This window comes from Amycolatopsis sp. CFH S0740, from assembly GCF_004522315.1.
GTDB classification, from domain to species: Bacteria; Actinomycetota; Actinomycetes; order Mycobacteriales; family Pseudonocardiaceae; genus Amycolatopsis; species Amycolatopsis nivea.
This window is the reverse complement of the sequence record NZ_SDLS01000032.1, coordinates 1-106,115: the sequence shown is the minus strand read 5'-3', so window position 1 is coordinate 106,115 and position 106,115 is coordinate 1. Positions and strand designations below refer to the sequence as shown.

Annotated in this window: 98 protein-coding genes and 1 pseudogene; 54 read left to right on the top strand and 45 right to left on the bottom strand. The window is 69.7% G+C overall.

The features are described from left to right. Positions 1–36: 36 nt before the first annotated feature. The 5 genes from EIZ45_RS37650 to EIZ45_RS37630 are packed head-to-tail and all read right to left on the bottom strand — an operon-like array spanning position 37 to position 5,694. On the bottom strand, positions 37–321 hold the full coding sequence (locus EIZ45_RS37650; RefSeq protein ID WP_134667729.1) for a hypothetical protein: 285 nt from the start codon (positions 319–321) through the stop codon (positions 37–39). A gap of 15 nt (positions 322–336) precedes the next feature. Continuing rightward, the gene (gene acnA, locus EIZ45_RS37645; RefSeq protein ID WP_134667730.1) at positions 337–2,880 is read right to left on the bottom strand and encodes an aconitate hydratase AcnA; all 2,544 of its coding nucleotides are present in this window, start codon (positions 2,878–2,880) and stop codon (positions 337–339) included. After that, complete coding sequence (locus tag EIZ45_RS37640; protein ID WP_134667731.1) at positions 2,877–3,719, bottom strand: citryl-CoA lyase; 843 nt, start codon at positions 3,717–3,719, stop codon at positions 2,877–2,879. The genes acnA and EIZ45_RS37640 overlap by 4 nt, the downstream gene beginning before the upstream one ends. Further along, a complete protein-coding gene (locus EIZ45_RS37635; RefSeq protein WP_134667732.1) occupies positions 3,716–4,921 on the bottom strand; it encodes a CaiB/BaiF CoA-transferase family protein in 1,206 nt (401 codons plus the stop codon). The genes EIZ45_RS37640 and EIZ45_RS37635 overlap by 4 nt, the downstream gene beginning before the upstream one ends. Continuing rightward, positions 4,918–5,694, bottom strand: a complete 777-nt coding sequence (locus EIZ45_RS37630; protein WP_037812737.1) for an IclR family transcriptional regulator — start codon at positions 5,692–5,694, stop codon at positions 4,918–4,920. Before EIZ45_RS37630 ends, EIZ45_RS37635 begins: the two co-directional genes overlap by 4 nt. Positions 5,695–5,849: 155 nt before the next feature. Here EIZ45_RS37630 and EIZ45_RS37625 point away from each other — a divergent pair, with 155 nt between their 5' ends. Genes EIZ45_RS37625 through EIZ45_RS37615 form a run of 3 tightly spaced genes read left to right on the top strand, consistent with a single transcriptional unit; the run spans position 5,850 to position 10,072 of the window. Continuing rightward, positions 5,850–7,235 carry an FAD-binding protein gene (locus tag EIZ45_RS37625; protein WP_134667733.1) on the top strand — a complete coding sequence of 462 codons (1,386 nt, stop codon included), beginning with the start codon at positions 5,850–5,852 and terminating at the stop codon, positions 7,233–7,235. Positions 7,236–7,252: 17 nt separating this feature from the next. Beyond that, complete coding sequence (locus EIZ45_RS37620; RefSeq protein WP_134667734.1) at positions 7,253–8,563, top strand: MFS transporter; 1,311 nt, start codon at positions 7,253–7,255, stop codon at positions 8,561–8,563. A gap of 24 nt (positions 8,564–8,587) precedes the next feature. Continuing rightward, a complete protein-coding gene (locus tag EIZ45_RS37615; RefSeq protein WP_134667735.1) occupies positions 8,588–10,072 on the top strand; it encodes an aldehyde dehydrogenase in 1,485 nt (494 codons plus the stop codon). Between the two features lie 45 nt (positions 10,073–10,117). On the opposite strand, the gene EIZ45_RS37610 is transcribed toward EIZ45_RS37615, so the two are convergent. Beyond that, a complete protein-coding gene (locus EIZ45_RS37610) occupies positions 10,118–10,648 on the bottom strand; it encodes a flavin reductase family protein (RefSeq protein ID WP_134667736.1) in 531 nt (176 codons plus the stop codon). 129 nt (positions 10,649–10,777) lie between these two features. On the opposite strand from EIZ45_RS37610, the gene EIZ45_RS37605 reads away from it, so the two are divergent. The 5 genes from EIZ45_RS37605 (at position 10,778) to EIZ45_RS37585 (ending at position 16,849) form a co-directional block, all read left to right on the top strand. Further along, a complete protein-coding gene (locus tag EIZ45_RS37605; protein ID WP_134667737.1) occupies positions 10,778–11,638 on the top strand; it encodes an alpha/beta fold hydrolase in 861 nt (286 codons plus the stop codon). Then, entirely contained in the window at positions 11,638–13,284 is a 1,647-nt protein-coding gene (locus EIZ45_RS37600; protein ID WP_134667738.1) for an FAD-binding protein, read from the top strand. The genes EIZ45_RS37605 and EIZ45_RS37600 overlap by 1 nt, the downstream gene beginning before the upstream one ends. Further along, a complete protein-coding gene (locus tag EIZ45_RS37595) occupies positions 13,281–14,285 on the top strand; it encodes a ferredoxin--NADP reductase (RefSeq protein ID WP_134667739.1) in 1,005 nt (334 codons plus the stop codon). Before EIZ45_RS37600 ends, EIZ45_RS37595 begins: the two co-directional genes overlap by 4 nt. A 220-nt stretch (positions 14,286–14,505) precedes the next feature. Next, entirely contained in the window at positions 14,506–15,990 is a 1,485-nt protein-coding gene (locus EIZ45_RS37590; protein ID WP_037812285.1) for an MFS transporter, read from the top strand. Between the two features lie 19 nt (positions 15,991–16,009). Then, positions 16,010–16,849 (top strand): alpha/beta fold hydrolase, encoded by an 840-nt coding sequence (locus EIZ45_RS37585; RefSeq protein WP_134667740.1) that lies wholly within the window; start codon positions 16,010–16,012, stop codon positions 16,847–16,849. 23 nt (positions 16,850–16,872) lie between these two features. Here EIZ45_RS37585 and EIZ45_RS37580 read toward each other — a convergent pair whose 3' ends face one another. The 4 genes from EIZ45_RS37580 to EIZ45_RS37565 all read right to left on the bottom strand — a co-directional run bounded on the left by EIZ45_RS37580 (position 16,873) and on the right by EIZ45_RS37565 (position 19,990). Next, on the bottom strand, positions 16,873–17,664 hold the full coding sequence (locus EIZ45_RS37580) for an SDR family oxidoreductase (protein WP_134667741.1): 792 nt from the start codon (positions 17,662–17,664) through the stop codon (positions 16,873–16,875). After that, entirely contained in the window at positions 17,661–17,912 is a 252-nt protein-coding gene (locus EIZ45_RS37575) for a hypothetical protein (RefSeq protein WP_134667742.1), read from the bottom strand. The genes EIZ45_RS37580 and EIZ45_RS37575 overlap by 4 nt, the downstream gene beginning before the upstream one ends. Continuing rightward, positions 17,912–19,060: a Rieske 2Fe-2S domain-containing protein gene (locus tag EIZ45_RS37570; RefSeq protein ID WP_134667743.1), complete on the bottom strand. Its 1,149-nt coding sequence runs from the start codon at positions 19,058–19,060 to the stop codon at positions 17,912–17,914. The genes EIZ45_RS37575 and EIZ45_RS37570 overlap by 1 nt, the downstream gene beginning before the upstream one ends. Before the next feature lie 105 nt (positions 19,061–19,165). Beyond that, positions 19,166–19,990, bottom strand: coding sequence for an IclR family transcriptional regulator (locus EIZ45_RS37565; protein ID WP_037812275.1), 825 nt, complete (start codon positions 19,988–19,990; stop codon positions 19,166–19,168). A 159-nt stretch (positions 19,991–20,149) separates the two neighbouring features. Between EIZ45_RS37565 and EIZ45_RS37560 the strand changes: the two genes are divergently transcribed. From EIZ45_RS37560 to EIZ45_RS37540, 5 genes are all read left to right on the top strand, one after another. After that, positions 20,150–20,998, top strand: coding sequence for an LLM class F420-dependent oxidoreductase (locus EIZ45_RS37560; protein ID WP_134667744.1), 849 nt, complete (start codon positions 20,150–20,152; stop codon positions 20,996–20,998). Position 20,999: 1 nt separating this feature from the next. Beyond that, on the top strand, positions 21,000–21,485 hold the full coding sequence (locus tag EIZ45_RS37555; protein WP_134667745.1) for a nuclear transport factor 2 family protein: 486 nt from the start codon (positions 21,000–21,002) through the stop codon (positions 21,483–21,485). Between the two features lie 89 nt (positions 21,486–21,574). Further along, positions 21,575–23,182, top strand: a complete 1,608-nt coding sequence (locus EIZ45_RS37550; RefSeq protein ID WP_134667746.1) for a class I adenylate-forming enzyme family protein — start codon at positions 21,575–21,577, stop codon at positions 23,180–23,182. A 100-nt stretch (positions 23,183–23,282) separates the two neighbouring features. Then, on the top strand, positions 23,283–24,467 hold the full coding sequence (locus EIZ45_RS37545; protein ID WP_134667747.1) for an acyl-CoA dehydrogenase family protein: 1,185 nt from the start codon (positions 23,283–23,285) through the stop codon (positions 24,465–24,467). 28 nt (positions 24,468–24,495) lie between these two features. Then, a complete protein-coding gene (locus EIZ45_RS37540) occupies positions 24,496–25,416 on the top strand; it encodes a VOC family protein (protein WP_134667748.1) in 921 nt (306 codons plus the stop codon). A gap of 53 nt (positions 25,417–25,469) precedes the next feature. Here EIZ45_RS37540 and EIZ45_RS37535 read toward each other — a convergent pair whose 3' ends face one another. The 4 genes from EIZ45_RS37535 to EIZ45_RS37520 all read right to left on the bottom strand — a co-directional run bounded on the left by EIZ45_RS37535 (position 25,470) and on the right by EIZ45_RS37520 (position 28,909). Further along, positions 25,470–26,483, bottom strand: coding sequence for an alpha/beta fold hydrolase (locus EIZ45_RS37535; RefSeq protein WP_134667749.1), 1,014 nt, complete (start codon positions 26,481–26,483; stop codon positions 25,470–25,472). Continuing rightward, the gene (locus tag EIZ45_RS37530) at positions 26,483–26,833 is read right to left on the bottom strand and encodes a hypothetical protein (protein WP_043835659.1); all 351 of its coding nucleotides are present in this window, start codon (positions 26,831–26,833) and stop codon (positions 26,483–26,485) included. Before EIZ45_RS37530 ends, EIZ45_RS37535 begins: the two co-directional genes overlap by 1 nt. A 12-nt stretch (positions 26,834–26,845) precedes the next feature. Continuing rightward, entirely contained in the window at positions 26,846–27,346 is a 501-nt protein-coding gene (locus EIZ45_RS37525) for a TetR/AcrR family transcriptional regulator (RefSeq protein WP_167756674.1), read from the bottom strand. Between the two features lie 75 nt (positions 27,347–27,421). Continuing rightward, entirely contained in the window at positions 27,422–28,909 is a 1,488-nt protein-coding gene (locus tag EIZ45_RS37520) for an FAD-dependent oxidoreductase (protein WP_134667751.1), read from the bottom strand. A 142-nt stretch (positions 28,910–29,051) separates the two neighbouring features. Here EIZ45_RS37520 and EIZ45_RS37515 point away from each other — a divergent pair, with 142 nt between their 5' ends. The 5 genes from EIZ45_RS37515 to EIZ45_RS37495 are packed head-to-tail and all read left to right on the top strand — an operon-like array spanning position 29,052 to position 33,340. Continuing rightward, positions 29,052–29,696 carry a TetR/AcrR family transcriptional regulator gene (locus tag EIZ45_RS37515; protein WP_134667752.1) on the top strand — a complete coding sequence of 215 codons (645 nt, stop codon included), beginning with the start codon at positions 29,052–29,054 and terminating at the stop codon, positions 29,694–29,696. A 50-nt stretch (positions 29,697–29,746) separates the two neighbouring features. After that, positions 29,747–30,520 carry an SDR family oxidoreductase gene (locus EIZ45_RS37510; protein WP_134667753.1) on the top strand — a complete coding sequence of 258 codons (774 nt, stop codon included), beginning with the start codon at positions 29,747–29,749 and terminating at the stop codon, positions 30,518–30,520. Further along, positions 30,520–31,164: a PaaI family thioesterase gene (locus tag EIZ45_RS37505; protein WP_134667754.1), complete on the top strand. Its 645-nt coding sequence runs from the start codon at positions 30,520–30,522 to the stop codon at positions 31,162–31,164. Before EIZ45_RS37510 ends, EIZ45_RS37505 begins: the two co-directional genes overlap by 1 nt. Beyond that, the gene (locus EIZ45_RS37500) at positions 31,161–31,922 is read left to right on the top strand and encodes an SDR family NAD(P)-dependent oxidoreductase (protein WP_134667755.1); all 762 of its coding nucleotides are present in this window, start codon (positions 31,161–31,163) and stop codon (positions 31,920–31,922) included. Before EIZ45_RS37505 ends, EIZ45_RS37500 begins: the two co-directional genes overlap by 4 nt. A 23-nt stretch (positions 31,923–31,945) precedes the next feature. Next, on the top strand, positions 31,946–33,340 hold the full coding sequence (locus tag EIZ45_RS37495) for an amidase (RefSeq protein ID WP_134667756.1): 1,395 nt from the start codon (positions 31,946–31,948) through the stop codon (positions 33,338–33,340). Here EIZ45_RS37495 and EIZ45_RS37490 read toward each other — a convergent pair. Further along, on the bottom strand, positions 33,334–33,609 hold the full coding sequence (locus tag EIZ45_RS37490) for a hypothetical protein (protein ID WP_134667757.1): 276 nt from the start codon (positions 33,607–33,609) through the stop codon (positions 33,334–33,336). The two genes, EIZ45_RS37495 and EIZ45_RS37490, sit on opposite strands and share 7 nt — an antisense overlap. A 139-nt stretch (positions 33,610–33,748) precedes the next feature. On the opposite strand from EIZ45_RS37490, the gene EIZ45_RS37485 reads away from it, so the two are divergent. Then, positions 33,749–34,981: an NADH:flavin oxidoreductase gene (locus tag EIZ45_RS37485; protein ID WP_134667758.1), complete on the top strand. Its 1,233-nt coding sequence runs from the start codon at positions 33,749–33,751 to the stop codon at positions 34,979–34,981. Between the two features lie 471 nt (positions 34,982–35,452). Here EIZ45_RS37485 and EIZ45_RS37480 read toward each other — a convergent pair whose 3' ends face one another. Then, entirely contained in the window at positions 35,453–36,277 is an 825-nt protein-coding gene (locus EIZ45_RS37480) for an SDR family NAD(P)-dependent oxidoreductase (RefSeq protein ID WP_134667759.1), read from the bottom strand. A gap of 69 nt (positions 36,278–36,346) precedes the next feature. Here EIZ45_RS37480 and EIZ45_RS37475 point away from each other — a divergent pair, with 69 nt between their 5' ends. From EIZ45_RS37475 to EIZ45_RS37465, 3 genes are read left to right on the top strand one after another with little or no spacing between them, the layout of a single operon-like run. Continuing rightward, positions 36,347–37,117 carry an SDR family oxidoreductase gene (locus tag EIZ45_RS37475; protein ID WP_043835638.1) on the top strand — a complete coding sequence of 257 codons (771 nt, stop codon included), beginning with the start codon at positions 36,347–36,349 and terminating at the stop codon, positions 37,115–37,117. Between the two features lie 13 nt (positions 37,118–37,130). Beyond that, on the top strand, positions 37,131–38,336 hold the full coding sequence (locus EIZ45_RS37470) for an acetyl-CoA C-acetyltransferase (protein WP_134667760.1): 1,206 nt from the start codon (positions 37,131–37,133) through the stop codon (positions 38,334–38,336). A gap of 53 nt (positions 38,337–38,389) precedes the next feature. Then, positions 38,390–39,013, top strand: a complete 624-nt coding sequence (locus EIZ45_RS37465; protein ID WP_051728900.1) for a flavin reductase family protein — start codon at positions 38,390–38,392, stop codon at positions 39,011–39,013. A gap of 10 nt (positions 39,014–39,023) precedes the next feature. Here EIZ45_RS37465 and EIZ45_RS37460 read toward each other — a convergent pair whose 3' ends face one another. After that, the gene (locus tag EIZ45_RS37460; RefSeq protein ID WP_337821022.1) at positions 39,024–40,586 is read right to left on the bottom strand and encodes an AMP-binding protein; all 1,563 of its coding nucleotides are present in this window, start codon (positions 40,584–40,586) and stop codon (positions 39,024–39,026) included. Between the two features lie 73 nt (positions 40,587–40,659). Between EIZ45_RS37460 and EIZ45_RS37455 the strand changes: the two genes are divergently transcribed. After that, positions 40,660–41,271 carry a TetR/AcrR family transcriptional regulator gene (locus tag EIZ45_RS37455; protein WP_081685000.1) on the top strand — a complete coding sequence of 204 codons (612 nt, stop codon included), beginning with the start codon at positions 40,660–40,662 and terminating at the stop codon, positions 41,269–41,271. A 5-nt stretch (positions 41,272–41,276) separates the two neighbouring features. Here EIZ45_RS37455 and EIZ45_RS37450 read toward each other — a convergent pair whose 3' ends face one another. Genes EIZ45_RS37450 through EIZ45_RS37420 form a run of 7 tightly spaced genes read right to left on the bottom strand, consistent with a single transcriptional unit; the run spans position 41,277 to position 47,408 of the window. After that, the gene (locus EIZ45_RS37450) at positions 41,277–42,047 is read right to left on the bottom strand and encodes a CoA-transferase subunit beta (protein WP_134667761.1); all 771 of its coding nucleotides are present in this window, start codon (positions 42,045–42,047) and stop codon (positions 41,277–41,279) included. After that, positions 42,044–42,916 carry a CoA transferase subunit A gene (locus tag EIZ45_RS37445; RefSeq protein WP_134667762.1) on the bottom strand — a complete coding sequence of 291 codons (873 nt, stop codon included), beginning with the start codon at positions 42,914–42,916 and terminating at the stop codon, positions 42,044–42,046. Before EIZ45_RS37445 ends, EIZ45_RS37450 begins: the two co-directional genes overlap by 4 nt. A gap of 26 nt (positions 42,917–42,942) precedes the next feature. After that, positions 42,943–43,374 carry a VOC family protein gene (locus EIZ45_RS37440; RefSeq protein ID WP_134667763.1) on the bottom strand — a complete coding sequence of 144 codons (432 nt, stop codon included), beginning with the start codon at positions 43,372–43,374 and terminating at the stop codon, positions 42,943–42,945. Beyond that, complete coding sequence (locus tag EIZ45_RS37435) at positions 43,371–44,429, bottom strand: acyl-CoA dehydrogenase family protein (RefSeq protein WP_134667764.1); 1,059 nt, start codon at positions 44,427–44,429, stop codon at positions 43,371–43,373. The genes EIZ45_RS37440 and EIZ45_RS37435 overlap by 4 nt, the downstream gene beginning before the upstream one ends. Beyond that, the gene (locus EIZ45_RS37430) at positions 44,429–45,382 is read right to left on the bottom strand and encodes an acyl-CoA dehydrogenase family protein (RefSeq protein WP_134667765.1); all 954 of its coding nucleotides are present in this window, start codon (positions 45,380–45,382) and stop codon (positions 44,429–44,431) included. Before EIZ45_RS37430 ends, EIZ45_RS37435 begins: the two co-directional genes overlap by 1 nt. Then, positions 45,379–46,533 (bottom strand): acyl-CoA dehydrogenase family protein, encoded by a 1,155-nt coding sequence (locus EIZ45_RS37425; protein ID WP_134667766.1) that lies wholly within the window; start codon positions 46,531–46,533, stop codon positions 45,379–45,381. The genes EIZ45_RS37430 and EIZ45_RS37425 overlap by 4 nt, the downstream gene beginning before the upstream one ends. Continuing rightward, positions 46,530–47,408 (bottom strand): enoyl-CoA hydratase, encoded by an 879-nt coding sequence (locus EIZ45_RS37420; protein WP_134667767.1) that lies wholly within the window; start codon positions 47,406–47,408, stop codon positions 46,530–46,532. Before EIZ45_RS37420 ends, EIZ45_RS37425 begins: the two co-directional genes overlap by 4 nt. Positions 47,409–47,504: 96 nt before the next feature. Here EIZ45_RS37420 and EIZ45_RS37415 point away from each other — a divergent pair, with 96 nt between their 5' ends. From EIZ45_RS37415 to EIZ45_RS37405, 3 genes are read left to right on the top strand one after another with little or no spacing between them, the layout of a single operon-like run. Further along, positions 47,505–48,683, top strand: a complete 1,179-nt coding sequence (locus EIZ45_RS37415; RefSeq protein WP_134667768.1) for an acyl-CoA dehydrogenase family protein — start codon at positions 47,505–47,507, stop codon at positions 48,681–48,683. Next, positions 48,680–49,480, top strand: coding sequence for an SDR family oxidoreductase (locus tag EIZ45_RS37410; protein WP_043835617.1), 801 nt, complete (start codon positions 48,680–48,682; stop codon positions 49,478–49,480). Before EIZ45_RS37415 ends, EIZ45_RS37410 begins: the two co-directional genes overlap by 4 nt. A 13-nt stretch (positions 49,481–49,493) precedes the next feature. Further along, complete coding sequence (locus EIZ45_RS37405) at positions 49,494–50,645, top strand: acetyl-CoA C-acetyltransferase (RefSeq protein WP_134667769.1); 1,152 nt, start codon at positions 49,494–49,496, stop codon at positions 50,643–50,645. Positions 50,646–50,674: 29 nt separating this feature from the next. On the opposite strand, the gene EIZ45_RS37400 is transcribed toward EIZ45_RS37405, so the two are convergent. The 3 genes and pseudogenes from EIZ45_RS37400 to EIZ45_RS37390 form a co-directional block, all read right to left on the bottom strand. Continuing rightward, the gene (locus tag EIZ45_RS37400) at positions 50,675–51,109 is read right to left on the bottom strand and encodes a heme-binding protein (RefSeq protein ID WP_240690865.1); all 435 of its coding nucleotides are present in this window, start codon (positions 51,107–51,109) and stop codon (positions 50,675–50,677) included. A gap of 53 nt (positions 51,110–51,162) precedes the next feature. Continuing rightward, positions 51,163–52,242 (bottom strand): annotated as a pseudogene (locus tag EIZ45_RS37395) (NAD(P)H-dependent flavin oxidoreductase); the annotation flags it as partial. Continuing rightward, positions 52,238–52,996 carry an enoyl-CoA hydratase family protein gene (locus EIZ45_RS37390; protein ID WP_134667771.1) on the bottom strand — a complete coding sequence of 253 codons (759 nt, stop codon included), beginning with the start codon at positions 52,994–52,996 and terminating at the stop codon, positions 52,238–52,240. The gene EIZ45_RS37390 and the pseudogene EIZ45_RS37395, both read right to left, overlap by 5 nt. Before the next feature lie 93 nt (positions 52,997–53,089). On the opposite strand from EIZ45_RS37390, the gene EIZ45_RS37385 reads away from it, so the two are divergent. Genes EIZ45_RS37385 through EIZ45_RS37375 form a run of 3 tightly spaced genes read left to right on the top strand, consistent with a single transcriptional unit; the run spans position 53,090 to position 55,693 of the window. Further along, the gene (locus EIZ45_RS37385) at positions 53,090–53,998 is read left to right on the top strand and encodes an SDR family oxidoreductase (protein ID WP_134667772.1); all 909 of its coding nucleotides are present in this window, start codon (positions 53,090–53,092) and stop codon (positions 53,996–53,998) included. Then, on the top strand, positions 53,995–54,780 hold the full coding sequence (locus EIZ45_RS37380; RefSeq protein WP_134667773.1) for a MaoC/PaaZ C-terminal domain-containing protein: 786 nt from the start codon (positions 53,995–53,997) through the stop codon (positions 54,778–54,780). The genes EIZ45_RS37385 and EIZ45_RS37380 overlap by 4 nt, the downstream gene beginning before the upstream one ends. Positions 54,781–54,790: 10 nt before the next feature. Further along, positions 54,791–55,693 carry an NAD(P)-dependent oxidoreductase gene (locus EIZ45_RS37375; RefSeq protein WP_134667774.1) on the top strand — a complete coding sequence of 301 codons (903 nt, stop codon included), beginning with the start codon at positions 54,791–54,793 and terminating at the stop codon, positions 55,691–55,693. Positions 55,694–55,733: 40 nt separating this feature from the next. Here EIZ45_RS37375 and EIZ45_RS37370 read toward each other — a convergent pair whose 3' ends face one another. Continuing rightward, positions 55,734–56,660, bottom strand: a complete 927-nt coding sequence (locus tag EIZ45_RS37370) for a 3-oxoacyl-ACP reductase (RefSeq protein ID WP_240690866.1) — start codon at positions 56,658–56,660, stop codon at positions 55,734–55,736. A 686-nt stretch (positions 56,661–57,346) separates the two neighbouring features. Here EIZ45_RS37370 and EIZ45_RS37365 point away from each other — a divergent pair. From EIZ45_RS37365 to EIZ45_RS37305, 13 genes are all read left to right on the top strand, one after another. Then, positions 57,347–58,483: a steroid 3-ketoacyl-CoA thiolase gene (locus EIZ45_RS37365; protein ID WP_134667776.1), complete on the top strand. Its 1,137-nt coding sequence runs from the start codon at positions 57,347–57,349 to the stop codon at positions 58,481–58,483. Between the two features lie 3 nt (positions 58,484–58,486). Then, complete coding sequence (locus tag EIZ45_RS37360) at positions 58,487–60,571, top strand: acyl-CoA dehydrogenase family protein (RefSeq protein ID WP_134667777.1); 2,085 nt, start codon at positions 58,487–58,489, stop codon at positions 60,569–60,571. A 22-nt stretch (positions 60,572–60,593) separates the two neighbouring features. Continuing rightward, positions 60,594–61,793: an acyl-CoA dehydrogenase family protein gene (locus EIZ45_RS37355; protein ID WP_134667778.1), complete on the top strand. Its 1,200-nt coding sequence runs from the start codon at positions 60,594–60,596 to the stop codon at positions 61,791–61,793. Position 61,794: 1 nt separating this feature from the next. Beyond that, positions 61,795–62,898: an acyl-CoA dehydrogenase family protein gene (locus EIZ45_RS37350; protein ID WP_134667779.1), complete on the top strand. Its 1,104-nt coding sequence runs from the start codon at positions 61,795–61,797 to the stop codon at positions 62,896–62,898. A gap of 9 nt (positions 62,899–62,907) precedes the next feature. Then, complete coding sequence (locus tag EIZ45_RS37345) at positions 62,908–63,762, top strand: MaoC family dehydratase (protein WP_134667780.1); 855 nt, start codon at positions 62,908–62,910, stop codon at positions 63,760–63,762. Next, entirely contained in the window at positions 63,762–64,883 is a 1,122-nt protein-coding gene (locus tag EIZ45_RS37340; RefSeq protein WP_134667781.1) for a steroid 3-ketoacyl-CoA thiolase, read from the top strand. The genes EIZ45_RS37345 and EIZ45_RS37340 overlap by 1 nt, the downstream gene beginning before the upstream one ends. A gap of 1 nt (position 64,884) precedes the next feature. After that, complete coding sequence (locus EIZ45_RS37335; RefSeq protein ID WP_134667782.1) at positions 64,885–65,706, top strand: SDR family NAD(P)-dependent oxidoreductase; 822 nt, start codon at positions 64,885–64,887, stop codon at positions 65,704–65,706. Between the two features lie 19 nt (positions 65,707–65,725). Further along, entirely contained in the window at positions 65,726–67,342 is a 1,617-nt protein-coding gene (locus EIZ45_RS37330) for a class I adenylate-forming enzyme family protein (RefSeq protein ID WP_134667783.1), read from the top strand. 752 nt (positions 67,343–68,094) lie between these two features. Further along, a complete protein-coding gene (locus tag EIZ45_RS37325) occupies positions 68,095–68,643 on the top strand; it encodes a MaoC family dehydratase N-terminal domain-containing protein (protein ID WP_134667784.1) in 549 nt (182 codons plus the stop codon). After that, positions 68,643–69,068: a Zn-ribbon domain-containing OB-fold protein gene (locus EIZ45_RS37320; RefSeq protein WP_134667785.1), complete on the top strand. Its 426-nt coding sequence runs from the start codon at positions 68,643–68,645 to the stop codon at positions 69,066–69,068. The genes EIZ45_RS37325 and EIZ45_RS37320 overlap by 1 nt, the downstream gene beginning before the upstream one ends. Beyond that, positions 69,065–69,448, top strand: a complete 384-nt coding sequence (locus EIZ45_RS37315; protein WP_134667786.1) for a MaoC/PaaZ C-terminal domain-containing protein — start codon at positions 69,065–69,067, stop codon at positions 69,446–69,448. The genes EIZ45_RS37320 and EIZ45_RS37315 overlap by 4 nt, the downstream gene beginning before the upstream one ends. After that, positions 69,445–70,623, top strand: a complete 1,179-nt coding sequence (locus EIZ45_RS37310; RefSeq protein WP_134667787.1) for a lipid-transfer protein — start codon at positions 69,445–69,447, stop codon at positions 70,621–70,623. Before EIZ45_RS37315 ends, EIZ45_RS37310 begins: the two co-directional genes overlap by 4 nt. Continuing rightward, the gene (locus EIZ45_RS37305) at positions 70,623–72,293 is read left to right on the top strand and encodes an AMP-binding protein (protein ID WP_134667788.1); all 1,671 of its coding nucleotides are present in this window, start codon (positions 70,623–70,625) and stop codon (positions 72,291–72,293) included. Before EIZ45_RS37310 ends, EIZ45_RS37305 begins: the two co-directional genes overlap by 1 nt. Here the strand turns inward: EIZ45_RS37305 and EIZ45_RS37300 are convergent, their stop codons facing one another. Beyond that, complete coding sequence (locus EIZ45_RS37300; protein WP_167756673.1) at positions 72,294–72,899, bottom strand: TetR/AcrR family transcriptional regulator; 606 nt, start codon at positions 72,897–72,899, stop codon at positions 72,294–72,296. 137 nt (positions 72,900–73,036) lie between these two features. Further along, entirely contained in the window at positions 73,037–73,651 is a 615-nt protein-coding gene (locus tag EIZ45_RS37295; RefSeq protein WP_037812193.1) for a TetR/AcrR family transcriptional regulator, read from the bottom strand. 61 nt (positions 73,652–73,712) lie between these two features. Here EIZ45_RS37295 and EIZ45_RS37290 point away from each other — a divergent pair, with 61 nt between their 5' ends. Then, a complete protein-coding gene (locus EIZ45_RS37290) occupies positions 73,713–74,588 on the top strand; it encodes an oxidoreductase (protein ID WP_134667790.1) in 876 nt (291 codons plus the stop codon). A gap of 4 nt (positions 74,589–74,592) precedes the next feature. Here EIZ45_RS37290 and EIZ45_RS37285 read toward each other — a convergent pair whose 3' ends face one another. Both EIZ45_RS37285 and EIZ45_RS37280 read right to left on the bottom strand, forming a co-directional pair. After that, entirely contained in the window at positions 74,593–75,447 is an 855-nt protein-coding gene (locus EIZ45_RS37285; RefSeq protein WP_134667791.1) for an alpha/beta fold hydrolase, read from the bottom strand. Positions 75,448–75,529: 82 nt separating this feature from the next. Beyond that, entirely contained in the window at positions 75,530–75,862 is a 333-nt protein-coding gene (locus EIZ45_RS37280; RefSeq protein ID WP_043828699.1) for a VOC family protein, read from the bottom strand. 157 nt (positions 75,863–76,019) lie between these two features. Here EIZ45_RS37280 and EIZ45_RS37275 point away from each other — a divergent pair, with 157 nt between their 5' ends. From EIZ45_RS37275 to EIZ45_RS37245, 6 genes are all read left to right on the top strand, one after another. Beyond that, positions 76,020–77,330 carry a hypothetical protein gene (locus EIZ45_RS37275; protein WP_134667792.1) on the top strand — a complete coding sequence of 437 codons (1,311 nt, stop codon included), beginning with the start codon at positions 76,020–76,022 and terminating at the stop codon, positions 77,328–77,330. 290 nt (positions 77,331–77,620) lie between these two features. Further along, positions 77,621–77,782 (top strand): hypothetical protein, encoded by a 162-nt coding sequence (locus EIZ45_RS46315; RefSeq protein WP_167756672.1) that lies wholly within the window; start codon positions 77,621–77,623, stop codon positions 77,780–77,782. A gap of 180 nt (positions 77,783–77,962) precedes the next feature. Continuing rightward, a complete protein-coding gene (locus EIZ45_RS37270; RefSeq protein ID WP_134667793.1) occupies positions 77,963–79,486 on the top strand; it encodes a Re/Si-specific NAD(P)(+) transhydrogenase subunit alpha in 1,524 nt (507 codons plus the stop codon). A gap of 21 nt (positions 79,487–79,507) precedes the next feature. Beyond that, a complete protein-coding gene (gene pntB, locus EIZ45_RS37265; RefSeq protein WP_200864214.1) occupies positions 79,508–80,926 on the top strand; it encodes a Re/Si-specific NAD(P)(+) transhydrogenase subunit beta in 1,419 nt (472 codons plus the stop codon). A 14-nt stretch (positions 80,927–80,940) separates the two neighbouring features. After that, positions 80,941–81,915, top strand: a complete 975-nt coding sequence (locus tag EIZ45_RS37260) for an NADPH:quinone oxidoreductase family protein (protein WP_043828706.1) — start codon at positions 80,941–80,943, stop codon at positions 81,913–81,915. A 339-nt stretch (positions 81,916–82,254) separates the two neighbouring features. After that, positions 82,255–82,455: a putative sulfate exporter family transporter gene (locus EIZ45_RS37245; protein WP_205670209.1), complete on the top strand. Its 201-nt coding sequence runs from the start codon at positions 82,255–82,257 to the stop codon at positions 82,453–82,455. Positions 82,456–82,503: 48 nt separating this feature from the next. On the opposite strand, the gene EIZ45_RS37240 is transcribed toward EIZ45_RS37245, so the two are convergent. Next, the gene (locus tag EIZ45_RS37240; protein WP_134667794.1) at positions 82,504–83,859 is read right to left on the bottom strand and encodes an aspartate aminotransferase family protein; all 1,356 of its coding nucleotides are present in this window, start codon (positions 83,857–83,859) and stop codon (positions 82,504–82,506) included. Positions 83,860–85,254: 1,395 nt separating this feature from the next. Here EIZ45_RS37240 and EIZ45_RS37235 point away from each other — a divergent pair. After that, on the top strand, positions 85,255–85,932 hold the full coding sequence (locus EIZ45_RS37235; RefSeq protein ID WP_043828710.1) for a transglycosylase family protein: 678 nt from the start codon (positions 85,255–85,257) through the stop codon (positions 85,930–85,932). Between the two features lie 620 nt (positions 85,933–86,552). Here the strand turns inward: EIZ45_RS37235 and EIZ45_RS37230 are convergent. Next, positions 86,553–87,380 carry a helix-turn-helix transcriptional regulator gene (locus EIZ45_RS37230; RefSeq protein ID WP_134667795.1) on the bottom strand — a complete coding sequence of 276 codons (828 nt, stop codon included), beginning with the start codon at positions 87,378–87,380 and terminating at the stop codon, positions 86,553–86,555. Between the two features lie 78 nt (positions 87,381–87,458). On the opposite strand from EIZ45_RS37230, the gene EIZ45_RS37225 reads away from it, so the two are divergent. The 4 genes from EIZ45_RS37225 to EIZ45_RS37210 all read left to right on the top strand — a co-directional run bounded on the left by EIZ45_RS37225 (position 87,459) and on the right by EIZ45_RS37210 (position 90,633). Continuing rightward, a complete protein-coding gene (locus EIZ45_RS37225; protein WP_134667796.1) occupies positions 87,459–88,199 on the top strand; it encodes an SDR family NAD(P)-dependent oxidoreductase in 741 nt (246 codons plus the stop codon). 27 nt (positions 88,200–88,226) lie between these two features. Continuing rightward, the gene (locus EIZ45_RS37220) at positions 88,227–88,967 is read left to right on the top strand and encodes an SDR family NAD(P)-dependent oxidoreductase (protein WP_134667797.1); all 741 of its coding nucleotides are present in this window, start codon (positions 88,227–88,229) and stop codon (positions 88,965–88,967) included. 31 nt (positions 88,968–88,998) lie between these two features. Beyond that, a complete protein-coding gene (locus EIZ45_RS37215; protein ID WP_167754101.1) occupies positions 88,999–89,346 on the top strand; it encodes a BlaI/MecI/CopY family transcriptional regulator in 348 nt (115 codons plus the stop codon). A gap of 96 nt (positions 89,347–89,442) precedes the next feature. Then, positions 89,443–90,633 (top strand): Ig-like domain-containing protein, encoded by a 1,191-nt coding sequence (locus EIZ45_RS37210; RefSeq protein ID WP_134667799.1) that lies wholly within the window; start codon positions 89,443–89,445, stop codon positions 90,631–90,633. Between the two features lie 51 nt (positions 90,634–90,684). Here the strand turns inward: EIZ45_RS37210 and sbnA are convergent, their stop codons facing one another. From sbnA to EIZ45_RS37150, 11 genes are all read right to left on the bottom strand, one after another. After that, positions 90,685–91,659: a 2,3-diaminopropionate biosynthesis protein SbnA gene (gene sbnA, locus EIZ45_RS37205; RefSeq protein ID WP_134667800.1), complete on the bottom strand. Its 975-nt coding sequence runs from the start codon at positions 91,657–91,659 to the stop codon at positions 90,685–90,687. A gap of 41 nt (positions 91,660–91,700) precedes the next feature. Continuing rightward, complete coding sequence (gene sbnB, locus EIZ45_RS37200) at positions 91,701–92,768, bottom strand: 2,3-diaminopropionate biosynthesis protein SbnB (protein WP_134667801.1); 1,068 nt, start codon at positions 92,766–92,768, stop codon at positions 91,701–91,703. Then, the gene (locus EIZ45_RS37195) at positions 92,765–93,778 is read right to left on the bottom strand and encodes a TauD/TfdA family dioxygenase (RefSeq protein ID WP_134667802.1); all 1,014 of its coding nucleotides are present in this window, start codon (positions 93,776–93,778) and stop codon (positions 92,765–92,767) included. The genes sbnB and EIZ45_RS37195 overlap by 4 nt, the downstream gene beginning before the upstream one ends. A 35-nt stretch (positions 93,779–93,813) precedes the next feature. Then, on the bottom strand, positions 93,814–96,297 hold the full coding sequence (locus tag EIZ45_RS37190) for an amino acid adenylation domain-containing protein (RefSeq protein WP_134667803.1): 2,484 nt from the start codon (positions 96,295–96,297) through the stop codon (positions 93,814–93,816). 32 nt (positions 96,298–96,329) lie between these two features. Next, positions 96,330–98,831 (bottom strand): Pls/PosA family non-ribosomal peptide synthetase, encoded by a 2,502-nt coding sequence (locus EIZ45_RS37185; protein ID WP_205670210.1) that lies wholly within the window; start codon positions 98,829–98,831, stop codon positions 96,330–96,332. Between the two features lie 1,076 nt (positions 98,832–99,907). Next, on the bottom strand, positions 99,908–100,495 hold the full coding sequence (locus EIZ45_RS37180) for a nitroreductase family protein (RefSeq protein WP_037810670.1): 588 nt from the start codon (positions 100,493–100,495) through the stop codon (positions 99,908–99,910). Positions 100,496–101,602: 1,107 nt separating this feature from the next. Further along, positions 101,603–101,986: an Lsr2 family protein gene (locus EIZ45_RS37170; RefSeq protein WP_134667806.1), complete on the bottom strand. Its 384-nt coding sequence runs from the start codon at positions 101,984–101,986 to the stop codon at positions 101,603–101,605. A gap of 129 nt (positions 101,987–102,115) precedes the next feature. Beyond that, on the bottom strand, positions 102,116–103,366 hold the full coding sequence (locus tag EIZ45_RS37165; RefSeq protein ID WP_043839814.1) for a bifunctional 3,4-dihydroxy-2-butanone-4-phosphate synthase/GTP cyclohydrolase II: 1,251 nt from the start codon (positions 103,364–103,366) through the stop codon (positions 102,116–102,118). Between the two features lie 119 nt (positions 103,367–103,485). Continuing rightward, positions 103,486–103,923, bottom strand: coding sequence for a MarR family winged helix-turn-helix transcriptional regulator (locus EIZ45_RS37160; RefSeq protein ID WP_043839816.1), 438 nt, complete (start codon positions 103,921–103,923; stop codon positions 103,486–103,488). After that, complete coding sequence (locus EIZ45_RS37155) at positions 103,916–105,076, bottom strand: MFS transporter (RefSeq protein ID WP_043839959.1); 1,161 nt, start codon at positions 105,074–105,076, stop codon at positions 103,916–103,918. The genes EIZ45_RS37160 and EIZ45_RS37155 overlap by 8 nt, the downstream gene beginning before the upstream one ends. 59 nt (positions 105,077–105,135) lie before the next feature. After that, positions 105,136–105,819, bottom strand: a complete 684-nt coding sequence (locus EIZ45_RS37150) for a FadR/GntR family transcriptional regulator (protein WP_043839818.1) — start codon at positions 105,817–105,819, stop codon at positions 105,136–105,138. Between the last annotated feature and the right edge of the window lie 296 nt (positions 105,820–106,115).

The window sequence follows — 106,115 nt, the reverse complement described above, 5'->3', positions numbered from 1 at the left end:
ACCCCTCCAGCAAGATCACGAACTACAGCTGGAGTATTACCGTGGTCCGAACCCTCGGTAGGGCTGAAGCGGGATCACTGTGAACTCCGACAGCCCGGACTTGGCCATCGGCAAAGCGTCCACTGTGGACCTGGCCGTGGATTCGTCCGGCGCTTCGACGACGAAGCAGGCGCCGGGGAGGTCGTCGCGCAGCCAGATCTGGCGGACGACCCCGTCGAGGTAGAGGCGGCGCACCCGGTCCGTCTCGGCGGGGATGACCTCGGCGAAGTCGGCCTCCTCGAACGTCTCGGTGCGGCGGCGGCTGAGAACCATGAACTGCATGACAAACCTTTCGAATCAACGGTGGGAGAGTTGCGCGGTCTTGAGCAGCCGGGCGAGCAGACCGCCCGCGCGCATCCATTCGTCCTCGGCACCGGTGTCGACGCGGGCGACGGCGGGGTGTTCGGACACCGCCCGCCCGCCGCGGCGGACGACGACGGTGAGCGGGGCGTTGACGAGCGGTCCGTGTTCCAGGCCGAGGACGTCGAACTCCTCGCTGCCGTCGAACGCGCCCAGCTCAGGGCATTCGACGGGCAGCACGCCCAACGCGACGAGATTCGTGCGATGGATGCGCTCGAAACTCCGGGCGAGGACCGCCTGCACGCCGAGCAGCCGGGTGACCTTCGCGGCCCAGTCGCGGGCCGACCCGGCGCCGTAGGAATGGCCGGCGACGACGACCGCGGGAGTGCCGCGCTCGGCGTAGGCGGCGGCCGCGACGTGCACCGGTACGAGGTCGCCGTCGGGGAGGAGGCGGGTCCAGCCTCCGGGCCGCTCCCCGGCGAGTTCGTTGCGCAGCCGCGGGTTGGCGAAACCGCCGCGCAGCATCACCTCGTGGTTGAGCCGCCGGGAGCTGTAGGTGCCGAGGTCCTCGCGCGCCACCCCGCGTTCGGCGAGCCACTGGCCCGCCGCCGAATCGGGCAGGATGCGCGAGACCGGGGAGATGTGGTCGGTCGTGATGCCGTCGCCGAGCACGAGCAACGGCCGCGCGCCTCGGATGTCCCCCTCCCGGACCGGCCTGGCGATCTCGGCGTCGGCGAACGGCGGCCGCCGGATCGTCCCCGTTTCGTCTTCCCACTGGTAGTTTTCCTCGTCCGGATGAGGCAGGCGCTGCCAGCGATCCGTCGTCATGGGCGAGAACGCGCCGGGAGACGCCAGCGCGGCGGCCGCGTCGATGTCCGCTTCGGCGGGCCAGAGGTCCGCCAGCAGCACGGGATTCCCGTCGCGGGCGGTGCCGAGCGGTTCGCGGTCCAGGTCGATCGTGGTGCGCCCGGCGAGCGCGAACGCGACGACCAGGGGAGGCGAGGCGAGATAGGCGTTGCGCACGTCGGGGTGGATCCGGCCGGGGAAGTTCCGGTTGCCCGACAGCACGGCGGAAACGGCGAGATCGCGGGCCTCGATCTGCCGCGCGACGTCCGGACGGAGCGGGCCGGAGTTGCCCATGCAGGTGCCGCAGCCGAATCCGGCGACTTGGAAGCCCAGTTCGTCCAGTGCCGGTTGCAGGCCGGCAGTGGCGAGCAGGTCCGCGGTGGCCTGCGAACCGGGGGTCAGCGAGGTCTTCGTCCACGGGGCGACTGCGAGGCCGCGGGCGACGGCGTTGCGAGCCAGCAACCCAGCGGCAGCCATCGCCCGCGGGTTGGACGTGATGGTGCAGCTGGTGATCGCGGCGATCACCACGGCTCCGTCGGGCAGATCGCCAGAGCCGGGCCGGGCCGCCGCGGGGTCGTACAGGTCGGCGGGCCGGAGCGGCTGGTGCGGGCGGGACGGCCCGGCCAGCGTCCGGTCCACCGTGGCGAGGTCCAGCTCGATCACGTCGTCGTAGTCCGGCTCGGCTCCGTAGAGCATCCCTTGCGCGGCAAGGTAGTCGCGCACCGGTCCGGCGGGGCGGCCAGTCGCGGAAAGGTAGTCGAGCGTGCGGGTGTCGGCGGGAAAATAAGCCATCGTCGCGCCGTACTCGGGTGCCATGTTCGCGATGGTCGCGCGGTCGGGCACGGCCAGACCGGCGAGGCCGGGTCCGTGGAACTCCACGATCCGCTGCACGACCCCGTGCGTCCGCAGCAGCGCGGCGAGCGTCAGCGCCACGTCGGTCGCCAGCACGCCCGGCCGGACCGTTCCGGTCAACCGGACCCCGACGACCTCGGGCACCCGCAGGTAAAGAGGCTCGCCGAGAGCGGCGGCAGTCGCCTCGATGCCGCCGGCTCCCCAGCCCGCCACGGACAGCCCGTTGATCATCGTGGTGTGGCTGTCGGTGCCGACGACGGAATCGAACCCGGCGAGCGGGCCGGGCGTGACGACGTCGGCGAGCACCTCGAGGTTCAGCTGGTGGCAGATCCCGATGCCGGGCGGGACCACCCGCAGGCCGGGAAACCGGGTCTGGGCCCAGCGGAGGAACCGGTACCGGCCGGCGTGGCGGGCGTACTCGCGGTCGAGGTTCGTCGCGGCGGCCAGGGGAGAGCCCGCGGTGTCGAGCTCCAGCGCGTGGTCGACGACGAGGTCCATCCGTTTGCGCGGGGCGACCGACGCCGGGTCGAGCCCGAGTCCGGCGGCCCGCTCGGCGAGCGCGACCAGGTCGGCGAGGACAGGAATGCCGGAAGCGTCCTGCAGCAGCACCCGTTCCGGGTGGAACGGGATCGCCGCGGCGGTGTCCCGGCGGGCCAGCGCGCGCACGTGCTCGGCCGTCACCGTGCGGCCGTTCTCGTGCCGCAGCACGTTTTCCGCCAGGACGCGGGTGGAGTAGGGCAAGCGTGCGAGCGGGCCTGCGCCGTTCGCTTCGGCGGCGGGCAGGCTGAAGAACCGGGTGCCGCCGGGCAGCGGCCGCAGCGCGCGGAACGAATCGAGGGTCACGGCTGCGGCACCGGACGTTCGGAGGCCCCGGTGTAGGCGGGCAGCAGCGGCGGCGGGATCGGCCCCTTGATCCGGCGTCCGGACTGGCGTTCCTCCCAGGCGTGGGACAGGATCCCCACCGAGCGGGACAGGATGAACAGCCCGCGGCCCAGTTCCGGCGGGAACCCGAGTTCCGCGTAGACGACGGCGGTCGCCCCGTCGATGTTCATCGGGACCGGTTTGGCCCGCCCGGCCGCCAGCTGCCGTTCGAGTTCCCTGGCGACGGCGAGGAATCGCCCTTCGACCACTCCGGCCTCGGCTTGGTCGGCCACTGCCTCCAGCAGGGGGTCGCGGCGCGGGTCGCGCGGGTGGAACCGGTGCCCGAAGCCGGGTATGTGCTGCCGGCGGGAGCGGAAGTCCGTCAGCGTCTTGGCGACCGCGGTCTCGAGACCGTCCTTTTCGGACTCCGCGCGGAGCTGGCCGAGGAGTTCCATGCACTGCTGTCCTGCGCCGCCGTGCACGTCGCCGAGCAGGCCGACGCCGGTGGACATCGCGCCGTGCAGGCCGACGCCGCACGTGGCCGCCATCCGCGCCGCGGCGATCGACGGGGCCTGCGGGCCGTGGTCCACCGCGGCGACGAGGGCCTTCTCCAGCAGCGCGGCCTGTGCCTTGCCGGGCAGCTCCCCGCGCACCATCAGCCAGACCGTCTCCGCGAAGCCCGCGCCGGAGATCAAGTCCTGCACCGGATAGCCGCGCAGCCGGATGCTCCCGGGCTCGATGTCTGAGACCGCGGTGGACCACCATTCGGTCACGTCCCGGGTCGACGTCGCCCGGACCGCTTCTTCGCGAGCGGAGGTCATACCGCCTTCTCCTCCCGCAGCCGGGCGATCTCGGGTTCCGCGAACCCCAGTTCCCGCAGGACCGCGTCGGTGTGTTCGCCCAGCCGCGGCGGTCGCGAGCCGGCGGCGACCCGTGCGCCGTCGACCCGGGTGGGGGCGCCGAGCACCCGCATCGCTCCGCCGGCCGCGGCGGGCGATTCGACTGTCGTGACGAGTTCGCGGTGCGCGATCTGTTCCGACGCCAGTGCTTCGGGCACGGAAACCACCGGCGCGGCCGGTACTCCGGCCTCCAGCAGGATCTCGTCCCACTCCGCCGCGCTCTTTTCCTTGAGGGAGGTCTCCAGCTCCGCTCGCAGGGCCTCCCGGTTGCGCTTGCGGTCCTCGCGGACGGCGAACCTCGGATCGCTGATCAGCTCCTCGCGGCCGAGCACCCGGCAGAGGACCTCGTACTGCTCCTGCTTGTTCGCCGCGATGTTGAGCGCGCCGTCGCCGGTCTCGAAGGTGCCGGACGGCGCGGAGGTGATGTTCTCGTTGGCCATCGGAGCCGGTTCGCGGCCGCCGATCAGATGATCCGACACCACCCAGCCCATGGCGGTGAGCGCGGCGTCCAGCATCGAGGTGTCGAGGAAAGCTCCTTGGCCGGTGCGGCGCTGGCGGAGCAGCGCCGAGGAGATCGCGAACGCCGCGGCGAGCCCGCCGAAGCTGTCGCACACCGGGAACCCGACTCGCAGCGGCGCGACCTCCGGCGTGCCGGTCACGCTCATGATGCCCGAAAGCCCTTGGACGACCTGGTCGTAAGCCGGCCTGCGCCGCATCGGCCCGGTCGCGCCGAATCCCGAGACGGCGCAGTAGACCAGTCTCGGGTTGATTTCCCGCAGCCGGTCCCAGCCGAACCCGAGACGCTCCAGCACTCCGGGACGGAAGTTCTCCAGCAGCACATCGGCGCGCGCCACCAGCTTCGCGAAGACGTCCTTGCCTCCCTCGCTCTTCAGGTCGACCGTCACGGACCGCTTTCCGGAGTTCTGGGCGAGAAACGAGACGCCGAGCCCTTCGCCGGACAGCCCCGGATCGGCGCCGAGCTGGCGGGCGAGGTCGCCGGTGCCGGGCGGTTCGACCTTGATCACCTCGGCGCCCATCAGCGCGAGCTGGTACCCGGCGAACGGACCGGCCAGCACGTTGGTGAGGTCGAGGACGCGTACGCCCTCGAGCAGGTCGGCGGTCACAGGAACACCTCCACCGGGCCGAGCCCGGCTTCGCTGATCTCGCGGGCGGCCGCGGTCACCGCGTCGACGTAGCGGCCGACGCGATCGGCGGTGAAGCGCGAGGTCGGCCCGCTCGCGGACAGTGCCGCGATCACCCGGCCGTCCTTGGCGAAAATCGGGGCGGCCACCGCCGACGCGCCCAGTTCGCGTTCGCCGTGCGTCACCGCGTATCCCGCCTCGCGGATGCTGGCGACCTCCCGCCGCAGCGGCTCCAGTTCGAGGCCGGACCGGCGGCCGGCCAGCTCGTGCAGCACCTCGTCCGGCGCGCCGCCGAGCAGGATCTTGGCGCTGGCTCCGCTCGCCAGCGGGTACGGCACCCCCACGGCGACCACGCTGCGGACCGTCGCGGTGCCCTCGGCCTGGGCGATCGCGGTCCGGTCGAGGCCGCGGCGGACGTAGACGTTCACGGTCTCGCCGCAGGATTCGGCGAGCCGCGCCATGATCTGGCGCGCCTCCGGACCGACCTCCCACAGCGCTTCCGCGAGCTTTACCCACCGGAGGAGACCCGCGCCGGGTCCGTAGGAGGAGTCGCCACGGTCCACGATCAGCCCGAGGGATTCGAGCGTCGCGAGCAGCCGCACGACGGTGGTCTTCGGCAGGCCGGTGAGTGCGACCAGCTCGCGGAGCTGCCGGATCGGATGCGCCGCGTCGAACAGTTCCAACACCTCGACGGCTCTCGCGATGCTGCGCACGCCGCCGTCGACCCGCGTGGAAGCGGTACCAGTCTCAGCCATGTCCACCACCATAGACCGTCAGATGGTTCGCGTAAACCGCATTGTGGGTTGACTGAGCCTTGAGCGCGTGTTCTCCTACTTTCCGCGATGCTCGGACTGGACAGCGGAATTCTTGAACCGCTCAATGGCGCGCTCGGGACGAGAAAGGGAGTTTCGTGAGTCGACAACAGGCAGATCTGGTCGTGGTGGGGTGCGGCGCGGGCGGGCTCGCGACCGCGGTGCGGTTTCTCGAATGCCGTCCGGAAGGCCGGGTCGTCGTGCTCGAACGGACGTCGAAGGCTCAGCGCGGCGGCAACACCGCGTGGACCGGCGCGTTCTTCCGGCTCGAACCGGACGGCGAACCGGCTGCCGACTTCTCCGCGCGGATGCGCGACCTGAGCGGCGGACGCACCGATCCGGCGATCATCGGCAGGCTGGCCGCACTGGCCCGGCCCACGATGGAATGGCTCAACGAGAACGGCGTCGCCACCAAACCGGACCTGACCTACTTCCTGACCTCGAAGGGCCCGCGGCTGATGCCCGTCGGCGGCGGCGCGGCGATCGTCGAAACCCTTGCCGCGCAGGTGGAAACCCTCGGCGGGACCATCCGCTACAACACCGCCGCCCACGACCTCGTCCAGGACGAGACCGGCGCGGTGACCGGCGTCGTCACGGCGGACGGCACGCAGTGGGAAGCGCCGACGGTGGTGCTCGCCTGCGGCGGTTTCGAAGGAAGCACGGCACTGCTCGACCGCCACCTCGGCGAGCGCGGGCACGAACTCTCGCCGATCGCCCCCGGCGGGCGCGCCAACCAGGGCGAGGGCATCGAAATGGGCGTGCGGGCGGGCGCGGCGACGGACGGGCAGTTCGAGCGCTTCCACGGCGAGCCGGTCGATCCGCGCACCCGTTCGCCGGAAGCCCTGGTCATGGTCTACCCGTACGGCATTCTGGTCGACCACCGCGCGCAGCGGTTCCTCGACGAGGGTTCCGACACCCCGGACAACACCTTCGAGTCGGTGGCCTACCGGATCTGGCGCGACGCCGATCAGTTCGCCTACGTCGTCGCGGACCAGAAACTGGTGCGCCAGGACATCGCCCGCGCCGTGCTGACCGACCGCGAGCCCGAAACCGCGGACACCCTCGAAGCGCTGGCGCAGCGGCTCGATCTCGACCCTGCCGCGCTCGTGGCGACCGTCGAGGCCTACAACGCCGCGGCCCGGCCGGGCCCGCTCGACGTCACCGCGCTCGACGGGATCGCGACCAGCGGTCTCGAACCGCCGAAATCCAACTGGGCCCGCCCGATCGACGAGCCGCCGTACGTCGCGTGGCCGGTCACCTGCGCCATCACCTTCACCTTCGGCGGCCTCAAAACCGACGAACACGCCCGCGTCGTGGACCGCCTCGGCGCACCGATTCCCGGCCTGTACGCCGTCGGCGAGACCGCCGGGATCTACCACGGCAAATACCCCGGCGCGACCTCCGTCCTGCGGGCCCTCTGCTTCGGCCGGGTCGCCGGGGAAGCGGCGGCGTCCCGTTCCACCACCCCGAGCACCGCGGCTTGAGGCCACAGGAGACAGCCATGAACCCGTCCACCCGCAGCATGTCCCGGCGCGCCGCCGTCGCGAGCCTCGTCGGCACCACCATCGAATGGTTCGACTTCTTCATCTACGGGCTCGCCGCGGCCCTGGTCTTCGGCGAGCTGTTCTTCCCCGAGGCCGACCCGCACAGCGGACGGCTGGCGTCGTTCGCCACGCTCGGCGTCGCGTTCGTCGCCCGGCCGATCGGAGCCGCGATCTTCGGCCACCTCGGCGACAAATTCGGCCGCCGGACCACGCTGATCGCGACCCTGGGCGTCATGGGCGCGTCGACCGGGCTGATCGGGGTGCTGCCGACCTACCGCTCGATCGGCATCGCGGCCCCGATCCTGCTGATCGCGTTGCGGCTGCTGCAGGGCCTCGCGGTCGGCGGCGAATGGGGCGGCGCGGTGCTGATGTCGGTCGAGCACGCACCGCCGTCGCGCCGGCGGCTGTTCGGGTCCGCCCCGCAGATGGGCAGCCCGCTCGGCCTGGTGCTCGCCACGGCGGTCATGTCCGCGGTGTCGGCCCTGCCGGACGACCAGTTGCTCGCCTGGGGCTGGCGGATCCCGTTCCTCGCCGGTTTCGTGCTCGTCGGCGTCGGGCTGGTGATCCGGCTCGGAGTCGCCGAACCGGAGCAGTTCAGCGAGCTCAAGTCGGCCGGACGGACAGCGCGGCTGCCGCTGCGCGAAGTCTTCACCGGTGCGCTGCGCGGGCTCGCCGCCGGCACCGGCGTGCAGGCGGCGGTCAACGTCGTCTTCTACCTGATCTCGGTGTACTTCCTGACCTACGCGACGGCGTCGCTGGGCATGCCCCGCAACACCGCACTGCTCATCGTGATGATCGCGGCCGCCGTCGACCTGCTCGCACTGCCGCTCGTGGCGTCGGTGAGCGACCGGATCGGCGCGCGCCCGGTGCTGCTCGGCGGAATCGCGTTCACCGCCGTCGCCGTGTTCCCGTTCTTCTGGTTGCTGGACGGCGATCACCCGGTCGTCACCGGTGTCGTGATCACCGTCATGATGCTGGGCGCGCACGCCACCGTGTACTCCGTGATTTCCAGCGTGATCGCCGACCAGTTCGACACCCGCGTCCGCTACAGCGGCACCGCGCTGAGCAACGCGCTCGGGGCGCTGATCTTCAGCGCTCCCACGCCTTTCATCGCCGAAGCCGTGGTCGGCAACGGCACCAGGTGGTGGCCGCTCGCGTTGCTGACCGTCGTCGCCGCTGCCATCTCGCTTGTCGCTGTCGCCGGTACTTCGCGCCGTCGGCGGCCCGCCGCCCCGGCGACCGAACCGGCTGTCTCCGCCTCCGCCTGAACACCTGTTGGGAGAACTGCTTTCATGTCCACCGAGAACTACGAGATGCTGATCGACGGAAAATGGCGCGTCGCGTCCGACGGCGCCACCTTCCCGTCGGTCAACCCGTTCGACGGTCAGGAGTGGGCGCACGTGCCCGCCGCCACGGCCCAGGACGTCGACGACGCGGTCACCGCGGCCCGGCGCGCGTTCGACGAGGGACCGTGGGCGCAGTCGACCCCGTTGCGACGCGCCGCTCTGCTGCGGCAATTCGGCGACCTCATCAAGGAAAACGCCGATGAACTCGCCCGCATCCAGGTGCTCGAAAACGGCAAGCTCATCCGCGAGGTCGCCGGTCAGACCGCCGCGCTGGCCAACCACTGCTACTTCTTCGCGGGTGTGGCCGAAGCTCCGGTGGGGGAGACGCTCGCCAGCAGTGTGCCCAACATGCAGGTCTTCACGGTGCGCGAGCCGATCGGCGTGGTCGCTGCCATCACGCCGTGGAACAGTCCGCTGGCGCTCCTGCTGTGGAAGCTCTGTCCCGCTCTCGCCGCCGGGAACACGGTGGTGGTCAAGCCGTCCGAGATCACGCCGGTGTCCACGCTGGTGCTGGCCAGGCTGATCCAGGAGGCAGGGTTCCCGGACGGGGTCGTCAATGTCGTCACCGGCGCGGGCGAGGCGGGCGCCGCGCTCGCCGGGCACCGCGGCGTCGACAAGATCGCTTTCACCGGATCGACCGCGGTGGGCAAGAAGATCGCGGTGACCGCGGCGGAACGGCTCGCCCGCGTTTCGCTGGAGCTGGGCGGGAAGTCCCCGAACATCGTGTTCCCGGACGCCGATCTGGACAACGCGGTCAACGGCGTCGTCGCGGGGATCTTCGCCGCCACCGGGCAGACGTGCATGGCCGGGTCCCGGGTCCTCGTCCACGAGGACGTCCACGACGAGTTCGCCGCCGCGCTGATCGAGCGCACCGAGCGGATCAAACTCGGCGACCCGCTCGACCCGGACACCGAAATGGGCACGGTCGCCTGCCAGGCCCAGTACGACAAGGTGCTGCACTACATCGAGGTCGCCAAGGCTGACGGCGCACATCTGGCGGCAGGCGGCGGCCGGCCCGAGGATCCCGCGCTGAGCAAGGGATTGTTCGTCCGCCCGACCGTGTTCACCGGGGTCGCCAACGACATGCGGATCGCCCGCGAGGAGGTGTTCGGGCCGGTCGCCGTCGTCATCAAGTTCCGGGACGAGGACGACGCCGTCCGCATCGCCAACGACACCGCGTTCGGGCTGGCGGCCGGCGTCTGGACCCGCGACGTCGCCCGCGCGCACCGGATGATCCGCCGCCTGCGTGCGGGCAGCGTCTGGGTGAACAACTACCGCAAGACGAACTACGTGGCCCCGTTCGGCGGGTTCAAGGAAAGCGGCATCGGCCGGGAGAACGGGTTCCACGCGATCGAGGAGTACACCGAGGTCAAAACCGCGTGGATCGACACCGGCAACCGCATCGCCGATCCGTTCAACCCGCGCGCGTGAGCGGCGACCGAGGCCGCGCTGACGAGGCTTCGCCGTCGGCGCGGCTCAGCGGTCGCTCCACCCCCAGAGATAACCCGGAACCTCGTCCGGACTTCCTTCGACGCCGAAATCGCCGCGGTAGAAAATCATCGGCCGTTCGTCGGTTCCGGGGTCGAGTGCGAGCACCCGGCCGAGGACGACGTCGTGGTCTCCCGCGCGGTGCACGGTCTCGATCTCGGCGTGCACGCGCAGCAGGACACCGGGCAATTCCGGCGTGCCCCAGCGGGAAAGCTCCCAATCCAGTCCTTCGAAGCGAAGCCCGCGGCGGGATCCGAAGCGGGTGCAGAGATCGGTTTGCGGTTCGGCGAGCACGTTGACGCAGAACCGTCCGGCGGAGCGGATGCGCGGCCACGCTCGGCCGCCGCGGTCGGCGCAGAACAGCACCAGCGGCGGTTCCAGCGACACCGATGTGAAGGACTGGCAGGTGAATCCCACCGCCTCGTCGTGGTCGACGCCGGTCACCACGGTGACCCCGCTGGCGAACCGGCTCAGTGCGCGGCGCATCTCCAGCGGGCTCGGTGCTTCGGTGGCTTGCATGACTTGACGGTAAAAGCCGCGGGCGACCCCTGATCGCGGCTCTCTCGGTGACCGGGACTTCCGCCGCGCGCGGGTTCGGCGGCTGGCTAGCTTCGGCGGCATCCCGCACCCACGAGCAAGAGGTCAGCCATGCCGGAACTGAGCCACGACGCGACGCTGCGCGAACTTCGCACCGACCGGGGCGTGCTGCGCTACCACGAAGCAGGCGACGGCCCGCCGGTCGTGCTGCTGCACGGATCCGGTCCCGGCGTGACCGGATGGCAGAACTTCCGCGAGAACCTGCCGTCGTTCGCCGCGCATTTCCGGTGCCTGATCCTGGAATTCCCCGGCTTCGGCGTGAGCGATCCGGTCGACGCGCCGCCGATGCCCGCCGCCGAACGCGCGGTGCTCGACCTGCTCGACGGGCTCGGCATCGCCGCCGCTGACCTGGTCGGCAACTCGATGGGCGGATTCGTGGCCACTCGCATCGCGATCGAGCATCCGGACCGGGTTCGCCGGCTGGTGACTGTCGGCGGGATGGGCACGAACATCTTCAGCCCGGCCCCGGGCGAGGGCATCAATCTGCTGACCGAGTTCGTCGAGGATCCGACGCGCGAACGGCTCGTGCAGTGGCTGAACTCGATGGTGTTCGACCGCGGCCTGATCACCGAAGAGCTAATCGAGGAGCGGTGGAGGCTGGCTACCGCGCCGGATTCCTTGGCCAGCGCCAAGAAAATGTACGCCAAAGGGGTGCTGCAGGCGCAGGCGGCCGCGGCTTTCGACGTCACCCCGCTGTGGGCGACGCTGCGCAAGATCCGCGCCCGCACGCTCATCACGTGGGGCCGCGACGATCGGGTCAGCCCGCTCGACATGGCGCTGATTCCGATGCGCACCATTCCCCACGCGGAACTGCACATTCTCCCGAACTGCGGCCACTGGACGATGATCGAGCAGAAGGACGCGTGGGAAAGCGCCGTCCTCGCGTTCCTGCTCCGGAAGGACGGCGAGTGATGGCCTGGGACGCCGAATACGACTTCGTCGTCGTCGGCTCAGGCGGCGGCGGGATGACCGCGGCGCTGACCGCCGCGGCGGCCGGGCTGGACGTGCTGGTCGTCGAGAAGGGCGCGATGTACGGCGGTTCCACCGGGATTTCCGGCGGCGGCATCTGGATCCCGAACAACCCGACGCTGCGCGCGGCCGGGCACGACGACAGCCGTGCGTCGATCCGTCGCTACCTCGATCTGCTCACCGAGGGGCGGGTGCCCGCTGAGCGGCTCGACGCGTATGTGGACCACGGTCCGGCGGCGATGGAGCTACTGGAGCGAAGCAAGTGGCTGCGGTTCTTCTGGGTGAAGGGTTACGCCGATTACCACCCGGAGCTGGAGGGCGGTCGTCCGCTCGGCCGGTCGGTCGAGGCGAAGCCGTTCGACACCCGGCAGCTCGGCGAGGACGAGCGGCACCAGCGGCCGAACACGATGAAGGGCCCGCTCGGCCTGTGGGTCACCGCGAAGGATTACCACGATCTGGCGATGGTCAAGCGGACTTGGCGCGGTCGGTGGGCGTCGGTGATCGCTGCTTGGCGAGTGTCGTCCAACGTGGTGCGGCGCCGGCATATGGCGACCGGCGGTCGTGCGCTGGTCGCGCGGTTGCGGATGGCGTTGAAGGACGCCGGGGTACCGCTGTGGCTGCGGTCGCCAATGACCGAGCTGGTCGTCGAGGACGGCAGGGTGACCGGCATCGTCGCCGAGCACGACGGCGTGCCGCGGCGGATCCGTGCCCGCCGCGGCGTGCTGCTGGCGACCGGCGGCTTCGAGCACAGCGCTGATCTGCGGAAACGCTATCTTCCGGAAGCCGCGTGGGACGATTACAGCGGCGGTGCGCGCGAGAACGTCGGCGACGGCATCGAGGCCGGGCTGGGCGTCGGCGCGGCCACGGACCTGATGGACGACGCGTGGTGGATGCCGTCCGTGCGGCATCCGTCGGGTGCGGTCGTGCCGCTGGTGTCCGAGCGGTCGATCCCGCGTTCGGTCATCGTGTCGGCCGAGGGCACGCGGTTCACCAACGAGTCCGCGCCGTACGTCACCTTCGTGCACGCCCAGCTCGAGGGCGGACACGTGCCCGCCTGGTTCGTGATGGACGCCAAGGCCCGGGCACGATACCCGTTCGCGCAGATCTTGCCGGGCGCGCCGATTCCGGAGCCGTATTACGCGGCGGGCATCGCGCACCGCGCGGACACTCTCGCCGGGCTGGCCGAGAAGATCGGCGTTCCGGCCGACGCGTTGGCCGAAACGGTGAAGCGGTTCAACGGCTTTGCCCGCACCGGAGTGGACACGGACTTCGGTCGCGGGAATTCCGCCTACGACCGGTATTACGGCGATCCGACGCTGCCGAACCCGTGTCTCGACGTGATCGAGCGAGGCCCGTATTACGCGTTCCGCATCGAGGTCGGCGACCTCGGCACCAAGGGCGGCCTGGTGTGCGACGAGAACAGCCGGGTCCTGCGGGAGGACGGCTCGGCGATCGACGGCCTGTACGCCACCGGCAACACGACCGCCGCGGTGATGGGCAACGAATACGCCGGTCCGGGCGCGACGATCGGCCCGTCGATCGTCTTCGGCTATCTCGCGGCCCAGCACGCGGCCGCGAGCTCGGAATGAACGCGATGCGCGTGCGGGTGACCGAGGTGGTCCGCGAGACCGCTGACGCGCATTCGCTGGTCCTGGAACCGATCGACGGCAGTTTCTCCTACCTGCCCGGGCAATTTCTCACGGTGCGGATTCCGTCCACTGAGGACAGCGTCGCGCGGTGCTATTCGCTGTGCAGTTCCCCGCATTGCGAGGAGCCAGCGAGAATCACGGTGAAGCGCACTGCGGGCGGGTACGGGTCGAATTGGTTGGTGGACAACGCGGTCGAGGGGACCGTGCTGGAGGTGCTGCGGCCATCGGGCACGTTCACGCCGCATTCGCTCGACGCCGACGTGTTGCTGCTCGCTGCCGGAAGCGGGATCACACCGGTGCTGTCGATCCTGAAATCCTGCCTGCGAGCCGGTTCCGGGGATGTGACCCTGGTGTATGCGAATCGGGACGAGCAGTCGGTGATCTTCCGGGACGAATTGCTGCGGCTGGCGAAGGAGCATCCGGATCGGTTGACTGTGCTGCACTGGCTGGAGTCAGTGCAGGGGTTGCCGACCGAGGCCGGGCTTCGGGCGTTGACGGTGCCATATCGAGATCGGGAAGCGTTCCTTTGTGGACCGGGACCGTTCATGGATTTGGCTTCGATGGTCCTTAATGGACTTGGCGTGGAAAGCATTACGGTAGAACGGTTCACGTCGCTCACCGGCGATCCGTTCGCGGCGGTGGAGGTGGACGAGTCCGGTCCGGCGAGCTCGGTGGAAGTCGAGCTTGACGGGGAAACGCGGACCTTGCGCTGGCCGCGGGAGAACGCGTTGCTCGACGTCCTCCTGGCGGCCGGTTTGGACGCGCCGTTCTCGTGCCGGGAGGGCTCGTGCAGTGCCTGCGCTTGCGTGCTTGTGAGCGGTGAAGTGGATCTGGCGCACAACGAAGTCCTGGATGACCGGGATCTTGCGGACGGGTTGATCCTGGCTTGTCAGGCCCGGCCTAGGACGGACGAGGTCAAGGTTACGTACGAGGTTCAGTGAGGTGGGCATGGACCGGTCCGCGATCTCGGCCTCGGCGGCTGAACTCGGCGGCATCGACGTGGTCCTCAATGTCGCCCGTCTGACGCGGACTCCCGGTGAGCGGGATAGCGCGAGGGCGGTGCGGCGGCCGTGATTACGCTCACGTCGATTCCGGCCTCATCAGCGCGGGACCTCGTATTCCGGCGGGGATTCCCCTGATCACTTCTGGAAAGGGACCGGCATGGCACTCGACCTGAATCCGGCGAACGGACCTGTTTCCCGCGGGCGGATCATCGCGGTCTGCGCGCTGATCATTCTGCTCTCCGAAATCGCCACGTTCGAAATCCTCATGGTGTACCCGGCGCTGCCCGGGATGGCCGCGCATTTCCGGACCCTCGACGTGGCGCAGGCGGCCTCGGTGGTGACCCTCGCCGGCGCGGTCGTGCTGCCGCTCGCGGGCAAGGCCGCCGACCGCTACGGCAAGAAGCGGATCATCCTGGTGATGGGCGCGATCTTCCTGCTCGGCAGCATCCTCTGCGCGACCACCGATGTGTTCGCCGTGCTGCTGATCGGCCGTCTGCTGCAGGGCAGTCTGGTCGGCATCGTGAACATTTCCTACGCACTCGTCCGCGACGTCATCCCGCGCTCGTACGTGCCCATCGCGCTCGGTTCGGTGGTCACCGGAATCGGCATGGGTGCGGTAGCCGGGCCGTTTCTCGCCGGTGCGCTGATCGACAATTTCGGTTTCCGCAGCGTGTTCTGGTTCATGGTCATCTACGTCGGCGTGCTGCTTCCGCTCCACGCGTGGCTGGTGCCGGAAAGCACGGTGCGGGTGAAATCGTCGTTCGACATTCTCGGTGCCATTCTGCTCGGTGCGAGCCTCGGCATTCTGCTCGTGGCGGTCGGCAAGGGCGGCACCTGGGGCTGGGGCTCGACGACCACTGCCGGCGCGTTCGGTCTCGGGGTGCTGCTGCTGGCCGCGTTCGTGCTGCGCGAACTGAAGGCCAAGGAACCGCTGATCGACCTGCGGGTGCTCGTCGGCCGCAAATTCCTGCCGACGGTGGTCGCGGTCGGGCTGGTGTCGTACATGATGAACGCGCACAGCATCCTCAGCCCGACCATGTTCGAGACCCCGCACATCCCCGGAAACACTTACGGCGTCGGCCTTTCCGCGCTGCAACTGGCACTGTGGACGTTCCCGCTCGGCGTCGTCGGCATGGTCGTCGGCCCGCTCGGCGGCTACCTGTCGAAGCGGATCGGCGCGCGGCAGGTGCTGCTCGCGTCCAGCCTGTGCTTCCTCGTGGTGATGTTCCTCGGCTCGCGGATGTTCACCGTGCAGTGGCAGGTCGCGATCACCAGCTTCGTCGCCGGGTTCGCGGTCGGGTTCCTGCATTCCTCCAACGCGAACCTGTTGCAGGACGCCCTGCCCGCGCGGCTCGGCGGCGCGGGCAACTGCATCGCCGGCGTGATCGCGATGCTGGCGGCGTCGGCCGCGGTGACGGTGACCGGGGCGATCATGTCCGGGCACGTCCGGATGACGCTGCCCCAGTCGCACGCGGTGATCTACGGCGACGCCGCGTTCACCCAGTCGTACCTGTGGGCGGGTGTCGTCGGCGTCGTCGGGGTGGCGATCATCCTGGTGATGAAGCACGGGCGCAAACCCGCGCAGGGCGGGCTGGTCGAGGAAAGCGACACGGCTGCCCGGGTGGCGGTCGCGCGGGCCTGACAGCGGCATACTGCGTCGCGTGGAGCACGCGGTGCGGACGGAAGACGGTATCCGGCTTTGGGCGGCGAAGACGGGCGACGGCGAACCGGTCGTCTTCTGTCACGGCGGCCCGGGGTTGTGGGACATGATGGCGGACGTCGCGGCTGACCTTTCGGCAGCCGCGACCGTCTGTCGCTGGGACCAGCGCGGATGCGGCCAGTCGGAGCGGCGGGGACCGTACTCGGTGGAGACGACAGTGGCCGATCTCGACGCGGTCCGAGCCCATTTCGGCTGGGACCGCGTCGCGCTGCTCGGCCACTCGTGGGGCGCGCAGCTGGCGTTGCGCTACACGCTGGCGCACCCGGATCGCGTGGCGAAGCTGGTTTACGTCTCCGGCACCGGAATCGACGACGACTCGACCTGGCACGCGGACTACGAACGCAACCTCCGCAACTCTCTGGGAAACCGCCTGATGCGGTGGGAATCGTTGGCAGCCAAGGACCGCACCGCGGAGGAAGACCGGGAGTACTGCGTCCTGCAATGGTCAGCGGAATTCGCCGGCCGGGAACGCGCCCTGGAGCACGCCGAAGCCATGGCTGACCCGTGGTTCGGCGTCAATTTCGAGTGCAACGCGGCGCTGAACCGCGAGCGTTGGCCGGACCTGCGTGGTCAGTGCGAAGGGTTGAAGGTGCCGACCCTGATCGTGGACGGAACAGCGGACATCCGGCCGCGCTCGGCGGTGGACTCGCTGGAACGCGCCTTGCCTATGGTGTCGCGCGTCCAGTTGCCAGCCGGTCATCTGCCGTGGATGGAAGACCCGGCTGGCTTCCACTCCGCGGTCAGCGGGTTCCTGACGAAAGAAGGGGCGGACTCGGCCTGAGTCCGCCCCTTCCTCCGCGTGAATTACCGCGCCGGGAGCAGCTTTCGCGTTGCCTCGTGCGCGGCGAGCGCCAGTTCGGCACGCGGGAATCCGCTGCGCTTCTCCGCGGTGGCGAGGTTCCCGCCCGCGACCCACACCGGCCCGTCCGCGAGGTGTGCCAGACCCTCCCGCGCGACGTCCTCCGGTTCGGCCACGTTGAGCCCGGGCAGGTCGAACGCCAGCCCGGCCCGCTCCATCGCCGGAGTCCGCGTGACCCCCAGCACCAGTTCGAGCACGTCGACGCCGCGGTCCCGCATCTCCAGCCACAGCCCCTCGGCGAACACCCGGCCGAACGCCTTCACCGCGGAATACACGCTGATCTCCGCCTGCCCGAGATACCCCGCCAGCGAGCCGACCAGCAAGATCCCACCTCGCCCGCGTGCTGCCATCAGCGCGCCGAAGTGATGTGTCAACGCGAGCTGCGCGGTGATGTTCAGATCGATTACTCCGCGCACCTTCGACAAATCCCCGGTCACGAACTCGTGCCCGTAACTGTTCGCGCCAGCGTTGAAGATCAGCAAACCGACCTCAAGCCCGTCTGTCACTTCCCGGATCGCCGAAAGCGCCTCCGGATCGAGCAGATCCGCTTGCACAGTGCGGACTTCCACACCCCGCGCTTCGACCGCCGCCGCAGTTTCCGCCAACGGCTCAGGCTTGCGCGCGATGAGCACCAGATTGATCCCGGCCTCGGCGAGCTGGTGCGCGAACGCCGCGCCAACACCCTCCGAACCGCCCGCGACGACCGCCCACGGCCCGTACTTCTCGTGCGTGCTCATTCGCCGGCCACCGGAATTCCCCCGTCCGCAACCGCCCGGTCAATCGAATCCTGGAGCGCGCGACAGCCGCGGAACAGGTCCTCCGCACAGGCGGATCGTTCGACACAGCGCTCGGAAGCCGTGGTATCCCACTGGATGCTCGTCTGATACCAGCTGCTCTTGCGCACCTTCAGCCAAGCCTCGCACGTTCCGCATCGGACCGGCCGCATCGGCTCGTCCAGCAGCCGGTTGTCGGGGCGGACGGCCATCAGACGCGCTCGCCGGTCCGGCGGCCGAGGTTCTCCTCGACCTCCTTGCGCCACGCGGCATTCGGCTTCGCGGTGTCCAGTTCGAACTCGAACCGTTCGGTCATCTCCGGCGTGACGTCCGCGACGTCCACATAGAACTGTTCGTACCAGCGCCGCAGCTGGTAGACCGGACCGTCCTCCTCGCACAGCAACGGGTTCTCGATCCGGGTCTTGTTCTTCCAGATCTGCACGTCCTGCTCGAACCCGATGCGGATGAAATCGCCCATCTTGCGCGCGGTTTCCTCCGCCTCGGCGCCGGAGAGCTTGTCGGTGCGCTTCACGATGATCCCGTACTGCAGCTTGAACGAATTCGCCGTGACGGGGTAGTGGCAGTTGATGAGGACGGCGTCGATGTCCATGCCCTCGTAGTGATATGTCAGCTCGTCGATCATGAAAGACGGCCCGTAGTACGAGGCGACGGAGGTGTTGCCAAGCGCCTTCGGCTGGCCGTCCTTCGCGGGCGGACGCACGTCCTCCCGCGAAGTCCCGCGCTGCAGCTGGGTGGCGACGTGTCCTTCGAAGATGTTCTTGAAGTAGGTCGGGAAAGCGAAGTGGACGTAGAAGAAGTGCGCCATGTCCACGACGTTGTCGACGACCTCGCGGCAGTTCGTGTCGACGTGCGTTTCGTACCAGGTCCAGTCGGTCCAGTCGGCGCGCGTGGCGCCCTCGATGCGCGGGATGACGACGTCGGCGGGCGGCGGATTGCCCTCGGGGTCGTTCCAGACGAACAACATTTTGTCCTGCACCATCGTCGTCCACGCGGCGGTGCGCGCCCGCAGCGGAACCCGGCGGCTGTAGGGGATCTGCTTGCACCGGCCGTCGCCGCCCCAGCGCCAGTCGTGGAACGGGCAGGCGATCTCGTTGCCCTTCACCGTGCCCTGCGAGAGGTCGCCGCCCATGTGCCTGCAGTACGCGTCGAGCACGTTGAGCTTGCCGTCCTCGCCGGCGAACACCACGAGCTTCTGCCCGAACGCGGTGATCGGATGCGGCTTGCCGTCGGCGAAGCTCTCGGCCAGCCCGAGACAGTGCCACCCGCGGGCGAACCGCGTGGGCGCCGCGCCGGCCTCGATCACGCGGACCTCGTCCGGTGCCGGCTCCACTGTGGTCATCGTCGGATCTCCTTCCAGTGCCCCGCTTCTGCGAGGCTGAACTTAGAACGGCGGGCAGTCCCGAGGCAGGTGGCGTCTCGGTGACTGAGAGTCCTCTGTGGACGGTCAGTTCCAGGCAGGTTCGGCGGTGCGCAGCCGGACCATCGGGTACAACTCCTGGGTGACCTGCCGCGCGGCGACCACGACGAGCGGTGCGACGCGCTCCAGTGCGGTCTGGGCGTCGCCGACGAGAGAGATCGCTGCCTCGGGTCCTTCCGGTCCTCGGATGGCAGCGGCGACGCAAGAGATGTCAGAGAAGCATTCGCCGCGTTCGAAGGCGAGGCCGTTGCGGTCGCGGATCCGGCCGAGTTCGCGGTGCAGCGTCACCATGTCGCAGATCGTGCGGCTGGTCTGGCGGCCGAGCGTCGGCATGACCCGGTCCTCGACCTGTTCGGCGGGCAGCCACGCGAGCATCGCCTTGCCGAGCGCGGTGCACTGCGCGGGCGCCCGGCCGCCGACGCGCGACGGGACGACCGCGGCGAACCGGCCGCCGACCTTGTCGAGATACCGGACGTCGGCGCCGTCGAGGATCGCCAGGTGCGCGACCATTCCGGTGCGCAACTGCAGTTCGTGCAGCACGGCCGCGGTCGCCTCGCGCAGTTCGAGGTGGTTGCCGCCGGTGCCGCCGAGGTTCAGCGCCCGTGCGCCGAGCGCGTAGCCGAACGACGAATGCGACAGCCACTGCAGCCGCACGAGCTGGTCGAGGATGCGATGCGCGGTCGAACGGGGGAGATGGGTCGTGCGCGCGACCTGCTCGAGGGTGAGCCGGGTGCTCGGCGCGTCGAAGGCGTCGAGGATCAGCGTCATCCGCTCGACCATCGACGGCGGCAGGGCGCGGTCCCGCGCGACATCCGTGCCGAGGGAGTCCGTTTCGATCGCGACCACCGTCATGCTGTGCTCCTCGCGGACGAATTGAAATCATTTCTAGTTTTGACGGTAACACGGCGGCCTCCCGGAGCGTCAACACGCGGCGGGTCACGAGTGCGGCACGGCTCCCGATCAGCGGGAGGACCCGCTCGCGCCGGCGCGGCGGCCGGTAGGCATGGCGGCATGGACATCGGCCTCGTGAGCCCCGTGGTGACCCGGCTGCCGGGGGATCCGAACGCCTGGGAGGACAGCGCGGGCATCGAAGACCTGGCGCGGATCGCGGAGACCGCGGACCGCCTCGGCTTCCATCACCTGACGTGCAGCGAGCACGTCGCGGTGCCGGTCGAGGTGGCGGAGCAGCGCGGCTCGACGTACTGGGATCCGCTCGCGACGTTCGGCTACCTGGCTGCTCGTACCAGCCGCATCCGGTTGGCCACGCAGGTGCTCGTGCTGGGATATCACCACCCGCTGGAGATCGCGAAGCGCTACGGAACGCTCGACACGGTCAGCGGCGGACGGCTCGTGCTCGGCCTCGGTGTCGGATCGCTGCGGGAGGAGTTCGACCTGCTGGGCGCGCCGTTCGAACAGCGCGGCGAGCGGGCCGACGACGCGCTGCGGGCGCTGCGGGCCGCGTTGTCGCAGCGGCTGCCGGAGTATCACGGGCCACACTATGACTTCGCCAGGATGATCGTCGAACCGCATGCCGTCCAGGCGAAAGTCCCGCTGTGGATCGGCGGCCGAACCAAGCGCTCGCTCCGGCGGGCGGTGGAGCTGGCAGACGGCTGGGTCCCGTTCGGATTGTCGCTGGAAGATCTGCGCCGGATGCTCGGCACGGTCGCCCTGCCGGAGGGCTTCCAGGTCGTGCTGTCGCCCGGACGGCCGCTGGACCCCGGCGCGGGCTCCTGCCGGGAGCGGCTGGCCCGCGTCGTCGAGGCAGGGGCGACGACGGTCAGCGCGCGGATCGCCGCGCACTCGGCCGACCACTACCGCGAGCAGCTCGAAGCGCTCGCCGAGCTAGGAAGCGAGGTCTGAAGTGGACCGGATCGCCCAGTTGGAGGCGCGGCTCGCGCGGCTGGAGGACGAACGCGAGATCAGCAGGCTGATCGCCGCGTACGGTCCGCTGGTCGACGCCGGCGCGGCCGAGGACGTCGCCGCGCTGTGGACCGAGGACGGCGCGTACGACGTCGACGAGATCTACCTCGAAGGCCGGGAGCAGCTGGCCCGGATGGTGCGGTCGAGCGCCCACCAGGGCTGGATCTCCGGCGGATGCGCGCACTTCGTCGGCCCGCCGCACGTGACCGTCGACGGCGACACGGCGATCGCGGTCTGCCACTCGCTGATGGTGGTATATCAGGACGACCGCTTTGTCATCCGGCGTGCCACCGCGAACCATTGGGCGCTCGCCCGCACCGGCGAGGGCTGGAAGGTCACCCGGCGCACCAACCGGGTTCTCGACGGCCGGGCCGAGTCGCCCGGGTTGCTGCGGCAGGGCGCGTACGGCGAGCCAGCGTTCCGCTGAGCCGGTCCCGGTCACTGGAATCGGCCCGGCGCTCCCCGCTGCGAGCAGGCACAATCACGCCCGCACCGGTGCGAGGAGGGAGACCTTGGATGAGCCTCTCCGCTGATCCTCGGCAGGCACTGACCGCGCCCGGCGGACCGTGCGAACTGCGCACCGAAGAGGTGCTGGGCGTGCCGATGACGGTGTTCGCCCATCGCGCGCGGTCGCTGGGGGAGGTGCTCGCGGCCTCGGCGCGGCACGGTGAACGCGAGTATCTGGTGACGGCTGACCGGCGGATCACCTTCGCCGAACACGCCCGGCAGGTGGCGTCGGTGGCCTGTGCGTTTCGCGACGAGTACGGGATCGGCAAGGGCGACCGGGTCGCGATCGCGGCCGCGAACAGTCCGGAGTGGGTGGTCGCGTTCTGGGCGACCGTCTCGCTGGGCGCGATCGCGGTCGGCTACAACGCGTGGTGGTCCAGGCCGGAGTTGGCGTACGCGCTCGGTCATACCCGACCGTCTCTGGTGGTCGCCGACTCGAAGCGGGCGGCGTTGCTGGACGGCGTTCCGGTGCTGACCGTCGAGGAGGACATTCCCCGGCTGGCGCGCCGGGAGGTACCGCTGCCTTCGTGCGTTGTGGCCGAGGACGATCCGGCGGTCATCCTTTACACCAGCGGCACGACCGGACGGCCGAAAGGCGCGGTGCACACGCACCGGAACCTGACGTCGGTGATCGAGTTCCACGGTCTGAACAGCGAAATCGCCCGTGCGCTCGGCGATCCGGCGGAGCCGTCCGCGCGGCGGTACCTGCTCGGGGTGCCGCTGTTCCACATCGCCGGACTGCACAACCTGGTGGTGCCCCGGCTCGCCGACGGCAGCGCGGTTGTGGTGCACCAGGGCGGTTTCGACGCGGAGCGGGTGCTGCGATTGGTCGAGGCTGAGCGGGTGACGAACTGGGGCGTCGTGCCGACCATGGCGCACCGGCTGCTGGAACACGGCGACCTCGAGCGGTATGACCTTTCTTCGCTGACTGCGTTCACGCTCGGTGCTGCGCCTTCTTCACCAGCCTTTCAACAACGGCTGCGCGCGGAACTTCCGATAGCGGAACAGGGATTAGTCGACAGCTACGGGCTGACGGAATCTTCCACGGCGATTTCCGTTGCCAATGCGGATGATCTGACTGCTTTCCCCGGTACTGTCGGGCGTCCCATCGCGACCGTGGAATTGGAGATCCGGGACGCGTTCGGCGAGGTGATGCCGGACGGCAGTGCGGGGGAGATCTGCGTCCGCAGTCCGTTCACGATGCTCGGCTATTGGGAAGACCCCGAGGCCACCGCGGCCGCTGTCGACGCCGATCGGTGGCTGCACACCGGGGACATCGGGGTTCTCTCCGAGGGACAGCTCCGGCTCACCGCACGGCGGTCGGATTTGATCCTGCACGGCGGGGAGAACGTTTATCCGGCCGAGGTGGAGAACGTGCTCGCGGAGCACCCGGCGGTGCGGGAATGCATTGTGCTGGGCGTGCCGCATGTCGACCTGGGGCAGGAAGTGGCTGCGGTCGTGGTGGTCTCGGCGCCGGTCGACGCGGCGGAGCTGCGGGCGTTTGCGGCCGAGCGGCTGGCGTATTACAAGGTCCCGTCGCGGTGGCGGATCGGGACAGATCCGTTGCCGCGCAACGTGACCGGCAAGGTAGTGCGGAACCAAGTGCCGCGGCCCTGATCCCGTTGACCGGGAGCGCACCCGCGCGCTCGCGGGTTCCGCTGGGAGGCTCAGGACAGCCGGGACCGCACCGTATCCGGACCGGAGAAAGGGAAGCGCCATGACCCATCCCGCTCTTGCCGCCGTCGAGGAACGGTCCGAAGAGATCGCCGCGCTCGGGCCGGAAAACGAGCGGCTCGGCCGGCTCGCCGACGAAGCGGCGAAGGTGCTCCGGGAAACCGGCGCGATCAAAATGCTCCAGCCCGCCGACTACGGCGGCGCGGAAGCGCATCCGCGCGAATTCGCGGAAACGGTGATGCGGCTGGCTTCGCTCGACGGTTCGACGGGCTGGGTCGCCGGGATCGTCGGCGTACACCCGTGGGAAATGGCGCTCTGCGATCGTCGTGTGCAGGAAGAAATCTGGGGTGCGGACAACGACACCTGGATCGCTTCGCCGTACGCGCCGATGGGCGTGCTGAAGCCGGTCGACGGCGGGTATGTCTTCAATGGACGGTGGCAGTTCTCGTCCGGAACCGACCATTGCGACTGGATTTTCCTCGGCGGTTTCCTCGGCGACGCGGACGGGAATGTGGTGCAGCCGCCCCGGAACTACCACGTGATCCTGCCGCGCGCGGACTACGAAATCGTTGAGGACACCTGGGACGTCGTCGGCCTGCGCGGCACTGGCAGCAAGGACATCGTCGTCAAGGACGCGTTCGTCCCGGAGTACCGCGCGGTCCCGTTCAGCCGGATGACCGACGGCAGCGCGCTGCGGGAATCCGGTCGCACCAACCCGACGTACGGCGTCCCGTTCACGACGATTTTCCCGCTCGGCATCACGTCCGCGGTGATCGGCATCGCGGAAGGTGCGCTGGCGGCGCATCTGGCATATCAACGCACGCGCGTGCAAATCACCGGGACCCGGGTGAAAGACGATCCGTACGTGCTGTACGCGATCAGCGCCGCCGCTGAGGAGATCAAAGCGTCGCGAATTGCCATGCTGGACAACGTTTCCCGGTTCTACGACAAGGCCGCCGCCGGCGAGCCGACGACGCTCGCCGACCGTGCCGCGTCGCGCCGCACCCAGGTCGCCGCGGCGTGGCGGGCGGTGCGCGCGATGGACGAGGTGGTCGCCCGCAGCGGCGGCAACGGCCTGCGGATGGACAACCCGATCCAGCGGTTCTGGCGCGACGGCCACATGGGCCTGGCGCACGCGATCCACGTGCCCGGTTCGGTGTTCCACGCGTCCGCGCTGACCGACCTCGACGTCGAGCCGCCGCCCGGCCCGATGCTGTCCATGATCTGATTTTTCCCACCCCGCAAGGAGTTTCGCCATGACCGAGATCCGAGGGCTCGGATACCTCCGGGTCCAGAGCCGGGACGTGCCGCGCTGGCGCGAGCTGACCGTGGAGGCGCTGGGCTTCGCCGAGACGGCCGGCCCGGTCGCCGACGGCCTGTACCTCCGGATGGACGAGCGCGAGGCACGGCTGATCGTGCTGCCCGGCGAGGACGACCGCGTGCTCGCGGTCGGCTGGGAGGTGCGCGACCAGTTCGCGCTGGCCGCGGTCGGGCGCGCGGTGGAGGCGTCCGGCACCGCGGTGAAAGTGTTGTCGGAACAGCAATGCCGCGAACGCCGCGTCGATTCGGCGCTCACGTTCGACGACCCGTCCGGCACCCCGGTCGAGGTGTTCTTCGGCCCGGTCCTCGACCACGACCCGGTGCGGACGAAGTGGACGCAGCAGTTCGTGACCGGCGCGCAGGGCATGGGCCACGTCGTGCTGCCGACGACGAACTTCGCCGAGATCGAGACGTTCTACACCGAGGTGCTCGGCTTCCTCCCGCGCGGCGCGGTCGCGATGGGCGGCGCGGCCCCGGACCAGAAACCCCGCCGGGTGCGGTTCATGGGCGTCAACCAGCGCCACCACAGCCTGGCGATCTGCCCGGCCCCGCACGGCGAACCGCCCGGCCTGGTGCACCTGATGGTCGAAGTCGACTCCCTCGACGCGGTCGGCCGAGCCCTGGACGAGGTCGGCAAACGCGGATTCTCGGTGTCCTCGACGCTGGGGCGGCACACGAACGACAAGATGGTGTCGTTCTACGTCCGGGCGCCCGGCGGGTGGGATTTGGAGTACGGGACCGAGGGAATGCTGGTGGACGAACGGTTTTATACGGCGGAGGAGATCACGCGGGACAGTTATTGGGGGCACGACTGGTCCGGGTCGGAGCAGTTGGCGGCGTTCACTCCGCTGAAGTGAGGGTGGGTGTAGTGGCGATCCCGGTTAGCACTGCGATCGCCACTCACGACCCCTCAGCGCCCCGCAAACCGATGCAGGGCGTCGAGCACAGCAGGCGCGGGCGTATCCGGATGGCCGGCGTCGTGCAGCAGGTGGTCCACTCCGGGCAGCCGCACCCGGCCCGGTCCGCCGACGTGCGCGCGGCGCAGGGCGACGGTCAGCGCATCCGTTGTAGCGCAAGGAACTTGCGCGTCATTCGTGCCACAGGTAAGCAGTACCCTGGTCCCCGGCCGCAGCGCCGCGGCGGTGGCAGGCGGGTAGACGGCGTCGTCGCTGTCCACGAAGCGGCCGTTCTGCCCTTGGAAGCCCTGGAACAGCTGCGCGACGGCGGGCGGCAGGCCGGTGGCGTCGACCGGCCGGTGTTCGCGCAGGGCGGTGACGGCGGCGTCGATCGCCGCGTCGACAGTCCGCTGCTGCTCGGGGTCGAGCTGGCCGTGGCGGGCCGCCTCGGCGATCTGGGCGTGCAGCTGGAGCGCGACCAGGTCCAGCAAGCGGATGGCTTGGGGTTGCAGCAGCACCAGGCCGGCCGGACGGGGACGGACTGAGCCGCCGAGCAGCAGCGCGGTCATCGCGCCTTCGCTGTGCCCGACGACAGTCAGCGCGTGCGGTGCTGTCTCCGGCTGTTCGCGCAACGTCTCGTAGGCGGCTTTCGCCTGACGGACGAACGCCGGATAGTCGAGTGTTTCGGGATGGTCGCGGTAGGCGCCGAGCCCGGTGGCGCCGGTTCCGTACTTGTCGAACCGCAGCGTGACGACCCGGTCGCGGTCGAGCGCGTTAGCTACCTGCGTCAGGGTGTTCGGGGACATGCGCGGCTGGTTGCCGTCGCGATCGGTGGGGCCGCTGCCGGGCAGCAGGAGCGCGGCGCGCAAACGTTGGCCGGCCCGGTGCGCGGGAACGTGCAGGGTGCCGTACGTCGGCGTCCCCTCGACGGTGAAGACGATTTCGCGGTCGGCAGCGGGCACGAGATCGGGCGCCGCCGCGACGGGGGCGGCCATGGTCAGTGCGACTGCTGCGAGGTGGGAGAGCATCAGCGCAGCGCCTTCTCGACCAGTGCGACGGTCGCGCGCGGGTCGTCGACTTGGAGGACGAGGCGGGCGTAGCGCTCGTCGGCGAGTTCGAGCACGACGGCCTTCGCCGGATCCTTGACGTCCCAGAAAACCTTTTCGCCGTCGAGGTGGAACGTGCCCGCCGTGATCACGCCGGGCACGTGGGCTCCGGGCGCGCGGATCCCTTTGGGGTCGGCGGCGATGCCGGGGTCCGCGGTCGCGCCGCGGACGTTGGCCAGCGGGATGGTCAGGCTGCTCTTGAAGGCCCACAGCTTGTCGAGACCTTCGATCACGACGACGAGGTTGCCGCCGTCGATGGTGACCAATGCCATGTCTTTTCCTTGTCAGTTAAGGGGATCGAGCAGTTGGGCCAGCGCGGTGCCCGGGTCGCCGGGGTCGCCGCGCAAGCGGAGGCCCAGTGCGGCGGACGTGAGGGCGGCGGCCAGTGCGGTGGAAATGCCGAGCGCGTCGGCGATCGCCTGGTCGAGCGTGGCCAGCGCCTCGGCGACCTCGGCAGCCGCCTCCTCGTCGGCCGGCGCCCGTTCGACCGCCGCGAGCAGCAGCAGGCCGAGGTCAGCCGACGCGACGAGCCGGAGCGCCGTCGCGGCGTCCGGCGCCGCGGCGAGCGCTTCGGCCAGGGGACGGACGTCGTCGGCGAGATGGCGGCGCAGCGCGGCCAGATAGAGGCCGCGCTTGCTGCCGAACGTCTTGTACAAGCTGTTGCGGTGCACGCCGAGGTGCGTGACGAGGTCGTCGACGGACACGCCGTCGTACGCGCGGCCGCCGAACAACCCCACGGCGGCGCGCACCACCTCGTCCTCGTCGAATGCCCTTCGCCTGCCCATGTCCTGACGGTAGCCTTTTGAGGAACGATCAGTCAAGAACGATCGTTCCTCAAAAATTCCGGCTCCGGCTCAGCTTCAGGCCCGTGCCACCAGATCGTCGACCGCCCGGGCAGCGAAAGCCATCGCGGTGCCCAACGGAATACCCGGCCCCGGGTAGTAACCGCCGGTCATGGAAGCCGCTGAATTCCCGACCGCGTAAAGGCCTTCCACCGCCGAACCGTCCTCGCGCAGCACCCGGGCGTCCGGATCGGTCACCAGGCCGCCCTTCGTGCCCAAGTCCGACAGCACCAGCCGGGCGGCGCGGAACGGCGGGCGATCCACCGGGACCAGCACCGGATTCGCGAAGTGCCGTGCGTATTCGTCCTCGCCACGGCCGAAATCCGCGTCGTGCCCGGCTTCGGCGAAAGAATTGAACCGGGCAACGGTCTCGGGCAACTCGGGCGCGTCGATCAGCTTCGCCAGCTCCGCGAGCGTGTCCGCTTCCACCCAGGTGCCGGCCGCCAGGTGGTCGTCCGGCCGTCCGCCGGGCAACGCGATCGCGGGCAGCCGACCGCCCTCGCGGCTGTCGAACACGATGTGCGACGGGACCCGTCGCGCCGGGTCCGCTGCCATCTCACGACCCATCTGGTCGTATGGCAGCGATTCGTTCGCGTAGCGCCGCCCGTCGCGGTCGACGACGAGTCCGCCGCGGAATCCGAGCGTGAACGACGCGCCGCCGTCCGGCATCGCGATTCCCGGGCACCACCAGCCCTCGTCCATCAGGTCGACGGCCGCGCCCAGTGCGATCGCCGCCGCCAGGACCTGGCCGCGGTTCGTTTCCGCGGGTGCCATCGACCACGCCGCCGAGCCGGGCACGCCGGACTGTTCCCGCAGGTCCGCGTTTCGCTCGAACCCGCCGGCGCCGATGAGCACGCCGTAGGTCGCCCCGATCCGCCGCGGGCCGACGCCGACGACCCGCCCGTTCTCGACCACCAGCTCGTCGACCGGCGTACCGGTGAAGACAGTGCCGTTGCCGGTCGCGTCGAAGGCCAGCAGCAGCCGGCCGATCAGCGCGCGGCCGCCGTCCAACGGGGCGTCGCGGTGCCCGCGGCCGGCGCGGTCGCGGTCGACCGGCGGACGCACCAGCTCGGCCCGTTCGCCCAGCTCGGACAGCGGCAGGTCGACCGGGACGAACGAGCGTCCGCCGGGGACCCGGCCGGGCCGGTCGAAGTAGTCCGGGAACGCCCGCCATTCGAACTCGAGCGCCGGATCCGCCTCCAGCGTCGCGACCAGCTCCGGCGCCTTCGCCAGGAACGCCTCCTGCCGCCCGGTCCGGTCCTCGCCGAGCAGCGCGCGCAGGTACTCGCGCGCGGCGGCGGTGGAATCCGCGACCCCGAACCGCTCCTGGACCTGCGTGCCGGGCAGCCAGCAGGCCGCGCCGGAGTACGCCGAGGTCCCGCCGAGCCGGTCCGCGGCCTCGACCACCGCAGTGCGCAACCCGGCCCGGGCAGCGAGGTACGCGCCGGTCAGCGCGCCCGCGCCGGACCCGACCACCACCACGTCGAACTGGTCGTCGAAAGCCATGAGTCCTCCAAGTCGTCGCGACCCGGCGAGCCAACCGCATCCGCGGCGCGCCGGGGCGCGGTCATCCCACTCACCGGTAGCGGCGGCACCCGGTGGGAGGATCGTGCGCGAGAATGGCCTGATCACGAGCGGAGGAGTCGCGGTGCCGAGAGTCGCCGAAAACCGGGCGCCGGCCACGCCGAGTTCGCCCGCGCAGCAGGAGCGCTACCGCCGCATCCTGCGAGCGGCCGCGGACCACGGCGCCGAGCACGGCCTCGACCGGATCCAGATGCTCGACGTCGCCCGCGACGCCGGCGTCGCCATCGCCACGCTCTACCGGTACTTCCCGTCCAAGACGGTCCTGTTCACCGCGCTGCTGCACAGCCAGGTCGAGCAGCTGGACCGCAACAGCGTCCCGGTCGAGCCCGGCCAGGAACCGGCCGAGGCGGTCGCGCGCGTGCTGGTCGACGCCGCCCGCCGTCTGCTGGAACGGCCGCGGCTCGCACAGGCGATGCTGCAGTCGAACAACGCGACCGTCGCGGGGGAGTCGCCGAACATGGCCGCGACGGTCGAGTTCGCCGACCTGATCCTGCGCGTCGCCGGGGTGGCCGAGGCGAGCGAGCACGACCGCCGTCTGGTCCGGCTGATCGAGCAGACCTGGTACGGCGTGCTGACGTCCCAGCTGAACGGGCACATCACCGCCGAGGAAGCGGAAGCGGACACGGTGCTGGCTTGCCGGTTGCTGCTGGCGGGGCTGGGCGGGCCGGGTTCTCCCGGTGACCGGGATGGGATCGCCGCGCCGGGCTGAGTCCTCGTAGCGTCGGGGCTGTTCCCGGAACCCCACCTCAGGAGGCCCTCATGCCGCGCACCGTCGTCGTCACCGGAGCGAGTTCGGGGATCGGGGCGGCGCTCAGCGGTCTCCTCGCCGAACGCGGCGACCAGGTCCTCGGCGTCGACCTCGCGGGCAGCGACGTGGACGCGGACCTCTCGACCCCGCACGGCCGCGCCGCTGCCGCCGAGGAGGTCGGCAAGCGCACCGGGCAGGTCGACGCCGTGGTCACCTGCGCCGGCACGTCGAACCCCGGCGAAGCCATGGTCACGGTGAACTACTTCGGCAGCACCGAGTTCATCGAAGCCCTGCAGCCGCTGCTCGCGAAATCCGAGGCGCCGCGGGTCGTCCTGGTCGGCTCGATCTCCGGGACCCAGCCGTACGACCCCGCTGTGGTCGACGCCTGCCTGCGCGGCGACGAGCAAGCCGCGTTGACCGCCGCCCGCGCGGCGATCGCGGAGAATCGCGCGCTCCAGCTTTACCCGTCCTCGAAGTCCGCGATCGCGCAATGGGCGCGCCGGACGTCGGTTTCGGCAGGCTGGGCCGACGCGGGAATCGCAGTCAACGTGGTCGCGCCCGGCGTGGTCCGGACGCCGATGACCGATGGGCTTTTCGCCGACCCGCAGATGAAAGCCGTGATGGACAAAGCAGTCCCGATGCCGTTGCATGGTTACGCAGCTGCGGAAGACGTCGCGCGCGTCCTCGCGTACTTCGCCGACGCCGCGACCACGCACATCACCGGCCAGGTCGTCTACGTCGACGGCGGCGCCGAGGCGACCCTCCGCCCGGCGGCGCACTACTGATGACGACTTACGCCGAGAACGTCCCGTTGTCGCCCGTCCCGAACGACGACGGAATCGACGCTGCCGTCGCGGCGGCCCGCCGGGTGGTCAGCGCGCTCCTGCACGCGGGTGCGGACAGCGCCGCGCCGATGACCGAGATCGCCCGCGAACTCGACCGGATCGCCGACCAGCTCGAAGAACACGCGCCGGAGCGGCAGGACCGGTTCGTCGGAATGTGGGCCGGGCGACCGCGTCACGATCCCGTCACCGGCCCGGAAAACGCGCTCGCGCCGCCGCTGCACCTGCACGGTTTGCCGGACGGCTCGGTCACCGGAACCGTGACGCTCGGCCTGCCTTATCAGGGTCCGCCGGGCTGCGTGCACGGCGGGATTTCCGCGCTGCTGCTGGATCACGCGCTCGGCGTCGCCAACAGCTGGGGGCCCGGGCCGGACGGGATGACCGGCACGCTCAGCGTCCGCTACCACCGGACGACCCCGTTGTTCGAGGAACTGACGATTCGCGCGCGGCAGCAATCCAGCGAGGGCCGCCGGATCCACACCACCGGCGAAATTCTCGCCGACGGCCAGGTTTGCGTTTCCGCCGACGGCATTTTCGTGGCGAAACACGTCGCGCGACCGGTTGCCCCAGACGAAGGAGGCCGATGAACACGCTCGCGGGCCGGGTGGCCCTGGTGACGGGTGCCGGACAAGGCGTCGGGCAAGGAATCGCGCTGGCGCTGGCAGGGGAGGGGGCGTCGGTCGCGGTTCTCGGGCGTACGCGCGGCAAACTCGACGAGACCTGTCGCCTCGTGCGTGAGCGGGGAGCTTCCGCGGAGCCGTTCGAGTGCGATGTCGCGGATACTGCGGCTATTCCCGGCGTTGTCGACGAGGTTGTTGCGCGGTTCGGCCGGCTGGACATTCTGGTCAACAATGCGTACTCCGGTGCCTTCGGTCCATTGCTGAAAATGAGCGACGAGGATTTCGCGCGCGGTTTCGAGACCGGCCCGTTCGCCGCTTTCGCGTTCATGAAAGCTGCGCACCCGCATTTGAAGGCGACCGGTGACGGTTCGATCGTCAACCTGGTCACATCAGCGATGGTGCGTTGGGATCCCACCACCTACGGTGCTTACGCCGCAGCGAAACAAGCCTTGCGCTCGCTGTCGCGCACTGCCGCGGTGGAGTGGGCGCGCGACGGGATCCGGGTCAACGCGATCGCGCCGCACGCGTTGTCGCCCGGGTTGAAATGGTGGACCGAGCACAATCCCGAAGAGGCCGCCGAATTCGTCGCGACCATTCCGATGGGCCGGATCGGGGAATGCGAGGAGGACATCGGCCGCGCCGTCGTCGCGCTGGTCAGTTCCGATCTGCGCTACCTGACCGGAGCCACCGTGCCGCTCGACGGCGGCCAAGCCTTCTTCGGCTGAGCCCTTACTGAGGAGACCTCGCTGTGTCCACCCTTTCAGCCCTCGACACCGCCGCCGCCATCCGCCGCGGCGACCTGTCCGCCCGGGAAGCCGCCGAGCAGGCGATCGCCCGCATCGAGGAGGCGAATCCGCAGTTCAACGCCGTCGTCGGCCGCCGCTTCGAAGCCGCGCTCGCGGAAATCGACGCCGGTCTCCCGGACGGCCCGCTCACCGGAGTCCCGTTCCTGGTCAAGGACCTCGGCACCGAAATCGCCGGTCTCCCCGCGACCCAGGGCAGTGCGCTCTTCGCCTCCGCTGTGTCCACAGTGGACAGCGAACTGATCCGCCGCTACAAACGCGCCGGTCTGGTCATCCTCGGCACCGCCAACACCCCGGAGTTCGGCCTCAACGCCAGCACCGAACCGCAACTGCACGGCCCCACCCGCAACCCGCACGACCCGTCCCGCTCACCCGGCGGCTCCAGCGGCGGTTCCGCAGCCGCCGTCGCCGCGGGCCTGGTCCCCGCCGCCCACGCAACCGACGGCGGCGGCTCGATCCGGATCCCGTCAGCCATGTGCGGTTTGGTCGGCCTGAAACCGAGCCGCGGCCGCACCACCGGCGCCCCCGACTCCGGCACCCTCGCCGCCCCGGTCTCCGTCGCCCACGCGGTGACCACGACTGTCCGTGACAGCGCCGCCCTGCTGGACGCGATCGCCGGACCACTTCCAGGTGAAGCCTTCGCCGCCCCGACGTGTCCCGGCACCTTCCTCGACGCGACCCGCCGCGCTCCCGGCCGCCTCCGCATCGGCCTCGCCACCCAAGCCCGAACCGGCGTCGACCCGCATCCGGCGTGCCTGGCCGCCGTGCAGCAGACGGCGAAACTGTGCGAGGAACTAGGCCATCACGTCGAGGAAACCGTGGCCCCGTTCGATTTCCCGGACGTCCGTACGACCGGCGGAGTGCTGATGGGCGCGGACCTGGTAGTGATCGTCGAAGACCGGCTGGCCACCCTGGGCCGCGAACTCCGGCCGGGCGATGTCGAGCCGTTCACTGAGCTGCTGCTGGACCACTACCGGGGCCTGACCGCCAACCAACTCCACCGCGCCCTGCGGCGGGCCCAGGAGATCGGGTGGGAGGTCGGGCAGGTCTTCACCTCCTATGACGTGCTGCTCACGCCGACCCTGCCGCTTCCGACTCCGCCGCTGGGCTTGCTGGACACGACGGATCCCGCGTCGATCTATGAGCACGCGGCCGGGTTTTCGGCGTGGACTAGCGTTTTCAACGTGACCGGGATGCCTGCTATCTCACTCCCGCTCGGGAGGGATGATGACGGACTGCCGTTGGGGGTGCAGTTCGCGGCGGACCTGGGGCAGGAGGGGGTGTTGTTGTCGTTGGCGGCGCAGCTGGAGGAAGCGGCTCCCTGGCCGGTCCCTCAGTAGCGGTGTGCGGGCGACGCACTACTCAGCAGCTGCGCCGTGATGACGATGATCCCGATCGAGGTCAGGATCGCCCACAGCACGACAATGGTGGCGATGACCAGCGCGTGCCGTCGGATCGCCGCGAGCTGGCCCAGGATCTCCAGGTTGATCCGGTTCGCGTAGTCCGTCGGCCCGTCCGTTTCGGACGCTTCCTTGAGCCGCTCGGCGATCGCGACGGGGCCGGTGAACGCGTCGGGGTGATAGCGGGGACGCGGCTTGAAATCGGTCATGGGCGGTTTCTCCTCTGGTGAGGCATGAAGAGAAGTCGCCGGGCCCGGCCGCGGCGTTACCGCACTCAAGAGCCCGCCGCTCTCCCGGTCACCGAGATCGTGGGAGCGGGCCGCACCCTCCGTTTCCTACCGTGGCAGGGTGACTTCCACGACCCCCACCCCGCCCGATCCGCTGGCTCCTGCCCGGCTCGGGCCGGTGCAGTTGCGCAATCGCGTTGTCAAGGCGGCGACCTACGAGGGGCTCAGCCATCACGGCCGGGTCACCCGGGATCTGGTCGATTTCCACGTCGGCTACGCGAAGGGCGGCGTCGGGATGACGACGGTCGCCTACTGCGCGGTCGCCAAGGAAGGCCGCACCGACCGGCATCAGATTTACTGGACCGACGAATCCCTCCCTGGACTGCGCGTGCTCACCGACGCGGTGCACGCCGAGGGCGCGGCGGTCTCGGCGCAGATCGGGCACGGCGGGCCGGTCGCGAATCCGAAGGGGAACGGGCTGCCCGCGCTCGCGCCGAGCCGGTACTTCCACAAGACGACGCTCAGTTTCGCCCAGGAAATCGACCACGCGGGCATCGAACGCGTCAAACGCGCCCACGCCGACGCGGCCCTGCGCGCCATCGAGTGCGGCTTCGACGCCATCGAGGTCCACTTAGGACATAACTACCTGATCAGTTCCTTCCTGAGCCCGAAACTCAACCACCGCACCGACGAATACGGCGGTTCGCTGGAAAACCGCGCCCGGCTCGCGCGCGACACGATGCGTGCGGTGCGCGACGCCGTCGGCGACCGGATCGCGGTGATCGTGAAAATGAACATGGACGACGGTGCCCCCGGCGGCTTCTGGCTCGACGAGGCGATCCCGGTGACGCAGTGGCTCGAAGCCGACGGCACCTGCGACGCGCTCGAAATGACCGCCGGATCGTCGCTGCTCAACCCGATGTATCTGTTCAAAGGGGACGCGCCGGTTCGCGAGTTCGCGGCGGTGATGCCGCAGCCGCTGAAACTGGGCGTGCAGGCGGTCGGGAAGCATTTCATTCGCGAATATCCTTACCGGGACGCGTTTCTGCTCGAGGACGCTCGGCAGATCCGAGCCGCGGTGAAGCTGCCGATGGTGCTGCTCGGCGGGATCACCGACCGCGCGGCGATGGATTTGGCGATGCGGGAAGGGTTCCAGTACGTCGCGATGGGGCGGGCGTTGCTGCGCGAGCCGGATCTGGTGAACCGCATCGCGGCGGAGCCGGAGACGCCGTCGTTGTGCATCCACTGCAACAAGTGCATGCCGACGAACTTCACCGGGACGCGATGCGTGCTGGTGGACCGGACTACGACGCGGGGCGCGGACTGGGGACAGCCTGCGGGGTACGTGGGCTGAGCGGTTCGTGAGTGTTCATACCGGTTCTAACCGGTATGAACACTCACGAGGCACCGTTCGGGTTGCCGCCCGGCTGGTCGGCTGCGCGTGGGCCGGGCGGGGGTTGGCGGCTCGTGGGAGGGGCCGTGGTGGTGCGCGGGCTCGGCGAGTGTTGGTGGGCGGGCGGAGTCGCGATGCGGCCAAGACGGGGCCTGGCGGCGCGACGGCAGGGCCGACGCGGGGCGAGGGACGAATCCGTGGTGCGGTCAGGGCAGGGCTGTGGCGGGGTGAGGACGGCCTGTGACGGGGCGAAGGCGGGGCTGTGGCGGGGTGAGGACGGGCTGTGGGGGAGTGAAGACGGGGCTGTAGTGGGGGAGGACGGGCCGTGGTGAGGTGAAGGCGGGGCTGTGACGGGCCGAGGACGGGCAGCAGTGAGGCGAGGACGGGGCCGTGGGTGGCGTGAGCCGAAGGGAGCCGGACCGCCTCACCGCCTCACGTTTCCCGTGGAAAGTTCGTGAACCCCTTCCGGTTCGTCCGCAAATACCATCCCGACGCCGCGAGCGTCCCGCCGTCCACCGGGATCGTGTGGCCGGTTACGTAGGAAGCCGCGTCCGTCGTCAGGAACTCGATCACCTTCGCGTACTCGTCCACGTGCCCGAACCGGCCCAGCGGCACCCAGGTTTCGATCGCCGCCGGGTCGTTGTCGCGCAGCATTGCGGCGGCGGGAGTCTGCTGGCTGTCCGCGAGATCCGGCGCGATCGCGTTCACCCGCACGCCATGCCGCCCGACCTCGACGGCCAGGCTCTTCGTGAACGCTGAAACCCCGGCGTTGTAAGCGGAATACACCGCGTGCCCGGGGATGCCGCGAAACGCTTCCACCGTCGAATTGTTCACGATCACGCCGGAGCCCTGCGAGATCATGTGCGGCAGCACCTGGTGCGTGAGCTTGAAGACGTGCAGCAGGTTCAGTTCATGCAAGCGCGCCCACTGCTCCGGCGTGCTGTGCAGGAAATCCCGGGAAGCGGGGCGGAAATCGCCGACATTGTTGACCAGGACGTCGATCCGTCCGTCGCCCAGGCGCAGGGCCGCGGCGGTGACGGCCTCGACCACCTGGTCCGCCACGATGTCGCCGATGACCGTTTCGCACGCGCCGCCGGCTTCCTCGATCTCGGCGCGCGCGGCGGCAGCGGCGGGGGCGTCGATGTCGTTCAGCACGACCAGGTCCCCGCGCGCGGCGAGGCGGCGGCTGGTCGCCCCGCCGATCCCCAGCGCGCCCCCGGTGACGATGCTGACTCGCCGGATTGCTTCCTGTGGCATGGAAAACCTCCTCGTCCTCAACCTAGCATTTGTTTGGTAAGCTGAGCGCTCCCGGCGAGAAGGAGCAGCATGCCAGTCAGCTTCGACCTGACCGATCGCGTCGTCCTCGTCACCGGCGGAGCGCGCGGAGTCGGCGACGGCATCGTGGCGACGTTCCTCGAAGCGGGCGCCAAGGTCGAGATCTGCGGACGCACGGAGCCCGGGCAGCTGCGCGAGGCGGACGGCCGCAAGCCGCGGTTCACGCAGGTCGACGTTCGGGAGCCGGAGCAGGTCCGGCAGTGGCTGGAGGAGATCGGCGAGCGGCACGGACGGCTCGACGTCGTGGTCAACAACGCGGGCGGCGCGCCGTTCGCGCAGTTCGCCGAGGCGTCGCCGCGGTTTCACCGCAAGATCAACGAGCTCAACTTCCTGTCCGCGGCGTACGTCCTCCAGGCGGCGCATCCGATCCTGCGCGAGACGCCCGGGGCGTCGGCGGTGAACATCACGTCGATTTCGGCGCGGCGGCCCAGCCCGGGCACCGCGGTGTACGGCGCGGCGAAGGCGGCGCTGGAAAGTCTCACGACCAGCTTGGCGGTCGAGTGGGCTCCGCAGGTGCGGGTCAACGCGGTCAGCTGCGGATTGGTCGAGACGCCGGGTTCCGAGGACCACTACGGCGATCCGGCGCAGCGCGACGCGGTCGCCCGGACGATCCCGCGCGGACAGTTCGCGTCGCCGGCCGAGGTCGGCCAAGCCTGTTTGCTGCTCGCGTCGCCGCTCGCGAGCCATGTCAGCGGAGCGGTGCTCAATGTGGACGGAGGCGGCGAATGGCCCGCCTTCCTCCAGCACACCCCGAACGCCTGAGGAGGACCTCGCTGTGCCCGAAGCTGTGATCGTCTCCGCCGCCCGCTCGCCGATCGGGCGGGTGTACAAGGGCTCGCTCAAGGACCTGCGGCCGGACGACCTCGCCGCGCAGATGGTCGAAGCCGCGCTGGCCGCGGTCCCGGAGGCCGGCCGGATCGACGACCTGATGCTCGGCTGCGCGCAACCGGCCGGAGAACAGGCGTACAACCTCGGCCGGATGGTCGCGTTGCGACTCGGCCTCGACGCGGTGCCCGGCACGACTGTGCATCGCTATTGCGCGTCCTCGCTGCAGACCACGCGGATGGCGATGCACGCGATCCGCGCCGGCGAGGGCGACGTGTTCGTGTCGGCGGGCGTCGAGTGCGTTTCGCGGTTCTCCCAAGGGAAAGCCGACGGCATGCCGGACACGAAGAACCCGCTTTACGCCGACGCGATGGCTGTGACGGAGAAGCGGGCCGCCGGTGGTCTGCAATGGACAGACCCGCGGAAAGACGGTGCGCTGCCGGACGTCTACATCGCGATGGGCGAGACCGCGGAGAACGTCGCTGACCATTGTGGAGTGTCGCGGGAGGACCAAGACGCCTTCGCGGTGCGCAGCCAGAATCTCGCCGAGGCGGCGGGGGAGTTCTGGCAGAAGGACATCACGCCGGTGACCTTGCCGGACGGCACTGTGGTGTCCACAGACGACGGTCCGCGCGCGGGCGTGACGCTGGAGAAGGTATCTCAACTGAAGCCGGTGTTCCGTCCAGACGGGACGGTTACCGCGGCGAACTGCTGCCCGCTCAACGACGGAGCGGCCGCGCTCGTGGTGATGAGCGACGTCCGGGCGCGCGAGCTGGGGATCCAGCCGCTGGCGCGGATCGTCGCCACCGGGGTGTCGGCGTTGAGCCCGGAGATCATGGGGCTGGGTCCGGTCGAGGCGAGCCAGCAGGCGTTGGGCCGGGCCGGACTGTCCGTTGAGGACGTTGACCTGGTCGAGATGAACGAAGCCTTCGCCGCGCAGGTGCTGCCGTGCGTGGACCAGCTGGGCCTGGACCTCGACCGCGTCAACGTGCACGGCGGGGCGATCGCCCTGGGGCACCCGTTCGGCTCAACGGGCGCGCGGATGGCGACGACGCTGCTGCACGGCCTCCAGGCGAGGGACGCGACCTTCGGCCTGGAGACGATGTGCGCGGCGGGCGGCCAGGGCATGGCGATGGTGCTGGAGCGGCTCGCCTGATCGCGCGGGACGGTTCGGTGCCCGCCGAACCGTCCCGCCGCCAGGATGCGGTCATGGATTCCGTCGTGATCGACCCGCCGGTGCTCTACCCCGGCACGCCCGTCGTGCTGCTGTCCAGTGCGAATGCCGACGGGACGACCAACCTGGCCCCGATGTCGTCGGCCTGGGTGCTCGGCCGCACCGCCGTGCTCGGCTTCGGCAGCACCGGCCACACCTTCGCCAACCTGCGCGAGCGGCCGGACTGCGTGCTGAACTACCCGAGCGCCGAACTGTGGCCCGCCGTCGAACGCTTGGCCGGGCTGACCGGCGCTCCCGTGGTGCCGGAACACAAGGCAGGCCAGTTCCGGACCGAACGCGACAAATTCGGCGCCGCCCGCCTCACCCCGGTCCCCGCCGACCTCGTCGCGGTCGACCGGGCCGCGGAATGCCCGCTCCAGGTCGAATGCCGGGTGACGGCCGTGCGGCATCCCGGCGACCCTGGCCTCGGCATCGTCGAGGCCGAGGTGCTGCGGGTGCACGTCCATCCGGCGCTCGCGGAACCGGATCTCCGGCACATTCGCGTGGCGGCTTGGGAGCCGTTGTTTTACGTGTTTCGCCACTACGTCGGCCGGGGGCCGGAACTGGGGCGGACTTTCCGGGCCACTACGTCGGAGCCCGCTCCGCTGAGTTCCCGGTGAGCCGCGACCGTCAGGCCAGTTCCCGCTTCACGATCTTCCCGCTCGCGTTCCGCGGCAGCTCCGCGATCGCCACGAACTCGCGTGGCACCTTGAAGTTCGCCAGCCGTTCCCGGCAGTACTCGCGCAGCCCCTCCGCATCCAGCTCGACTCCCGCCCACAGCGTCACGTAAGCGCGCCCCACCGAGCCCATCCGGGCGTCGTCCACGCCGATCACCGCGGCTTCCACGACGTCCGGGTGGGTGCTCAGCACGTTTTCCACCTCGGCCGGGTACACGTTGAACCCGCCCACAGTGAACATGTCCTTGAGCCGTCCGGTGATCTTGACGCAGCCGTGTTCGTCCAGCTGTCCGACGTCGCCGGTGTGCAGCCAGCCGTCGGCGTCGATCGCCGCGGCGGTCGCGTCCGGGTCGTCGAAGTAGCCGAGCATCACGAACTCGCCGCGGATGAGGATTTCGCCGTCCGCGCCGACCGGCACGTCCCTGCCCTCGCTGTCGACCGCGCGGATCTCCAGGCCGGGTACCGCCGGGCCGGTCGTGTGGGCGACGTGGCGAGGGTCCTCGTTCGGCCTCGACTGGGTCGCCACCACGCATTCGGTGAGTCCGTACGCCTGCGCGACCTGCTCGAAACCGAGGATTTCCAGCATGTCCGAGAACAGGTTCTCCGGCACCGAAGCCGCGCCGGCGATCGCGAAGCGCAGGGACGACAGGTCGAATTCGGTGCGGCGCGGGTGGTTGATCAGCGTGGTGAAGATGGTCGGCGCACCGGGCAGCACTGAGATGCCAACTCGCTGGACTAGCTCCATCAACGCGACCGGGTCGAAGGTCAGCACCGGGTAGATGGTCGTGCCAGCGGTGATCGCCGCGACCACGCCGGCCTTGTAGCCGAAGGAGTGAAAGAACGGGTTCACGATCGCGTAGTTGTCGGCGGGAGTGAGCGACGCGCCCTTCGCCCAGACATCCGCGACGCCGATCGTCTGGGCGTGCGTGCTCATCACGCCCTTCGGGACGCCGGTGGTGCCCGAGGTATAGAGAATGTCCGCCACCGTCGAAGGCGTCACCACGGATTCGTCGACGGCAGGCACCGCCTCCGCCCTGGCGAGGAATTCCTTCCACGGCAACGCGACGCCGTCCGATCCGAGGTCGATCACGGTGTGCAGCTGCGGAAGTCCAGGCACCGCACCGGAGCCGCCCGAACGGGAAGCGGCTTCAGTGAGCATCCCGAGATAGTCGTTGCCGAGGAATCCGTTGCACAGCACCAGCACTGACGCACCGGACCGTTCCAGCACCACCCGGGCTTCCTCGCCGCGGTACCGGGTGTTGATCGGCACCAGCGCCGCGCCGAGGCACTGCGCGCCCAGGAACGTCAGGATGAACTCCACCCGGTTCGGCGACCACACCGCGACCCGGTCGCCGGACCGGACGCCGACCGCGGCCAGTGCGCGGGAAACCACCCGCACTCGCTCCCGCAATGCGGTCCAGGACAGCTGTGTCGTACCGTCGACCACAGCCGGGGCGCCGCCGTGGCGGCGGGCGGCTTCGTCGAGCAGGGCGGGCATCGTGCGAGGTGTCGACACGCGGGTCTCCTCACTGAACAAGTGCTTGTTCGGTAGCATAGGGGAAAGCAGCGGGCAGGAAGGGATCCATGCGATGACTCCGCGAACCGGCCGGGCCCCGGTCAAGAACGGCGGCACCCGGCGCGGCGAGCTGCTGGGCATCGCCGCTCAGCTCTTCGCGACCCGGGGCTATTCCCAGACCACCGTCCGCGACATCGCCGACGAGGCGGGCATTCTTTCCGGGAGCCTGTACCACCATTTCGCGTCCAAGGAGGACATGCTCCGCGAGATCCTCAAGGAGTTCATGGACGACCTGCTGGCCGCGTTCACCGAGATCGCCGGGAAGGACGGCACGCCGCGCGAGCAGTTCGACGCGCTGGTGTACACCGCCTTCGCGACGATTCACGAGCGGCCGTTCGCGGTGGCGCTCTACCAGAACGAATCGGCCGTCGTCGGCAGCCTCGCCGATTTCGAATTCGTCGGGAAGACGTCGCTGAAGATCGAAAAACTGTGGCTCGGCGTGCTCCAGGCGGGCCGCGAGACCGGCGAATTCCGCGCCGACCTCGAGGTGAGCCTCGTGTACCGGTTCATCCGGGACACCGTCTGGTCGTCGGTCCGCTGGTACAACCCGCGCGGAAAGCTCCGCCACGACGTCGTGGCGGAGCAGTACCTCGCGATGCTGTACGGCGGTCTGCTCGCCGGCTGAGCGGTTCAGGACCGGGACTCCTTGACCTCCCGGTCCCGGGCGTTCTTCGGGTCGAGCACGGTGCGGATCAGGTCCAGCTCGTGCTCGTCCGGCACCCGCGACACGCCCGCGCCGCTGAAGTCCAGCTCGAAACCGGTGTTCGCGCGCACCTCGTCTTCGGTGACGCCCGGGTGCAGCGAGCGCACCTTCAGCCGGCCGTCCTCGTCGTAGTCGAGCACCGCCAGGTCGGTCACCACGACGCCGAGGTCGTGGAACCGCAACGCCGTCGACGCGTGCGCGCGGGCCCGGTCGTTGCCGACCCCGGACACCACGTCCACCCGGTCCACGAACACCCGGCTCGAATGCCGGCTCACCCAGTAGTCGGTGCGGTGGTTGACCGTGTTCCCCGGCGCGCCGCGCATGCCGATGAGCTGGCGTTTCGGCTTCCGCCAGTCGCCGATCAGCGAGATGTTCTGGTTGCCGAACCGGTCGATCTGGCTCGCGCCCATCATCGAATGCCGCCGCCCGGTGTTGAGGATGTCGAAGATCCGCCCGAACGGGGCCCAGCCTTCGACGGTCCCGCCCGCCGCGGCGGTCTTGCCCAGCGGCGGCGGGTCGGCCATGAAGTGGCATTCGCCGTCGGACAACACCAGTTCGGGGGAATGGGTCAGCCGGGCCAGCCGCGCGCTGACCGCCGGGACCGTGCCGACCGCGTGGGCCAGCACCTCGCCGGAGCCGCGCCACGCGTCGGAGCACGCGGCGATGCAGACCTCGGCGCGGGTTGCGGGGGCACTCATGCGGACTCCTTCTCGGTCGCGCGGTGGAAGGCGCGCACTGCTTCGTGGTAGCTGGCCTCGTCGCCGGTCAGGAAGGTTTCGCGGAACTGCTTCCACGAGACCTCGTCCTGCGCCGACTGGGCGTAATGCCGCTGGAACGCCTCGTCGCGGCCGTAATCCGGGTCGCACGAGGTGAAGTGCGCGCCGTTGGGGGCTTCGATCACGCCGTTCACGAACATCCGGCTGATCAGCAGCGAAGTCGACCGCTCGGTGGCGGTGAGGTCCTCGGTGTCCACGATCTTCTCGACGCTCAGCAGCGTTTTGTCCGACGCCATCGCGAACAGGTCGTCGAAGTACGGGTCCGGGCCGAGGAACTGGCCGTTGCCGAGGGTGTCGCTGCGGTTGAGGTGCAGCAGCGACACGTCCGGGCGCACCGCGGGCACCGCGATGTAGACGTCGTCGTCATAGGGCGATGCGACCGTCTTCAGCTCCGGGTTCATCAGCAGCACGTCGCTCTCCAGCCCAGCCCGCGTCGGCAGGAATGACAGCCGGTTCGCGCCCGCCCGGAGCGCCGCGACGAACATGCCCTCGTCGTACTCGGTCGTCTCGACCCGGCCGCCCTCGCGCGCGGCGCGGAAATGCGGGTCGAGCGGGATCGTGTCGAGCGAGACGAACCCGTAGATCACCCGGCGCACCTTGCCCGCCGCGCACAGCAGCCCGACCTCGGGCCCGCCGAAGGTGACCAGCGTGAGGTCTTCGACGTCGCTGCGCAGCAGTTCGCGCACCATCGCCATCGGCTTGCGCCGCGACCCCCAGCCGCCGATCCCGACGGTCATCCCGGACCGGACGTACTCGGTGACGCCGTCCAGGGTCATGGACTTGCCGCCCATTCGTTCCTCCAGTGTGTTCGTCTAGCTCAGGCGGGCAGTTGGACCAGTTCGACGCGGACCCGGTCCGGATCGAGCACGTACACCGCGCGGCAGCCCGCCATCGGGTGGCTCGTGACGATCGGCTCCGAGATCGCGGCGACCCCGCGTCCGCGCAGCCGTTCCAGCGTCGCGTCCAGGTCGGCGACGGTGATCGCGACGTGCGCGGCGCCTGCTTGCCCGTGGTCCGGGTCGATCCGCTTCGGCGACCCGTTTTCGTACTGCAGCAGCTCGACCACCGTGTCGCCGTCGCCGGTCGACACGAAGCTCTGGCGCACGATCACTCCCGGGTATCCGGTGACCTCGTCGATCCGCGGACCGCTGCGCTCGAACGGTCCTTCGACGCTGCCGCGCAGCAGGTCGCGGTAGAACTCGGTCGACGCGGCGAGGTCGTGCACGGTGATTCCGACGTGGTGGATCATGCGTCGCTCCGGAGCCGGGCGCGGTGCTCGCGGGCGTCGCCGAAGAGCTGCGCCAGCGCGTGCGCCCGTTTGAAATACAGCTGGGCATCGTGTTCCCAGGTGATCGCGATCCCGCCGTGCAGCTGGACGGTTTCCGAGGCGACCGCGGTGAAAGCTTCGCTGCACCACGATTTCGCGTATGCCGCCTGCTGGACGACGTCGTCGCCGTTGCTGGCCGCGAATCCGGCCGCCCACGAGATCGAGCGCGCGGTTTCGACCTGCACCAGCATGTCCGCGACCCGGTGCTTCAACGCCTGGAACGAACCGAGCGGTCGGCCGAACTGTTCGCGTTCCTTGAGATGCGCGACGGTTCGGTCCAAACAGGACTGTGCACCGCCGACCTGCAGTGCGGTGCAAGCGATCGCGGCGATGGCGTGCAGCCGGGGGAGCGCTTCGGCGAAGTCGGCGGCGAGCAGGGTCGCCGGGGTGTCGCGGAACTCCACCTTGGCGAACCTGAGCGTCTGGTCCACCGCCGGGGTCGATTCAGGCGTCGCGGAGGCTTGGAACAGCGCGGGGCGTCCGTCTGCCATGGCAACCACGAGTAGGTGAGATGCCTGTGTGCCGTCCAGCACCAACGTCGCGGTGCCGTTCAGCACGCCCGAGGACGCGACCACGTCCGAGCCATCGGTCCGATGCCGTCCGGCGCGGTCCGCCCAGGCCAGCGCGACGACCTCGCCCGCCGCGATCCCGGGAAGCAGTTCCGGCGCGTCCGCGGCCAGCAATGCTTGTGCGGCAAGCACTCCCGAGCCCAGCAGCGGCGACGGGGTCAGGCTCGCGCCCAGTTCCTCCAGCACGACATGTGTCTCGAAGAGGCTGAACCCGGCCCCGCCGTACTCCTCGGGAATGGCCAGAGCCGCGACGCCGATCTGCTCGCACAACGCGGTCCACAATTCGGCGTCGTACCCGGACGGCGAGTCGATCGCCGCCCGCAGATCGGTCTTCGCGGCCCGCCGGGTGACCAGCCCGCGGACGGCGGCGGCGAGTTCCCGCTGCTCGTCGGTCAGCGCGAAGTGCATCAGCGGCCCCTCATCAGGCTCTCCAGCACCCGCGCGCGGTGCACGGCAGGCGTGCCCCAGCAGCCCACGAGCGCCCGGACCCGCAACAGCCACAGGCTCAGGTCGCACTCGAGCGTGTAGCCGATCGCGCCGTGCAACTGCAGTCCGGTGCGCGCGGCGAGCTGCGCCGCGTCCGACGTGGCGACCTTCGCGGCCGAGATCGCCCGGGCGCTGGGTTCGCGGGCCGCGCCGAGCACCAGCGGACGGGCGAAGTCGAGCGCCACGCGGACGTCGGCGGCGGCGTGCTTGAGTGCTTGGTACTCGCCGATCACGCGGCCGAACTGACGGCGCTGACCGAGGTAGGCGACGGTGTCGGCCAGCATCCGTTCGCCGCAGCCCAGCAGCTCCGCGGCGCAGGCGAGGCTGGCGAGATCGAGCGCCTGTGCGCGGGTTTCCGGGGAAAGCGGCTGAACGTCGGCACCGGCGGTCACCTCGAACAGATGCCGGGAGGGATCGACCGACTGCAGCGAGCGGCCGATTTCCGCCCGAGCCAGCGAATCGCCGACCACGAAGACGTCCGTCGCGACGTTGGCATCCAGCGCGTACGGAGTGTCCGGCGCGCTCGCGAAGGTCACCACCGCGTCGCCGGAAGCCAGCGCGGACAGCAGCGAAGCGTCGGTGAGCAGCGCGGGCGCGGCGGCGATCGACTCGATCACCGGACCCGGCACGCCGTGGTATCCGAGTCGTTCGAAAGCGACGACGAGATCGACCGGAGTCCCGCCGACGCCGCCGTGTTCCTCGGGCACGCCGAGCGCGGTCACGCCCAGTTCGGCGAGCTGTTTCCACAGCAGCAGCCCGGATTCCGGCCGGTCGGCCGCCCAGGACCGGTTGACGCCGGGGACGTCGGCCGCGCCCAGCAGGGCGTCCAGCGCTTCGGCGAACGCGCGCTGTTCGGCGGACAGCCGGAACTTCATGCTTGTGCCTTCCTGCGGTCGCCGCGGGGGAGGCCGAGCAGCCGTTCCGCGACGATGTTGCGCTGGATTTCGTTGGTGCCGGCGTAGATCGGGCCGCCGAGGGCGAACAGGTAGTCCTCCGTCCACCGTCCGCGCACCTCCTGGCCCGCGCCGAGCAGGTCCAGCGCGGTTTCCTGGATGCCGAGGTCGAGCCCGGTCCAGAAGAGCTTGTTGACGCTGCCCGCCGCGCCGACGTCGCCGCCGTGCTGCACGTGGTCGACGGTGTCCCAGGTGTAGAGCCGGTAGGCCTCGGCCTTGATCCACGCGTCGGCCACGCGGTCGCGCAGGTGCGGCGCTTCGGCTCCGCGCTCGGCCCAGAGGTCCAGCAGCCGGTCCGCCGCCGCGAGGAACCGGCCCGGCGACCGCAGCGACAGGCCGCGTTCGTTGCCGGCCGTGCTCATCGCGACGCGCCAGCCGTCGCCGACCCCGCCGAGGACGTCCTGATCAGGCACGAAGACGTCGTCGAAGAAGATCTCGGCGAACCCGCAGTCGCCGTCGAGCTGGGCGATCGGCCGGACGGTGACGCCGTCCGAATCGAGCGGGAACAGGAAGTAGGTGAGCCCGCGGTGCCGTTCGGCTTCCGGATCGGAGCGGAACAGGCCGAAACCCCAGTCCGCGAACGGGGCGCGGGAGCTCCAGATCTTCTGACCGCCCAGGACCCAGCCGCCGCGGTCGTCATCGCGGACGGCGGTGCTGCGGATCCCGGCGAGGTCACTGCCCGCCTCCGGCTCGGACCAGGCCTGCGCCCAGATCCGGGTGCCGTTCGCGGTGCGCGGAAGGTGCCGCCGGCGCTGGTCGTCGGTGCCGTGCTCGAAGATGATCGGGGCCAGCAGCGAGATGCCGTTCTGCGCGATCCGGGTCGGCGCGCCGCTGAGGTAGTACTCTTCCTCGAACAGCACCCATTCGGTCAACGTCGCATCGCGGCCGCCGTACTCGGCCGGCCAGGTGACCACGGACCACCGGCCCTCGGCGAGTTTCGCTTCCCACTCGCGGTGCGCGCGGGCGCCGTCCTCGGTGTCCATCGACGGCAGCGGGCCCGGGCTGTTCTCCGCCAGCCAGGAACGGGCTTCCGCGCGGAATTCCTCTTCCGCGGCGGTGAATTCCGGGCTCATGACTCTCCCGCGGCCTTCTTGTTGGCCTTCGCCATGGAACGCGCGTCGAGCCCGGCGAGCGAATCGGTGTCCAGCTCGGCGTTGTGCGCGTGCGCGGCGTGGTGCAGGCCGAACACCGAGTCTATTCCGGACCGCATGCCCATCAGGTCTTCGGCCTGGTTGACGGCCTTCTTCGTCAGTGCGAGCCCCAGTTGCGGCATCTGCGCGATGCGCTCGGCGATGGCGAACGTCGCCTCTTCCAGCTCGGCGCGCGGCACGACGTGGTTGACCATGCCGAGCGCCTGCGCACGGTCGGCCCCGAACCGGTCGCCGGTGTAGAGGAACTCCTTCGCCGCGCGCGGGTTCATCACCCACGGGTGCGCGAAGTACTCGACGCCCGGGATGCCCATCCGCACCACCGGATCGGAGAAGAACGCGTCGTCGGAGGCCACGATGAAGTCGCACGACCACGCGAGCATCAGGCCGCCCGCGATGCACGCGCCCTGCACCATCGCGATCACCGGCTTCGGGATCTCCCGCCACCGCCGGCACATGCCGAGGTAGACCTCCGACTCGCGGGCGAACCGGGAATCGACGCCCGCCCGGTCGGTGTGATCCCACCAGATGACCGCTTTGCGCTCGAAGCTCTGGTCGATGTCGCGGCCAGGGGTGCCGATGTCGTGCCCGGCGCAGAAGTGCTTGCCGTTGCCCGCCAGCACGATCGCCTTGACGTCCGGATCGTCCACCGCCTTGGTGAAGGCGGCGTCGAGCGCGTAGGTCATCTTCGAGTTCTGGGCGTTGCGGTACTGCGGCCGGTTCAGCGTGACGACCGCGACCGGACCGCGCACCTCGTACGTCACGACCTGCTCGTCGGTGCTTTCTTCGGTTCCGCTCAACGCGCATCACTCCTTCTCGGTTCGGCGGCGATGCTACCAAACAAGTGCTTGGTTTGGTAGCGTGGCGGGACCGGCACCGGCGGACCAGGAGGACGGGTGGATCTTCGCTACACCCCCGAGGACGAGCAGTTCCGCGCCGAGGTGCGCGAGTGGCTCGGCGACCACCTCGCGGGCGAGTTCGCCGCGCTGAAGGGCCTCGGCGGGTCCGGGCGCGAGCACGAAGCGCCGGAGGAACGGCAGGCGTGGAACCAGCATCTGGCGGCGCACGGCTGGACCTGCCTCGGCTGGCCGGTCCAGTACGGCGGGCGCGGGCTGAGCCTGCTGCAGCAGGTGATCTTCCACGAGGAGTACGCGCGGTCGAACGCGCCGGCGCGGGTCAACCACCTCGGCGAGGAACTGCTCGGGCCGACGTTGATCGCGCACGGCACGGACGAGCAGCGGCAGCGGTTCTTGCCGGGGATCGCCGGGGTCACCGAGCTGTGGTGCCAGGGCTATTCCGAGCCGGACGCCGGGTCTGATCTGGCCGGGGTGCGGACGCGGGCCCGGCTGAAGGGCGGCGAGTGGGTGATCGACGGGCAGAAGATCTGGACGTCGCTCGCTCAGCACGCGCAGTGGTGTTTCGCGGTGGTGCGGACCGAGCCGGGGTCTCGGCGGCACGCCGGGCTGTCGTACTTGCTGGTGCCGATGGACCAGCCCGGGGTCGAGGTCCGGCCGATCCGGCAGCTGACCGGGACCAGCGAGTTCAACGAGGTGTTCTTCGACGGGGCCCGGACCGAAGAGTCGCTGGTCGTCGGCGCGCCCGGGGACGGGTGGCGGGTCGCGATGGCGACGCTCGGGTTCGAGCGCGGGGTGTCGACGATCGGGCAGCAGGTCGGGTTCGCCCGGGAATTGGCTGGCGTTGTCGCTGCCGCGCGGGCGAACGGGCGTTATGACGATCCGGTGGTGCGGGATCGGCTGGCGCGGGCCGAGGTCGGCCTCGAGGTGCTGCGGGTGCACGCGTTGCGGACGTTGAGTGCGTACGAGGCTGGATCCCAGGGGCCGGAGGCTTCGGTGTCGAAGCTGTTGTGGGCTCGGTGGCATCGGGAGCTGGGCGAACTGGCGATGGAGGTCCGCGGGGGTTCCGCGTTGACTGCCGCCGGTGCTTACGAGCTTGATGCTCAGCAGACGCTTTTCTTGTTCAGCCGGGCCGACACCATTTACGGCGGTTCGGACGAAATCCAGCGCAATATCATTGCCGAGCGGGTGCTCGGCCTGCCTAGGGAGTCGCGACCGTGAGCGTTAAACCGGAACAGCCCGCGCCTGATTACGTGCCGGGGCACGGGTTGCTTGCCGAGCGCGTGGTCGTCGTGACTGCCGCGGCGGGCGCGGGCATCGGGGCGGCGGTTGCCCGGCGGTGCCTGGAGGAAGGCGCCCGGGCGGTCGTGATCGGCGATACCCATGAGCGGCGGCTCGCGGAGGCGGCTGCCAAGCTGGGTGCGGAGTTCGGCGCCGAGCAGGTCGCGTCGGTGGTGTGCGACGTGACCAAGGAGGAGCAGGTCGCCGCTTTGCTGGACGCGGCCGAGCCGTTCGGCGGGGTCGAGGTCATGGTGAACAACGCCGGTCTCGGCGGTACGGCTTCGATCACCGAGATGACGGACGAGCAGTGGTCGTTGGTGCTCGACGTGACGCTGACCGGGACTTTCCGGTGTATTCGGGCGGCTTCCCGGCGGATGATCGCTCGCGGTTGCCGCGGGGTGATCGTGAACAACGCGTCGGTGATCGGCTGGCGGGCGCAGGAGGGGCAGGCGCATTACGCGGCGGCCAAGGCCGGGGTGATGGCGTTGACACGGTCGGCGGCGATGGATCTGGCTTCGTCGGGGATCCGGGTCAACGCGGTGTCGCCCAGTCTCGCGATGCATCCGTTCCTGGAGAAGGTCACCACTGCTGAATTGCTGACCGAACTGAAGGGGCGCGAGGCGTTCGGGCGGGCTGCGGAACCTTGGGAAGTCGCCAATGTGATGGTGTTCCTCGCTAGTGCTTATTCGTCTTACCTCACCGGTGAAGTCGTCTCGGTGAGCAGTCAGCATCCCTGATTCTGGAGGATTCGTGCCTGAGGCATATGTGGTGGACGCGGTTCGCACTCCGGTCGGGCGGCGCGGCGGTTCGCTCGCGGAGATGCATTCCGCGGATTTGGGGGCGCAGGCGATCCGTGCGCTGGTGGAGCGGACCGGGATCGACCCTGGTGCGGTGGACGATGTCGTGTTCGGCTGTTGCGACACGATCGGGTCGCAGGCCGGAGATGTGGCTCGGACCGCGTGGCTGGTGGCGGGGCTGCCGGAGCATGTGCCTGGGGTGACTATCGATCGGCAGTGCGGATCCAGTCAGCAGGCGGTGCATTTCGCGGCGCAGGGGGTGATGTCGGGGACTGCGGATCTGATCGTTGCCGGGGGAGTGCAGAATATGTCTGCGATTCCGATTTCTTCGGCGATGGTGGTGGGGCAGCAGTTCGGGTTCAGCACGCCCTTTGCGGAGTCGCCTGGGTGGCAGGCCCGGTACGGGGACCAGGAAGTGTCGCAGTTCCGTTCGGCTCGGATGATCGCGGAGAAGTGGGGGCTTTCCCGGCGGTCGCTGGAGGAGTTCGCTCTGGAGAGCCATCGCCGGGCCTCGGCCGCTATCGATTCCGGTCGGTTCTCGCGGGAGATCGCGCCGGTCGGCGAGTTTTCGGTGGATGAAGGTCCTCGGCGGGATACGACGCTGGAGAAGATGGCCGGTCTCAAGCCGTTGGAGGAAGGCAGTCCGATTACGGCTGCGGTGGCGTCGCAGATCAGTGACGGGGCGGGGGCGTTGCTGATCGCTTCCGAGCGGGCGGTAGCGGAGCACGGGTTGACGCCGCGGGCTCGGGTGCATCACATCAGCGTGTACGGGGCGGATCCGGTGTGGATGTTGACCGCGCCGATTCCGGCTACTCAGCGGGCGTTGGAGAAGACCGGGATGTCGGTGGGGGACATCGATCTGTTCGAGTGCAATGAAGCTTTCGCGCCGGTGGTTTTGGCTTGGATGCAGGAGATCGGCGTGCCGCACGAGAAGGTCAACGTGAATGGCGGCGGGATCGCGCTGGGACACCCGATCGGGGCGACCGGGGCGCGGTTGATGACTACTTTGCTGCACGAGCTGGAGCGGAGTGGCGGGCGGTACGGCCTGCAGGTGATGTGCGAGGGCGGCGGGCAGGCGAACGTGACCGTGCTTGAGCGGTTGTGAGCCGGGTGTCGTGAGCGGCAAGGCCGGCGCTAACCGGGATTGCCGCTCACGAGCCACCGGTCCGCAGCGGTTTGGACGGCCTCTTCGTCCTCTTTCGCGTGCCCGCCGGAAGCTCCGGCCGCGCCGAGAACCACCCCGTCAGCGGTGATCAGGATGCCTCCGGCGAACGGAACGTAGTCGCCGCCGTGAAGATGCTGGATGCTGTCGACGATCGCGCCCGGCAGCTCGAGCTTGCCCGAGGGCCGCAGCGTCAGCAACGCGGTGCGCGCCTTCGCCACCGCGATCCGGCTGGTCATCGGCATCGCGCCGTCGGCCCGGCGCAGCGAGATCACCGACCCGCCCACGTCGAGGACCGCCACCGCCAGCGGCGGGAAGCCGCGTTCAGCCGCGACCTCGAGCGCGGACGCCACCAGCCGGTCGGCGTCCGCCAAGGTCAAGCCGGGCAGCCTGGGAGTCTCCGTCATGGCTCCGAACCTAAACCTGGAGCAGATCCGGGGACAAGACAGCCGGTTCCGATCTAGTCCGCCAGCGCAGCGGTGGCTTTCAACCGTTCCTGTGCGGTGTCGACGATTCGAGTCACCAGTTCCGCGCAGCTCGGCAGATCCTCGATCACTCCGACTACCTGCCCGGCCGCCAGCATCCCGGCCTTGGTATCGCCTTCGACCAAGCCTGCTTTGAGCAGCATGGGGGTGTTCGCGGCCAGCATCGTTTGCGTCCACGAGCGGTCGCTGCCGCGTTTCATGCGGAGGCCGTCGCTGATCAGGGAAGGCCAGGACTGTCCGCTCAGGCGTTTGAAATCCTTGGTACGGCGCAGAGTTCGCGCCATGCGTTGCACGAAGCCTTCCCTCGTGAGGCCCTCGATGAACGGGGTGCGCAACAGACGGTGCGGCATGCCGTCGGCCTTGGTGGTGACGACGGTGCCGTCCAGGCCGAAGCCCAGGTAGGTGCGTTTGATCTCGTCCGGCACTGCACTGTCGCTGGTTAGCAGAAATCGCGTGCCCATGCCGATTCCTGCTGCGCCGTAGGACAAAGCAGCGGCGAGTCCGCGGCCGTCGAAGAAGCCTCCGGCGGCGACTACTGGGATATCAACTGCGTCCAGTACGGATGGCAGCAGCAGGGTGGTGGCCGTAGGACCGGTGTGGCCGCCGCCTTCGCCGCCTTGCATCATCACCAGGTCGGCACCCCACGAGGCGACCTTTTCGGCATGCCGGGCGGCGCCGACGGTGGGCATGACGACCAGGCCGTGGTCCTTCAGCCGGGCGATCAGGTCTTTTTTGGGCGCCAGGGCGAAAGATGCCACCTTGACGCCGTGCTGTATCAGCAACTCGGCGCGTTCGGCGGCGTCGCCCGCGTCGGCGCGGAGGTTCACTCCGAAGGGCTTGTCCGTGCGTTGCTTGACTTCCTTGATGGCGTGGTCGAGCTCGTCGTAGGTCATCGTCGCGGAGGCGAGGATGCCCAGTGCGCCGGCGTTGGCTGTCGCGGAGACCAGGCGCGGGCCGGCTACCCAGCCCATGCCAGTTTGCACGATCGGGTGGGTCACGCCGGTGAGCTCGGTGAGCGGGGTGCGGAGAGGCACGGGTCTCCTCGAGAGGTCAGTCGTTCGTCGGGCGGCCGGTGGCGACGAAAGCGTCGCGGTGTTCGTCGGCGGCTCCGATGAGGTTGAGTTCGAAGGTGTAGCCCTGTTCGTAACGGTAGCTGCGGTTGACGTCGATCGGGTCGATGCCGTTCAGCGCGGCTTTCGCGGCCCGGATGACGCGCGGGTCCTTCGCGGCTACCTCGCCGGCCAGCGCGAGCGCGGCGTCGTGCAGGTCGGCGGCGGGCACGGTTTCCAATACCGAGCCGTGCTGGACCAGGTCTTTCGCCGCGATGGTGCGGCTCGTGAAGTACAGCGTGCGCATCAGGTGCTGGGGGACCAGGCGGGCGAGGTGCGTCGCCGCGCCCAGTGCGCCTCGGTCGACCTCGGGGACGCCGAAGTACGCGTCGTCGGCGGCGATGATCGTGTCGCAGTTGCCGACCAGTCCGACCCCGCCGCCGAGGCAGAAGCCGTTCACCGCGGCGACCACCGGGACGGCGCATTCGTAGATCGCCTTGAATGCCAGGTAACAGCCGCGGTTCGCGCCGACGAGGGCGTCGAATCCGGTGGTGCGCTGCATTTCCTTGATGTCGACGCCCGCGTTGAAGCCGCGTCCCTCGGCCCTGAGCAGGACGACGTGCACCGCCGGGTCCTCGCCCGCCTCCCGGACCGTTTCGGCGAGGCGGAACCATCCGGCGACCGGCAGGGCGTTCACCGGCGGGTAGTCCATGGTGACCACGAAGGTGCCGTTGTCGTGGAGCTGCGTGGAAATCGTCACGTGCGTTCCTAACCTAGCGATTGCTTGGTAGCCTAACACTTGCTTGGTTTACGGGGAACCGCCTCGCCTGCCGGCCGACGAAACGGAGATGATGTGAGCGGGATGTTGCAAGGCCGGGTCGCGATCGTGACCGGGGCGGGCCGCGGGCTCGGGCGCGAGCACGCGCTGGAGCTTGCCCGCCAGGGCGCGAGCGTCGTGGTGAACGACCTCGGCACGTCGGGCGCGGGCGAAGGCGCGTCCGACGGTCCGGCCGGCGAAGTGGTCGAGGCGATCCGCGCGCTGGGCGGCGAGGCAGTGGCCAACGGTGCCGACGTCGCGAACTTCACGGCGACGGAAGCGTTGGTGCAGCAGGCGGTCGACGCGTTCGGCGGGCTGGACATCGTGGTGAACAACGCGGGCTTCGTGCGCGACCGGATGATCGTGACCACCAGCGAGCAGGAGTGGGACGCGGTCGTCGCGGTGCACCTGAAGGGACACTTCGCGTTGATGCACCACGCCGCGGGTTACTGGCGCGCGGAGGCGAAAGCCGGGCGTACGCGGGCGGCGCGGATCATCAACACCACCTCCGGCGCGGGTCTGCAGGGCAGCGTCGGCCAGGGCAGCTACAGTGCCGCCAAGGCCGGGATCGCCGCGTTGACGCTGGTCGGGGCCGCGGAACTCGGCCGGTACGGCATTACGGTGAACGCGCTGGCCCCGGCCGCGCGCACCCGGATGACCGAGGGCCCGTTCGCGGCGCAGATGGCCGCGCCGGACGACGGGTTCGACGCGATGCACCCGGGCAACGTGTCGCCGATCGTCGCGTGGCTCGCCAGCGAGGAGGCCGCGGACGTCACCGGCCGCGTGATCGAGGTCGAGGGCGGGCGGATCTGCGTGGAGAACGGCTGGAGCCACGGTCCGTCCCGCGAGTTGGACCGTCGCTGGACCGCGGACGAGGTCGGCCCGGCCGTGCGCGAGCTGCTGAAGGAAGCGCCCGCGCCCGAACCGGTTTACGGGGCGCAGTGAACAGCCCCGCGGAGTGGAAGGGCCGGGTCCTCGGCGAACGCACCATCGCCTACACCGACCGCGACCCGATCCTCTACGCGCTCGCCATCGGCGCCCGGCCGGACGAACTCGACTTGGTGTTCGAGGACCGGTTGCGGGTGCTGTCGCCGTTCGCGCTGACGCTGGCCCAATGGGCCCCGGACGTCCTCGGCTCGGCCGGTGCGTTCGAGGTCGGCAACGCGGTGCACGGTTCGCAACGGCTCCAGGTCTTGAAGCCATTGCCGCCTGCGGGCGAGGTTTCCCTGCGGGCCCGGGTCCCGGAGGTGTGGGACAAAGGCAGTGCGGCGGTCTATGAAGTGGCCGTCGAATCGGACTACTTCGTCGCGACGTGGTCGTTGTTCTGCCCCGGCATCGGCGGGTTCGGCGGCGAACGCGGACCCGGTCGTCCGCCCGCCTTGGACAGTCCGGATTGGACCGCGCCACTGTCCACTGCGGACAATCAAGCCCTGCTCTACCGCTTGCTCGGGGACCGGCACCACATCCACGTCGACCCCGCGGCAGCGGCCGGAATCGGCCAGCCCCGGCCGATTCTGCACGGCTTGGCCACCCTCGGCGCGGGCGCGCTGGTCGCCGCCCGGCAGGTCGGCGCGCATCCGGCGGACCTGACGTTACTGGAAGGCCGGTTCGCCGCGCCGGTGTTCCCCGGCGAGGAATTGCAGGTCGAAGGCTGGTCCGACGGCGGGCTTCGGATCACGTCGGAACGCGGCCCGGTGGTCGACGGCGGACGGGTCCACTTCGGATAGAGGAATGCGCATGAAGGTCTTGGTCATCGGCGGCACCGGCATGATCGGCGCGAACACCGCCGTGCACTTGAGCGGTGCCGGGCATGCCGTCACGGTCGCCGGACGCCACGAACCCGACGCCGATTCGCTGGTGGCGGGCCTGCCGGTGCTGCTCGGCGACTACGCCCACGACGGTTTCGACGAGGCCGCGCTGGCTCCGTTCGACGCCGTCGTTTTCGCCGCCGGACAGGACATCCGGCACGTCACCGGCTGGGGCGACGAGGAGTTTTGGCGGACGTACCAAATCGACGGCGTCACCGCGATCGCGGCGCGCGCGAAACGGGCCGGTGTCGGACGTTTCGTCCAGATCGGTAGCTACTACCACCAGGTGCGGCCGGATCTCGCGGAAACGAACCCGTACGTCGACGCGCGCCGCCTCGCCGACGAAGGAGCGCGCGCCCTTGCCGGGGACGGGTTCGCGGTGTGCACGCTGAACCCGCCGTCGATCGTCGGCATGGCACCCGGCCGGTCGACGCGGCAGTTCGCGAAAATGCTGGCCTGGGCCGACGGCGAGCTGGCCGGGAAGGTGCCGGACTTCGCGCCGGTCGGCGGGACGAACTACCTGTCCGTGCGGAGCCTGGCCGAAGCGGTCGAGGGCGCGCTGCTGCGCGGGGAATCCGGTGCGGCGTACCTGGTGGGCGACGAAAACCTCAGCTTCCGGGACTACTTCCAGCTGATCTTCGACGTCTCCGGTTCGGGGCGGACCCTGGAGGAACGCGACGAGGAGCACCCGTTCCTGCCCGACCGGGTCCTGGTGCCCGGCCGCGGCGCGACGATCGCGTACGAACCGGACGCCCGCGAGACGGAACTGCTCGGCTACCGCCGCCTGGACGTCCGGCCGATGCTGGAGGAGATGACCGCCGCCGTGCGGTGACGTCGTGAGCGGCGTTGCCGGTTCTAACCGGCGTTGCCGCTCACGAGGGGCTGGTCGTCTCCGTGTCGTCGAGCCCCGCGATGTCGCTGGCCGCAAACGTTTTCCCCGGGTCGCGCTCCGCGAAGTACGGCGTGATCGTCCGCTCCAGCTCCGCCGGGTCGAACGCCCCCTGCCCGGACACGAACCGCTGCTCGACGGTCGGCGGGGCGAGCAGCGCGACCATGTCCCCGTACACGACGAACACCTGCCCGTTCACCGCATCCGCCGCCGGGGCTGCGAGGTACGCGACGAACGCCGCGACCCGCTCCGGCGCGAGGATGTCCAGCCCGCCCGCACTGCGCCCGGCGGCGAAGATCCCGTCGGTCATCGCCGTCCGGGCGCGCGGGCAGATCGCATTCGCGCGGACGCCGTAGCGGCTCAACCCGCGCGCGCAGGACAAGGTCAGCGCCGCGATCCCAGCCTTGGCCGCCGCGTAGTTCGGCTGCCCCGCGCCGCCGAGGAGGAAGGCCTCCGACGCCGTGTTGATCAGCCGTGCGTAGGTGGGCTCGCCAGTGGTCTTGCTGACCTGCCGCCAATGACGCGCCGCCGCGCGCGAGAGAGCCGCGTGCCCCTTGAGGTGGACGCGGATGACGTCGTCCCAGTCCTTTTCATTGAGGTTGAAGAGCATCGCGTCGCGGGTGATGCCTGCGTTGTTGACGACGATGTCGAGCGACCCGAAGTGCTCGGTCGCCGCGGTGACGAGGTCCTCGGCGTACTGCCAGCCACCGATGTCGCCCCGGACGGCCAACGCCCGCCCGCCACGCGCCTCGATCTCGGCGACGACCTCGTCCCCGGCCGCGCTCACATCGTTGACGACGACGTTCGCCCCCTGCGCGGCGAGCGCGAGCGCTTCGGCCCGGCCGAGCCCCGCTCCAGCCCCGGTGACGATGGCGGTGCGGCCGGACAAGCTGGTGCTGGGGTGGGACACAGGGCCTCCAATGCGGGGAAGGGATGACGTCATGGTGCCGAGGGGCGGGGAATCGGCGGGTGGCTGCTCCCGGTGAGTGGCATCGGAGGCGGGTAGTGGCGGGGTGGGGATGCCGACGTGGTGCCGAGGCGGGCGTCGGCGGGTGATCGCTCCCGGTGAGTGGCATCGGCGGCGGGCAGTGGCGGGGTGGGGATGCCGACGTGGTGCCGAGGCGGGCGTCGGCGGGTGATCGCTCCCGGTGAGTGGCATCGGCGGCGGGCAGTGGCGGGGTGGGGATGCCGACGTGGTGCCGAGGCGGGCGTCGGCGGGTGATCGCTCCCGGTGAGTGGCATCGGCGGCGGGCAGTGGCGGGGTGGGGATGCCGACGTGGTGCCGTGGGCGCGGGCTCGGCAGGTGATCGTTCCCGGTGAGTGGCATCGGCGGAGCGAGACGGGGGAGCCGCAGCGCAGGCTGGGCAGATCGTGTCCGCTGGCGAGTGGAGTGGCGCGGGCTCGAGCGGGCTGACGCGAGCCGGTCGGGCTTGGCTCGTTCAGGAGCGGGTGCTGACGGGTGGCGCACCCGGCCAGGCCACTCCCGCTCACCAGTACCTGTGCTTGTCCCGCTCACCGCTCCAGAGCTAACCTCCAACCAAACGCTTGCTCGATTCCCGGGGCCGGTCCCGCCTTCCGCGACAAGGAGATCCGGGCTTGAAAGACACCACGCCAGTCCTCGTCGACGCGGTGCGCACGCCGTTCGGCAAGCGCGACGGCTGGGTTTCCGCGCTGCACGCCGTCCAGTTGCTCAGTCGGGTCCAGTGCGGCGTTCTAGACCGCGCGGGGCTCGAGCCGGGTGCGGTGGACCAGGTGATCGGCGGTTGTGTCACGCCGCTGGGCGAGCAGTACGGCCACGTCGTCCGCACCGCCTGGCTGTACGCCGGGCTCCCGGCCGCGACCGGGGCCACCACGATCGACGCCCAGTGCAGCACCTCGATGCAGGCGTCCTTCCTGCTCACCGGCCAGATCGCGAACGGAACGGCCGACGCGGGCGTCGCGTGCGGCGTCGAGTTGATGTCCCGCGTGCCGCTCACCCCGAAGCAGGGGACCGGCGCGGGCACGCCGCGGCCCGCCGACTGGTCCCTGGAAACTCCCGACCAGTACACCGCCGCGGACCGCATCGCCCGGAAGCGCGGGCTGACCCGGGCGGACCTCGACGCGTTCGGCCTCCGCTCCCAGCACAACGCGCGAAAGGCTTGGGACGCTGGGCTTTTCGACCGCCAGGTACTCCCGCTGGAAGTGCCGGACGGTCAGCCGATCACGCGCGACCAGGGCCTCCGCGAAACCTCGGCGGAAGCGCTCGCCGGGCTCCGCGCCACCGTCCCCGACGGGCTGCACACCGCGGGCACCTCGTCCCAGGTCTCCGACGGCGCGAGTGCCGCGCTGTTCCTGTCCCGCAGCCGCGCCGAGGAACTTGGGCTTCGCCCGCGGGCGCGGCTTCTCGCGCAGTGCGTCATCGGCGGCGACCTCGAATACCTCCTGGACGGGCCGGTCGCCGCCGCGCAGAAGCTTCTCGACCGCACCGGTCTCACGATCGGCGACATCGATCTTTTCGAGGTCAACGAAGCATTCGCGGCCGTACCGCTGTCGTTCGCGCAGGTGCACGGCGTCCCCGAGGACAAGCTCAACGTGCTCGGCGGCGCGATCGCGCTCGGCCATCCGGCGGGAGCGACCGGCATCCGCCTGCTCGCGACGGCCGTCGAGGAACTCGAACGCCGCGACGCCAGCCTCGCGATGATCGCGATCTGCGCCGCGGCCGCCACCAGCTGCGTGCTCGTCGAACGGATCTGACCTATGCCCATCGCCCTGTCCGAGGAACACCGCGACCTGGCCGCGTCTGCCGCCGGATGGGCCGCCCGGCACGCGCCGATCGCCGAGACGCGCGCCGAACCCGGGCGGCCGGACCTCTGGAAAGCCCTGACCGGACAAGGCTGGCACTCGCTGCACCTGCCGGAATCCGTCGGCGGCCAAGGCGGCGGGCTGCTCGAACTCGCCGTGGTCGCCGAGCAGTTCGGCCGGCACCTGGTGCCCGGGCCGTTCCTGCCGACTGTCATGGCCAGCGCCGTCCTCGCTGCTGCCGAACGGACGGAAGCGCTGGCCGCGTTCGCCGCTGGTGCGACCGGGGCTGTCGTACTAGAAGGCCTCACTGCGACCAGCACCGCCGACGGTTGGCAGGTCAACGGCACGAGTTGTCCGGCGCTCGGGCTCGCGGACGCGGAGCTCGCGGTCGTCCGCGCACAAGAGATCTGGTTCGTGCTGCGACCAGAGCCTGGCCAGCTGATCCCAGCCGAGGCCGTTGATCTGACCAGATCCGCGGCTCGGCTCAAACTGGAGAACTTCCTGGTATCTCAGGACAACGTCGTTGAGATCGACCCGGAACGGGCGGAGCTGGCCCTCGCGGTCCCCGCGGCGGCGGAGGCAGCCGGACTGTGCGGCTGGACCTTGGACTGCGCCGTCGACCACGTCCGAACCCGCGTCCAGTTCGGTCGTCCGATCGGCTCGTTCCAAGCCGTCCAGCATCAAGCGGCGGGCATCCTCCTGCACCGCGAGATCGCGACGGCCGCCGCTTGGGACGCGGCTCGCGCCGAGCAGCATTCCGTTACGCAGCAAGCACTTGCGGCTGCGCAGGCTAGGCACGCCGCGCTCCCGGCTGCAGTGGACGCGTCCGTCAGCTGCGTACGCCTGCTCGGCGCGATCGGCTTCACCTGGGAACACGACGCGCACCTGTACTGGCGACGCGCCGTCGCGCTGTCCGGCTCCCTCGGCCGATCAGCCGCCCGCACTCTCGGCGAACGCGCCCGGACCACGACCCGCGACCTGACCCACGCCAGCCCCGAAGACTGCCTCGAACTGCGCCGCCAGATCGCGTCCGTTCTCGACCAGACCGAGCCGTCCGTCCAGGTGCTCGCCGACGCCGGTCTCGCCGCCCCGCACTACCCGAAACCGTACGGCCTGGACGCCGGACCGCTCGAACAAGCCGTCATCGCCGAGGAGTTCGAGCGCCGCGGCATTCCACAGCCCACCACGGTGATCGGCGAATGGGTGCTGCCGACTCTGCTCGTCCACGGCTCCCCGGAGCAGCGCGAGCGGTTCGTCATGCCGACGCTGCGCGGGGAAATCCGCTGGTGCCAGCTGTTCAGCGAACCCGGCGCGGGTTCCGACCTCGCCTCGCTCACCACCCGGGCGGCCAAAGTGGACGGTGGCTGGCGGATCTCCGGCCAGAAGGTCTGGACGTCGCTGGCCCACGAAGCGCATTGGGGCGTCTGCCTCGCCCGTACCGACCCGGACGCGCCGCGGCACCGGGGGATTTCGTACTTCCTCGTCGATCTGGCCGCGGAAGGCGTCACCGTCCGCCCGATCAGGCAGGCCACCGGACGCGCGGAGTTCAACGAGGTCTTCCTGGACGACGTGTTCGTCCCGGACCGCGACCTGGTCGGCGAACCGGACCGCGGCTGGCGGCTCGCGACGACCACGCTCGCCAACGAGCGGCACAACATGGGCGCGACCCTCGCGCACGGTTCATCCGACCGGATCCGCCAGCTGCTCCGCGACCGTCCGGACGATCCCGACGCGCTGGCCGCGCTCGGCCGGTGCGCGTCGCGGGAACTCACGCTCGCGACGCTCGGCCTCCGCGGTGTGCTGGCCCGGCTCGCCGGAACGGTCCTGGGCGCCGAGGTCAGCGTGCAGAAGGTGTTCAGCGCGCTCGCCCAGCAGGAGGGCTCGCGCGAGGTGATCGCCCTGCTCGGCCCCGGCTCGGCGAGCGCGGAGGGCGGGCACGTCCTCGACCACCTCGGCCTGCCCGCCGTGCTGTTCGGCGGCGGAACCGTGGAAATCCAGCTCAACGTCATCGCCCAACGAGTCCTCGGCTTGCCCCGCTGACCCGATCCTGAGGAGAAACCGCATGCATCCGGAGCTGTCGGAGCGCTCGCGAAGGCTCCGCGCCGAACTGCGCGAGTACTTCGCCCGCATCATCGACGAGGACGACCGCCGCGCGCTGGTCGAGCAGACCGAGGGCGGCCCGGTGTTCGACCGGATCCTGAGCCGGATGGGCGCGGACGGCTGGCTCGGCCTCGGCTGGCCGGAGGAATACGGCGGCCGCGGCGAGGACCCGGAAGCGCTCTTCGTGTTCTACGACGAAGTGTTGCGCGCCGGCGCCCCGCTGTCACTGGTTACGCTCAACACGGTCGCGCCGGCGCTGATGCACCACGGCACCGAGGAACAGAAGAAGTTCTTCCTGCCGCCCATTCTGCGCGGCGAGCTGATGTTCGCCATCGGCTACACCGAACCCGGCGCGGGCACCGACCTCGCGTCGCTGCAGACGCGGGCGAGGATCGACGGCGACCAGCTCGTCATCAACGGCAGCAAAATCTTCACCAGTGCCGGGATCTTCGCCGACTGGATCTGGCTTGCCGTGCGGACCGATCCGGACGCCCCGCCGCACCGGGGCATTTCCGTCGTGCTCGTGCCGACCGACACGCCGGGATTCTCTGCCACCGAGATCCATACGGTAGGCGGGATCAGCACGTCGGCGACGTACTATGAGGACGTCCGAATTCCACTGTCCAATGTGGTCGGCGAGCTGAACAACGGCTGGCGGCTCATCACCAGCCAGCTCAACCACGAACGCGTCGCCCTCGCCGCGCGCGGCGGCATCGCGAACCAGATGTACGACGCGGTCCTCAAGTGGGCGCGGGAGGAACCGTTCGGCCCGGGCACGGTGTACGACCTGCCGTGGGTCCGGCACACCCTCGCCGAGGTGTATGCGCTGCTCAGCGCCACGGATCTGATCAACCTGCGCTTGGTCGCGGACGTCGCCGCGGGCACCCTCGGCGGCGGGGATTCCGCTGCCGCCAAGGTGTTCGGCACCGAAGCGGTGGTGACCGCGTACAGCAGGCTTCAGGAAGTGCTCGGCGCTCGCGGCCTGCTGCGGCCCGATTCGCCCGGCGCGGCGGTGAACGGACGCGTCGAGACGCTCGCCCGCCGTGCGCAGAACAACACCTTCGGCGGCGGCACGAACGAGGTGCTGCGCGAGATCGTCGCCGCGAAAACCCTCGGCATGACGCTGTCCGCGCGCCGCCGTCCGGAAAAGGCCAGGAGCTGACATGGATTTCGACCTCAACGACGACCTGGGCGCGGTCCGCGAGCTGGCCGCGAAGATCTTCGCCGACCGCGCGACCGTCGAGCGGGTGGCGGCCGTCGAAAAGCAGGGCGGGTTCGACGCTGACCTCTGGCGGGTGCTCGCGGGGGCGGACCTCCTCGGGATCTGCCTGTCCGAAAGGGACGGCGGGGCCGGGCTGGGGATGTCCGGATTGGCGGTGCTGCTCGAGGAAGTGGGGCGGCACGTCGCGCCGGTTCCATTGTGGAATGTCATCGCGGGCGGACTGCTGCCGGTCGCGCAGTTCGGCTCCGACGACCAGCGGAACCGGATCCTGCCGCGCGTGCTGGACGGTTCGACGCTGCTGGTCGGCGCGTTCGACGACACGGTTTCGGTGACCGCAACCCAGCGCGGCGATGCCCTTGAACTCACCGGCGAAGTCATCTCGGTGCCCGCAGGAGCGCAGGCTGATTTGGTGCTGGTGCCAGTCAAGGAAGCCGACCAAGCCCACTTAGTACTCGTACCCACAGCCGACCTCAGCGTGACACCTGTCGAAGTCACCAGCCGCGAAAGCCACGCATCAATCGACTTCAACGGAGCAGTGGTCACCCCGCAAGACATCCTGGCTACCGGCCACAACGCTCTGCAATGGACACTCCGGAGGCTCCGCGTCGCACTGGCCGCAGTCAGCGTCGGCGTGTGTGCCGAAGCATTGGCGACCACCGCGAAATACACCTCGGAACGAGTCCAATTCGGACGTCCACTGTCGACAAATCAAGCTGTCGCCGTACGGGCCGCGGACGCCTACCTAGACACCGAGGCGATCCGCGTTTGCACGCAACGCGCCGCCTGGCTGCTTGACGAGGGCGGCGAGGAGGAAGCGGAGATCACCGCGGTGGTAGCCAAATGGTGGGCCTCGCGCGGCGGACTGCGGGTCGTGCACGCGACCCAGCACCTGCACGGCGGCATCGGCGCGGACGTCGACTATCCGATCCACCGCTACTTCCTCTGGGGCCGTCAAGTCGCCTTCACCCTCGGCACCGCAGACGCACTCGCCGCCGAACTCGGGGACCGGTTGCCGGCCGCGCCCCCGATCGGCGCCCCGGCCTAGGAGGATCCCGTGCCCATCGACGTCGACAAAGCGCTCAACGCCCCGCCGCGCATCCAGCAGATCGCCTGGACCGCCCGCGACGTGCTGCTGTACCACCTTTCCCTCGGCTCCGGCACCGACCTCCGGTACAGCTACGAACGGGACCTGGAGGTCCTCCCGACCTTCGCACTCGTTGCCGGACAAGGAATTTCCGCCGGAGACCGTCCCGCAGAAGGGCTGACGCTGCCCGGCGTGGACGTCGAGCTGACCCGGCTGCTGCACGCCGGACAGGTCGTCACGCTCCACCGGGACCAGCTGCCCGCGTCCGGCTCGGCGGAACGAACCACGCGGATCGCGGAGGTCCAGGACAAGGGCAAGGCCGCGGTCATCGTGCTCGCCCACGAGGTCGCGGACGCCGACGGTCCACTGTGGACCTCGAAGATGTCCGTCTGGGCACGCGGCGAGGGTGGTTTCGGCGGCGACCCAGGCACCGCAGCCGGACCGAAGGCGCCGGAAGGCGACCCGACGCACGTGCTCGACGTCGCCACCACGCCGGACCAGGCGCTGCTGTACCGGTTGAACGGGGACCGCAATCCGCTCCACGCAGACCCGGAGGTCGCGGCGAAAGCAGGCTTCGCCGCGCCGATCCTGCACGGGCTCGCGTCCTACGGCCTGGTCGCCAAAGCCGTCGTGGACCATTTCCTCGACGGCCAACCCGCACGCCTCCGTGAGCTGGGCGCCCGCTTCGCCGGGCCGGTAATCCCCGGCGAGAAGTTAAGGATTTCCATGTGGCAGCAGGAAAATGAGCTGAGCTTGAAAGTGACCTGCGGCGACGCGGCGGTCTTCACCGACGCCTGGGCCCGCACGACTCCAGGAGGTGCCTGATGGGTACGCCGGTCATTGTGGACGCGATCCGCACCCCGTTCGGCAAGCGGCGCGGTGCGCTGTCCGGCATCCACGCGGTCGAACTGCTCGGCCACGTGCAGCGCGGGATCCTCGACCGCGCCGGCCTCGACCCGGCGCTGGTCACCGATGTCGTCGCGGGATGCGTCACGCAGGCGGGGGAGCAGTCGAACAACGTCGGCCGGTTCGCCTGGCTGCACACCGAGCTCCCGGAGGAGACCGCGACGACCACCATCGACGCGCAATGCGGGTCCGCGCAGCAGGCCGTGCACCTGATCGCCGCGCAGATCGCGGCCGGGCTGGTGGACGCCGGGATGGCGTGCGGGGTCGAGTCGATGAGCCGGGTGCCGCTGCTGAGCAACCTCGGCGACGCGGGCCGTCCGCGCCCGGAGTCCTGGAAGGTCGACCTGCCCGCGCAGTACGAGGCGGCCGACCGGATCGCCGCGCGGCGCGGGCTCACTCGCGCGGACCTGGACGCGTTCGGCCTCCGCTCGCAGCAACGCGCCCGCCGTGCCTGGGACGAGGGCCGGTTCGGCCGTTCGATCCTGCCGGTCCCGCTCGACGGCGGCCTGTTCGACCGCGACCAAGGCCTGCGCGACACCAGCACCGAAGCCCTCGCCGGACTCGCTCCGATCAAGGAAGAAGGCCTGCACACCGCGGGTACCGCGTCGCAGATTTCCGACGGCGCGTCGGCCGCGCTGCTGGTCAACGCCGATCAGACCTTCGGCCTGCGCCCGCGCGCGAGGCTGGTCACGCAGGCCATCGTCGGCGCGGAACCGAAGTACCTGCTGGACGGGCCGATCCGCGCGGCCGAGCGCGTCCTCGGCCGGGCCGGGATGACCGTCGCCGACATCGATTTGTTCGAGGTCAACGAGGCGTTCGCGTCGGTGCCGCTGTCGTTCGCCCGCACGCTCGGCGTCGACGAGGACCGGCTCAACGTCAACGGCGGCGCCATCGCGATCGGCCATCCGGTCGGCGCGACCGGGATCCGGCTGCTCGCGGAGATCGTCGACGAACTGGAGCGCCGCGACCAGACGCTCGGCCTGGTGGCGATCTGCGCCGGCGGCGCACAGGCGACCGCGGCGATCGTGGAACGGCTCTGAGATGTATCCGCTGAGCGGGTTCGAGGGCAAAGTCGCGGTGGTGACCGGGGCGGGCCGGATGCGGTCGATCGGCCGGGCGATCGCGGTCGAGCTGGCGAAGGCCGGGTGCGCGGTCGCGGTGACCGGCAGCGGTCGCCCGCGCGAGCAGTTCCCGCCGGAAGAACAGGCCGCGGGCTGGCGAGACATCGAGTCCGTGGCCGACGAGATCCGCGAGTCCGGCGGCCGGGCCTTGCCGGTGGTGAGCGACGTCGCCGACCCGGCGCAGATCGACCGGCTGCTGGCGACCGTTCTCGACGCGTTCGGCCGCGTGGACATCGTCGTCAACAACGCCGCGGCCGCGCGCGGACCGGATCGGCTGCCGGTGCTGGACCTCGACGTCGAGACCTGGGACCGGGTCATCGCGGTCAACCTGCGCGGACCGTTCCTGATGACGCGCGCGTTCGGGCGGCGGATGGTCGACCAGGGCGACGGCGGGGTGTTCGTGAACATCTCCTCGATCGGCGGGAAGCTGTCCGGAGCGGGATCGGCGGCCTATTCCGCGTCGAAAGCCGCGCTGCAGTCGCTGACTTCCTCGACGGCGAAAGAGCTGGGCCAGCACGGGATCCGGGTGAACGCGCTGTGCCCCGGCGTGGTCGGCACGAGCCGCTTGGACGACGTGGATCCGGCTTCGTGGGCCGAGTACGTTCGCGCGCAGGTGCCGTTGCGGCGGGTGGGCGAGCCGCTCGACATCGCGGCGGCCGCGGTGTTCCTGGCCAGCGCGGAGGCGGGCTGGGTGACCGGGCAGTGCTGGAACGTCGACGGCGGGCAGCTGACGATCCGATGATCACTACGGGAGGCGACCGATGACCGATCGGGACGACATCATCGCGCGGCTGACCGCGCCGGGCGCGGAGTTCGAGATCCGGCCGGAGCCGGTCGCGGGCCGTCCGGCGAGGGTGTTCGCGCGGCGGCACCGGTGCCTGACCGAACTGCTGGAGGCCTCGCGCGAGTTCGGAGATCGCGAGTATCTGGTCACTGTGGACAGTCGGCTCACCTTCGCTCAGCACTACGACCAGGTCGCGGCGCTCGCCTCGGTGCTGCGGACCGAATACGGGGTCGGTCGCGGCGACCGGGTCGCGTTGTGCGCGGCGAACTGTCCGGAATGGATAGTCGGATTCTGGGCGGCGGTGTCGCTCGGCGCGATCGCGGTCGGAATGAACTCGATGTGGGCCGCGCCGGAGGTCGCGCACGGCCTCGACCTGACCACGCCGAAGGCCGTGCTGACCGACGCGTCCCGGAAGCCGCTGATCGCGGATCGGTACCCGGTGCTGGAATTCGGCAGCCCGGAATACCGGGAACTCCTCGGACAGCACGAAAGCGCGCAGCTGAAACTGGAGCTGGTCGACGAGGACGACCCCGCCGTCATCCTTTTCACGAGCGGCACTTCCGGCCGTCCGAAGGGCGCGACGCACTCGCACCGCAACATGCTCGCCGCGGTCTGGTTCCATCTGTTCAACGACGCGTTGGCGGCGGAATTCGGCCGTCCGGCGCGGGATCGCCGATTCCTGCTGGCCACGCCGTTGTTCCACATCGCCGCCCTGCACAACCTCGCCGTCGTGCGGCTCGCGGTGGGCGACACCGCCGTGCTGTACCAGGGGAAATTCGACATCCACCGGGTGCTGGAGCTCGTGCAGGCCGAACGGATCACCAACTGGGGCGCGGTCCCGACGATGCTGTCCCGGCTGGTCGAAACCGATCTCTCCGGGTACGACCTCAGCACGCTCAAGACGGTCTCGGTCAGCAGCGCGCCGTCGACCGCCGAGCTGAAAGACCAGCTCCGGGGCGCCTTGCCGGGCGCGGCCGCCTCGCTGAGCACGAACTACGGCCTGACCGAATCGTCCACCGCGGCCACCCTCGCGACCCCCGCCGAACTCCTCGCCGACCCGGACACCGCGGGCAGGCCGGTGCCGAACATGGAAGTGCAGATCCGCGACCCCGAAGGCCGCCCGGTCCCGGACGGTGTCGACGGCGAGATCCACCTCCGCGGCCCGCAGGTGATGCTCGGCTACTTCAACGACCCGGCCGCGACCGCCGCCGCGTTCACCGCCGACGGCTGGTTCCGGACCGGCGACCTCGGCCAGTTGCGCGACGGTGCGCTGTTCGTGCTGAGCAGGCGCAGCGACCTGATCCTGCGCGGGGCGGAGAACATCTACCCGGCGGAAGTGGAGGAACAGCTCGCCGGGCATCCGGGGGTCGCGGAGTGCATCGTGGCCGGGCTGCCGGATCCGGATTACGGGCAGATCGTCGCGGCGAAGGTGGTGCTGCGCGCGGAGCCCGAAGTGGACGCCGACGAGCTGCGCGGCTATCTCGCCGACCGGCTGGCCCGGTACAAAGTCCCGACGGCCTGGTTCCTGACCCGGGACCCGCTGCCGCGCAACGCGACGGGAAAGGTGGTGCGGCGGCTGGTGCGGTGGGAGTGATCCTCGCGGCCGAGCTGCCTCGCGAGTTGTTGCGGGGATTGCTCGCCGCGCTGCTGCCGGGGGATCGCTCGCCGAGTCGCCACGGGAGTTGCCTGGCGAACCTGCCGCGGGGGATTGCTCGCCGGGCTGTCGTGGGGATCGCTCGCCGAGTCGCCACGGGAGTTGCCTGGCGAACCTGCCGCGGGGGATTGCTCGCCGGGCTGTCGTGGGGATCGCTCGCCGAGTCGCCACGGGAGTTGCCTGGCGANGGGGATCGCTCGCCGAGTCGCCACGGGAGTTGCCTGGCGAACCTGCCGCGGGGGATTGCTCGCCGGGCTGTCGTGGGGATCGCTCGCCGAGTCGCCACGGGAGTTGCCTGCCGAGCAGCCGCGGGGGACTGCTCGCCGCGCTGCTGCCGGAAGACTGCTCGCCGAGCCGCCACGGGAGCTGCCTGCCGAGCCGCCCGGCCAGACGGCTTCGTTGAGTCTTTCCCCGCAGCGGAGGGCATTGCCTGCGGGTGCGGGGATTCCTCGCGGGTCGGCCGGGTGCTCCGCCTGCCGCGCAGGTGTCGCCACATCGCGCCCGCCAAGGCCGCCCGCCAAGGCCGCCCGCCCGGGGAGAATCACCAGAAGACCGCACCGGACCGCAGTCAGGCCTAGCGAGTGCCCGGCAAGAACCGCGATCACCGGAGCCGTCCGCCCACCGGGACTTTCCCTTGCCCGCCCGTCCGCGCGCTCTTACCGTCCTGCCAAACGCTTGCTCAAGGAGGGGTGATGACCGGTCTCCGGACGGACTTCGCCGAGTTCACCGGCCAGCAGGCCGAGCCGCCGCGGGTGGCGCGGTACGCGGTGAACGAGGCGATGATCCGCAACTGGGTCGAGGCGCTCGACGACCGCAATCCGGTGTACGTCGACGACGCCGCGGCGAAGGCGGCCGGCCGGTCCGGCGTCGTCGCGCCGCCCGCGATGTGCTCGACCTGGATCATGGCCGGGTACCGGCGCTACCGCGAGCTCCAGGAGCTGCGCCGCGAGGGCGCGGTGGAGGACTTCGCGTACTCGCGGCTGATGAACGTGCTCGACGCGGCCGGCTACACCTCGGTGGTGGCCACCGACGTCGAGCAGGAGTACGTCCGCGAGATCACCCCGGGCACGCACGTGACCTGCCATTTCACCATCGAGGCCGTCTCGGAGTGCAAACGCACCGCGCTCGGCTACGGGCATTTCGTCACGCTGCGCAAGCACTACGTGGACGAAGCGGGCGAGCTGCTGGTCGACGAACGCTTCCGGATCCTGCGGTTCCGCCCGGCCGAACGGAGCGAGTGATGGGGGAGCACACCGCGGTCCCGCGGCTCACGATCACCCAGGACAACCAGTTCTTCTTCGCCGCCGCCCGCGAAGGACGCCTGGAAATCCAGCGCTGCACCGACTGCCGGACCCTCCGGCATCCGCCCGGCCCGGCGTGTCCGGTGTGCCGGAGTTTCGCGTGGGACACGGTCGTCGCCAGCGGCCGCGCGATATTGCACAGCTGGACAGTGCTATATCACCCGAAGGATCCCGCGTTCGACTACCCGCTCGCGGTCGGGCTCGCCGATCTGGAGGAGGGCGTCCGGCTGGTCGCGGACATCGCCGGGGTCGACCACGACCGGCTCGAGGTCGGTCTGCCGCTCCAGGTCGGTTTCAGCGAGCACGCGCACGGCGAAATCCTCCCGCAGCTGCGGCCGCGCGACCCGAAGGAGCACACCCGATGACCCTGGCTCTCGGGGACCGCCTGCCGGAGCTGGCGATTCCCTTCGACCGCACCACGATCGTCGCCACCGCGATCGCGTCCCAGGATTTCGAGGACGTGCACCACGACCCGGGCAAAGCGCGGGAACGCGGAATGCCGGACATCTTCATCAGCATCAACGCCACCAACGGGTTCATCGACCGCTATGTCACCGACGTCTGCGGCCCGGCGACCCGGATTCGCAAGGTGTCGTTGCGGCTCGGGCTGCCGTTGTTTCCCGGGGACACGCTCACTTTCACCGGCGAGGTCATCGAAGCGACTCAGGACGCAGTGACGATCAAAGTCACCGGAAGTCACGAACGCGGCGTGCATGTGTCGGCCCGAGTGACGGTGGCGGCATGAGCGGGTTCGCGCGGCAGGCCGCGATCGCCGGGATCGGCGCGACTGAATTCAGCAAGAATTCCGGACGCAGCGAATGGCAGCTCGCTTGCGAATGCGTTCTCGCCGCCCTTGCTGACGCGCAAATTCCCGTCGAAGAAGTCGACGGATTCGCGTTGTTCACCATGGAAACCAACCCGGAGATCGCGGTCGCGCGGGCACTAGGTATTCCGCAGCTCAAGTTCTTCAGCCGCATTCCGCACGGTGGCGGCGGGGCATGCGCGCCGGTGCAGCAGGCCGCCCTTGCGGTCAGCTCTGGGGTCGCGGATGTCGTTGTGGTGTACCGGGCATTCAACGAACGTTCGGGCCACCGGTTCGGTGCCGGGCCGCCGCCGTTCGCCTACACCGCGAACACTGATCAGGAATATCGGAACTGGATCAATCCGTACGGCCTGCTCACGCCCGCGCAGCAGGAAGCATTTCTGGCGCGGCGGTACATGCACAAATACGGGGCTACGAGCGAGGACTTCGGCCGAGTTTCGGTTCTTTCCCGCAAACACGCGGCGGTGAATCCGAAGGCTTGGTTCCACGAACGGCCGATCACGCTCGAAGACCACCAGTCGTCGCGGATGATCGCCGATCCGTTGCGGCTGCTCGATTGCTGCCAGGAAAGCGACGGCGGGCAGGCGCTGGTGATCGTGAGCGCGGAACGGGCGCGCGACCTTCCGCATCCGCCCGCGGTGATCGCCGGGGCGGCGCAAGGCGTTGGTCCGCAACAGATTTCGATGAGCAGCTACTACCGCGAGGACATCGACGAAATGCCCGAGGTGCAGCTGGTCGCCGAGCAATTGTGGGCTCAAGCGGGCTTGGGGCCGGACGGCATCGACGCCGCGATCCTCTACGACGCCTTCACCCCGATGGTCTTGCTGCAACTGGAAGAATACGGATTCTGCGGTCGCGGCGAAGCGAAGGACTTCATCGCCAGCGGTGCGCTCGAACTCGACGGACGGCTGCCGGTCAACACGCACGGCGGCCAGCTGGGGGAGGGCTACATCCACGGGGTCAACGGAATCGCCGAGGGTGTCCGGCTGATTCGCGGCAGTTCGGTGAACCAGCCGGCGAAGTCGCTGGAGCACGTACTCGTCACCGGCGGTTCTCCGGTGCCGCACTCCGCGATCGTGCTCGCGGCGGACCGCTGATGGAGACCTTCGCGGAAGTCGTCCGGTCCCGGCACGGGGACTCGCACGAGGGGCTGCGGTTCGAGGGCCGGAGCTGGACGTGGGCTGAAGTGGTCGGCGAGGCCGCGGTCCGGGCGTCGCTGCTGCGCACCTTCGAGCCGGGTCCCGGCCGGACGCAGCGGCACGTCGGGGTGCTGCTGCAGAACCTGCCGGACTTCGTGTTCTGGATCCTCGCCGCCGCGGTGACCGGGGACGTCCTGGTCGGCGTCAACTCCACCCGGCGCGGCGCGGAGCTGGCGGCGGACATCAGCCACACGGACGTCGACGTCCTGCTCACCGAACCGCTCTGCCGCGACGAGGTGGCGAGCCTTAAGCTGCCGACCGTCCGCCGGATCCTCGACGTGGAATCGCCGGAGTACCAGGATCTGCTCGCCGCGCACGCGGGCGCGGACCTGCCCGCGTGGCTCCCGGACCCGGCGGCGATCTTCCTCCTGCTGTTCAGCTCCGGCTCGACCGGCACGCCCAAAGCGGTGATCTGCAGCAACGGCCGCCTCGGCCGGTTGACCGACGCGCTGGCCGAACGCGTCTCGCTGCACCGCGATTCGGTCACCTACCTGTGCCTGCCGATGTTCCACGGCCACGCGATCATGATGAACCTCGCTGCCGCGGCGAAGGTCGGCGCGACGATCGTGCTGGTGCGGAAGTTCTCCGCGTCGCAGTTCATTCCGGACCTGCGCGCGCACGGCGTGACCTACTTCAACTACGTCGGCCGGGTGCTGAGCTACGTCGTCGCCCAGCCGGAGCAGCCGACCGACGCCGACAACCGGTTGGAGGTCGCCTTCGGTTCCGAAGCCGCGCCGGGCGAATCCGCCGAATTCCGCCGTCGGTTCGGCTGTGAAGTGCGGGAAGGATACGGGTCCAGCGAGGGCGGAATCCGCATCGTGCCGGACCCGGACGCGCCGCCGAACGCGCTGGGCCGTCCCGCGCCCGGAATGCGCGCGGAAATCCGCGACGAGGACAACCGGGAATGCCCGCTCGCGGAATTCGACGAGAACGGGCTGCTGCTGAACGGCGAGGAAGCGACCGGCGAGATCGTCGCGGTGGGCCGGGGGAAAACGTTCGAGGGCTACTACCGCAACCCGGCCGCGATGGCCGAACGGCTGAAATTCGGCGGCGAGGACTTCTGGACCGGCGACCTCGGCTACCGCGACCGCGACGGCTACCTGTACTTCGCGGGCCGGGCGGCGGACTGGCTCCGCGTAGACGGCGAGAACTTCGGCACGGTCCCGGTTGAGCGCATTTTGGGCCGCTACCCGGCGTTCGCGGCGGCGCACTGCTACGGCGTGCCCGATCCGCGGACCGGGGACCTGCTCATGGCGTCGGTGATCCTCGCTGCGGATGCCGCATTCGATCCGGTCGATTTCGATGGATTCCTTGCCGCGCAACCGGATCTGGGGACGAAATGGCGGCCTACGTTCGTCCGGATCATCGACGATGCTCCGGTGACGGGCAGCGGCAAGGTGGACAAGGCGCCGTTGCGTGCGCTGGGTTGGGAGGGCGGCGAGGTGTGGTTCGCGCCGACCCGGACTAGCCCGTATCGGCTGCTCAGCGAGGAGGATCGACGGGCGTTGCGGGCGGAGTTTGTGGCGCATGGCCGGGAGAACTCGCTGCCCGTGGCGTCGCGGGGCTGATCACTGCGGCGGGAGCCCCCGCGAAATCCGCGCGAACACGTCGCGCAGCGTCGCCGGGACCGTCTTTTCCAGGCTTTCGTCCAGGAACCGGTTCAGGACCGTGGTCATCGCCGCGATCGCGACGTCGGACACAAGCTGCGGGTACAGGTCGCCGACCCGGGTGCCGGTGCGTTCGGCGATTGCCTTGACCAGGTCGCCGGTGTGCACGCGGGCCAGCGCGGTGCGCATCTCCGGCGTCGCGCTCCACGCTTGCACCGCGCTGAGCTGCTCGGATGCCGGCTGCCCGTACGGCACCCCGTCGGCGCGCAGCGGTTCGATGAGCGATTCGGCGAGCGCGGTCCACAGCGGCTCGTCCGCCGGGCGGCGGCGCAGCAGTTCCGCGCTGAGCCGGATCCGGTGTTCCTGCCGGTAGGCGACCGCGTCGTATTTCGTGGCGAAGTAGTTGCTGAACGTCCGGAGCGACACCCCGGCCCGCTCGGCGATGTCCTCGCGGACGACGTTGTCTGGACCTCTCTCGTACATCAGCGCCACGGCGGCGTCGCTCAGCGCTTTGCGCGTGTCGAGCTTCTTGCGTTCTCGCAAGCCGAGCGGTCGTTGGTCAGCCATGCCGCCCACGGTATCCAATTGTCCGCGCCATTCGCTCGGCCCGCCGGTTTCGTTACTGATCCGACCAAAAGTAGGCCGACCCCCGAAGCGGCACGCAACCGTTGCGGCGAAGTCATTCGGCCGTGGCTGTGGTCGGGTCAGTAACCATCGGCACAGTATGGACGAGCGCCGCGCAGGAACTGTTCGACGGCGGTGTCCACGAGCCCGTCGAGCAATTCCGGCGGAACGAGGTCGCCGTTGCCGAGCGTCGCGATTCCTTGCAGCGTCGCGAACAGCACGACGCCGATCCGCTGCGGCGGCCCTTCCTGCAACGCGCCCTGCTGCTGGCCTTCGACGATCAGGTCGTTCATCAGCGCGAACGGCGCTTCGGCGGCCTGCACGATCCGCGACGCGCCGGGGCGGTGTTTGCTGGTGTACATCAGTTCCAGCAGCGCCGAGTTCTCGGTGGCGAAGCGGGTGTACGCGGTTGCCGCGGCGCGTACGCGGCCCGGGAAGTCTTCGGCGGTCTTCAATGCCGTGCGCAACGCGCTGTCCAGGCGCGCGAAACCGGCTTCGGCGAGCGCGTCGAGCAATGCCTGCCGATCCGGGAAGTGCCGGCGCGGCGCGGCGTGACTGACGCCGATCTCCCTGGCCAGGTCGCGCAGCGACAGCTGATCGGCCCCGTGCGCGCGCAACCCGCGTTCGGCCGCGTCGAGCAAGGCGGTGCGGAGGCTGCCGTGGTGGTAGGGGCGGTCTTCGGACTGGTCGGGCACCCGGTCAGTCTAGCAGTATGTTTCCGTTGACAACATTGTTGCCGGTGCCTACTTTGGGGGCATGGACCTTCTTCCGGAAAACCAGACCGGCCGCACCGCCGTGATCACCGGTGCGAACAGCGGATTGGGGCGGGCGACCGCGGCGGCGCTGGCCGCCAAGGGCATGCGGATCGTGCTCGCGGTGCGGAATCCGCGCAGCGGCCGCGAGGCCGCCGACCAGCTGCCCGGCGACGCCGAAGTCCGTCAACTCGACCTCGCCGATCTGGCTTCGGTCCGCGCGTTCGCGGCGGAGTTCACCGAGCCGATCGACCTGCTGATCAACAACGCCGGCATCATGATCCCGCCGCTGTCGCGCACCGCGGACGGTTTCGAATCCCAGTTCGGGACCAATCATCTCGGCCATTTCGCGCTCACGAACCTGTTGCTGCGGCAGATCCGCGGCCGGGTGGTGACGGTTTCGTCGAACGGCCACCGCGTGGGCTCGATCGATTTCACCGACCTCAACTGGGAGCGCAAGCCGTACCGGGCGACGGCGGCCTACGGGCAGTCGAAACTCGCGAACCTGCTGTTCACCGCCGAACTCCAGCGCCGGTTGACCGAAGCCGGTTCGCCGGTGCTCGCGACCGCCGCGCATCCGGGAGTGGCGGCGACGAATCTGCTGAAAGTCGAGACGCCGGTGCTCTCCTCCATCGCGAAATTCGGCACCCGCGTGGCCGCGCAAACCCCCGAACAAGGCGCCCGGCCGACGCTTTACGCCGCGCTCGCCGACATTCCCGGGAACAGCTACGCGGGCCCGCGCGGTTTCCTGCAGAACCGCGGCGCGCCGAAACTCGTTGGCCGGTCGGCGAAAGCACGCGATCTCGAGACCGCCCGTCGCTTGTGGACTGTCTCCGAGGAGCTGACCGGAGTGCGTTTTCCGCTGACCGTGTCGGCCTGACGCGTTATTCCGCGCCCGTTTCGGCGAGGAACGCGATCAGTTCCTTGGCCAGCCGTTCCGGTTGGTCTTCCGGGACTAGCGTGCCGCTGTCCGGGATTTCGACGAGGCGGCCGTCCGGGAACAATTCGGCGAGCCGCTGTCCGTGCTCGGCCGGCATCATCCGGTCCTTGCCCGCCCACACGACCAGGACCGGCCGGTCGAACGACCGCAGCCGCTCGGTCCATTCGAGCAGCACTCGCCGCGGCGGGCTCCCGGTGGCGAATTTGACCATGTCCCGGCGAATTTCCTTGTCCCGCAACGCCGGCGCGAACCAGCCCTCGAGAACGTCGTCGGGGATCCGGCTTTCGCACATCCCGCCGTACGCGGCTTTGGCGTGGCGGTAGAACGACGTCCGGGTGGCCTGGGCGTGCAGCCACGGTCCGCCGGGAAGCCGGAGCAGCTTCACGGCCGGTCGCGCGGGCTTGGGCGGGAAGTTGTCGAACGCCTCGCACGCGACGAGCGCGAGCCGTCCGACCCGGGCGACGTGCGCGGCCGGAGCCAGCCCGTCGGCGACGAGGAATTGGCCGCCGCCCCAGTCGTTGAGCACGATTGTCGCGTCGTGGAGGTCGAGTGCGGCGAGGAATTCGCCGAGCAGCCGCGCGATCCCGAACTGGGTCAGGTCCGCGTCGGGCCGCATCGGGGCGAGGTGCGCGCCGAGCGGCAGCGTGGGCAGGACGCAGCGGCAGCCCTCCAGCAGCGGGACGACCTTGCGCCATTGCGTGCCGGACATCGGGAAGCCGTGCCCGAACACCAGAACCGGCCCGGTGCCGCCGGTGTCGGTGTAGTCGATCGGCCCGGCGGACAGCTCCACGCGCGGCATCGGACCTCCCTCGGGTCTCCCGACTAGAGCGATCTCTCTAGTCGCGACCCTAGGCCGGTCCGGGCCGGACGGTCAAGCCGGATCACTTGCCGCTGAACACGACACGGTTCCCGTCCGGGTCGGCGAGCGGCAGAATGCGCGCACCGCCACCGGGTTGCGGCCCCTCGTGTGCGATACCGGCCTTTGTGGCCTGGGCGGCGACCGCGTCGAGGTCCGTGTCCTCGAAGACGACCGTCGACCGCCCGGCGCGGTCGGGTTCGGACCACACCTGCAGCCCGAAGGCGTCGTCGAGGTGCCATTCCAGCAGGCCAGGCATCGGCCGCGCGTCGGGACCGCGGTCGAACAACGCGGTGTACCACTTCTCGGCGCGCGCGAGCTCGGAGACGGTGCACTGGGCGAGTACTCGGCGGATCATGGCTTCCCTTTCGGAGTGACTGTGTTTTGCAAGCGCTTCGAGGAGACCACGAGTGCTGGCGAAGTGCAAGCACTTGCCTCGGGTGCGCGGCCTGGCGGCTCCGAAATATCTGCCGCACGCAGGGAACCCGCGTTCGCGCCCGGCCGTCGCAGTTCGCATGCCGAGGCTAAGGAATTCCGTTGTCATCGCCGGCGCCCTCGTCACCGGGGCGGTGCTTTCCGCCTGTTCGGACCCCGCGCCGACTCCCGCGCCGGTGCCTCCCGCGCCTCAACCGGACCCGGCCGCGGCGCAGCAGAAGATTCCCGACGCGTTCGACGCGGCCAAGGGCTGGTCGGCGGTCGGCGCCGACGGCGGCAAACTCACCGATCCAATCCTTGCCGCGCGAGCTGGGGCGGTGTTGTTCGCGGAAGCGTCGAACGACGGCAAGACCGTGCGGGTCGTCGCGAAGGACGAGAAGACCGGCGCGGACCGCTGGACGAGCGCGCCGGTCGAGCTGCCCGAGGAGGAGACCAACTACCACGACGTCTCCACGCGATTGTTCGAAACGGCCAAGGACGGCAAGGACTACGCGGTTCTGGCCAGCACCGGCCTGGAGGGCGGTGACGCGGTCAACAAGGCGAAGAAGGTCACGCATCTCGACGTGTTCGACATCGGCGCGACCCCGGACGGCGGGAAAGCGGCGCGGCGGATCGTCGTCCCGGCCTCGGCGAGCCGGTTCGCTGTGCAGGACGGGGGAACGGCGCTGGTCGAGGTGGACCGGGCGACCGCGGTCGCGGACGTGTCCACCGGCCAGGTCGCCACCTACGAGCAGCAAAGCCCGGCGCTGAAGGCGCCGAAACCCTGCGAGCACGACATCGGCGACTGCAACCTGAACCTCACCGTCCCCGGCGCGACCGCGAAAGGGCCGCTGGTGCAGGGATTCCGGGCGTTCTGGACATCGGGCGGCTGGTTCAGCGGCGACGTGGTCCCGCCCGGGGCGAAGGCGAACGTCGGCAGCGCGGATGTGCGCACCTACGGCACTCCGGACGGGCAGCACGTCCTCGCGGCATGGCCGGTCGAGGACGACGCGACCGTGCGGATGTGGGCGGTCCACGACGCGGCGACCGGACAGGTGCTGGCCTCGGTCCGCTGTGCACAGTCCACAGTGGACGACCGGGGCAGCAGGCAGCCGCAGCCGTTCCTGGACCCGGGCGGCCGGTATCTCGTCGCCGGGCTGGTCGTCTTCGATCTGCAGGCGAAGAAGGGTTCCTGCTTCGCCGAAACCGAAACGCGGAAGGCTGTCAAGGTGGAATCCGTCGGGCCGGACGGAATCGCCTACGGCACCAGCGAAGCCCCGGTGCGGATCGACCTGTCCACCGGAGAAGCGAAACCGCTGGCCGAGGAGACCTCGCTGCCCGCGGCGATCGACCGGAACGTCGCGGTGGTCGACAAGGAATCCGAAGGCGTGTACGTGTATCCGCGGCGGTAAACGCACCCGTCGACCCTCAAGCCGGGCATTTGTCCTGCTCAGTGGTCTGTGATGAGTAAAGGCTCACCGCTGCCGAGGAGTTGCCGGAGCAGGCCGTGTCCAATGTGGACCTGGCTGAACGCGGTGGAACTGCTCGTGCGCAAGATGATCGCCAGGCCGGAGCCGCTCGGCCTTCCCATATTCGAGGACGAGTTGACGGCCATGCTGACCTGCTGCGCGACCGGCGGGCTCCGAGCGGAGCAGCGGACTGCGCCGCCCGGTCGGCTGAGCCCGAGCAGGCCGGTTGTCAAGTGGCGGACATCACTGCGGGCCTCGTGATCGATCCGGCGACCGCGCCCCGCGGCCGGACCCGGACCGGAGCCGCGAGGCGGTTCAACCGGGTAGTCGGCGGTTTCCGGCTCGCCGCCGCGACCTCGGGAACGGCCCGGTCGGCCCGGCTGCCCGCGCTATGACCGTGATCTCGTCGGACTTGCCGTGGAAAAAGGGGCTTCGGTTGGCTGCCGGAGGCCGGGCGGCATGGGAGTATCCAGCGCATCTGTACCTGAAGCGGGCGAAGTCGGACCAGGTGGCGACCCAAAACGCCGTCAGGCCCGGCCGGCGGATCTTCCGCGAACGAGCGGGAAGGAGACGGCATGCTGATCGGGGTGCTCAAGGAGGCCCAACCGGGGGAGACGCGCGTCGCGGCTACTCCGGAAACGGTGGGCAAGCTGCGCGGGCTGGGTTACGAGGTGGCGGTGGAGCCGGGCGCGGGGTTGGCGTCGGGGTTCTTCGACCAGGCGTATGCGGACGCTGGTGCGACGGTGGGGTCGGTCGCGGAGGCGGACGTCGTGTTCGGAGTGAACGCGCCGTCGTCCGGGCAGTTGGACGCGGTGAAGCAGGGCTCGACGGTGGTCAGCTTGCTGGCTCCGGCTCTGAAGCCGGAGCTGGTGGAGGATCTCGCGAAGCGGCCGATCACGGCGTTGGCGATGGATGCGGTGCCGCGGATCAGCCGGGCGCAGTCGCTGGATGTGCTGTCGTCGATGGCGAATATCGCGGGGTATCGGGCGGTGGTGGAGGCGGCGCACACGTTCGGGCGGTTCTTCACCGGCCAGGTGACCGCCGCGGGCAAGGTCAACCCGGCGAAGGTCCTCGTCGTCGGGGCGGGTGTGGCGGGTTTGGCGGCGATCGGCGCTGCGGGGTCGCTGGGTGCGATCGTGCGGGCGACGGACCCGCGCCCGGAGGTCGCGGATCAGGTGAAGAGCCTGGGCGGGGAGTATCTGTCCATCGAGGACCCGAACGCGGAGGTGTCCGCGACCGGGTACGCGAAGGAGATGGGCGACGACTACAAGGCGCGCGAGAAGGAGCTGTACGCGGCGCAGTGCAAGGACGTCGACATCATCGTGACGACGGCGTTGATCCCGGGCCGTCCGGCGCCGCGGATCATCACCGGTGAGATGGTGGCGTCGATGAAGCCGGGTTCGGTGATCGTGGACATGGCGGCGGCGAACGGCGGCAACGTCGAAGGCTCCGTCGCCGGGGAAAGCGTCGTGACCGACAACGGCGTGACGATCCTGGGCTACACGGATCTCGCGGGCCGTCTTCCGGCGCAGGCGTCGCAGCTTTACGGCACCAACCTGGTGAACCTGATGAAGCTGATGACCCCGGAGAAAGACGGCCAACTGGTCGTGGACTTCGACGATGTGGTGGTCCGGTCGATCACCGTCGTGAAAAACGGCGAGCTGACCTGGCCGCCGCCTCCGGTGCAGGTCTCGGCAGCGCCGCAGAAACCCGCAGCGCCGGTGAAGAAGGAGGAGCCGGAGAAGGCCCCGATGTCCTCGGGGCGTCGCTTGGGCGTGGTGTTGGGGATCGCGGCGGTGGTGCTGGTGCTGGCGGCGTTGGCTCCGGCGGCTCTGTTGCCGCATTTGACGGTGTTCGCGCTGGCGATCGTGATCGGGTACTACGTGATCGGGCATGTGCACCACGCGTTGCACACGCCGTTGATGTCGGTGACGAACGCGATTTCCGGGATCATCGTCGTGGGCGCTCTGCTGAATCTGGTCAGCGGAAACACGGTGGTCGTCGTGCTGGCGGCGGTGGCGACATTGCTGGCGACGATCAACATTTTCGGCGGGTTCGCGGTGACCCGCCGGATGCTCGCGATGTTCTCCCGCAGCTGACCCGGAAGGCGTTCTGTTCTGATGACTGTGCACACTGCGAGCCAGGCCGCCTACATCGTGGCCGGGCTGTTGTTCATTCTCGCCCTCGCCGGGCTGTCCCGGCACGAAACCGCCCGGGTGGGGAACTATTTCGGGATCGCCGGGATGGTCGTCGCGCTGATCGCGACCATCGCCCAGGCCGTCACCGGCGACATCACCGGGACGTCGGTCGCGTTGATGATCGTCGCGATGGTCATCGGGGCGGGGATCGGGCTGCGGCGGGCGGCGGTGGTCGAGATGACCGGGATGCCCGAGCTGATCGCCCTGCTGCATTCCTTCGTCGGTCTCGCCGCGGTCCTGGTCGGCTGGAACGGCTATCTGCAGGTCGAGTGCGACCCGACCGGCGGCGAGTCCCGCCACCTGGAAGCCCTGGGGACGTTGGGGATCCATCATGCCGAGGTGTTCATCGGGGTGTTCATCGGCGCGGTGACGTTCACCGGGTCGATCGTGGCGAACCTGAAACTGTCGGCGAAGATGAAGTCCGCGCCGTTGATGCTGCCCGGGAAGAATTTCCTGAACCTCGGCGCACTTGTCCTTTTCGTGGCGTTCACCGCCTGGTTCGTCGCGAGCCCCCACCTGTGGCTGCTGATCGTCGTCACCGTCCTCGCACTGGCATTGGGCTGGCATCTGGTGGCGTCGATCGGCGGCGGGGACATGCCCGTGGTCGTCTCGATGCTGAACAGCTACAGCGGCTGGGCGGCTGCGGCGTCGGGGTTCCTGCTGGAGAACGACCTGCTGATCATCACCGGCGCCCTCGTCGGTTCGTCGGGTGCGTACCTGTCCTACATCATGTGCAAGGCGATGAACCGATCGTTCATCTCGGTCATCGCGGGCGGTTTCGGGATCGAGGCGGGGCCGAGCGGGGACAAGGATTACGGCGAGCACCGGGAAATCACCGCCGAAGGCGCGGCCGAACTGCTCACCGGGGCGTCGCGGGTGATCATCACCCCCGGCTACGGGATGGCGGTCGCCCAAGCCCAGTACGGAGTGGCGGAACTGACCCGGAAACTGCGCGACAAGGGCATCGAGGTCCGCTTCGGCATCCACCCCGTCGCCGGACGCCTGCCCGGCCACATGAACGTGCTCCTCGCCGAGGCGAAGGTGCCGTATGACATCGTGCTGGAGCTGGACGAGATCAACGACGACTTCGCCGACACCGACGTCGTCCTCGTCATCGGCGCCAACGACACCGTCAACCCCGCGGCGGCCGAGGACCCCGGCAGTCCGATCGCGGGCATGCCCGTCCTCACCGTGTGGGAAGCGGAGAACGTGATCGTGTTCAAACGCTCCATGGCCTCCGGGTACGCGGGCGTGCAGAACCCGCTGTTCTTCCGCGACAACTCCGCGATGCTCTTCGGCGACGCCAAAGACCGCGTCAACGACATCCTCTCCGCGCTGTGAACCAGGAGAAACGCATGAAAGCCGTACACATCAAGGATCTCGAAGGCCCGTCGACCGTTTCGGTTGTCGAAGCCGACGTACCGTCGCGTGCTGACGATCAGGTGCTGATCGACGTGCACGCGGCCGGGGTGTCGTTCCCGGATCTGCTGCAGACGCGCGGGCTGTACCAGGTGAAGCCGGAGTTGCCGTTCATCCCGGGCGCGGAGGTCGCCGGGGTCGTGGCGGAGGCTCCGGAAGGCGCGGCGGTCAAGGCCGGGGACCGGGTCGCGGCGCTGCCGTTCCTGGGCGGGTTCGCCGAGCGGGTTGCGTGCGGGGCGGACGCGGTGTTCCCGATCCCGGACGATCTGGGCTTCGACCAGGCGGCGGCGATCCCGTTCAACTATCTGACCGCGCATTTCGCGCTGTGCCGGCGGGGCCGGATGGCGGCCGGGGAGACCGTGTTGGTGCACGGCGCTGCGGGCGGGGTCGGGACGGCGGTCATCCAGGTCGCGAAGGCGTTCGGTGCGGGCAAGGTGCTCGGCGTGGTGTCGACGCCGGAGAAGGGCGAGACGGCGGTCGCGGCCGGGGCGGACGAGTACGTGCTGGCGGACGGTTTCAAGGACGCGGTGAAAGCGGCGACCGGCGGGCGCGGGGTCGATGTGATCGCGGACGTCGTCGGCGGCGACCGGTTCACCGATTCGCTGCGCTGCCTCGCCGCGGACGGGCGGATGCTGGTCATCGGGTTCACCGGCGGGTCCATCCCCGAAGTGAAGGTGAACCGGTTGCTGCTCAACAACTTGGACGTCGTGGGCGTCGGCTGGGGCGCGTACGCGCTGCCGCGGCCGGGGTACCTGCAGGGGCAGTGGGCGGAGCTGCTGCCGAAGCTGGCCGAGGGCGCGATCGTGCCGCCGCTGGGCGGGAGCTACCCGCTGGCGGACGTCCAGCAGGCGTTGGAGGCCATCGAAAACCGGAAGGCGCTGGGGAAGCTCATCCTGGCCGTCCGTCCATAGCGGACTGACGCGGGGCGAGGTCTTGGGTGCCGACGGCAGCCAGCAGTTCCAGGTCGTCGCGGCCGGGTGGCGCGGTGAACCAGAGGAGGCGCTGGCTGCCGTCCTCGGCCGAAGGTGTCGCCTGGCCTGGGACGCGGGGTGTGCGTGCCGTGAGGGGAACCCTGAGGGAATCTGATTCCCTCAGGGTGGCCCTCACGGACCTCAAGACGCGGGCAGGCATTGACGCTGAGTCGGTCATGACTCCGGAGGCGATTTTGAGGTCGAGCGGGTTCGCCGCCGCTGCCACGACATCGACGACGACCTGGCCCGGTCCGGGAATCGGCGCGGGAAGCTCGGCGAGTGTGGCTTCGGTGCCGAACGCGGAACCTCTCGAAGTGGGCGTTCCTGCTGTGCTTCGCCGGGGTCGGCCTGAATTTCGACCTCCGCCAGATGGCCCGAAGCGGGCTGCGACCGCTGGTGGTGGCCGCGCTCGGGCTGGTGGTGGTCGCGGTGTGCTCGCTGGGGCTGGTGCTGGTGTCGTCGCAGTGGTTCGCCTTCTGACGGTGAACCGCGCCACCGCCAGACCCCGGGCGGTGGCGCGGCCGTCGGTCAGCGCGCCTCGCGGGTAGCCGAATCGAGCGCGGCCAGCAGGATTCCGGCGGCCGTGCGCACGACGTCCGCGGTGACGTTGAGCGGCGGCAGCAGCCGGACCACACTGTCGCCGCGTCCGCCCAATTCGACGATGAGCCCGCGGCGCAACGCGTGGTTCTGCACGGCCAGCGCGAGTTCCGACGCGGGCGCTCCGGTGCGCGGATCGGCCAGTTCGATGCCCCACATCAGCCCGGCGCCGCGCACGTCCGTCACCCACTGGTGGCTGGCCAGCGGGGAGAGCAGTTCCTCGAACTGGCAGCCGCGCTCGACGACGTTGTCCAGCACGCTGTCGCGGTTGACGACCTCGATCGCCCGCGCGCCCGCGGCGAAGGCGAGCTGATTGCCGCGGAACGCGTGCGCACGGGGAGCCCAGTGGTCGAGGCGCTCGTCGTAGATGATCAGCGAGACCGGCGAGCCGATTCCGCTGAGCGCCTTGGACGCGACGATCACGTCGGGTTCGATGCCGTAGCGCTCGAAGGCGAACCAGGTCCCGGTGCGGCCGCAGCCGGTCTGCAGTTCGTCGACGATCAGCGGGATGCCCAGTTCCCGGGTCAGCTCGCGTACCCGGTGGACGAAATCCGCCCGCGCCGGGACCACGCCGCCCTCGCCCTGCACCAGTTCCAGCACCACCGCCGCGGGCAGCGGGAGGCCGCCGTCGGGGTCGTGCAGCGAGCGTTCGAGCAGGTCCGGGCAGGTCGCGGCGCACGTGTCCGGATCGTGGCCGGCCGGGCAGCGGGGGCAGGAGGAGTACGGCGGGTACTGGGTGCCGGACAGGGGGTGCGCGCCCGGCCGCTGCCCGATCAGGCCCAGCGCGGCGTGCGCGCTGCCGTGGAACCGGCCCTGGTACGACACGACGCCGCCGCGTCCGGTCGCGGTTTTGCACAGCTTCAGCGCGGCTTCGACCGCGTTGGTCCCGGCGGGCCCGCAGAAGTGCAGTTTCATTCTCGGGCGCAGCGCTTCGGGCAGCATCGCGAGCTGGGCCTCGGAGAACTCGTCCTTGACCGGAGTCGCGAAGTCGAGCGCGTGGGTCAGCTTGCTCAGCTGCGCGGTCATGGCCGCGACCAGTTCGGGATGGTTGTGCCCGAGGGAGAGCACGCCCGCCCCGGCGAGGAAGTCGATGAAGACGTTGCCGTCGGCGTCGCGCACGAAGCTTCCCGAGCCCTCGGTGATCGCGATCGGCAGCCGCCGGGGGCCGCCGCGGGCGTTCGGTTCCCGGCGGTCCTGCCGCTCGAGGTACTCGGCCGAACGCGGGCCGGGCAGATCGCAGTGGACGGCGGGACCGGTGAGCGGCGCGGGATGGTCGAGAATGGTCATCTGGGCTGTTCTCCCCTGGCAATGGTGGTGGCGCGGCCGGAGGCGGCCGCCGGGAGCCCGCCCGGTGCGCGGCGGTCTTCCCTGCGAAAAGGGCGTTCGGGGCGAACTGTTCCCGCTCGATGCTCGGGGAGAGCCGCCGGACCCGCTTCGCCGGTAAACGGAGCGGTCGTTCTCGCGGTATTGCGTCGCGCCGCCCTGGGCGGAATGCTTCGGTTCCGGCCCGGGGATGTGTTCCGCCGACGCCGCGCCGCGCGTCCGTCATGCACTCCTCCTCCTTTTCGCGCGGATTCGCGGACCGCGGGAAAACGGCCGGCGGCGGGGGAAAACGGTTTGTCGCGAGCAGACGCGGGGGAGGGCCGCGCTGGGTGCAGCCCTCCCCGGTCGACCTCACTGGAATACCGCGGGGCACAGCGTAGCGCAGCCGGTTCCGCCGCACCGGCGCACCGGACGGCGGCGAGCCGCGTCCGGCTCCGGAAAGAAAAGAAACGGCCGGAGTGAGGCGAGGCAATGCGCCGGGAGAGTGAACGCGGCGATTTCGCGGAGTTCGCCGTACTGGGCTGAACGACTGAATGCGCGATGGTGTTCGCGACGGCGCGAAACGGAACGTGAATATTCACGCCCCGTTTCCGGCCTGTGAATCAGGGTTGGCCGACCGCATGGTGAGAACGCTTTCCGGACGGTTGCGGGCGGGATTCCGGGATATGCCGGATGCGGGAAATGTCGCGGTTTCCGGGGCGTTTCCGGTCTTTTCGCCGTCCGGGTCCGGTTACGGGTGCTGTTTCCGCCGGGGAAGGGCGCCGGACCGCGGTTTCGGCAGCGGGGCTCGGCGGGGCGGCGCGCGGGGTGGTCCAGACCATGGCAGTGGTCTGGACCGGTGGTCCAGCGGCGCGGGTGATCGGCGGCGGGTGCCGGTCGCGGGTGCGTCCGGGGGAGCGGGCCTGGTCCGGCGGGGCGTGCGCGGCCGGGCCGGGTGCCGTAGTGCGGGGTGAACGAGATCCGCGGACCCGTGTTTATCTCGACCGTAACGATGACGGTGCAGGCATATCGCTGACTATCTTGATAGTTAGAAAATCACTCGCGATGAGAAACTTACTTGTTGTGGGTGAGGGATTCTCTAGAAAACCTTGCTGTTGAGCTGTGATTGATTAACTAAGTAGGTTGCCGTGAGTATGACGCACTGTCGCCTGACTGCTACGCGCCGAGGCGATCTGTGGCCGATCCCACTGACTCTGTACACCTGCCGTTTCCGTTTCGTAATCTTCTCGCGCTTTTGCGGTGACCTGCGATCTACCCCGAGGATCAGCGACCCGAAGCCGCCGTGAACCGTCGCGGCTCGCGCCACCTCCCAGGTGCGAGGACGGTCCCGCGGTGTGACAGCGAAGGAGCCCACCCACCGTGGGACGGCACAGCAAACCCAGCAAGACGAAAACGACCCTCCAGCGCACCGGCGCGACCGCGGCCCTCGCGGGCGCCACCCTCGGCGGCATCGGCCTCGCCGGGGCGGGCACGGCCAACGCCTTCCCGGGGCAGGCCGGCATCGTCAAGTGCGAGAGCAGCGGCAACCCGACCGCGGTCAACAACACCGCCGCGGGCCAGCGCGCGGGCCGCCCCGCCGGCCTGTTCCAGATCGTCACGAAGACCTGGCTCGCGAACGGCGGCGGCCAGTTCGCCCCGACCGCCGACAAGGCGACGCCCGCGCAGCAGCAGATCGTCGCGGACCGGATCTACGCGAAGCAGGGTTCAGCCCCGTGGCAGTGCCGCGGCGGCTCCGGCCCGGCGAGCTACGCCGACTTCGGCGGCGACACCTCCGGCGGCTCCGCCGAGGTCGAGGCCGTGGCCGCGAAGCCGAAGGTCCAGGTGAAGGCCGAGGCGAAGGTCAAGTCCGCGCCGAAGCACGCCGCCCCGTCCTCGAACCCGGACGGCAGCTACACCGTGGCCGCCGGCGACACCCTGTCCGGCATCGCGAAGAACCTGAACGTCGACGGCGGCTGGCAGCACCTGCAGCAGCTGAACGCGAAGTACATCCCGGACGCCAACCTGATCCTGGTCGGCCAGAAGATCGTCACGAAGTAACCCGCCGAGGCCCTGGCCGGGCTCGCGCCGCTTTCCCCCGGGCGGCACGACCCCGGCCGGAGGCCGCCGGTGCACGCGCGCGAAAGTGCGCTCGGGCACCGACGCGCGCCCCGGCGGCGGCGTGCGGCGCGAACGGGCCTGCTTCGTGGGAACACGGGCCGGTTCGCGACGCACGCCTTGCCTCGAGGGCGAGGTTTTCGAGCGCGCCGAGAGTGTGCTCGGGTACCGCGCGTGTTCTGCGGGAGCACGGGCCGCTTGGCGCTGCATGCTTTGGCTGGACGGCCGTGGTTTCGAGCGCGTGGCAACGCGCTCAGGCATCGCGCGTGTCCTGTGCGAGGACGGGCTGGTCGATGCCGCACGTCTTGCCTCGAGGGCATGGTTTTCGAGCGCGCTCGGTATCGTAGGTGTTCTGCGGGAGCACGTGTCGGCCGGTGCTGCATGCCTTCGCCCGCGAGGAAGAAGTAGCGAACGCCTCGTGGCGGGCCCCGCCGACGCCGTCGACCGCGGGCCGCTCCACCAATCCCAGGCGAACCAGCCGAGGCACCCACGCGAACGTCCCCGTGCCTCCGAGCCGTCCGCCGGTTCGCCGCCAAACTTCACGCGCGGCTACCAGATCTCGTTCACGGCATGCCCGCGCCCGGACGCACCCGCAATGGAACGCTCCGCAGCAACGACAGCGCCTCAGCACTGGGACTGCCCGGCTCAGCCTGGTAAACGATCAACTGCTGCCCAGCCGCCCCGCGCACGTCGAATGCCTGGTAGGTCAGCGTCAGCGGCCCGACCGCCGGATGCACGAGTTGCTTGGGCTCCCGGGTCTTCCCCCGCACCTGATGGGTTTCCCACAACGTCCGGAACCGCGAACTGCCCTCGCTGAGTTCCGCGACCAAGCGCGGCAGGGCCGGATCTCCCGCCGCGGCACGCAGGTTTGCCACGGTCGCTTGGGCCGTCCATTCCCCGCGGGCGAAGAACTGCGGACCCGCCGGGTCGAGGAAGGTCATGCGGGCCAGGTTGTCGGCCGCGGTGAAGGGGGAGAAGAGGGCGTCGGCGAGGGTGTTCGCCGCGAGAATGTCCAGGACGCGGTTGAGCACGAACGCGGGTGCGTGCGGATAGCTGTCCATGAGCTGCCGCAGTTCCGGGCTTACCGTTTGGGGCGCCGGGGAAGGCAGGTCGGACGGGGTGGCGCCGGCGAGGCGGTACAGGTGGTCGCGGGCGTCAGGGTCCAGGCCCAGTGCGCGGCTGAGGGCGTCGAGCACCTGCGGTGACGGGCGGGTTTCCCGGCCCTGTTCCAAGCGCGCGTAGTAGTCGACGTTCACCCCGGCGAGCACGGCGACTTCCTCGCGGCGCAGGCCCGCGACCTTGCGTCGGCCGGAATAGCGCACGTCGGCGTCCTCCGGGGAGCGTTGCGCGCGGCGTGCTCGCAGGAATTCGCCCAGTTCCGTACTGCCCATGCGAACCAGGGTAGGCGGCGGCTGGGTGGGTGTGGCACGTCCTGTCAGCGAGGTCCGCCGACGCTGAGACTGGGCGGCATGACGAACGAACTGGCGGGCAAGATCGCCCTGGTCACGGGGGCCGCGCGCGGGGTCGGCGCGGCGACGGTCGCTTGGCTGCGTGCGCACGGGGCACGAGTGCTGGCGACGGACATCCGGCCCGAAGTGGAACGGCTCGCCGATAAGGACGGCGTGGCGGTGCTGGTCGGCGATGTGTCCGAAGAGGACGTTGCGGTGCGGTCGGCGCTCAAAGCGGTGGAACAGTTCGGCGGGCTCGACATTCTGGTCGCGAATGCGGGGCGTTCGGTGAACAAGCCGGTCACCGAGACGACCGCGGCGGACTGGGACGAGGTGATGTCCGTCAATGCGCGCGGAGCGTTTTTGCAGGCGCGAGAGGCATTCCGAGTAATGCGCGACAACGGCGGGGGAGCGATCGTCACGGTCGGCTCGTTCGCCAGCACGGTGGGGCTGGCCGAGGCGGCAGCGTACAGCGCGTCGAAAGGAGCGTTGGCGCAATTGACAAAGGTGCTCGCATTGGAAGGCGCTCCGCACGGAATTCGCGCGAACGTGGTCGCTCCCGGCGTGATCGAAACAGATCTGCTCGACACTTTCCGCGCCGACAGCCGGGCGTATCTGCGGTCGTTCGGCACTGCCCATCCGCTCGGCCGGGTCGCGCAGCCGGAAGAAATCGCTGAGGTGATCGGCTTTTTGGCGTCGCCGCGGTCCGCGTTCGTCACCGGCGCGGTCGTCGCCGCCGACGGCGGCTACACCGCGGCCTGATATCCCTCCGACGAAAGGAAATATCTTATGCGGCTCAACGGAAAAGTCGTGCTGCTCACCGGAGCGACCGGCGGCATAGGCCAAGCCACCGCGGAACTGTTCGCCCGGGAGGGAGCCAGCCTGGTCGTCACCGACGTCGACTACGAAGCAGTGCGGAAACTCGCGGCACGGCTGGAGACCGACGTGCTGGCCGACCGGCTGGACGTGTCCTCGCCGGAAAACTGGCGCGAAACCGTCGAACGGACCCGGCAGCGGTTCGGCCGCCTCGACGTGCTGGTCAACGTCGCGGGGATCGTGGACTGGCCGGGCATCGAGGAGACGGCCCCGGACGCCTGGGACCGGGTGATCGCGGTCAACCAGACCGGGACCTGGCTCGGGATGAAGACCGCGATGCCGCTGCTGCGCGCCTCCGGCAACGGATCGGTGGTCAACACCTCCTCGGTGCTGGGCCTGGTCGGCAGCGGCGCGGCCGCCGCGTACCAGGCGTCCAAAGGGGCGGTGCGGCTGCTGACCAAGACCGCCGCGGTCGAGTACGCGACGCGCGGCGTCCGGGTCAATTCGGTGCACCCGGGGGTCATCGCGACGCCGATGATCCAGGACCTGCTCGACGAACAGGGCGACCAGCAGCCCGACATCGTCCGCACGCCGATGCGCCGCGTGGGCAGCCCGGCCGAGGTCGCGCACGCGATGCTCTTCCTGGCCAGTGACGAATCCTCGTTCGTCACTGGAACCGAACTGGTCGTCGACGGCGGGCTCACCGCGTACTGACACCGGACCGGCGCGCCCTAGGATGCGGGGCGTGCAGGGACTGGGCGAGCTGGAATCGGCGGCTATGGACGTCCTGTGGCGGGCGGGAGACGCGCGCACGGTCCGCGAAGTGCTGGAGGAGCTGAACCGGGACCTCGCCTACACGACGGTGCTCACCGTGCTCGACCATCTGCACAGCAAGGGCTGGGTGGAACGCGAGAAACGCAGCCGCGCCTACTGCTACACGCCGGTGTCGTCGCGAGAGGAAGCAGCCGCCCGCGCGATGCGGAACCTGCTCGCCGACGCGGGCGATCCCGAGGGCGTGCTGCTGCATTTCGCGCGGTCGGCGTCCGAGCGCGAGCGGGAGGCGCTGCGGCGCGGGCTGCGGCAGCATTCGTGACCTGGGTCTCCCTGTCCGGACACCACCGCCGGGCAGCGGCTCCCGCCCTGCTCCGCGCCTGACCGGTATGACTACTATGTCCGGTAGTAATCGCGAATGGGGGCTGGTCAGGTGCTGGGGCGGAAAACGCAGATCATCGCGGGGATCCTCGCCGGGCTGGCGCTGACGGCGGCGTGCACGTCCGCACCGGCTCCCGGTCCCGCCGCGGGCAACGACCAGAAGACCAGCGCCGCGCCGGCGGTGCCCGCGACCCTCGACCTCGGTCCCAAGGACGGCTCGAACGACGTCGCGCCCGGCGAACCCGTCACCGCGGTGGCCGGCGGGTCCACGCTCAGCGAGGTCACCCTCGCGGCGGCGGACGGCGCTCCGGTGCCCGGCGAGATGGACGCCGCGAAGCAGCGCTGGACCAGCAGCAAGCCCCTGGACTACCGCACGAAGTACACGCTCACCGCGCGCTCCGTCGGCGCGGACGGCAACCCGGTGACCCGCACGAGTACCTTCACCACCGCGACTGCCAAGGCGCAGGCGTATCCGTCGGTGATCCCGCTCGACGGCGAGACCACCGGCGTCGGCATGCCGATCACGATCAAGTTCTCCGCGCCGGTCGCGGACAAGGCCGCCGCCGAGAAGATGCTCACCGTCACCTCCGACAAGCCCGCCACCGGGGCGTGGCGCTGGTTCGGCGACGACGAGGTGCACTACCGCACCAAGGAATACTGGCCCGCGTACTCCACGGTCACCCTCGACATCAAGATCGCCGGCCGCGCGCTCGGCAACGGCGTGTTCGGCAAGGCCGACCGCAAGATCAGCTTCAAGACCGGCCCGTCGATCATCTCGAAGGTGTCGGACAAGGAAAAGCAGATGCGGACGTACAAGGACGGCCAGCTCGTCCTGACGTCCCCGGTCAGCCTCGGCAAACCGTCCGCGCGCAGCGTCTCCGGCACGATGCTGATCATGACCGTGCAGTCGCCGTACACCATGGACTCCAGCACGTACGGCGTGCCCACCGACTCGCCGGGCGGCTACCGCACCACGGTCAAGTACGCGCTGCGGCTCACCAACTCGGGCCAGTTCCTGCATTCCGCGCCGTGGTCGGTCCGGCAGCAGGGGCGCACCAACACCTCGCACGGCTGCCTCAACGTCAGCGTCGAGAACGCGAAGTGGTTCTACGAGAACTCCCATCGCGGCGACGTCGTGGTGGTGACCGACACCGGCGTGGACCTCAAACCGGGCGACGGCTGGACCGACTGGCGCTTCAGCTGGGACGAATGGCAGAAGAAGGTCTGATCCCGCCGGGGTGCGGCGCGCCGGGGATGCCGGTGCGCCGCACCGCGCGGCTCAGACGGACTGCCGGGGCCGCGGCGAAAGCACGTCCTCTCCGTAGATGCCCTGCAGCCAGTTGGTCTGGTAGATCGTGTCGAGGTAGCGCTCGCCGAGGTCGGGGGCGACGGCCACCGCGGTCAGGTGGTGCGCGTCGTGTTCGGACAGCCAGCTGGTGGCCCCGCTGACCACCGTCCCGGTCGAGCCGCCGAACAGGAATCCGTTGCGCGCCAGCCGGTGGCACGCCCGGACCGAATCCGGTTCCTCCACCAGCACCACGTCGTCCACATAGGACTCGTCGAGGATCGCCGGGCGCACGCTGGTGCCCAGCCCGGGCAGCATCCGCCTGCCCGCCGGGCCGCCGAAGGTCACCGAGCCGACGCTGTCGATCGCGACGATCCGCACCGGCCGGTGCCATTGCCGGAAGAACCGCGCGCAGCCCATCAGGGTGCCCGTGGTGCCCGCGCCGACGAACAGCACGTCGAGATTCGGGAACGCGGCGGCGATTTCCGGCCCGGTGCGGTGGAAATGCGCTCCCCAGTTGTCCGGGTTGGTGTACTGGTTGAGCCACACGTAGCGCTCGTCGGAGGCGCACAGCATCCGCACGTGGCCGATGCGCGCCCCGAGGAAACCGCTTTCCGGGTCAGGTTCGGTGATGATGTGCACCTCGTTGCCGAGCGCCTCGATCGCGCGGCGCGTCGCCAGGTTGCAGCGGGAATCGGTGACGCACAGGAACTTGTACCCCCGGCTGGCCGCGATCATGCTCAGCGCGACGCCGAGGTTGCCCGACGACGACTCGACGATGATCGAGCCCGGCCGCAGCAGGCCGTCGCGTTCGGCCGCGTCGACCATTTCGGTCGCGGCCTTCAGCTTGATGGAACCGGCGAAGTTGAACCCCTCGCATTTGAGGTAGAGCGAGTAGCCGAAACTCCAGCGGAGGTCGACGTACAGCGCCTCCTCGTTGAAAGCTTCGGGAACGGTGATGACACGCACAGTTTTCTCCCCTTCAGGCACAGCTCAGTGGCGGACGGCGCTCAGCCATACCGGCGCAGTTCGTGGAAAAAGTCCTCGATGACGTGCAGTCCGCCGGCGTCGGACACTCTCTCGTGGACGAAGGCGCCGACCGCGAGGTCGAGGACGCCGAGCCCGAACGGGGAGAAGATCAGCGGCCGGTCGGCGGGCGGGCTGACCCGGCCCGAGAGCACGTCGTCGAGGGTGCCGAGCAGGAAGTCCCGGCTGCCGGTGCGCTGCTCCACCAGATGCGGCGACGTGTTGGCTTTGAGGCAGTGGTCGACGTCGTCGACGAGGTTCGCCGACGCCAGCAGGACTTCCGGGGCCAGGTCGCGCAGGGACACGTGCAAGACCAGCGGATTGTGCGAGAACCACGAAGGATCGTGCACGTGCGGTTCGCCGGCGATGGTCGCGAAGACCACCAGCTCGCTGTCGCGGATCAGGCCCTCGGCGGTCTCGTGGACGCTGATCTCGCCGGTGAAGCCGGACTGCTCCAGGTAGCCGCGGAACCCGGCGGCGCTGTCCGGGTGCAGGTCGTGCACGTTGATTTCGTCGAATTCCCAGCCGGTCCCGGCGAGGAAGGTGTGGATGTAGCGGGCGATCAGGCCGACGCCGAAGAATCCGACGCGCCGGGGCCGCCGCCGGGTCCGGCTGAGCCAGTCGGCGGCGAGCGCGGCGGACGCGGCGGTCCTGGTCGCGCTGATGATGGAGCTTTCCAGGCAGGCGAACGGATAACCGGTCGCGAGGTCGTTGAGGATCAGCACCGCCGACGCCCGCGGGATCCCGGCGGCGACGTTGCCCGGGAAGCTGGAGATCCACTTCAGGCCCGCGACGTCGGTCTTCCCGCCGAGCGAGGCGGGCAGGGCGATGATCCGGTCGGCCGGACGGTCGGGGAAGCGCAGGAAGTAGGAGGGCGGGTTGACCGAATCGCCGGAGCCGTGCACCCGGTACGCGGTCTCCACGAGGTCGACGACCTCGCGCTCGCGCCCGGTCAGCGCCTGCTGGACCTGGGCGCCGGAGATCACCGCGAACGGCGGCACGGCGACCGGGTCCGCCGAAGCGGATCCGGCGGTGAAAGAGTGCGTGGTCACTGATTTTTCCCCTCGGACGCGAGCGAGCAGTCGGAAAGCCGCACCGGATCGGCCAGCCCGACGAGCACCTCGCGCGGGCCTTCGTAGGCGTCTCGGCTGTGCGCGACGCGGACGTTGTCGACCAGCAGCAGGTCGCCTGCCTGCCAGGGTTCACCGGCGGTGTGTTCCTCGTACACCTCGTTGAGCAGCTGCACGACGTCCTCGCCGATCGGGTCGCCGTTGCCGAAGCGCGTGTTGAACGGCAGGCCGTCGGCCCCGTAGATGTCGACCAGGTACTCGTGCACCTCAGGAGCCATCGTCCACTCGTTGAGGAAGGCGATCTGGTTGAACCAGCAGGGCCTGCCGGTGACCGGATGCCCGACGATCGCGTCGCGGCGCTGCCGGGTGCGCAGGCCGCCGTCGGGCTGCCACTCGAACTCGATCCGGTTGGCGCGGCAGTACTCCTCGATCGCGGAGCGGTCCTCGGTGCCGAACGCCTCGGCGACCGACGCCCCGATCTCGTCGTTGAAGCTGCGGGTGAGCAGCCAGCCGTCGCGTTCGAACCGCGCGCGCAGGTCGGCGGGCAGCGAGGCCAGCACGGCGGCGGAATCGCTGACCCCGGTGACCCCGCCCGAGGACGGCGGGCTGACGCAGGCGAACAGCAGCAGTCCCGGGAATTCGAGGGTGTAGCTGAGTTCGTGGTGCATGCACATCGGCTGGTTCGGCGGCCATTCGGTCGAGGAGTGCACCCCGCCGGGATACGCGGTGCGCGGCGCGAAGGCCTCGCGCTCGGTCGTCAGCAGGTCGGTCAGCCGCCCGAACACGGCCGCGACCGCGGTCCGTTCGGCCAGCCCGAGACCGCGGACGAGCACCGCGCCGTGTTCGGCGACGAGTCTTCGCACGGTCTCCCGGTGCGTGCTCGCCCAGCCGGCCGGGTCGCCGCCAGCCTCGGCCCGCAGCACCGCGGGCAGCCCGGGAGAGAAATCCGGCTCGGGCGGGGACGTCTTCGGGAGGAATCGGGACAACGACATCGGGGAATCCTTTCGATTTCCGCGGTTGCAGAGGGTCAGGAGTTTCCGGAAGCGGGGGACCGGCTGTCGATCAGCGCGGCCAGGTCGGCGAGCACGGGGTGGCGGGCGACGTCCTTGATCGAGACCGCGCGGTCGAGCGCGATCGCCAGCTTCACCGCGGACAGCGACGTGCCGCCCCGGTCGAAGAAGTGGTCCCGGCGGCCGACCTGGCCCGCCCGGATGCCGAGCACGTCCGCCCAGGCCGCGGCGAGCCGCTCTTCGGTGCCGGTGACCGGCTGGTCGCGGTCCTCGTCCGCGACGTCGAGCTCGGCGGCCAGCGCGGCGAGATTCTTCTTGTCGATCTTCCCGTTGGCGGTCAACGGCAACTGCTCGCGCCAGTGGACCGCCGAGGGCAGCATGTACTCCGGCAGCGCGGCGCCGAGGTGCTCGCGCATCAGCTCGTGGTCGAGCTGGTCCGGGCTGGAGTAGAAGGCGACCAGCCGCTTGCCCTGCCCGCCGCGGTCGGCCACGACCACCGCGCCGTCGCGCACGCCGGGCACCTGCAGCAGCGTGTTCTCGATTTCGCCGATCTCGATGCGGAAACCGCGGATCTTGACCTGCGCATCGCGCCTGCCGAGGAATTCCAGCTTGCCCTCGGGCAGCCAGCGGCCGTGGTCGCCGCTGCGGTAGAGCCGGGTGTCCGGGCGGTGCGGGTCGACGGTGAACGCCCGCGCGGTGCGTTCCGGGTCGTTGACGTAGCCGCGGCCCACGCACACCCCGGAGAACACGATTTCGCCGGGCGCGCCGAGCGGGACCGGGTCGAGCCGCTCGTCGACGACGTACACGCGCACGTTCTGCACCGGCGGCCCGAGCGGCACCCGCTCCCGCGTCGGCGCGCGGTCCATCACCTCGTGGTTGGTGTCGTCCGAGGTTTCGGTGAGGCCGTAGGCGTTGACCAGCTTGACGTCCGGCATCGTGGCGAACCACCGTTGCGCCAGCTCGGTTTTGAGCGCCTCGCCGGTCACCGACACGAACCGCAGGTCCGGCAGCGCGACCGGGTTCTTGTCCACCGCGGACAGCACGACCTCGAGGTAGGAGGGCACGACCTGCAGCACCGAAACCCCGCCGCTGCCGAGTTTGCCCACGAACCGGTCGGCGTCCAGGATCACGTCCTGTTCGATCAGCAGCGTGGTCCCGCCGACCAGCAGCGCGGAAACCAGCTGCCACAACGAGATGTCGAAGCACTGCGGCGCGACCTGCGCCACCACCGAATCTTCGGTGATGCCGAGGTCGTTGATCTTGGCGTAGAGGTGGTTGACCATCCCGGCGTGCTCGCACATCGCGCCTTTCGGCTCGCCGGTGGAGCCCGAGGTGAAGTAGATGTAGGCGAGCTGGCCGGATTCGACGGCGACGCCGAGGTCGTCTTCGGAGTGGTTCTCCTCGTACGCGGCGTCCACGAACAAGGTGCGCACGCCGGGCAGCGATTCGACCGCCTTGCGGAGCGTCGTCGTGCTGCCCGGTTCGGTCAGCACCAGCTCGCAGTCGGCCCGGCGCAGCGTGGTCGCGATGCGGTCGGTCGGGAAATGCGGCTCGATCGGCAGGTAGACGCCGCCCGCCTTGAACACGGCGAGCATGGCGGCCATCCAGTCCAGATTGCGTTCGGTCACCACCGCGACGACGCCTTCGCGGCGCAGCCCGCGCGCGATCAGCGCCCGCGCCAGGCGGTTCGCGCGCCCGTTGAGCTCCCGGTACGTCCACTTCCGGTCGCCGTGCACCGCCGCGATCGCGTCCGGATTCCGGGCGACATTGCGCTGGAACAGTTCGTGGCAGCGCAGGTCCGGCACTTCGACGTGCGGCCCGGCGAGCCCTTCCAGCTGCAGTTTGAGCTCCGCGGCCGACAACAGGGTCGTTTCGCGGTGCGACGCGGTGACGTCGGTGCGGATCTGGGTGAGCGCGCTCAGGTGGTAGCCGAGGATGCGTTCGGCGGCTTCGGAATCCAGCACCTCGGTGCGGAAACGCAATCGCAGCGTCTCCAGGTCCGGTGAAACGTCCAGCCGCAGCACGGTGTCTCCGGCGAGGTCGCCGTCGGTGCCGGTGGGGTCGAAGACCGTCTCGAACGGCGGCGCGCCGATGCCGAGTTCGGCGCGCAGCTCGTCGACCGGGAAGTCCCGGAAGGCGAAAGTCTGCGCGTCGATCCCCGCGGTGTGCTCGATCAGCTCGCGCCAGGTGCCGGATCCGGTGCTGAGCCGGCAGGGCAGCGGCGCCCCGCCCGGCTCGGCGACGTAGCCGGTGCACACCTCGGTCTCGCCCGACAGCGTGGCGAGGACCTTGGCGTGCACGGCGAGCAGCACCGAGCTCAGCGGCACGCGCAGCTGCTCGGCCAGCAGCCGCAGCGCGGCCGCGAGCCCCCGGGGGACCGGCGTTTCGTGGTCGCCGATCGCGGAGCCGGCCTCCAGCGTCCAGCGCGGGACGCCGGTGCGGCCGCCGGCGGTGAGTACTTCGCGCCAATGCTCGCGAACCGCTGCCAGTCCGGTTCTCATGGGTCGTCCTTCCCGTGATTGTCGGTGGTCCGTCACGATCTCGCCGCCGGCTGACGGCGGTCCGCCCGGATCTCGTGCGCGGGGTTCCCGCCCCAGTGCGCGCGATCCGGGACCTCAGTGCCCTTCATGAGGAAGGAATCGGGGGCGAGCGTCGACCCGTCGCCCATCGTCACGCCGTAATGCACCAGTGCGCCGACGCCGACCGTGCACCCGCTGCCGATGGAGATGCGGTCCATCTTGAAACCGCCGTCCTCCTGCGAATGGCACTGGACGACGGAGCCGACGTTCAGCGTGACGTCGTCTCCCATGCGCACCAGCGTTTTCTCGATGATGCCCGCGCCGTCGTCGAACAGCCGCTTGCCGACCTTGATGCCGAGCAGCCGCCACAGCACGCCCTTGAACGGGGTCCCGTCGAGCACGCGCAGGTGGGCGTTCGTCGCCGCGGCTTTCCAGAACCGTTCCTGCCGCCAGAACCGCCGGTCGTAGATCGAGCAGGACAGCGGGCGCAGCGGCCGGATCAGCACGGTGATCCGTTCGAGGGCGACGAAGAAGACGGTGCCGTACACCAGGATGGCCAGCGTGTCGAGCGCGAACAGCGGGGCGCCGATCCGGTCGTAGTAGACGTCCGTGGCCCAGGTCATCAGCAGCAGCCCGTAGAAGAACAGCCAGTGGGACAAGGCGTACAGCAGCATGCCCCCGGCGTTGTGCCGGTTCTTGGCGGCCAGCCTGCGCCGGAATTCCGCCGGGGTCTTCGGATGGTCGAACTGACTGTCGCGCTCCACCGAGCGCGGGATCTCGAAGCTGGGGGAGCCGAGCAGCCCGACGCCCTCGCGCACCGGGCCGTCGAGCGGCACCAGGACCTTGGTGGCGAGCAGGCAGTTGTCCCCGGTCCTGGCGCCGGCCGGGTAGACGACGTGGTTGCCGAGGAAGTTCCGCGCCCCGACGCGCACCCGGGAAAGCCGGAAGGAGGTGCTGGTGTACTCGGCGTTGACCACCGAGAGCCCGTCGGCGACCATCGTGCCCGCGCCGGCCTCGAACAGGTACGGGTTCTCGAATTTCTCCTCGAGCCCGAAGTTGGACCCGGTCTGTTCTTTCTTGGAGACCTGGCAGCCCAGCGCGCGCAGGAAGTGCACGATGGCCGAGCTGTCGCCGAGCAGGGTCTTGAAGAACCGCAGGTTCGTGAGCACGCGGATGGCGCGGTGCGCGGTGTAGCGGAACGTGTAGAGGCGGTAGACCTCGCCGGGTTTGAGCGCCAGGTTCAGCAGGCGCGGCACCAGGGTGACGATGAGGAAACCGGTGAGCCGCAGGCCGAAGTACAGGACGAAGGAGACGACGAGGGCTTTCCCGTAGAACTTCGGGGAGGTGAAGTCCATGACGGCCGAGCCGAGACCCATCGCCGGGATGAGGTTCGGCAGCGTGTTCACCAGGAAGCTGAGCAGGCCGAGCACCACCGGAGCCAGGAGGAGGACCGCGGTCAGCGTCTGGCGCACGGCGAAGAACGCCCGGCGGACGCTGCCGCAGGCGCGCGGTTCGACGCGCCGGTACTGCACGTCGGCGGGGACTGCGGGCACGCCGTGCCAGCTCTGCCCTTCCGGAACCGCCTGCCCGGCGTGCAGTGAGGAGGCGTGCCCGAGCTGGGCGTTGTCGCCGATCCTGGTCTCGATGTCGAGCACGGCCATCTCGCCGACGTACGCGTGCGCGCCGATCGCGACCGGCCCGGTCCGGATGAGCCCGTTCTGCGCGCGGTAGGTGGTGAAGTAGGTGTCCTTGCAGATCAACGCGCCTTCCCCGACGGTGAGCAGATCGGTGCACACCGGGACGAAGCGCGAGAAGATCGTGACGCCCTTGCCGATTTTCGCGCCGAGCGCGCGCAGGTACAGCGAGTAGAGCGGGGAGCCGACGAACAGCGGGACCAGCGGGTTCCGCTGCACGAGGGTCTTGACCGCCCAGAACCGCACGTAGCCGAGGGTCCACACGCGGATCTCCCTCGGTTTCCAGCGGCCGACGAGGATCCATTTGAGCGCGATCGGAAGGGTGCACAGAACGGCCAGCACCATCGCGCCGAACCCGACCGCGCGCAGGTATTCGTCGAGCAGGCCGGTCCCGGCCACGATCCAGTCGGCACCCGCGCCGAGCACCTGGGCGACGAGCCAGGAATACGCCAGGAAGACCGCCAGCTGCAGGATTCCGCAGCCGAAGTATTCGAGCCCGCTCGCCCGCTTCGGCGGCGCCGCGGGGGCCGGGGCCGGCGCCTCGGCGGGGACCTCCTCGGTTTCGGACAAAGCGGAGACGAGACTGGCGATGGTCGGGTTCCGGTAAATGTCCTTGATGGAGACCGCGGGAAGATCGGCACGCTTGCGCACTCGCGCGCAGAACTGTGCCAGCACGAGCGAGTTGGCCCCGAGATCGGCGAAGAAGTTGCTGTCGACCGACACGTTTTCCTGCCCGGTGACATCGGCCATCACCTGGGCGAATGCTTCCTCGGTGTCGGGTGCCGGACCGGGGCGGGCGGTCGGGTACTCGGTGAGATCCATATTCCTAATGATCGGTGGATGTAACGCCGACGTAACCTACGGACGTCGGTGTTGACAATTTCGTGACCTGTTCGATGCGTGTCGCGGCTGACAAATACGGCACGGGTGGATATTGAGGTCTAGACCACGTGAACGGCCATTTATCTGGCAAAGAGGACTTATGCCGTGAATACCCTTTGTTTTTCAACAGCCAGTGGCAGCTGTCGACGGATCCGGGACGGTCCGGCGAAGGCTTCCGGTGAAGTCTGATCGTCGTCGTGCGTTTACCGCAAACCGATCCTCCGCACGGGCGATGTTACCAGGATTTCCCTTCTTCCGGGGCCCGGATTACCCGGTCGGCGCACGCCGAACTGCTCCGCTGGGGTGAAATCCGTGGCACGAAGAGTGGTGCGAAGTCGCTGTCCGGAGGCGGTGTCCCGGCTCGCCGCGATCGCGCCGGGTGGCCGTCAAGGTTCCTTGGTCCTCGAATTCGGTGACATTCCGCGTCGGTCTGGAATATGCAAGTGCTGCTTCGCGGGATTGGTGGCACTTTCGAGGGAATTGCCGTTCTGTGCCCCGGGTTTATGCCAACAAGGTGAACCGTGCAGCAGACGGCCGGTGCGGTTGCGCTGTTCGGCCGGAGCGATGTTGCTCCGGTGCGCTTTTCCGCCGGTGCGCCCCTGGGCGGCCGGTTCCGTCGGAAGCTCACACCGGGGCTTTCCCGGATGAAACGGCCGGATGCGGTCTTTTCGCGCCCAGTGATCGAGGTGAAGCGAAACGTCGGCCTGGTGACGGGAATTATGCCGCTTCTCGCGGCTTTCCGGCGCTCCCGAAACATTTTCGTGTTGTCCGGGTGTGCCCGCCCTGAGATCCAGGCGAGGCGGCGGTGTCTTTGCCCAGGCAGGTGGAGACCCCGCGGCCGCCTCAAGCCGCGCTCTCTGCGCGGCGGGCGGACCTGTTCTCCTGTGCTGGCAAGATCAACTCAGGCCCTGCTGGCCGCCGCCGAGGTGTTCCTGAACCTCGACGACGGCGCGAGCCCGGTCCAGCGGCATCCAAAGTGGACGCTCAGAGTCTCCGGCTTCCGCTGGCGAGAAGGCTCACCATTGTCCGTAGTGGACAGTCTCGGTCTCCGGCTTCCGGCGGCGGGTAGCCGGGGAGGCGCCGGCGGAGATCTTGGCGTCGGCGTCGTGGCCGATGGCGATAGCGCCGATCGGTTCGTGGGTGTCGGGGATGCCGAACTCGGCACGCAGATTGTCGAAATCCTCGGCGCCGATGCCGAAATACACCGCGCCGAGCCCCTCGTCGACCACCGTCTGCAGGATCAGCAGGACGGCCATGCCAGTGTCGATGTACCAGAACGGCACCGGCCAGTGGTCCTCGCTGCGGTCGGTCCAGCCCTTGTCCGGCTGGGCGTAGCGGTCGAGGTAGACGTCCTTCACCGAGAACGGGATCACGATCACGGGCGCGGCCTTGGTGTCGTCGCCCAGCGTCCAGGACTCGAGGGTGTCGGCGAACCGCCGCACGTCGTCGCCCTGGAGCACCAGAAACGCCTGCCCCTGCGAAAACCCGGCGGACGGCCCGCGCAGCGCGTTGCGCATGATCCGGCGGAGGCTCTCCTCGGCCACGGGCTCGTCGGTGAACTTGCGCACCATCCGCCTGCGCCGCACTACTTCCTGAAACTCCACGGTTGCCCCCTGTAACGGCGTTTTCGGGCAACTGTAGCGGCCTTCCGCTGCTCACGGTGCGATTTCGGCAGGCGAGGAGCCGGTCGCGGCGGTCCGGCGAGCTGAGGAGAGACCTCCGTCGACGGCGGTCGAGAAGGCTGCCTTGCGGAGTGCGGACGAACGCGGCGCGGTGGATTGGGAGTCTCGGCCGCGATGCGACCGTTGCCGTTGCCGTTGCCGTTGCCGTTGCCGTTGCCGTTGCCGGTGGCGGGGCCCAGGGCCGGTGAGGTGATGGGGCCCGGGACTGGTGAGGTGATGGGGGCGAGGCCGGTGGCGATGGCCCGCGGTGTCGTCATCGGCACCGCGGGCAGGTGATGGGGCGGTGCCGTCACCGGCACTGCGGACCGGTGAGGTGATGGGACGGGGACCAGAGATGGGACGGGAGCCGGTGACGGGGCGGGTCGGCCGTGCTGCCGCGAAACGTCCCGCCGCCAGAGATGCGCCCCAATGCGGCATTGGGTGCATCCCACGCACCGAACGCCACATTGGGTGCATCTGACGCACCCAATGCCACATTGGGGAGCTACCCGCCATCCACTCGACCGCGCCCTGCGCGCTACCTCATCCGCGCAGCCGCGGCCTGTGCGCTACCCCATCCGCCTAGCCGCGACCTGCGCTGCCTGCGATCCGCTCAACCGAGGCGCCATCCGCTCACCGAGGTCGGCGCGCTGCCCGCCATTCACTCAATCGTGGCCCGCGCATTGATCCGGGCAGTGAGCCCGGCGCGACCGCTGACCTGGCCGGTGCGGGGACCTGGCGCGCGGCTGCCGACTTGGCCCGGGCCCCGGAACCTGGCGCGCGACTGCCGACTCGGCCGGGTGCCAGAATCTGGGGCGCGGCTGCCGAACCGTCCGGAAACCGGAACCTGAACTCGCCGGATCCGAAAAACCCTCATTCGTTCCCGCCCGGAAAACACCGCCCGGCCGGAGGCATTAGCCTGCGACCGGGCGCGTGTTTTCTTCGTGCGCGGACGACCGGGTTCCGGGAACCGGAACTCCGGCGGGGGAGCGAACGCCTCGTCCGGCCTTTCCCGAAATGATCAATCCGGAACCCGCCGAGCCCGGCCCCTTATTTCCCGGCGCGCTTTTTCGCGGTGCGCTTGCGGGGTTTCGGCTCCGGCTTCTGGCTTTCCTCGTAGGCGGCGATCACCTCGCGCGGGATGCGGCCGCGTTCGGCGATGGCCCAGTTGTTGTCCAGCGCCCACGTGCGGATCGCCTTGGAGCGTTCGCGTTCCTCGGCGGTCGGCGCGGCCGTCGCGCGCACGGTCGTCTTGCGGCCCCCGGTGCGGCGGGCGGCGGCGATGAACGTCGCGAGTTCGTCGCGCAGGGCGGCGGCGTTTTCGTCGGACAGGTCGATTTCGTACTGGACGCCGTCGAGTCCGAAGGGGACGGTCTGCCCGGCTTCGGACCCGTCGAGGTCGTCGATCATCTCGACGAGGACTTTCTGTGCCATCGCGGCGGCTCCTCCTGGAAACGGGACGTGGTCACCGCAGACCATAACAGGAGTCCACTGTGGCTGGTCGCCGGAGACAATGCGCGGCCGGCCGCGGGGGAGAACCGGCCGCCCGCCGGGGAACTGGAGTCAGGAAGTTTTCTGCTCCGGCACTGGATCGGTCAACGCGCCGAAGCGGTGGCCCATCCGGTCGCGTTTCGTGCGGAGGTAACGGAGGTTCTGCGGAGTTTCGACCGCGCGCAGCGAGACCTGCTCCACGATCCGCAGCCCGTATTCGCCGAGTCCGCGGTATTTCTCCGGGTTGTTGGTGATCAATCGCACTCTCCGGACGTCGAGATGGTCGAGGATCTGCGCTCCGGAATCATAGGAGCGGGAATCCACGGGCAGACCCTGCGCGACATTGGCGTCGACAGTGTCGAGACCCGATTCCTGCAGGGCGTACGCCTGGATCTTGTGCGCCAGCCCGATCCCGCGCCCCTCGTGGCCGCGCAGGTAAACGATCACCCCGCAACCCTCGTCGGCCACCGCGCGCATCGCTTGTTCGAGTTGGGTGCCGCAGTCGCAGCGCAACGAGCCCAGGATGTCGCCGGTCAGACATTCGCTGTGCACCCGCACCAGCACGCCTCGCTCGGAGTGGCCGGCCGCGGCGACGTCGCCCATGACGAGGGCGAGGTGCTCGGCTCCGTCCACTTCGGACCGGTACGCGACCGCGCGGAAATCGCCGAAGGCAGTCGGCATCGCGGCAGTCGCGACCGGTTCGACGAGCCGCTCGGTCCGGCGGCGATACCGGATCAGATCGGCGATCGCGACGACCGGCAGATCGTGTTCCGCGGCGAACTTCCGCACGGCCTCGTCGCGCAGCATTTCGCCGTCCGGGCCGATCAGTTCGCTGATGACACCGACCGGTGCCCGGCCAGCCAGCTGAAGCAGATCGACGGCGGCTTCGGTGTGCCCGGCCCGGACGAGCACGCCGCCGTCTCGTGCCCGCAAAGGAAAGATGTGGCCCGGACGGCGAAGGTTGTCGGGCGTCGTGGCCGGATCGGCCAGCGCGCGGCAGGTGAGCGTACGAGCCGTCGCGGACACTCCGGTCCCGGCGTCCGTGTGATCCACGGAGACGGTGAACGCGGTGCCGTGCGCGTCTCTGTTCTCCGCCACCATCGGCGGGAGCGCGAGCGCGTCGGCGCGTTCCCCGGTCATCGGCGCGCACACGATTCCGGTGGTGTGCGCGACGAGGAAGGCCATCTGCTCGGCAGTGACGCTGTCGGCCGCGAGCACGAGGTCGCCCTCGTTCTCCCGGTCGTGATCGTCGACGACCACGACCATCCGGCCTTCCTCGAGCGCGAACACAGCCGCGCGCACGCTGTCCGCGGTATCCAGCATGGCGAACCTCCCTGAATCTCGCCCTGAGTTACTGCGTAATAACCATCGTAACGAGCTGAACTGGAATTATCGACGTCTTAAGGTTATCCGTCAATAACATCGAGCGGAAGGGGTTCTGCTCACTCGGCAGGGAGCACGCCCGACTGCCGGAGATCGCGGACGAAACATCCGAGCAGGTCCGCGAACCGCGCCCGGGCCTCCGGGGACCACGCGGCGAGAGCGTCGCCGACCTGCGCGGCCCGTCGTCGTCGTTCGAGGTCGAGGACCCGCCGTCCCGCGGAGGTGACGACCAGCGGGCTGGCCCGCCCGTCCTCGGGATCGGCCCGGCGTTCGACCAGCCCGGACCGCACCAGCCCGGCGACCTGGCGGCTGACCGTCGAAGGGTTCACGCCCAGCACCGCGGCGATTTCCCCGGCTCGGAACGGACCGTCCTCGGCGAGCAGGGCCAGCAGCGGCAAGCACATCGGCTCGTCCGGCGCTGCTTCCGCTCGCTTGACCAGCCGCGTCAGCAGGAGAAGCTGGCGCGTCACCTGGTCGGCGAGGTCGAGGTCAGACATCAGCGCGAACGTGCCGGTCGCGCCCGGCTCCGTACCCGGTGAAGACCATCACGACACTCAACGCGGTGAGCGCGACGAGCGCGCCGGACCAGCTTCCGGTGGCGTCGTGGAGGATGCCGAGCACCAGCGGCCCGGCCGCCGCGACCAGGTAGCCGATGGACTGTGCCATCCCAGCCAGCGCAGTCGTCTCGCTCGGACCGGTGGCGCGCTGGCTCTGGAAGCTGAGCGCCAGCACGAGACAGACCCCGCTGCCCAGCCCGAGCAACGTGCACCCGACGCTCGCGATTCCGGGCGCCAGAAGAAGAATCGCGAACCCAGCCGCAGTGACCGCCGAGGCGGCGGCCGCCGGAAACCGCTGGTCGGCCCGGCCCCGGGTGAGCAGGGGCAGCACCATGCCGGTGGCGAGCGCGACGAGCTGGTAGTAGAACAGCATCCAGCCGGCCGCCGCGGTGCTCATGCCCTGCCCGATGAGGATGCTGGGCAGCCACGCGACGGCGGTGTAGAAAGCGAGCGATTGCAGGCCCATGAACAGGGAAACCTGCCATGCGAGCCAAGATCGCCACGGCGCCGGCGCGTGCGAACTGCCCGTCCGTGCCCCGGCATCCGGCCGCGAACCGCGCAGCCTCGGCAGCCATCCCGCCAGCGCGGCCAACGCGACGACCACGCCCCAGCCCAGCGCGGAATGCCAGCCACCCGGCAAAACTCCCGCCAGCGGAACGGAAATCCCGGACGACACCGCCGCGACCACACCCATGACCGTGACGTAAAGCGCACTGACAGTATGGATTCGCGAGGCTGGCACGTGAGCGCGAATCACTGTCGGCAGCAAGACGTTCCCGACCGCAATCGCCGCGGACAGCAACACCGTCCCGATGAACAAACAGGCAACCGACGGCAGCGACCGAACCACTGTGCCCGTGGCCAGCACCGCCAGCGAAAGCACGAGCAACCGCGTAGACCCGATCCGATGCGAGACGCGCCCGACCAGCGGTGAAGTCACGGCGAACATCAACAACGGCAACGTATTCAACACGCCGCCCGCCGACGCAGGCAGCCCCGTGTCGTGTTCGATAGCGGGCAGCAACGTGCCGACGCCAGTCAACGTCGCCCGCAGATTGGCGGCCACGAGAAGGATCGCGAGCAACAACCCCACGGACCACTCAGATTTGGTGACCGCTCTCTTCGCGACCGACGGCGCCTCAACTTCGGCCGTCACTTCTCCCGCTCCGCCCCGGCCCCGGTGAGCTTCACGATCTCGGCCGCGCAGTAACGCGCCCCGACCTCGTCCTGCGCAGCGATCGCGTCAATCAGCTGCCGGTGCAACCGAGCGTGCTCGTCGGCGGTTTCGTCAGTCCAAAGGGTGTCGCCGATCTGCTCGACAACGGACGCGCTGAGGACGTCGTACACCTCGGTAAGCAGGGAATTCCGGCCCGCGTTCACGACGGCCTGGTGAAAACGAACGTCCGCCTCGGCAGCTGTCCGGGTGTCGTCTCGCTTCTCGGACTCTTCGAGCAGATGCTGCAACTCGGCGAGGTCGTCGTCGCTGCGACGCACCGCAGCCAGCCCAGAGGCATACTCCTCCAGCACGGCCCGCAGTTCCAGCACGTCGCTCCGCCGAGAGGAATTGGCCCGCCGCATCAAGACGGATTGCATCTCACTGGACGCGCGGACGTACGTCCCATCGCCGCGCCGAGCCTCCAACAGCCCGAGATGCACCAGCGCGCCGAGCGCCTCCCGCACCGTCGTGCGCCCGACGCCAAGCTGCTTGACCAGGTCATTCTCCGCCGGAATCCGCATCCCGACGGGCCACTCCCCGGAGGCGATCTGCTCCCGCAAGGTGTCCACAAGCTGCGCGGCAAGACTGGCGACCCGATGGGGGGCCCGAAGATCGTTCATAAGGTGACCCTAACACCGAATGTCAGACATTTGAATGTGAGCAGGGTCGCCGGCTCTGATCCGCGGCGGTCCCAAGGTGAGTGAGGGGACCCCTCATTGACTCTGATTCCCTGGGGGTTCCCGTCACGGGCCGTATTGCGCCCATCGACCAGGGGCGGCCCCGCGCACCGCGCTCGCGGAGGGTTCCACCCTTCCTGCGGCGGCGGGCGCGCGGTGGGGAGGTCCGTGAAGGGCTCCTTGCGGGAATCTGATTCCCGCAAGGAGCCCTAATGGGTTGTGTTCGGGTCTGGTTTGGC

Excerpts from the sequence above, each read along its gene's own strand:
- EIZ45_RS37170 (WP_134667806.1), bottom strand. The coding sequence starts at position 101,986 with ATGGCACAGAAAGTCCTCGTCGAGATGATCGACGACCTCGACGGGTCC.
- EIZ45_RS37575 (WP_134667742.1), bottom strand. The coding sequence starts at position 17,912 with ATGGCCGTCCGCCCCGACAACCGGCTGCTGGACGAGCCGATGCGGCCG.
- EIZ45_RS37580 (WP_134667741.1), bottom strand. The coding sequence starts at position 17,664 with ATGAGCACGCACGAGAAGTACGGGCCGTGGGCGGTCGTCGCGGGCGGT.
- EIZ45_RS37315 (WP_134667786.1), top strand. The coding sequence starts at position 69,065 with ATGACCCTGGCTCTCGGGGACCGCCTGCCGGAGCTGGCGATTCCCTTC.
- EIZ45_RS37450 (WP_134667761.1), bottom strand. The coding sequence starts at position 42,047 with ATGAGTGCCCCCGCAACCCGCGCCGAGGTCTGCATCGCCGCGTGCTCC.
- EIZ45_RS37220 (WP_134667797.1), top strand. The coding sequence starts at position 88,227 with ATGCGGCTCAACGGAAAAGTCGTGCTGCTCACCGGAGCGACCGGCGGC.
- EIZ45_RS37225 (WP_134667796.1), top strand. The coding sequence starts at position 87,459 with ATGACGAACGAACTGGCGGGCAAGATCGCCCTGGTCACGGGGGCCGCG.
- EIZ45_RS37490 (WP_134667757.1), bottom strand. The coding sequence starts at position 33,609 with ATGACCGATTTCAAGCCGCGTCCCCGCTATCACCCCGACGCGTTCACC.
- EIZ45_RS37545 (WP_134667747.1), top strand. The coding sequence starts at position 23,283 with ATGACCCATCCCGCTCTTGCCGCCGTCGAGGAACGGTCCGAAGAGATC.
- EIZ45_RS37300 (WP_167756673.1), bottom strand. The coding sequence starts at position 72,899 with ATGGCTGACCAACGACCGCTCGGCTTGCGAGAACGCAAGAAGCTCGAC.
- EIZ45_RS37275 (WP_134667792.1), top strand. The coding sequence starts at position 76,020 with ATGCCGAGGCTAAGGAATTCCGTTGTCATCGCCGGCGCCCTCGTCACC.
- EIZ45_RS37325 (WP_134667784.1), top strand. The coding sequence starts at position 68,095 with ATGACCGGTCTCCGGACGGACTTCGCCGAGTTCACCGGCCAGCAGGCC.
- EIZ45_RS37430 (WP_134667765.1), bottom strand. The coding sequence starts at position 45,382 with ATGAAGTTCCGGCTGTCCGCCGAACAGCGCGCGTTCGCCGAAGCGCTG.
- EIZ45_RS37475 (WP_043835638.1), top strand. The coding sequence starts at position 36,347 with ATGCCAGTCAGCTTCGACCTGACCGATCGCGTCGTCCTCGTCACCGGC.
- EIZ45_RS37280 (WP_043828699.1), bottom strand. The coding sequence starts at position 75,862 with ATGATCCGCCGAGTACTCGCCCAGTGCACCGTCTCCGAGCTCGCGCGC.
- EIZ45_RS37360 (WP_134667777.1), top strand. The coding sequence starts at position 58,487 with ATGCCCATCGCCCTGTCCGAGGAACACCGCGACCTGGCCGCGTCTGCC.
- EIZ45_RS37260 (WP_043828706.1), top strand. The coding sequence starts at position 80,941 with ATGAAAGCCGTACACATCAAGGATCTCGAAGGCCCGTCGACCGTTTCG.
- EIZ45_RS37510 (WP_134667753.1), top strand. The coding sequence starts at position 29,747 with ATGCCGCGCACCGTCGTCGTCACCGGAGCGAGTTCGGGGATCGGGGCG.
- EIZ45_RS37350 (WP_134667779.1), top strand. The coding sequence starts at position 61,795 with ATGGATTTCGACCTCAACGACGACCTGGGCGCGGTCCGCGAGCTGGCC.
- EIZ45_RS37535 (WP_134667749.1), bottom strand. The coding sequence starts at position 26,483 with ATGCTCTCCCACCTCGCAGCAGTCGCACTGACCATGGCCGCCCCCGTC.
- EIZ45_RS37550 (WP_134667746.1), top strand. The coding sequence starts at position 21,575 with ATGAGCCTCTCCGCTGATCCTCGGCAGGCACTGACCGCGCCCGGCGGA.
- EIZ45_RS37505 (WP_134667754.1), top strand. The coding sequence starts at position 30,520 with ATGACGACTTACGCCGAGAACGTCCCGTTGTCGCCCGTCCCGAACGAC.
- EIZ45_RS37480 (WP_134667759.1), bottom strand. The coding sequence starts at position 36,277 with ATGCCACAGGAAGCAATCCGGCGAGTCAGCATCGTCACCGGGGGCGCG.
- EIZ45_RS37600 (WP_134667738.1), top strand. The coding sequence starts at position 11,638 with ATGGCCTGGGACGCCGAATACGACTTCGTCGTCGTCGGCTCAGGCGGC.
- EIZ45_RS37525 (WP_167756674.1), bottom strand. The coding sequence starts at position 27,346 with ATGGGCAGGCGAAGGGCATTCGACGAGGACGAGGTGGTGCGCGCCGCC.
- EIZ45_RS37160 (WP_043839816.1), bottom strand. The coding sequence starts at position 103,923 with ATGTCTGACCTCGACCTCGCCGACCAGGTGACGCGCCAGCTTCTCCTG.
- EIZ45_RS37440 (WP_134667763.1), bottom strand. The coding sequence starts at position 43,374 with ATGATCCACCACGTCGGAATCACCGTGCACGACCTCGCCGCGTCGACC.
- EIZ45_RS37445 (WP_134667762.1), bottom strand. The coding sequence starts at position 42,916 with ATGGGCGGCAAGTCCATGACCCTGGACGGCGTCACCGAGTACGTCCGG.
- EIZ45_RS37595 (WP_134667739.1), top strand. The coding sequence starts at position 13,281 with ATGAACGCGATGCGCGTGCGGGTGACCGAGGTGGTCCGCGAGACCGCT.
- EIZ45_RS37500 (WP_134667755.1), top strand. The coding sequence starts at position 31,161 with ATGAACACGCTCGCGGGCCGGGTGGCCCTGGTGACGGGTGCCGGACAA.
- EIZ45_RS37240 (WP_134667794.1), bottom strand. The coding sequence starts at position 83,859 with ATGACCATTCTCGACCATCCCGCGCCGCTCACCGGTCCCGCCGTCCAC.
- EIZ45_RS37530 (WP_043835659.1), bottom strand. The coding sequence starts at position 26,833 with ATGGCATTGGTCACCATCGACGGCGGCAACCTCGTCGTCGTGATCGAA.
- EIZ45_RS37230 (WP_134667795.1), bottom strand. The coding sequence starts at position 87,380 with ATGGGCAGTACGGAACTGGGCGAATTCCTGCGAGCACGCCGCGCGCAA.
- EIZ45_RS37270 (WP_134667793.1), top strand. The coding sequence starts at position 77,963 with ATGCTGATCGGGGTGCTCAAGGAGGCCCAACCGGGGGAGACGCGCGTC.
- EIZ45_RS37195 (WP_134667802.1), bottom strand. The coding sequence starts at position 93,778 with ATGTCGTTGTCCCGATTCCTCCCGAAGACGTCCCCGCCCGAGCCGGAT.
- EIZ45_RS37400 (WP_240690865.1), bottom strand. The coding sequence starts at position 51,109 with ATGACGGAGACTCCCAGGCTGCCCGGCTTGACCTTGGCGGACGCCGAC.
- EIZ45_RS37540 (WP_134667748.1), top strand. The coding sequence starts at position 24,496 with ATGACCGAGATCCGAGGGCTCGGATACCTCCGGGTCCAGAGCCGGGAC.
- EIZ45_RS37285 (WP_134667791.1), bottom strand. The coding sequence starts at position 75,447 with ATGCCGCGCGTGGAGCTGTCCGCCGGGCCGATCGACTACACCGACACC.
- EIZ45_RS37465 (WP_051728900.1), top strand. The coding sequence starts at position 38,390 with ATGGATTCCGTCGTGATCGACCCGCCGGTGCTCTACCCCGGCACGCCC.
- EIZ45_RS37320 (WP_134667785.1), top strand. The coding sequence starts at position 68,643 with ATGGGGGAGCACACCGCGGTCCCGCGGCTCACGATCACCCAGGACAAC.
- EIZ45_RS37590 (WP_037812285.1), top strand. The coding sequence starts at position 14,506 with ATGGCACTCGACCTGAATCCGGCGAACGGACCTGTTTCCCGCGGGCGG.
- EIZ45_RS37305 (WP_134667788.1), top strand. The coding sequence starts at position 70,623 with ATGGAGACCTTCGCGGAAGTCGTCCGGTCCCGGCACGGGGACTCGCAC.
- EIZ45_RS37620 (WP_134667734.1), top strand. The coding sequence starts at position 7,253 with ATGAACCCGTCCACCCGCAGCATGTCCCGGCGCGCCGCCGTCGCGAGC.
- EIZ45_RS37650 (WP_134667729.1), bottom strand. The coding sequence starts at position 321 with ATGCAGTTCATGGTTCTCAGCCGCCGCCGCACCGAGACGTTCGAGGAG.
- EIZ45_RS37435 (WP_134667764.1), bottom strand. The coding sequence starts at position 44,429 with ATGCACTTCGCGCTGACCGACGAGCAGCGGGAACTCGCCGCCGCCGTC.
- EIZ45_RS37210 (WP_134667799.1), top strand. The coding sequence starts at position 89,443 with ATGGGGGCTGGTCAGGTGCTGGGGCGGAAAACGCAGATCATCGCGGGG.
- EIZ45_RS37165 (WP_043839814.1), bottom strand. The coding sequence starts at position 103,366 with ATGCTGGATACCGCGGACAGCGTGCGCGCGGCTGTGTTCGCGCTCGAG.
- EIZ45_RS37615 (WP_134667735.1), top strand. The coding sequence starts at position 8,588 with ATGTCCACCGAGAACTACGAGATGCTGATCGACGGAAAATGGCGCGTC.
- EIZ45_RS37640 (WP_134667731.1), bottom strand. The coding sequence starts at position 3,719 with ATGACCTCCGCTCGCGAAGAAGCGGTCCGGGCGACGTCGACCCGGGAC.
- EIZ45_RS37560 (WP_134667744.1), top strand. The coding sequence starts at position 20,150 with ATGGACATCGGCCTCGTGAGCCCCGTGGTGACCCGGCTGCCGGGGGAT.
- EIZ45_RS37375 (WP_134667774.1), top strand. The coding sequence starts at position 54,791 with ATGAAGGTCTTGGTCATCGGCGGCACCGGCATGATCGGCGCGAACACC.
- EIZ45_RS37630 (WP_037812737.1), bottom strand. The coding sequence starts at position 5,694 with ATGGCTGAGACTGGTACCGCTTCCACGCGGGTCGACGGCGGCGTGCGC.
- EIZ45_RS37190 (WP_134667803.1), bottom strand. The coding sequence starts at position 96,297 with ATGAGAACCGGACTGGCAGCGGTTCGCGAGCATTGGCGCGAAGTACTC.
- EIZ45_RS37605 (WP_134667737.1), top strand. The coding sequence starts at position 10,778 with ATGCCGGAACTGAGCCACGACGCGACGCTGCGCGAACTTCGCACCGAC.
- EIZ45_RS37455 (WP_081685000.1), top strand. The coding sequence starts at position 40,660 with ATGACTCCGCGAACCGGCCGGGCCCCGGTCAAGAACGGCGGCACCCGG.
- EIZ45_RS37310 (WP_134667787.1), top strand. The coding sequence starts at position 69,445 with ATGAGCGGGTTCGCGCGGCAGGCCGCGATCGCCGGGATCGGCGCGACT.
- EIZ45_RS37425 (WP_134667766.1), bottom strand. The coding sequence starts at position 46,533 with ATGAGCCCGGAATTCACCGCCGCGGAAGAGGAATTCCGCGCGGAAGCC.
- EIZ45_RS37565 (WP_037812275.1), bottom strand. The coding sequence starts at position 19,990 with ATGACGGTGGTCGCGATCGAAACGGACTCCCTCGGCACGGATGTCGCG.
- EIZ45_RS37355 (WP_134667778.1), top strand. The coding sequence starts at position 60,594 with ATGCATCCGGAGCTGTCGGAGCGCTCGCGAAGGCTCCGCGCCGAACTG.
- EIZ45_RS37150 (WP_043839818.1), bottom strand. The coding sequence starts at position 105,819 with ATGAACGATCTTCGGGCCCCCCATCGGGTCGCCAGTCTTGCCGCGCAG.
- EIZ45_RS37610 (WP_134667736.1), bottom strand. The coding sequence starts at position 10,648 with ATGCAAGCCACCGAAGCACCGAGCCCGCTGGAGATGCGCCGCGCACTG.
- EIZ45_RS37290 (WP_134667790.1), top strand. The coding sequence starts at position 73,713 with ATGGACCTTCTTCCGGAAAACCAGACCGGCCGCACCGCCGTGATCACC.
- EIZ45_RS37570 (WP_134667743.1), bottom strand. The coding sequence starts at position 19,060 with ATGACCACAGTGGAGCCGGCACCGGACGAGGTCCGCGTGATCGAGGCC.
- EIZ45_RS37340 (WP_134667781.1), top strand. The coding sequence starts at position 63,762 with ATGGGTACGCCGGTCATTGTGGACGCGATCCGCACCCCGTTCGGCAAG.
- EIZ45_RS37520 (WP_134667751.1), bottom strand. The coding sequence starts at position 28,909 with ATGGCTTTCGACGACCAGTTCGACGTGGTGGTGGTCGGGTCCGGCGCG.
- EIZ45_RS37330 (WP_134667783.1), top strand. The coding sequence starts at position 65,726 with ATGACCGATCGGGACGACATCATCGCGCGGCTGACCGCGCCGGGCGCG.
- EIZ45_RS37185 (WP_205670210.1), bottom strand. The coding sequence starts at position 98,831 with ATGGATCTCACCGAGTACCCGACCGCCCGCCCCGGTCCGGCACCCGAC.
- EIZ45_RS37335 (WP_134667782.1), top strand. The coding sequence starts at position 64,885 with ATGTATCCGCTGAGCGGGTTCGAGGGCAAAGTCGCGGTGGTGACCGGG.
- pntB (WP_200864214.1), top strand. The coding sequence starts at position 79,508 with ATGACTGTGCACACTGCGAGCCAGGCCGCCTACATCGTGGCCGGGCTG.